This window comes from Cryobacterium sp. TMN-39-2, assembly GCF_004402745.1.
Classification (GTDB): domain Bacteria; phylum Actinomycetota; class Actinomycetes; order Actinomycetales; family Microbacteriaceae; genus Cryobacterium; species Cryobacterium zongtaii.
This window is the reverse complement of the sequence record NZ_SOFX01000011.1, coordinates 396,447-480,523: the sequence shown is the minus strand read 5'-3', so window position 1 is coordinate 480,523 and position 84,077 is coordinate 396,447. Positions and strand designations below refer to the sequence as shown.

Here is an 84,077-nt window from a genome sequence, read left to right as displayed (position 1 = left end):
GACGAGGATGCCGCGGAGAATATCGGCACGTTTCTGACCGCCGTCGCGTTCATCGAGGATCTCGCCGGGCACGAGTTCGCCGGCCTCGATGCGCTGCTGTTCGTCCGCGGACGGGAACGCGGGTGCGCTGCGCGCGGACTGGAACGTGTTGAACAGGTTTTGCATGATGCCCTTGAGCTCCGGGGGCACCCCGCCGCGCAGCGGGTGCAGGCCTTGGCTGAGTTTGCCGAACGAGAACGTGGATTTGGCCTCGAGGATCTCCGCGGTGGGCGCGGCCCCGTCCGGGTTCAACACCGCCTGCCACGTCGCCGCCATCTCCCGAATCCGGTCCGCCGGGAAGGTGAACCCCGCCGACGCACCCAGACGCCGGACCGGCCCCGTGCAGACTATTCCGGCGCCGGCGCCGGCGTCGGCGTCGGCGTCATCGGCATCGGTGGCGGTGGCGATGTCGCCGGGGCCGGGGGTGCGGCCGAATACCGACCCGGTTGCCGATTCCACCAGCTCGGCCTCACCACCGTCCACCAGCGACTGGTCCGCGTCGAAGCGGCCGTGCACTTTGTAGTCGGCCAGGCCCTTGACGATGTTCTCCGCCGCATCAAGACCGATCTCCCCGGCCGCCAAGGCTGCGGCCACGAACGGGAACTCCGGCTCGAGGACCGTGCCGCCCAGCATCCGCGGGGAGACCTTCTCGCCCAGGGCCACGCGTCGTTTCATCTCCGGCACCGACGTGCCGGTCAGCCCGATCAGCAGATCATTCTGGTGCGACGCCCCCAACCGCCAGGCCAACGACTCCGTGCCCAGCCCCGTGCGGGACCGGTAACCCACCACGGTCGCCGTGCTAACCCGGGCCGCATCCACCGGCCGACCGGTGCGCTCGACCATCTGCGTCAACGCGACCACCTCCGGGTCACTCAACGCGTTCACGTCGATGGAGTCCATCACCGCCATCACCGTCCGCGCCGCGTCATCCAACGCCTGGAGCTTCTGACCGAACGCACCGGTATGCGCGCGCTGCACCCCGGGCAGCTCGGCCGGATCCCGCCACTCGGGCCGCGGCTTAGACGGGCCCCGACCGGTCTGGCCGGGACGGGACGAGCCCGTGGCAGGCCCAGCCGCAGTGTCGGCTGCAGCGGCGGCCTTCGTGCCGGAGGTGCCGCGCAGACTGTGGGCATCTAGTGCCGTGAGGGGATCTGGACCGGACAGGCCGGTGTTCCAGTCGTGCAGGTTGGGACCGGTGGGAGTCGTTCCCGTCGGTGCGGTGGAGCCACTATCCAGCTCGTCGTCCATACCCCCATTCTCTCACGAATCGCACCTATATGCGAGGAAATGTCAGCAAATTCTCGAGCACATATCGAACACAGTTCTGAGCTGAAAGGGCGGGCAGCGAGGGTCTCGACAGGGTCGACCGATGGGTGGGGTCGGTCGCCCTCGAGGACAGGTTCCAGGGCCTGCTGCGACCGGACCCGACCGGGCGCTCGGTTAGAAGCCCAGCCGACCGAGCTGCTTCGGGTCGCGCTGCCATTCCTTGGCGACCTTGACCCGCAACGAGAGGAATACCCGCTTGCCGACGAGAGGTTCGATCTGCTTGCGGGCGCGCATGCCGACGTCTTTGAGCCGGCTGCCCGACTTGCCGATGATGATGCCCTTCTGGCTGTCCCGCTCCACGAAGAGGTTGGCGTAGATTTCGACGAGATCCTGGTCGTCACGTTCGATGATGTCGTCGATGGTCACGGCGATCGAGTGCGGCAGTTCGTCGGTGACGCCCTCGAGCGCCGCCTCGCGGATGTACTCGGAGATGCGCGATTCCAGGCTTTCGTCGGTGACGGCATCCGCCGGGTACAGCGGCGCGTCGCTGAGCGGCAGCAGGCGCAGCAGCTCGCTGCTGAGCACATCGAGCTGGATGCGGCTGGTCGCCGAGATCGGCACGATCGCCTCCCAGTCGCGCAGCTGCGAGACCGCGAGAAGCTGGTTGGCGACGCTGGTCTTGGAGGACATGTCGATCTTCGTGACGATGGCCACCTTCTTGGCGCGCGGGAAGTTGTCCAGCTGTTCGTTGATGAACTTGTCGCCGGGGCCGATCGGCTCGTTGGCCGGGATGCACAGGCCGACGACGTCGACGCCGCTGAGCGTCGACTGCACGAGACTGTTCAACCGCTCACCGAGAAGCGTGCGGGGCCGGTGGATGCCGGGGGTATCGACCAGGATCAGCTGGCCGTTCTTCTGGTGCACGATGCCCCGGATGGCGCGGCGGGTGGTCTGCGGCTTCGACGAGGTGATCGCCACCTTCTCCCCCACCAGGGCGTTCGTCAGGGTGGACTTGCCCACGTTGGGGCGCCCGACGAAGGATACAAATCCCGCCCGGAAATCAGGTTCTTGTGTCATTGCCGTGTGCTCCTTCGGTGTCCGGCATTCCCAGGAATGCGGACTGTGCGTTTCTCAACGCCTTGTCTGGTTCAACCAGCACTGTGCTGATTCGTTTGCGTCGACCCTCGGTTCGCTCCGCGGTGAGGATCAACCCGCTGGTTCTGGCTTCGGAGCCGGCGACCGGCAACCTGCCGAGCGCCTTGGCCAACAGTCCGCCGACGGAGTCGACCTCGTCGTCGTCGAGGTCGAGGTCGAAGAGTTCGCCGAGTTCGTCGACGGGCAGGCGGGCGCTGACCCGGAAACGGCCGTGGCCGAGATCCTCGATCTCGACGACGTCCCGGTCGTACTCGTCAGAGATGTCCCCGACGAGTTCCTCGATCAGGTCCTCGAGGGTGACCAGGCCGGCGATGCCGCCGTATTCGTCGACGACCATGGCCAGGTGGTTCGACTCCAGTTGCATTTGGCGCAGCAGCGCGTCGGCCTTCTTGGACTCCGGCACGAACTGGGCGGGTTTGGCGAGTTCGCCCACCCGCAACGTCTCGAGGTTGCGGGGCCGTTCGTAGACCAGCCTGGACACGTCCCGCAGATACAGGATGCCTGTCACGTCGTCGACTTCGCCGTCGACCACGGGGACCCGGGAAAAGCCCTTGCTGAGGAACAGACCCATCGCCGCACCGACGCTGGAATCGGCGTCGATGGTGACCATGTCGGTGCGCGGGATCATGAGCTCGCGCACGACGGTCTCACTGAACTCGAAAATCGAGTGGATCAGCTCGCGGTCGTCTTCCTCGATCACGTCGAGTTCGGTGGCCTCGTCGACCATGCTCAGCAGCTGGTCCTCTGAGGTGAACGTGGCAAGCCGGCTGCGGCCGGGGGTCACCCGGTTGCCGAGGGCGACGAGGGCGTTGGCGACCGGGCCGAGAAGCACCCTGAGGAAGTGCACGAGGACGGCAGTGAGCGTGAGCAGGGTCTGCGGATGCGCCCGACCGACGCTGCGGGGGCTCGCACCGACGAGGACGAAGGACACCGCCGTCATCAGCAGGGCCGACAACAGCAGGGCAAGCCAGATCGCGTCGATGGTCGTGGCGAAGACCAGGGTCACCAGCACCGCTGCGGTCGTCTCCGCGATGATGCGCACGAAGTTGATGGCGTTCAGGTGCGCGCCGGTGTCGGCGGCGATCGCGCTCAGGGACCGCTTGGATCGCGCCGTCACGGCGAGCTCGGCGATATCCGCCCTGGACTGGGACATGATCGCCGCATCGACGGCGGCCATCAGCCCGCCGAAGGCGACGAGCAGGATGGCGGCGGCCAGGAACCACCCGACGATCATCGGGGCCGGCGTCGTTCCTGCATGGCGAAGCCGATCAGGATGTCGCGCTGGATGCCGAACATTTCCTTCTCTTCGTCGGGCTCGGCGTGGTCGAAACCGAGCAGGTGCAGCACGCCGTGCGCGGTGAGCAGCAGCAGTTCGTCGAGGGTGCTGTGGCCGGCGGTTTCGGCCTGACCCTGGGCCACCTGCGGGCACAGCACGATGTCGCCGAGCAGACCCGGCGGGGTCTGGGCGTCTTCGGTGCCCGGGCGCAGCTCGTCCATCGGAAAACTCAGGACGTCGGTGGGACCCGGCTCGTCCATCCACTGCACGTGCAGCGCTTCCATAGCGCCCTCGTCCACGAGGACGATGGCCAGTTCGGCGTCGGCATGCACATGCATGGTGTCCAGCGCGAAGGCGGCGAGGCGCTGGATGGTGGCTTCGTCGACCGGGATGGCCGACTCGTTGTTGATTTCGATGCTCAACTGGATCTCCGTTTCGGGGTGCGATCGCGCGGGTTCCCCTGGTGCGGAGCGCGGGAGGCGAAGTCGCGGGCCTGTTCGCTTTCGTAGCGTTGGGCCTGCTTCTGCGAGTCGTATTCGGTGTAGGCGTCGACGATGCGGCCGACGAGGCTGTGGCGCACGACGTCGGCGCTGGTCAGGCGCACGAAGGCGATGTCGTCGATGCCGTCGAGAACCTTGGTGACCAGGCGGAGGCCGCTGGCGCCGGCGGGCAGGTCTACCTGGGTGATGTCGCCGGTGACCACCATCTGGGAGCCGAAGCCGAGGCGGGTGAGGAACATCTTCATCTGCTCCGGGGTGGTGTTCTGTGCTTCGTCGAGCACGATGAACGCCGAGTTGAGGGTGCGGCCGCGCATGTAGGCCAGCGGGGCCACCTCGATGGTGCCGGCCGCGAGGAGCTTGGGCACCAGCTCGGGGTCCATCATCTCGAACAGGGCGTCGTAGAGAGGCCGCAGGTACGGGTCGATCTTGTCGGTCAAGGTGCCGGGCAGGAAGCCGAGCCGTTCGCCGGCTTCGACGGCCGGCCGGGTGAGGATGATCCGGTCGACCTCCTTGCGCTGCAGGGCCTGCACGGCCTTGGCCATGGCGAGGTAGGTCTTGCCGGTGCCGGCAGGGCCGATGCCGAAGACGATGGCGTTCTCGTCGATCGCGTTGACGTAGTCGCTCTGCCCGAGGGTCTTAGGCCGCACGGTGAGGCCACGCGAGGTGAGGATGGCCTGCCCGAGCACCGTCGAGGGGCTGGAGGTCGCGTCGGCCCCGAGCATCCTGGCGGAGGTGCTCACCTCGGACTCGCCGAGGTCGGCGCCGGTGCGGAGCAGCAGCTGGAGCTCCTCGATCAACCGCACCACGGCCTCGACGGAGACCGCCGCGCCGGTGAGGGTGACCTCGTTGCCGCGCACGTGCACGACGACATTGGGGTATTCCTTCTCGATGGTGCTGAGGAACCGGTCCTGCGGGCCGAGCAGGCGCACCATGGCGACGCCGTCCACCAGGAGCTTGCGCACCACGTCGAGCGCACCGCCGTCAGGAGTTTCGGCGTCAGAGGGCAGCAAGCGTGCCCTCCTCAAGAGCGCCGCCGAGGACGTGCGCGTGCACGTGGAAGACGGTTTGACCGGCCGAGGCTCCGGTGTTGAAGACCAGGCGGTACTCACCGGCGCAGTGTTCGTCGGCCACCCGGCCGGCCACGGCGATCAGCTCGGCCAACAGCGCAGGGTCCCCCGCGGCGAGTTCACCGACGTTGCGGTACTGCTGCGACTTCGTGGTCACCACGACGTGCACGGGCGCCTGCGGGGCGATGTCGTTGAACGCGATGATGTCATCGGTTTCCGCGACGATGGTCGCGGGAATTTCGCGCGCGGTAATGCGGCTGAAGATCGTGGGTTCTGCACCGGAGGAAGCCATGGTTCTATCTTAAGCGCTCCTACCAGCGCCCGAGGGTTGCGTTCAGGATGGCGACCGCGGCGGGACCGGCCGTCGAGGTGCGCAGCACGGTATCGCCCAGGCGCACCCGGCTGGCACCGGCCTGCTCGAGGATGTCCAGTTCACTCGGGGCGATGCCGCCCTCCGGCCCGACGACGAGCACGATATCCCGGTCGTCGGTGGGCACGGCGATCGCGGTCAACCTGAGCTCGGCGGTCGGCTCGAGCAACAGCATCCGGCTGGTCCCAGCGAGCTGGGCAAGCTGCTTGGTACTGGTCAGCGGCAGCACGTCCGGCAGCCACGGCCGGATGGACTGCTTGCTGGCCTCCCGCACGATGGCGGACCAGCGCGCCTGCCCCTTGGCGATCTTGACACCCTCCCAGCGGGCCACCGACCGGGCAGCGGCCCAGGGGATGACCCCGTCGACGCCGAGTTCGGTGGCGGCCTGCACGGCGAGTTCGTCGCGGTCACCCTTGGCCAGGGCCTGTACCAGCAGGATGCGCGGCACGGCCGGCGGCGTCCGGGTCACGGTGTCCACCCTCGCCGTGAGCTCGGCCGGTGCGGCCGACAGGACCGTGACGCCGAGCACCAGGCCGGCGCCGTTACCGAGCAGCAGGGTCTCGCCCGGGCGCACCCGGCTGACGGTGACGGCGTGCTTGGCCTCGGCCCCGGTGATGCTCACCGTGGCCCCGACCGCGGGGTCCGCGGTGGACGAGCCGTCGGCGGAGGCGCCGAGGGTCTCTGACAGGAAGAAGTGCGCCATCGAACGTTGTCCTAGCCGAGGAACCTGTCGCGGAGCTTCGCGAACAGGCCCTGCTGGAACTGGCTGAGGGCGGGCGCCGGAACCTTGTGCCTGGCGGCGAAGGCCTCGATCAGTTCCCGCTCCTTGTGGTCGAGCTTGGTGGGGGTGAGCACCTGCACGCCGACCCGCAGGTCGCCGCGGCCGTTGCCGCGGAGCCTCGTGACGCCGCGGTCCTTGACCGTGAGGATCTCGCCGGCCTGGACGCCGGGGCGCAGTTCCACTTCGATGTCACCGTCGAGGGCCTTCACCGTGGCCGTCGCTCCGAGGATCGCGTCGGTCATCGGCACCTCGAGGGTGCAGAGCAGGTCGTCACCGTCGCGGCTGAAGACGTCGTGGTGGCGCACCTTCATCTCCAGGTACAGGTCACCGTTCGGGCCACCGGCCGGCCCGGCCTCGCCGCTGCCGGGCATCTGCAGGCGCAGGCCCGTGTCCACGCCGGCGGGGATGTCGACCGGCACGGTGCGGCGGGCACGCACGCGGCCCTGGCCCTGGCAGGTGACGCACGGGGTGGCGATGATGGTTCCGTAGCCGCGGCAGGAGCCGCAGGGGCTGGAGGTCATCACATTGCCGAGCAGCGAACGCACGGCGCGCTGGATGCTGCCGGTGCCGTGGCAGATGTCGCAGGTGACCGGGGAGGTACCCGGCTGGCAGCAGGTGCCCGAACAGGTGGCACAGACGATCGCCGTGTCCACCTCGATGTCGCGGTGGGTGCCGAAGATGACCTCGTCCAGGTCGAGTTCGACGCGGATGAGCGCATCCTGGCCGCGTTCACGCCGGGATCGGGGGCCACGGCTGCCGCCGCCGCCCCCGCCGAAGAAGGTCTCGAAGATGTCGCCGAAGTTGCCGGCGTCGAAGCCGCCGCCCTGGCCGTTGCCGGAGCCGCCGCGGTCGTAGTTCTGGCGCTGCTTGGGGTCGCTGAGCACGTCGTACGCGTGCGTGACGGTCTTGAACCGTTCGGACGCCTCGGCGCCGGGGTTCACGTCGGGGTGCAGCTGGCGGGCGAGCTTGCGGTACGCCTTCTTGATTTCGTCGGTGCTGGCGTCGCGGGCGACGCCTAGTGCTTCGTAGTGGTCAGCCAAAGCTGGCTCTCCTTGGGGTTCTGGGGTGGGGAAGGCGGTCGAGATAGGTGTGGGGCGGCTAGTTCTCGCCGAGCAGTCGGGAGAGGTACCGGGCGACGGCGCGCACGGCCGCCATGTTGTTGGAGTAGTCCATCCGGGTCGGGCCGAGCACACCCAGGCGGGCGGCGTCGCCGCGGGAGGTATAGCCGCTGGTGAGCACGGAGGTCTCGCCGAGCCCGAACGGTGCGTTCTCCCGGCCGATGCTCACCGACACGCCGTGCTGGTCTGTGGCCATTTCGCCGAACAGGCGCAACAGCACCACCTGCTCCTCGATGGCCTCGAGAACCGGATAGATGCTCCCGGTGAAGTCTTCCTCGGTGCGCACGAGGTTCGCGGCTCCGGCCATGACCAGGCGGTCCTGCCGGTTCGCTCCGACCTGATCGCGCAGGGTGCCGGTGATGAGATCGACGAGCTCGGTCTGCTCCGGCGATCCCAGACCGGTCGGGCCGCTCAGGGCCGTGGCGGCCGCCGCCATGCCGAGGCCGCCGACGACGGCGTTCAGCCTGGAGCGCAGCTCAGCCAGGGCGGCTTCCTCGATCGGGCGCGGCAGTTCAACGACCCGTTGCTCCACCCTGCCGGAGTCGGTGATCAGCACCGAGAGCACCCGGGTGTCGCTGAGCGGCACGAGCTCGATGTGGCGCACCGTGGCCCGCGACAACGAGGGGTATTGCACCAGGGCCACCTGGTGGGTGAGCTGGGAGAGCAGGCGGACACTGCGGGCGAGGACTTCGTCGAGATCGGCGGACTGGCCGAGGAAGACCTCGATGGCCTGCCGTTGGACGCCCGTGAGTGGACGCAGGTCGGCCAGGTGATCCACGAACAGTCGGTAGCCCTTGTCGGTGGGGATGCGCCCCGACGACGTGTGCGGCGCGACGATGAGTTCTTCCTCTTCGAGCAGGGCCATGTCATTGCGGATCGTGGCGGCCGAGACGCCGAAAGCGTGCCGGTCGACGATCGACTTGGACCCGACCGGTTCGCGGGAGGCCACGTAGTCCTGCACGATGACCCGAAGGACTTCGAGGCTGCGGTCTGATACCACTGGACGCTCGCCTCCCTCTCCCGTTTGTGCCGCCGACGGCTGGCACTCTCTTCGTATGACTGCCAATCATAACGCGGGCGTCTGGGATACCCGTTGCTCACGGACGAATTCGCGCAGTACCGTGGTGGCACACGTATCTCCGTGGCGGTACCACCGCTGTTTTTCATCGCTGAATCCACTTGCACGTCGAAGGGCATCGTCATGAGCTATCCCAATGGGCCTGGACAACCGACAGGGTCGGGCACCGCTGCTGCGCTGACTCCGGAGCAGGACAAGCTGTGGGCGTCCCTGGCGCACCTGGGCGGCATCCTCTCCTTCCTGCCGGCCCTGATCATCTGGCTGGTCTTCAAGGAGCGCGGGCGATTCACCGCCGGCGAGGCCAAGGAGGCGCTCAACTTCCAGATCACGCTGTTGATCGGCTATCTCGCCATCAGCGTGCTCAGCACCGTCCTGGCACTTCTCACCTTCGGCCTGCTGGCCGGGCTCGGCTCGCTCACCTGGGTGCTCTGGCTGATCGGCGCGATCCTCTCGGTACTCGGTTTTGTCAGCGCCCGCGACGGCCGCCCGTATCGCTACCCGTTCGCTCTGCGCCTGATCAACTAGCGCCCGATCAGCTAGTTTTCTCACTGCGGGCGCCCGAGACCGGCGCTATTCTGGTGACAGCTCGACCAGCACCATCCTCGCTCCCCCGAGCGCCCACGAAGGAGATTTAATGTCTGAGGCAACGCCTCCCCCCGCCAACCCGTACCAGGCACCCAGCCAGCTGAGCCCGGCCGACGAGAAGCTGTGGGCGACCCTGATCCACATCGGCGGAATCCTCTTCGGCTTCCTGCCCGCCCTGATCGGTTACATCGTGCTCAAGGACCGCGGTCCGTTCATCCGCGCACACGCCGCGACGGCCCTGAACTTCCAGATCACCCTGGCCATCGCCTACCTGGTCGGATCGATTCTCACCGTCATCCTCGTCGGCTTCCTGATCCTGGCCGCCGCCTGGATCCTCAGCATCGTCTTCAGCATCATGGCCGCGATCGCCGCGAACAAGGGCGAGTGGTACACCTACCCGCTGACGATCAAGTTCGTCAGCTGATCGTAAGAACCGGGCCTCACTAGTCGGTAAGCAGTCGGCGCACCACGGCGTCGGCGAGCAGCCGACCGGTGAGGGTCAGTTCGATGTTGCCGCCGATGGCCGCGCGAGCGTCGATGAGCTCGTCGGCGATCAGGCCGGCGACCTCTCGGCGGCCGAGCGCCGACAACGTCGCCACCGGGATTCCCTCGCGGATGCGCGTGAGCAGCAGCACCCGTTCGGTTTCGCGGGTGGCCTCGTCCAGGGTTTCCCGTCCGGCGGCCGGTGAGTGGCCGGCCAGAATGCGGTCGGCGTACGCCGCCGGATGCTTGACGTTCCACCAACGCACCCCACCCACGTGGCTGTGCGCGCCGGGGCCGATGCCCCACCAGTCGGCGCTGCGCCAGTAGGACAGGTTGTGCCGGGACCGGTGTTCGGTTCCCCGGGACCAGTTGCTGACCTCGTACCATCCGTAACCGGCCTCGGCCAGACGCGCATCCGCGAGTTCGTAGAAGTCGGCCTGCAGGTCTTCGTCGGGCTGGACGAGCTCGCCCCGGCGGATCTGCCTGGCCAGCTTGGTACCGTCCTCGACGATGAGCGAATAGGCGCTGATGTGGTCGGGCTGCTGGCCGATGGCCGCGTCCAGGCTGGCCCGCCAATCCTCGATGGTCTCCCCCGGTGTGCCGTAGATCAGGTCGAGACTCACGTCCAGGCCCTCCTCGCGCGCCCAGGCCACCACGAGCGGGACCCGTTCGGGATCATGCGTTCTCTCGAGGGTGGCCAGGACCCGCGGTACCGCGGACTGCATGCCGAAGGACACCCGGGTGAAACCGGCCTGCTTGAGCTGGCGGAGATAGGCCAGGTCGACGGAGTCAGGGTTGGCCTCGGTGGTGATCTCGGCGCCCGGCACGATACCGAAGGTGTCGCGCACGGCATGCAGCATCCGCACCAGATGGTCTGCGGGCAGCAGCGTGGGGGTGCCGCCGCCGAAGAAGACCGTCGCGGCGGGCCGGGCCGGCACACCGGATTCGGCCAGGATGCGGGCGGCGGACTCCACCTCGAGGACCGCCTGGCTGGCGTAGTCGCTCTGCTTCACCCCGCGCAGTTCCGTGGCGGTGTAGGTGTTGAAGTCGCAGTAGCCGCAGCGCACCTTGCAGAACGGTACGTGCAGGTAGACCCCGAAGTCGCGGGTCGAGGCGCCGAGCGCGGCCGAAGCCGGGATGAGGCCATCCAGTGGTGCGGGGTCGCCGACCGGGTGCGGTCCAGCCATCCGGTCAGCCTCGTCCGACGGGGTGCAGGGCGAGCAGGTACTTGCGGGTGTAGCGCTCCTGCTGGACGCGCAGGATGGGCCAGGCCAGCGTGTAGTACCAGGTGCTGGGACGCGAGAAGGAGCGGATGGTGAGCCAGACGGAGTCGTCAGCGCGACGGTCGACGATGAAGCACTCCTCGCCGGTCTGCGGGTGGCCGCGCATGGTTCCGTAGGCGAAGCCGATCTTGTCGGCCTCGTCGATGACGTAGACGACCCGCACCGGTGCGGCGACGGTGAACGGGCCGGTGGGGATGGCCAGCTTGGCGGTCATCCCGTTGCTGATGAACGCGGTGCCGTCCTCGGCGAAGGTGGCCTCGTTCACCGGGTGCTCCTGGTTGGGCGCCGGGGTGCCGTTCTCGGTGAAGACGATGCCGGTGTACTGCACGCCGGTGCCGGCGTCGAGGTCGGTGACGTCGATGCCGCTGCCGCGCTGGATGCCCCAGGTCATCAACGCCGTCGTGGCCACCCGGAACCGTTCCTCGCCGCTGCCCAGGCGCACCGTACGCTCCAGCGGGCGGTGGCCCTTGGGCGGGTAGCGCATCAGGTCGGGGGCCAGGGTGCCGCCGATGGCGGCGTAGGTCACGGCGGCGTCGGTGAAGGTCGAGCGGCGCATGATCGTTACTTCTTTTCCTTCTTGGCCGGCTCGTCGCCGGAGAGCGCGGCGATGAAAGCCTCCTGCGGAACCTCGACCCTGCCGACCATCTTCATGCGCTTCTTGCCTTCCTTCTGCTTCTCCAGCAGCTTGCGCTTGCGGGAGATGTCGCCGCCGTAACACTTGGCGAGGACGTCCTTGCGGATGGCGCTGATCGATTCGCGGGCGATGATGCGGGCTCCGATGGCGGCCTGGATGGGCACGTCGAACTGCTGGCGCGGGATGAGCTTCCGGAGCCGTCCGGTCATCAGTACGCCGTAGTCGTAGGCCTTGTCGCGGTGCACGATGGCGCTGAACGCGTCGACCTGTTCGCCCTGCAGCAGGATGTCGACCTTGACCAGGTCGGCCTCCTGCGAGCCGATGGGCTCGTAGTCGAGGGACGCGTAGCCGGCGGTCTTGCTCTTGAGTTGGTCGAAGAAGTCGAACACGATCTCGCCCAACGGCATCGTGTACCGGATCTCGACCCGGTCCTCACCGAGGTACTCCATGCCGAGCAGGGTGCCGCGGCGACCCTGGCAGAGTTCCATGATCACGCCGACGTAGTCCTTGGGCGCGAGGATCGCGGCCTTGACGATGGGTTCCTCGACGACAGCGATCTTGCCGTTGGGGAACTCGCTCGGGTTGGTGACCGTGACGGTCTTCTTGTCGTCGGTGGTGACCTCGTAGATCACGCTGGGCGCGGTGGTGATCAGGTCGAGGTTGAACTCCCGGTCGATGCGCTCGGTGATGATCTCCAGGTGCAGCAGGCCGAGGAAGCCGCACCGGAAGCCGAAGCCGAGGGCGACGGAGGTTTCGGGCTCGTAGACCAGCGACGCATCCGAGAGCTTGAGCTTGTCGAGCGCTTCGCGCAGCGCCGGGTAGTCGCTGCCGTCGATCGGGTACAGGCCGGAGAACACCATCGGCTTGGGTTCGGTGTAGCCGGGCAGCGCCTCGGTGGCGGGCTTCATCGCGGTGGTGACGGTGTCGCCGACCTTGGACTGGCGCACGTCCTTCACGCCGGTGATCAGGTAGCCGACCTCTCCGACGCCCAGGCCCTTGCTGGGGGTGGGTTCCGGGCTGGTGACGCCGATCTCGAGGATGTCGTGGGTGGCGCGGGTCGACATCATCTGGATCTTCTCGCGCGGGCTGAGGTGCCCGTCGATCATGCGCACGTAGGTGACGACGCCGCGATAGCTGTCGTAGACGGAGTCGAAGATCATGGCGCGGGCCGGCGCGTTCGCGTCGCCGACGGGGGCGGGGATCAGCGAGGTGGCCCGGTCGAGCAGTTCGGACACGCCGACGCCGGTCTTGCCGGAGACCCGAAGCACGTCGTCGGGGCTGCCGCCGATGAGGCTGGCGAGCTCCTTGGCGTACTTGTCGGGGTCGGCGGCCGGCAGGTCGATCTTGTTGAGCACCGGGATGATGGTGAGGTCGTTCTCGAGCGCCAGGTAGAGGTTGGCCAGGGTCTGGGCTTCGATGCCCTGGGCGGCGTCGACGAGCAGGATGGCGCCCTCGCAGGCCGCCAGGCTGCGGGAGACCTCGTAGGTGAAGTCGACGTGGCCGGGGGTGTCGATCATGTTCAGCGCGTAGGTCTGACCGTCCATCTCCCACGGCATCCGCACCGCCTGGCTCTTGATGGTGATGCCGCGTTCGCGTTCGATGTCCATCCGGTCCAGGTACTGGGCACGCATGGAACGGTCGTCGACGACGCCGGTGATCTGAAGCATCCGGTCGGCCAGCGTGGACTTGCCGTGGTCGATGTGCGCGATGATGCAGAAGTTACGGATGAACGCGGGGGCGGTGGCGGCCGGTTCCAGCGCCTTGAGAGCTCTCGGTGACATGATGGCCCAATTCTCCCATGCCCCGCAGCATCGGTGTGACCTGCCCGGGTGGCAGTCGGTCATCCATTCGACGGATGACGGAACCAGCGGTCCTGATTAGGCTGGGCGCACCATGTCCAGCCTCGCACTCCGCACCTCCCCGCTCCGCCGGGATCCCATGCCGCCCGCCAGCATCGGCGAGGGTCTTCCGCACTCAGCGCTCACCCCGGTGTTCTCCGGCCTGCGGATCGGCCTGCACGTTCTGATCATCGGGCTGACCGGGCTGGTCATCGTGCGGACCCTGTTGGGGGCGGTGCCGAACCCCGTCGCCGTGGTGAGCCTGTCGCTGCTCTTCCTGGCCAGCTACGTCGGCGGCAGCGAGCTGGCCCGCCGGCGGCCGTGGCGATGGGTCGTGCCGGTCTGGATGGCCGTGCTGCTGGTGGAGTGGCTCGCACTGACCCTGCTGGCGCCGGATGCCGCCTTCATCGTTTTCCCGCTGTTCTTCCTGCAGCTGCACGTGCTGCCCCTCAGGGCCGGCATCCCCCTGGTGCTGCTCAGCGTGCTGTTGACGATCTGGGCGATGAGCTTCCACGTGGGCCTGAGCCTGGGCGCCACCCTCGGCCCGCTGGTGGGCGCGGGCGTGGCGGTGGCGGTGGGCCTGGGCTACCGGGCACTGCTGCGCGAGGCCGCCGAACGGCAGAACCTGATCGAAGATCTGCTCACCACCCGCACCGAGCTGGCGGCCACCGCACGTGACGCAGGCACCCTCGCCGAGAGGGAACGCCTGGCCAGGGAGATCCACGACACCGTGGCGCAGGGGCTGTCGAGCATCCAGATGCTGTTGCACGCCGTCGAGGGCCGGGTGTCCGATCCGGCGGCCCTGGAGCACCTGCGCCTGGCCAGGGATACCGCGGCAGCCAATCTGCAGGAGACCCGCCGGTTCATCCGGGAGCTCACCCCGCCGGCCCTGGACAGCCAGACCCTGCCGGGCGCACTCGCCAGGCTCGCCTCGTCGGCAGAGCGCACCGCACCGGTCGGCGACCATGCCACCAGGGTCAGCCTGCATGTGACGGGTGACCCGATCGCGCTGCCGATGTCGCTGGAGACGACCCTGCTGCGGATCGCGCAGGGCTCGCTCGCCAACGTCGCCCAACACGCCGGCGCCAACCGCGCAGAGGTCACCCTGAGCTACATGACCGATGAGGTGGCCCTCGACGTCGTCGACGACGGGCGCGGTTTCACCCTCACGGACGCCACGGCTCAGAGTCCTGACTCGTTCGGCCTGGTCGCCATCCGGCAACGTGTCGAAGCGCTCGGCGGCTCCTTCGTCCTGGAGTCCGCACCGGGCCTGGGCACCGCGGTCGCGGTGCGATTCCCGATTCGTCAGGCGCTGGCATGATCCGGGTGCTGCTCGCGGACGACCACCCCGTGGTGCGGGCGGGACTGCGCGCCATGCTCGGCGCCGAGCCGGACCTGGAGGTCGAGCTGGAGGCCGGCACGGCGGAGGAAGCCGTGGCCCTGGCCGCCTCCGGCCGGGTCGACGTGGTGCTGATGGACCTGCAGTTCGGTGGTGCGCTGCCCAATACCGACCCACCGGGCACCCCCATGCAGGGCGCGGAGGCCACCCGGTTGGTCCGGTCCCGACCCGGCGCCCCGCACGTGCTGATCCTCACCAATTACGACACGGATGCCGACATCCTCGGTGCCATCGAGGCCGGCGCCAGCGGGTACCTGCTCAAGGACGCGCCGCCCGCCGAACTCGTCGCCGCCGTGCGGGCCGCGGCGGCGGGACAGAGCGCACTCGCTCCGGCCATCGTGACCCGGCTGGCCGACCGGTCGCTCGTTCCGGAGGGCCGGCTCTCCCCCCGCGAGGTCGAGGTGCTTGCCCTCGTTGCGGCCGGCCGCTCCAACCGGCAGATCGGCCAGGACCTGTTCCTCAGCGAGGCGACGGTGAAGTCGCACCTTGTGCACATCTTCGGCAAGCTCGGCGTCGGCTCGCGGACCTCCGCCGTCGCCAGCGCCCGCGCGTCGGGCACCCTGCGGGGCGCCTGATGCCCACCGCCGGTTACCGGGTCCCCGTCGTGCTCGTGCACGGGATCCGCACCTCGGCCAGCATGTGGCGGCACCAGCTGGAGTGGCTGGAGGCGGCGGGACATCCGGTTGTCGCCGTTGACCTGCCCGGCCACGGCTCGCGCCTGGGCGAGCCGTTCACCCTCGACGGTGCGCTCGGTGCCATCGATGGGGCGGTGGACGCCGTCGAGGGGCCGGTGCTGCTCGTCGGGCTGTCGCTCGGCGGCTACTACGCCATCGCCTACGCGGCCAGGAACCCGGACCGGGTGCTCGGCCTGGTGGCCGCCGGGTCGTCGTTCGAACCGGGCGGGCCGGGACTGGCCGCCTATCGCTGGCTCGCCCGGATCATCCACAGGTTCCCGGACCGCGGTCTCTGGCTGCACACCTTCCTGGTCCGGCGGATGCTCCCGCCGGCCGGGGTGCGGGATGTGCTCGCCGGCGGCGTAGGCCTGGACGTCATGGACGCGGGCCTCGCGGCGACGGGGCGATTGTCGCCGCTAGCCGATCTCAGGGCGTTTCCCGGACCGGTCTGGCTGGTCAACGGCGCGTACGATCACTTCCGCCTGCACCAACGACGGTTCCTCGTGGCGGCGCAGCGAGGCACCCTCGTGACGGTTCCCGGGGCCGGCCACCTGGTCAGCCTGCATCGGCCGCACCGGTTTGATACTGTGCTCAGGCGCATCATCACTGAGATCGAGGCCGATCACGATCAGAACTCGCCCGATTCGGTCAGCCAGCCGGGCAGATAACTGGTATCGTTGCCTGTTGGCTTGCGTGTTGGGTCCCACCCCACACGATTTTCGCCGCACGGTGCCCTCTATCGCCGGGCGGCCCATCCGAACAAGAACCTAACGAAAGCGTATAAAACGTGGCAAACATCAAGTCGCAGATCAAGCGGATCCTCACGAACAAGAAGTCGCAGGAGCGCAACAAGGCGGTCAAGAGCGAGTTCAAGACCGCCATCCGGGCCACGCGCCTCGCCGTCACCGCTGGTGACAAGGACAAGGCTGTCGCCAGCCTCGCCGTTGCTTCCAAGAAGCTCGACAAGGCCGTCAGCAAGGGCGTCATCCACCAGAACCAGGCAGCGAACAAGAAGTCCGCTATCGCCAAGGCTGTCAACGCGCTCTAAGCAGCACCGCTCTTCAGCAGTTCAGAAGTACAGACACACCCCCGCCCTCCTGGGCGGGGGTTTTCTGTGTTGCCGCCGGATCCGGCCGGCCCTTTCCGAGGTGCCCGGCCGACGCTATGGTGGCGTCGTGACAAGCGAGCAGACCGGCCCGGTAAAACCGTCCGCCTGGCGCCATCAGGCCCGGTTCCTCGGCGGCGCGTTCGCCGTGGCAGCCGCCGTCATCGCCGTCGGCCTCTGGTCGGCCCCCGCAGTCACCGCATACGAGGGCCTGAACCCCTGGGTGTTCGCGGGGCTGCTCGGTTTCATCCTCGTGTTGACCGGGGCCTGCGTCCTGTTCACGGCCTCGCTGCCCACCGCGCCCCCCAACACGGCACCGTCCACCGCCGCACTCTCCATCACCGCGCCCGCCGCAACGCCGCCGGCCACCGAAGCTGCCGCGCAGCCGGCAGCTCAGCCTGCAGCGCACCCGGCAGCACACACGGCAGCCCCTCGGCGGGGGCTGACCATCCTCGGGTCGGTGTTCGGCGTCGTCGGCCTCGCGCTGGCCGCTCTCGCGGTGGTGCTCACGGTACTGTTGCCGATGCCCACCCAGCGGATCATGGTGCAGTTCACCGACCTGTATGGCAGGGTCCAGCTGGAATACTGCCCGTCCCTGCCGGCGTCGTTCGCCGCGACGGCATCGCGGGCCGATCTGGCCGGCTCCTCAACCATTTTGCCGGTGAAGGTGAGCGGGGATATCTGCGGCGACCCCGAGTTCACCGACGGGGTGTGGATCTACCTGAACCGCTCGTCGGTCACGGTGTCCGGCCAGCCCTGAGTCGGCCTCGGCCGCCCGGTCCGTGACCGGCCGCCCTCATTCACCGCGTTTGGCGATGACCGTGACGAGCCGCTCGAGCGCGAAGATCGGGTCTCTGCCGGCGCCCTTCACGGCCGCGTCGGTCTCGGCGAGCATCACGATGCACCGGGCCAGACCGTCATCGCTCCAGCCGCGCAGATCGCGTTGGGCGCGCTCCACCTGCCAGGGGGCCAGGCTGTAGGTGGCCGCCAGCTGGGCGGACCCGCCGCGCACGCCGAACAGCTTCGCCATGGTGCGGATCTTGCTGGCGAACGCGGCGACGATCGGGACCGGGTCGGCTCCTGACGACAGCGCGTGCCGCAGGGTGACGAGTGCCTCGCCGAGACGCCCGGCGATGGCGGAATCGGCGACCTTGAACGCGTTGGTCTCGACTCGGCCGCCGTAATAGCGGTCCACCGTGGTCTCGGTGACCTCGGCTCCGGTGTCGGCGATGAGCTGCTGGCAGGCGGCGGAGAGCTCGGCCAGGTCGTCGGAGAACGCGGCCACCAGCGACCGCAATGCGCTCGGGGTGACTCTTTTGCCCGCCGAGCGGAATTCGGCGGTGGCGAAGTCGTGCTTGTCCGAATCCTTCTTGAGCTCGGCGCAGACCACTTCCACGGCGCCGCCCACGCCGCTGCGGATGGTGTCCAGGAGCTTCTTGCCGCGCACGCCGCCGCCGTGGCGCAGCACGACGTAGGTGTCGTCTGCGGGGTTCTGCAGGTAATCGATGGCCTCGGTGAGGAAGGTGTCGCTGCACTTCTCGACGTTGCTCACGCGGATCAGCCGCGGCTCGCCGAACAGCGAGGGGCTGGCCAGGGTGAGCAGCTCACCGGGCGCGTAGCTGTCGGCCTGAATGTCGCTGACCTCGAGGCTGGGGTCCTCCAGCTTGAGGAAGTCCCGCAGCGACCGGATGGCGCGTTCGGCGAGGAAGGTCTCGGTGCCAGAGACGAGCACGACGGGCGCCGGGCGCACCTGATGCCAGGCGAGCTGCGGGATCTTCGCCGCGCCGGCCTTGGCGGCCGGTTTGCCGGTTCGTGCCTGTGCGGTTGTTCGTGCGGCCACGCGGCTCCCTTCGCTACCAACCCAGCCTAACCGGCACCTGTGACCTTCTCCGTCCAGACCACGAGTCCCCGGCGGGCCGTCGGGGCACCGGTGCCGGGCGCGACCACCACCATCCCGTCCCGGTCGGTGCGCAGCACGGTGGTTCCCGCCGCGCCGAGGATGTCGAGCACCGACCTGGTGGGGTGTCCGTAGCCGTTGTCCGCACCGACCGATACGACTCCGATGCTCGCCTCGATCTCGGCGTAGAGGGCGGCACTCTGGTCGCGAGAACCGTGATGGGCGACCTTGACCACGTCGACGGCAGCGATCTGACCGGCGGCCATCAGCCCCTTTTGCGCCTCTTCGTCGAGGTCGCCGAGGAAAAGCGACCGGATGCCGCCGCCGTCGAACGCCATGCTGACGCTACCGGGGTTCCCGGTCTGCATGAGGGTCGAGCCGCGGATCGGCCACAGGATCTCCCAGGTCAGTGCGCCGAGGGCGCCGGTGTCGCCGCGGGCGGTTTCGCGTACGTCGGCCCCGCCGGCGGCGAGCCGGTCGAGCAGCGCCGCATCCTGGCTGGTCTCCGGCCGGCCCACCAGTGCGGTGTCCACCCGGCCGATCACCGCGGCCAGACCGCCGATGTGGTCCAGGTCGTAGTGGGTGAGGACCAGCAGATCGACCCTGTCGATGCCGAGGGTGTCCAGGCAGTCGGCCAGCAGCGCCGGGTCCGGGCCCACGTCGACGAGCGCGACCGACGCACCGTCACGCACGAGCACGGCATCGCCCTGGCCTATGTCGCAGGCGGCGATCTGCCAGGCCGGGGGAAAGACTGCGGCCCGGCCCAGCTCGTAGCCGACCGCGCCTCCGATCGCCCACCCGGCGACCACGCAGACCAAGGTCCCGCTGACGGTCCGCACCAGCACTGCCACCCGGCCGGAGCCGCCGGCGGCAAGCAGAGTCAGCACGGCGACGGTACAGGCCACGATGAGGACCACTCCGAACGGTCCACCCGGCCAGGGCAGGCTGTTGGCAGGCATACCGGCGGTCGTGGTCGCGACAGCGGCGATCCAGGTGGCCGGCAGCCAGGCCAGCCACACCAGCGGGGTCGCGAGAACGGGTGCCCAGGGCAGGAGCAGACAGGCGACCAGGCCGGCGACAGTGGCCACCGGCGCGGCGGGGGCTGCGAGCAGGTTTGCCGGCACCCCGTACATCGGGAGCGTCGGACTGAGCATGACCAGCACCGGCTGGCAGGCCAGCTGAGCGGCGATCGGGATCGAGAGTACCGCGGCGACGGGTGTGGGAAGCCAGCGTCTGAGCCGTCGGCTGAGCGGCCCTGCCAGCACCAGCAGCCCGAGGGTGGCCAGCACCGACAGCGCGAAGCCGTAATTGCGGGCCAGCCAGGGATCGAAGATCAGCAGACACAGCGAGGCCATGGCCAGGGCAGGGAGTCCCCGCCCTGGCCGACCGAGCGAACCTGACAGCAGAACGATGGTCGCCATGGTCGCGGCCCTCACCACGCTCGGTTCCGGAGTGACGAGCACCACGAAGCCGGCCAGCACGACCAGCCCGCAGACCAGCCGCCACACCCGGCCGAGGCCCAGCGCGGCTGCTGCCACCAGGACGATGGCGAGCACAATGGCGCAATTGGCTCCGGACACCGCGGTGAGGTGGCTGAGCGAGCTCGTCTTCATGTCCTGGTCGAGGCTGTCATCCACCGCCGTGGTGTCGCCGATCGCCAGCCCGGGCAGCAGGCCGGCTCCATCACCGGGCAGCTCGGCGGACGCTGTCGCGAACCCCTCGCGAACGGCGTTCGCCCAGGCCAGCCACCGCGGCGCGGGGTGAACCGGTTCCGGTGGGGCTCGCCCGAAGATCAGGACGGCGGCCGCGTCACCCGGCTCCGTTGCGCCGAGAGTACCCGTCATCCGGATCCCAGCGCCGATGGCGGGGGTCTCAGCGGATGCCGGGGCGAATACGACGGCGGGCACCGACAGGCCGGTCCCGGCTGGGGAAGCCTCCCCCGTGCTCGCCTGACCGGGTGGCTCGCCGATGGAGGTGAGCGTGGCCCGGAACCGCATCTGCACCCCACCCCCGATGGCCGACCGGCGACTCTGCGCCGGCGCCGACCAGACCGTGAGAACCACTGAGGCCTCGCCGTGTTCGGCTGCGACGGCGCGAACGGATTCGGGCAACCGCACCGGCGCCTGCACCGCGACGGACAGCCCGGCCAATGCGGCCGCAGCGCAGCACACGGCCAGGGTGGCCAGTACCGGGCGGACGCGCTCCACCAGGAAGCCCGCGCCACGTGCTCGCGACCCGGTCACGAGTGCACCAACGGTCAGCAGGATGGCGGCGGCCGCAGCCAGGCCGGCCACGAGGGCGGCATCCGTCGTCGTCGCCACCAGCAGCCCGGCCGACAACCAACATGCCATGGCCGGCAGCACCAGCCGCAGGTCCACACTGTTCCGGCTTCGGGTCATGCCGTCCTGGTTCATACGGTGATCAGGTCCGTGAGCGCGGCGAAGGTCTTCTCGCCGATCCCGGTCACATTGCGCAGGTCGTCGATGCTCGCGAATCTGCCCTCCGCCACGCGGTAGTCGAGGATGCGCTGGGCCATAACCGGTCCGATCCGAGGCAGTGTGTCGAGGTCCGCCAACGTGGCCGTGTTGAGGTTGACTTTCGCCGCTGCACCCCCGTTTCCGGTTCCCGGTGCGCCGCCGGGCGTCCCGGCGCCTCCGGCCTGCGCCCCGGCAGGCGGACCGGGCACGACCTCGCCGTGCGCCGGAACGTAGAGCTGCTCGCCGTCGGCGACGAGTCTGGCCAGATTGAGGCCGGCCTCGTCTGCGGTGGGCAGCAGACCGCCAGCGGCGGCGACCACGTCGATGACCCTGGCACCCTCGTGCACTTCGAAAAGACCGGGATGCGCGACGGCACCCAGCACGTGCACAAACACTCCGGGCGCTTCCGCTTCGCCGGTCGGCGCACCGGTGCCGCGCGGGTCGGCCTGCGCTTCCGGGGTCGCGCCGGTGGGCGGACCCGCTGTCTGGCTCGCAGTCGCGTCGTCCACCAGCGGGTCCGCGCCCGGATTCGCCGGTACCGCAACGCTGTGGCCGACCTGCCCGATGGCGGTCACGGTCACGCTGATGCCGAGCGCCGCGAGCAACAGGACGATGGCCGCGCCCACCCCGACGCGTATCCGGGTGCGGCCGGGGCCGGCCGACAGGGCCCCTGGCCTCCCAGAGCGCGGGCGGGATGACGGCGTCAAACTGGCGAACGGGTCAAAATCCATGCGGACAGGCTAAACAGCGCCGCCGCTCGCACCGGTTCCGTGAGGAATCTGTGTCGGGGCGACTACCGGCCAGCCTGTGGAGGAACCCACCGCGGGGCGCCGGGGTTTTAGAGCCGGTCCGCGTTGTGGTGGTTACAGCGCTCCGCCCCGCGCACCGGCCCTCAGGGGAACCTGTGCGCGGGGCGGAGCCGGGCCCGCCTGTGGAGGCGGGGCGTGCGGCCTAAGCGGCGGGCTTGGTGACGATGCTCACCATCCGGGGCGCCCGCACGATCACCTTGATGATCTCGCGGTCGCCGATCGAACGGATCGCGGCGGCCGATGCACGGGCGAGGGCCTCGAGATCGTCGCTGCTGATCTTCGGGGAAACCTCGAGGCGGTCGCGCACCTTGCCGTCGACCTGCACCACCGCGGTCACCGACTCGGCGACCAGGAGGCTGCGGTCGGGCTTCCGCCACAGGGCGAGCGCGACGCACGGTTCGTAGCCGAGCCGCTCCCACATGTCTTCGGCCGTGTACGGGGAGAACAGGTTCAACGCCATCGCGGTGACCTCGGCGGCTTCGCGCACGGCGGCATCGGCCGGTCCGGCACCGGTATCGATCACCTTGCGGGTCGCGTTGACGAGCTCCATCATTCGCGCCACGACGACGTTGAACTTGAACGACTCGATCAGCGAAGGGGCGTCGGCCAGGAACCGGTGGGTGACGCGGCGCAGGGCAACGTCCCCGGTCTTCCACTCCACATCCGGGGCGCTGGTGACGTCGCGCGCGACGCGCCAGGCACGGGCCAGGAACTTCGCCGAACCGACCGGGGACACGTCGGCCCAGTCGATGTCGTCTTCGGGCGGGCCGGCGAACGCCATGGTCAACCGGACGGCGTCGACGCCGTACTTGTCGACCTCCTCCGTGAAATAGACCAGGTTGCCCTTGCTCTTGGACATCTTGGCACCGTCGAGGATGACCATGCCCTGGTTCAGCAGAGCCGTGAACGGTTCGGTGAAGGTGACGTAGCCGAGGTCGAAGAGCACCTTGGTGATGAAGCGGGCGTAGAGCAGATGCAGGATGGCGTGCTCGACGCCTCCGACGTACTGGTCGACGGGGGCCCACTTGTCGGCTTCCTTCGGGTCGAACGCCTTGGTGTCGTCGGTGGGGTTGAGGAAGCGCAGGAAATACCAGGAGCTGTCCACGAAGGTGTCCATGGTGTCGGCGTCGCGCTTGGCCGGGGTACCGTCGATCGGGTTCACGACGTTCACCCAGTCCGCGGCACCACCGAGCGGGGAGGTGCCCTTGGGCTTGAGGTCGAGGCCGTCAGTGGGCGGCAGCAGCACCGGCAGCTGGTCTTCAGGCACCGGGATCTCGGTGCCGTCCTCGCCGTGAATGATCGGGATCGGGGTTCCCCAGTAGCGCTGGCGGGAGATCAGCCAGTCGCGCAGGCGGTAGTTCTTGGCCGCCCGCCCGGTGCCGTCGGCGACGAGCTTGTCGATCATCCGCTTGATGGCGTTGGCCTTGGTGAGGCCGTTGAGGGCCCCGGAGTTGACCAGGCGGCCGTCGCCGGTGAGCGCGACGCCGGTCTGGGCGGGGTCGAGGGCGTCGGAGTCGAGGGACGGCAGTTCTTCGGAGCCGTCCAGCATCCCCGGGGTGATCACCGGGATGACACCGGTGACCGGCGCCGTGGTGTCCACGACGACGCGGACCGGCAGGTCGAACCGCAGGGCGAAGTCGAGGTCGCGCTGGTCGTGGGCCGGAACCGACATCACGGCGCCGTGACCGTAGTCGGCCAGCACGTAGTCCGCGGCCCAGATCGGCAGGCGCTCACCGTTGGCGGGGTTGATCGCGTACCGTTCGAGGAAGACGCCGGTCTTCTCCCGGTCGGTGGCCTGGCGTTCGATCTCTGTGCTGTTCTGCACCTGCACCAGGTACGCCGCGAAGCGCTCGCGTACCTCGGGTGAGGCGTCGGCGACGAGGTCGGCGGCCAGGTCGGCGTCGGGGGCGACGACCATGAACGTGGCACCGAAGAGGGTGTCCGGGCGGGTCGTGAAGACGCTGACCGGCTCCGCGCGACCTTCGATGGTGAAGTCGACGTCGGCGCCGATGGAGCGGCCGATCCAGTTGCGCTGCATGTTCAGGACCTTGGCCGGCCAGGTGCCCTCGAGCTGGTTGAGGTCATCGAGCAAGCGGTCGGCGTAGTCGGTGATCTTGAAGTACCACTGGGTGAGCTTCTTCTTCACCACGACGGCGCCGCTGCGTTCGCTGGTGCCGTCGGCGAGCACCTGCTCGTTGGCGAGCACGGTCTGGTCGATCGGGTCCCAGTTGACCCAGCTGTCCTTGCGGTAGGCCAGGGCCTTCTTGTACAGCTGCAGGAACAGCCACTGGTTCCACTTGTAGTACTCGGGGTCGCTGGTGTGCAGCTCGCGGGACCAGTCGAAGGATGCCGCGTAGAGCTTCATGCTCTTCTTCTGCTGCGCGATGTTGTCGTAGGTCCAGCCGCGCGGGTCGATGCCGCGCTTGATGGCGGCGTTCTCGGCGGGCAGGCCGAAGGAGTCCCAGCCGATCGGGTGCAGCACGTTGAAGCCCTGCTGGCGCCAGTAGCGAGCGACGATGTCGCCGAGCGCGTACACCTCGGCGTGGCCCATGTGCAGGTCGCCGGACGGGTACGGGAACATGTCCAGCACGTACTTGCGCGGCCGGGTGTCGTCGGGGTCGCTGGTGCGGAACGGCTCCAGCTCGTCCCAGATCGGCGCCCACTTCGCCTGGATGGCGGCGAAGTCGTAACCGTCTTCGTCCTCGGGGCCGTTGGACATGGTGTCGTGCTCGTGTGCCACGTGACTCTCATTCATTGTGGTGAGGTGGCGTTCTGCACAGCGGGTATGTACCCCGTTGGCGACGCCCAAGCTCCTAGGTTACTAAACCCTGGCCATCCGCCGGGTCCGGCGCCGCGGCGGAGGCCAGGATCGCGCCGATCAGGGCCCCGGCTTTGATTCGGGTCTCCTCGATTTCCTCGTCGGCCACCGACAGAGCGGTGATCCCACCGCCGGTCCCGATGGAGGCGCCGGCCGGGCCGAGCACGATACTGCGGATGACCATGGCCAGATCGACGGCGCCGTCACAACCGAGGTAGCCGAACGCGCCGGCGTAGACGCCGCGCTCGCCGCCCTCGAGCCCCCGGAGGATACTCATGGCGCTGGTCTTGGGCGCCCCGGTCATCGATCCGGCTGGGAAGCAGGCCTCGATGGCGTCGACCGGCGTCAGGCCGGGCGCGAGGCGCGCCTCGACCGTGCTAACCAGCTGATGCACGTGCGGGTAGCTTTCCACCTGCAGCAGCGACGTCACGGCGACAGTGCCGAGCGCGGCGACGCGGCCCAGGTCGTTGCGCATGAGGTCGACGATCATGAGGTTCTCCGCCCGCTCCTTGTCGCTGGCGAGCAGCTCCGAGGCCAGCATCCGGTCGGTTGCCGGGTCGAGGGACCGGGGCCTGGTGCCCTTGATGGGGCGGGTGCGCACCCTCCCCCGCGGGCTCACGGAGAGGAATTCCTCCGGCGAGGCGCTCAACAGCGCATGCGCGCCGAATCTGAGCAGACCGCCGTGGTGGCTCGGGCTCCCGACGCGCAGCGCGCTGTAGACATCGAGGGGGTCGAAGCGGCCGCTGACGGTGACTTCGTTGGTGAGGCAGAGCTGGTAGGCGTCGCCCGCCGCGATGCGCTCCTGACAGGCGCCGATCAGCCGGGTGTACTGCGCCCTGTCATGCCGCCAGCGCACCTCGGGCGGCGCGGCGGGTGTCTGCGGCCGGTGGGCCGCGACGGGTGCGCCAGCCAGCCGGGCGTCGAAACGGCGGGCGGTGTCGAGCAGCCAGTCCTCGACGTCGTTCCCCGGCTCCCCCGCCGCCGCGCGGGCCAGCAGCGTGACGGTGCGCGCAGCGTGGTCGAAGGCGATGGCTCGGTCCACACAAAGCAGCGCTGCGTCAGGCGCCGCGTCGGGCGCCGGGCCGACCGCGAGGCTGTCGGACGCCTCCCCCGACCTGACCAGTCCGTAGCCGAACCAGCCCACCCAGCCGAGCCGGAAACCGACGTCGTCCCTGGCGTCGGCTGAGGCTGCCTCGGCGCCAACCGGTTCCGACCGAAGGAAGTCGAAGACGGTGCTGACCGACGTGACGGGTGCCGTAGCGGGGTCCATCGGCCGGGAGCAGGTTACGGTGCCGGCGCGCGCCGATGCAGTAACGAACCGCGAGCCGTGGTGCGCGGCGGCGAGGTAGCTCACCCCGGTGCTCGCGCCGGCCCCGGCATCCAGCCAGACGGCGTACGGCGACTCCGCGTACAGCAGGTCGAAGGCATCGGCAGGGTCAAGCCAGTGCGGCAGCGAAACCGAGCGCAACGCCTCTGAGTGCACCGGGAGGCCCCGGTCGGGGCGGCTGGAGGTGGTCGGCACCCGTCCAGCCTAGGGTGCGGCAGGCCCTGGTCCCCGGGATGCGCGGGTCAACCGAGTCGCCAGGGGAAGATGCCGTGGGTGACAACGGCCACGAGGAGTCCCCACAGGGTGCCGATGGCGAGGGCGACAACGATCCTCACGGTGCGCGGCTTGAGCCAGGCGATAAGCGCGAAGGGAACGGTCATGACCACGGCGGCGAAGATGCACGCGCGGACCGCGAGTCCGGCATCACTCGTATCGAGTCCGTAACCGCCACCGCTGCAGCCGCTGATCCCGCACCATGAAATTCCGGCCACTGCGGCTGCCGGCAGGCTGATGAGGATGACCACGGGGACGGCCCACAGCAGGTGCAGTGCCTGGCGCGATTGCAACCCGTTGGTCACATACCGGGACCGGCCGGAATTCCCGATTTTGGTCACTGTTCAGTGTCGCGCTTCGCGGCCGGTCGTCACCAGGGCCCAGAACACGGGCCAGCACCGCCGACGCGGCACACAACACGAGTTCGCAGACACGCTTTAGGCTGGCGGGGTGAACGACGTACTCAACTGGATCCTGGATGCCGTGAGCGCCGTCGACCCCGTCGTGCGCACCCTTCTCGCGGGTGTGGGGATGCTCCTGGAAACCTCCGTGCTGATCGGGTTGGTCGTTCCCGGCGACACCATCGTGATCGTGGCCAGCACCGCGGTGGAGGGCCCCGTCGAATACATCGCCCTGGTGTTGGCGGTCATCCTGGGTGCGCTGGTCGGCGAGAGCATCGGCTTTTACCTGGGACGCCGGTTCGGACCCTGGATCCGGCGCAGCTGGCTGGGCCGGCGGATCGGGGAGAAGAATTGGGCAGCCGCGGAGCGCTATCTCGCCCGGCGGGGCGGTATCGCCGTGTTCCTCTCGAGGTTCCTGCCGGTGCTGCACTCTGTCATCCCGCTCACCGTGGGCATGAGCACCATGCGGTACCGCACCTTCCTGACCTGGACCGTGCCCGCCTGTGTGCTCTGGACCGTGGCCTACGTGAGCGTCGGCGCCGCCGCGGCCGAGGGCTACCGCAGCATCTCAGACCAGTTGCACTTCGCGGGCTACCTCTTCGTCGGGGCGATCGCGGCGTTCGGTGTCGTCGTGGTCGTCATCAAACGGTGGCTGAAGCGCCGGGAAGCCCGGTTCATGGAGCGAGAGCTTCCCCCGGAGTAGCCTCCAGCTGGAGTCCGGACCCGGCCGTGAGCGTCAGAGTGCGAGTGATCAGCTCCGCGGGCACCGGCGTGTGGGAGATAAGCAGCACCGCCCGGCCGGCGCCGGCCGCCGCCGACAGGATGTCCCGCACGAGAGTGTCGCCGAGGCCGGTGTCTACGTTGGCCGTGGGCTCATCGACGATGAGGACCGGGAAGTCGGCCAGCAGCGCCCTGGCCAGGGCTATCCGCTGGGCCTGGCCGCCGGAGACGAGGGCCCCGCGCTCGCCCACCCGGGCATCCAGGCCGCCGCGCCGGCGAACCCAGTCGGCGAGCCCGACCCGGGCGAGCACGTCGAGAAGGTCATCGTCGGTGGCGGTGTCCCGCGCGAAGAGCAGGTTCTGCCGTACGGTGTCGTCGAACAGCCACGGTCGTTGCTCGCACAGTCCCACGATCCGCCGCACCTCGGCCGGAGCCAGGTCTCTGGCTTCGACGCCGTTGACCCTGTATGACCCTGTGTAGTCGAGGAAACGCACCAAGGTCTGCGCGAGGGTGGTCTTGCCCGCTCCACTGGCCCCCGCCAGGTGGACGCGGTCGCCGGCGTTCAGCCGTAGCGTCACCCCGGCCAGCGCGGGATGATCTGTTCCCGGCCAGCTGGCTCCCAGCGCCGTGAGCTCGATGAGCGGGTTGCCGGTCTGAGGCACGACGGCGGTCGGCTCTGACGCCTCTCGCAGGGCGACATCCGACGGGATTTCGGCTGGAATCGTCTCGGGCACCGCCGTCGCCACCCGCTCAGCACTGGAGCGGACCTGGCGCCAGGCACTGATGGCCGGGGGGATCATGGCGAAGACCTCGAACACTGCCATGGGAATCAGCACGACCACGGCGAGGGCGGGGCCGGACACGCCGCCGGAGCCCAGAGCCGGGATTGCCGCAATGAGTGCGAGCACGGTCGCGGCGCCGGCGCACAGTGAGATCACGGCGGCCTGCACTCCGGCTCCCGTTGAGCTGCGGAGCGACGCCGTCCGCAGCCTGTTCTCCACCGCTGCGAGTTCGGTCAGTCGGGTCTCGAGGGCGCCGAAGGCCGTGAGCACGTCGAGGTTCTCGACGACCTCGAGCACCTCGTCGGCCAGGGCACCTCGAAGCGGTGCCAGGTCGCGCTCGGAGCGGGCCGACAGCGCCGCTGTCGCGAGGGTACCGACGATGCCGGCCACGATCAGGCACACCATCAGGGTGAGCCCCGCCGACGGCAGCACCCACCAGACCCCGACGACGCTGAGAACGGCCACCAGGCCCGAGGTCGCCAGGGGCTGCACTACCCGCAGCGGCAGGTCCTGCAGGTCGTCGACATCGCGCACCAGCCGGGTCAGTAGGTCGCCCCTCCTGGTGCCGGCGAGTCCGGCGGGGGCCAGGGGCAGCAGACGGGCGAAGATGCCCAGCCGCAGTTCTCCGAGCTGGCGGAACGCCGCATCGTGGCTGAGCAGTCGCTCCAGATAGCGGAGCGCCGCGCGGGACAGGGCGAACGCGCGTACACCGACGACGGCCAGGCCGAGGAACAGGATCGGTGGCATTTCGGCGGCGCGGGTGATGAGCCACGCCGAGCAGGCCAGGAGCGCCACCGCACTGGCGGCGCTGCCCACCCCGGCCGCGAGGCCGGGCAGGCTGCGGCGTGCCGGCGGTTGGGCGAGCCTGAGCACGGACCGGGTCGCCGTGGACACACCCAGTGCGAAGGGTGAACGTCGATCAGACATGGGCGACCTCGTTCAGGTGGACGACGTGGTCGGCGGCGGACACGAAGGCCGGGCGATGACTCACGACGATGACGATGTGCCCCTGGCCGGCCAACCGGCGCAGTCCCTCGATGAGGGCCTGCTCGGCGGTCGTGTCGAGAGCCGAACTCGGCTCGTCGAGTACGAGGACCGGACAGTCCAGGGAGATGCACCGGTAGATGGCCCTCGCGGCAGCGACCCGCTGGGATTGACCGCCGGACAGTCCGGCCCCGTTGACACCCAGGCGCAGTGCGGGATCCAGATCGCCGGCGCCCGCCCACCGCAGCGCGGTGGTGACCAGGGCATCGTCGGTGACGTCTGCGCCGAGGGCGACGTTGCTCGAGATGCTGCCGGAAAATAGGCCGGCGCGTTGCCCGGACCAGGCGAGCCAATGCCGGCTGTCGTCGGGGAGCACGGCCCTGGCGCCGAGGAACAGCCTGCCGTCGTACGGAATGAAGCCCTGAAGGGCACCGATCAGGGTGGACTTGCCCACGCCGCTCGGGCCGCTGAGCACACTGAGCTGCCCGGCGGCGAATTCAGCGCGGAGACTGTCGATAATCGTGGCGTCGCCGCGGCGGATGGTCACCGCGTCGAAGCGGAGGGTGTCGACACTGTCGACGTCGTGGGGCGTTGCGGGAACAGTCGCGCCGGCCGTCCCTTCCGAACCGACCCGGGGCATACGGTCCGGGAGGTCGTCGTTTTCCAGGATGGCGAACACCTCTTCGGCCGCGGCGAGGCCGTCGGCCGCAGCGTGGAACTGTGCGCCGACCTGTCGCACCGGCAGGAAGGCTTCCGGCGCCAGCAGCAGCACGAACAGGCCCACACCCAGCAGCAACGACCCGTCGACGAGCCGCAGTCCGATGGACACGGCGATCAGGGCCACCGAGAGGCTGCCGGCGAGCTCCAGCGCGAATCCGCTGAGGAACGAGACCCGCAGCACCTTCATGGTGCGGCCCCGGTACTCGTCGGTGAGGTTGCCCAGGCGGGCGGCTTGGCGGCGGTCCCGACCGAAGATCTTCAGGGTGGCCAGACCGCCGACCACGTCGAGGAAACCCGCCGACAGCCGTTGCAGGGCATCCCATTGCTGACGTTGCACGACCTGGGTGGCCTGGCCGATCAGGATCATGAACACGGGGATGAGCGGAAGAACGATGATCACCGTGATGCCGCTGGCCGGGTCCTGCCAGAGCATCACCAGCACCAGGATCGGCGTGGCGATGGCCGTCAACAGCAGTTGGGGCAGGTACCTCGCGAAGTAGTTGTCGAGTGCGTCCAATCCGCTGGTGACCACTGTCGCAACCCGGGCGGACTGCTGGCCGGCCAGCCAGTCCGGTCCTCGCTCAGCCAGCCGGCGAAGAACCGCGGTGCGCAGCTGACTCTTCACGGCTGCGGCCCCCCGGCTGGCGGCGACCTCGAGAAGCCACACCAGTGTGGCGCGCAGGATGACCACGGCGGCCAGCGCGGCGACGGTGCTGCTGAGCGACTCCAGCGACTCGCCGCTGACCGCGAGCGTGATGCTCTGGCTCAGGAACCAGGCGAACGCGACGATGGTGAGGGTCTGGGCCAGGCCCAGAACCGCACCGACGAGGAGGAACCACCGGGCTGCGGAGGCATGGGTGAGAAGCCGAGGATCGAGGGGACGCATCCGTTTTAGTGTACGGCGGCTTCGATGTGCGACCGGCTGATCCGCTTGCGGAACACCCAGTAGGTCCACCCCTGGTAGCCCAGGATCACGGGGGCCGCGATCAGCGCGGTCCAGCTCATCACCTGAAGCGTGTACGGCGTGGACGAAGCGTTCTCGATGGTCAGGCTGTTGGCCACGTCGTTGCTGGCCGGCATCACATCAGGGAACAGCGACGCGAACAGGGTCAGCACGGCGAAACCGATGGTGACGGCCATGAGGCCGAACGCGGTGCGCTCGTTGCCGCGCAGGTTGGCCAGGTACGCGGTGATCAGGGCCACGGCCGCGACGGCGGCGAGGATGCCGGAGGCGAGGGTGCCGTAGGCGAGCGTTGTCCAGACCAGGAAGGTCGCTGCCACGACGATGGTGACCAGCCCCGACTTGATCGCCAGGGCGCGGGCCCGCACCCGGATGTCGTCCTCGGTCTTGGTGGAGACGAAGATCACGCCGTGCGTGAAGAAGAGCAGCAGCGTGGTGAGGCCCGCGAGCAACGCGTAGGGGTTCAGCAGATCGAAGAAGCTGCCGATGTAGTTGAAGTTCTCATCCAGCGGCACGCCGCGGACGACGTTGCCGAAGGCCACACCCCAGAGCAGGGCGGGCACGGCCGAACCGACCACGATCATGGTGTCGAAGGACTTCTTCCACTTCAGCTCGGGCCGCTGGTGCCGGTACTCGAACGACACGCCCCGGGCGATCAGGGCCAACAGGATGAGCAGCAACGCCAGGTAGAAGCCGCTGAACATCGTGGCGTACCACTCGGGGAACGCGGCGAACAGCGAGGCGCCGGCCACGATGACCCAGGTCTCGTTGAGGTCCCAGACCGGGCCGATGGTGTTGATCAGGACGCGGCGGTCGGTGTCGTCCTTGCCGAGGAACGGCAGGGACATGCCCACCCCGAAGTCGAACCCGTCGAGGACGAAATAGCCGATGAACATCGCGGCGATGATCCAGAACCACAGGATATTGAGTTCCATGGTGAGCTCCTAGTAGACCGTGGTCGTGTGCTTGATTTCGCCGGACACCGGGTCCGGCGCCGGAGCGTCGTCCGGCCCCTTCTGGACCGCCTTGAGGATCAGGCGGAATTCCACCACGGCGAGGGCGCCGTAGAGCAGGGTGAAGGCGATCAGAGAAATGAGGATCTCGAGCCCGCTGACGTTCGGCGAGACACCGTCTGCGGTTTTGAGGAGGCCGAAGACCAGCCACGGTTGCCGGCCCATCTCGGTGAAGACCCAGCCCACACTCATGGCCAGCAACGACATCGGGAAGGACCAGATCGCGATCTTCCACATCCAGGTCTTCGGGCTCCGTCCCTTGCGGGTGAACCAGAGGCCGGCGACGGCGACGAGGATGTGGGCGATGCCGAGTCCGATCATCCACCGGAACGACCAGTAGGTGACCCAGATGATCGGCGCGTAGTCGCCGGGACCGTAGAGCTGCACGTACTGCTCCTGGAGGTTGTTGATGCCCTCCACCGTGCCGTCGAAGGTGTGCGTGGACAGGAACGACAGCAGGTACGGGATGCGCACGGAGAAAAGTTCACTGACACCGTCGGGGGTGCCGAGGGTGAAGATCGAGAAGGAGGCCTCGGCGCCTGTGGCCGTGTTGTACATGGCCTCGGCCGCGGCCATCTTCATCGGCTGCGCCGCCACCATCGCCAGGCTCAGCTGGTCGCCCATCAGGGTGGTGAGGGCTCCGGAGATGACCATCATCCAGAGGCCGAACTTGAGCGCGGGCCGCATGGTCTCGAGGTGTTGATTGCGGGACAGGTGCCAGGCGGCGACCGAGATGATCAGGCCGGCGGAGACCATGAAGCAGGCGAAGATCGTGTGCGGGAAGGCCGCGAGGGCGATCGGGTTGGTGAGCAGCTCGCCGATGCTGGTGAGCTCGGCCCGACCCTTTTCCTCGTTGATCTGGTACGCGACAGGATTCTGCATGAAGGCGTTCGCGGCGATGATGAAGTACGCCGACGCGATGCTGCCCACCGTGGTGAGCCAGATGGTGGCCAGGTGCAGGCCCTTGGGCAGTTTGTCCCAGCCGAAGATCCACAGGCCGATGAAGGTGGCCTCGAGGAAGAAGGCGGTGATGCCCTCGAAGGCCAGGGGCGCTCCGAAGACGTCGCCGACGAACCGGGAGTAGTCCGACCAGTTCATGCCGAACTGGAACTCCTGCACGATGCCGGTCACGACGCCCATGGCGAAGTTGATCAGGAAGATCTTGCCGAAGAAGTGGGTCAGTTGGAGGTACATGGCCTTGTTGGTGCGGTACCAGGCGGTCTGGAAGATCGCCACCGTCGTGACCAGGCCGATGGTCAGTGGTACGAACAGGAAGTGGTAGATCGTCGTCAGGCCGAACTGCCAGCGCGACAGGAGTAACGGGTCAAGCCACTCGTTCATTTGCCCTCCAAGACGGTTTTTCTACGTGTCGTAGAAGACTACTATTCTACGTTCGGTAGAAAGCGCCGTTTCGCTTGGTAAAGTTTCCTCATGGGAAGTCTGGGCGTGCTCGAGCGAATGTTGATGGACCTGCTCTGGTCTGCCGACGCTCCCCTGACCGCCAACGAACTGCGTGATGCTCTGCTCGATCCCGCCGCCACCGGCGCGAAGCCCCTCGCAACGACGACGGTGCTCACCGTGCTGTCGCGCTTGGAGAGCAAGGGCTTCGTCACTCGCGACCGCGATAGCCGGCCGCACGGGTACACGGCAGTGAGCTCCCGGGCACAGCACACCGCCGAGCTCATGCACGAGGTTCTGGGCACGACGAGCGACCGCACGGCGACGCTGGCCCGGTTCATCGGCAACGTCAGCCCGCAGGAGGCGCAGACCCTGCGCGCCCTGCTCGAGAGCATCGGCCCGTCGCCGGAGTGACGATGGCCGTCATCCCCGGCACGAGCCTGTCGGCCCTGGCCGGGTAGCGCGCCGTGCTCAACACCGCACTGGCCCTGATGGCGCTGGCCGTACTCCTGGCCTGGCCCGTTCCGATTCTCCTTGCCGGGGCAGACTGGCCGCCTCGCGCGCCCGGCCTGGCCCTCGCCCTGTGGCAGGCGATCGCTCTGGCCGGTGGCATCTCGATGATCGGCTCGTTGCTGGTCTTCGGCCTGATCCCGTTCGGAGCCACCCCCGTGTCGGCCCTCGGCGCCCTCGCCGTGCACGTCGCGGCCGGCACTCTACCCGCCGGGGCCACGCTGGCGGGGGTGATGGCGCTCTGCCTGGCGTTGATCCTCGGCACCCACCTGCTGCTCAACCTCAGTGCCACGTTCATCCGCGCCGAGCGGCAGCGCCGTCGTCACCACACCCTGATCGGACTGCTCAGCGATCCGTTGCCCTTCGATACCGAGGGCACCAGGGTCATCGACCATGCCGCGCCGATCGCGTACTGCTTGCCCGGGGGCACCAGATCGGCCACGGTGTTGTCCAGAGGTCTGCTGCACCTGCTGGATGCCGACCAGCTGCGTGGCGTCGTGGCGCACGAGCGCGCCCACTTGCGTCAGCAGCACCACGTGGTATTGCTGGCGTTCAAGTCCTGGCACAGCGCCCTGCCCTGGTTCCCCATCGCCAACCGCGCCGAAAATGCGGTGGCCTTGCTGGTGGAGATGATGGCCGACGACCAGGCCAGGCAGGCTGTCGACGACCGCACCCTGGCCAGGGCGATCGCGCTCGTGGGCACCGCCCACCTGTCGGAGGTCTCCGGTACCCAGACGCCGCTCGCGGCCGCGGGCGGCCTCGATGACGTCTCCTCGGCCGACCTGGTCGGGCCGCGGGTGAGCCGTCTGCTGGGCGAGGTCCCCGGGCTGAGCACGACGGCGCGCACCCTGGTGGTCTGCACGACCGTCGCCCTGCTCCTGCTGCCCCCGGCGCTGCTGCTGACGAGCTGACGTTCGGGGGTTGCCCCCAGAACGGTCCCCGGGACGGTTCCCCGGGAACGTCTGCGCGGTTAAGCCGCAGAGGCCGGTTCGGGCCTGGCGGCGTCGAGCGGGCCCACCGCCGTGCGGGATTCGCGGAATGCCGCCCGGTACGTGAGCTGCGCGCCCACCGTCACGGCGGCGACGAGAACGGCCGTGAGAATGAGCCATCCCACCGGCGGTTGCCAACTCGGTGCCATGAACATGGCTTCGATGCCGCCATTGACCGTGACCATGTACCGCCGGAGGGTGGAGACGAAGGAGAACACCTGCCCGATCGACAAAAGAGCAAGCAGGGTGATCACGAAGCGTTTGAGGCTCGCGGAAGGCTGTGGCCGCTGATCGGAATCGTCGATCGCCAGGCCGCAGGCGACGAGCAGGCACATCATCATGGCCAGCATGTAGCGACCCTGCCAGATGCTGCCGATCGAACTGATCAGAATGGCCTGCGTGATCGCCGGCACCAGCACCATGACCAGGGCCAGGCCGAGAACGGCGAACTTTCCCCGCCGCGATCCCCAGGCCACGGCGGCGACCAGCACGGTCACGATACCGAAGCTGAACACGATGATGCTGAAGCTGGGCGACGGTGTGTCGGTCCAACCGAAGAACCCGATCAGCCCGTCGCTGAAGTCGAGCGTACGCAGCACCATCGTGAAGAACTCGATGGTCGGGCTACTCCCGGTATTGGCGGTGGGGTGCTCCGCGAAGGTGGCCAGGCCGAGGTACCACGCGACCGTCAGTCCGCTGACGAGGCCGCATGCTCCGATGGCCACCCAGGCAGCCGGTTGGCGGACCAGACCCGCCACGACACGCGGATTGGCGAACACGAGTGCCGCCCCGACGATGATCAGCACCCAGAGCAGCGAGATGCTTCGTGTGCTCAGGAGCGCCGCGGCCGTGACGACTACCAGTGCGGCGCGTTCCCACAGGAGACGTCTGGAGGCCGGTGTCTGCAGGGTGAGCACCAGGGTGGCGAACAGCGCCCCCGCTGACGCGACTTCGACGCCGTTGGGATTGATCGACCCGCCGAGATACAGCACCATCGGCGTCACCGCGACCGCGGCAGCGACGATGACCCATCGGGACCGGGGCAACTGCATCAACTGCATGAACATCACGGCCAGGGCGGCGGCGGACAGTGCCGCGCTGAGCGCTCGCATCGCATACAGCGCCGGTGTCCCGTCCATCACCAGCGTCGGCAGCCCGACGATGGCGTAGTAGGCGGGGCTGTTCAGCCCGGCGGACGTTCCGGTGACCACGATGTCGGTCGGATCGCCCTCGACAGGGCGAACGCAGCCGGCAGAGATATCCGGCCGGAATTTGTAGCAGCTGAGTTCGTGGGCGTGGGCAACGGACCGCGGGACCTCAGCGCGAGCCAGCGACCGGTCCTGGTCCCAGGGCACACTCTCGATCTGTCCGCGGGCGACGGCGGCGGCGCGGATCGCATGCGACGCCTCATCGGGTGCTGACATCATCGGCGACGCCAGGGCCCACAGCAGCATCGGGGCCAGGATGACCACAAAACTGGTGACAAAGACCCGCCATCGGCGGCCGGTGCGATCCGATGGTGCCGATGACGTATCGCTGGTTGCTGCTGTCTTCATGCCGCTGCTGTGTCCGCATCTATTGAACCGTTCGGCGGGGGCGACCGCGGACGGGAGGAAAGGAATCACGGCGGGCTGCCCACGCCGCGGAAAGTTTAGCGCTCGGGTCAGAGCTCCTGGGTATCCTGCAGCCGCTCTCCGCGGCCGGTCGCGGTACCGTGCAGATCTTCGGAATCCACGCGGCTTTCCAACTCCCGGAGGCGCAGATCCTGCAATGCGGACATCTCCACGAGAGTGCGGGTCTTGCTTTCCAGATCGGTCAATTCGGCGCTGTGCTGGATACAGACGAGGAACAACACGGCGATGCTCACGAAGAAGACCAGGTTGGTCGGCACGTCCACTCCGAAGCGCGCTGCCGCCCAGATGAGAGTGTCGGGGAACACGCTGATGACAAGCGCGAGAAGGCCGGCGATGACCCACCACAGCGCGTGGCGCTCGCGCAGGCGACGTCGGCGCAGCATCTCGATCACTACGCCCAGCGTCGCGAGAGCGGCAAGGACGCCGATGATATAGGTGGAAAAGCTCACGGACTCAGGCCTCCGGTCGAAGTGGCAGCGACGGACGGATGAGTGCGAAGCACAGGGCGACGAAGGCCCGGCCGAGGTAAGCGGCGGATCGAAGCGGGTTGTGTGACGGCTGCCCCCCTGCGCGCACCCGCATGACGACAGGCACCTGTTCGATGCGGCAGCCGGCACGAGAAGCGATGACAAGGGCCTCGATGGTATCGCCCAGGTATTCCGCCGGATAGTGCGACGCGAACAGTGCGACCGCACGAGGCCCGGAGGCCTTGAACCCGGAGGTCGTATCGGTCAGCGTGGTCCGCGCGGTCCGGCTGAGAATGACGGACAGCACACGCATAGCCCATCGACGAGGTCCGCGTGCCTCGTAGTCGCCGACTCCGGCGAAGCGGGCACCGATGACCAGGTCAGCGTCATCGAGTCGCTCGAGCAGGGCCAGCACGTTCGCCGGATCATGCTGGCCATCTGAATCGATCTGCACGACATTGTCGAAGCCGTGAGCAATGGCGTACTTGAAGCCCAGTCGCATGGCACCGCCGACCCCGAGGTTGACGGGAAGCTCAGCGACGACGGCGCCGGCGCGACGGGCAAAGGCCGTCGTCTGGTCGGCCGAACCGTCATTGACCACCAGGCAGTGCACCCCCGGCAGAGCGGAGAAGACTTCACGCACGACGTCACCGACCGACTCTGCCTCGTTGAAGGCCGGCATGACGATCAAGGTGCGCGCGAGGACCGACGACATGTCCTGGGCGAGCCTCACCGGGCTGGACCCGACCGGCGGGACCGAGACGCTCCCGAGGGAGCGGTCCCCCGGCGTGATCGCCAGGGCGTGGCCGAGAAGAGCGCGGGTGCCCCGGCGGTCCCTGGCCGTGATGGACGCGGGGATGCGGGTCACGGCGTTGAGCCGGGAAGAGTAGTGGCGCGAGGCGACCCGCGCCGCACGTTTCCACCCCAAGGCGGTCATCCGCTCCGCACACTCCGCGAAGTAGCGCTGCTCTTCGACGAAGCGGGACCCGTCGTCGGCCTTCCACGAGGAGACGCTGCCGGAGTGCCGGCGATACCGGAAACTCGGCTGGTCGTCGAGCACGAGCGTGCCACCGGCTACGACGATGTCGATGAGCAGGGCGAGGTCGAGGGCGACATCGAGGTCGTCCCGGAAGCCGTGTCTGTGCAGACGTGACGTGCGCCACGCGATGGACGGGAAGTAGGTCCAGGCGCCCGCGAGGAGACTCGATGCCAGCCGTTCTCCCGAGATCTGCGTCGCCCCGGCCACGCGCGGCCGATACCAGCCCTTGACCCGATCAGCCAGGGGCAGGACATCCTGGCCGGTGGCGTCCATGACCTGGACCCCCGGCTGAACGAAGTCCGCTTCGGGGAATTCCTCGACAAGCTGACGAATCCGGGCCACGTAGTTGGGCAGGAGGAGGTCGTCGCATCCGACGATGGTCGTGAAATCCGCAGTGGCCAGTTCGGCGCACTTCTTGAAGTTGCCGCTCACGCCCAGATTGATCTCGTTGCGGAGGTAGACGATGCGGGGATCGTCCAGACCGGCCACCCAGGCTCCCGGGGCGGCATCCGGGTACTGATCATCGATCACAACGAGACGCCAGTTCGGATCCGTCTGCGCCAGAACACTCTCCACGGCAAGCCGGAACAGAGCCGGATCGCCGTAGAACGGCATCATCAGGTCGACGGAAAGGGCCTGGATCGGGCGAGCGCTCGACGACGTCATGAGCGACCGACGTCTGCGCTAGGTGCGGACGCGGAACAAGCGACGTCAGCGTCGCTGCAAACCGTGTGTTCCAGCGAAGATGTGCTTAACATTCTGATTAGGACTCTCTGGTGACTATCGATCGGATCTCCTGCGGCCCAGGGCCATGTTGCCGCGACGTTCACCCACCATTCTAACGACGGGAATTCCAAAGAGCCGCGCTGACCCGCGAGATGGGGTGCTATCGCCAGAGTGTCGTCGAGGGGGTGTAGCCGACGCGGTGTAATAGAGTACCTAAAAGTACTGAATGGCAACACGCGTTCAGCTGCTGGGGGGAGCGCGCGATTGCCTGTGGGCGGCCACCCGAATCTGACCTCTGAACGCGCTGGCCAACGTAGGGAAACGCTCATGATCCGTCTGCCGAATGTCTTACGGATGAGCGCTCGGCGCTGGACGGGATTCCTCGCGGCGATCATCGCCGTCGTGCTCATTGCCCCGCTTCTGGTGGTCGGCCAGGCGCCGTCCCGCGCGGAAGCCGCCTCGGCCGCCGACTTCAACCCCGGCAACATCATCTCTGACGCTCAGTTCTACAACTCGAAAACGATGAGCGTCGCGCAGGTGCAGGCGTTCCTCAATGCCAAGGTGCCCTCCTGCCGCTCCGGCTACACCTGCCTCAAGGACTACCGCGCAGACTCGTCCTATCAGCCGCAACGGGCCGCCGGCTGCGCCGCTTACCCCGGCCCGGCCAATCAGAGCGCTGCGGAGATCATCTGGCAGGTGTCCTCCCTCTGCGGCATCAACCCGCAGGTGATGCTGGTCCTGCTGGAAAAAGAACAGGGACTGGTGAGTGCAACCGCACCCACGTCCGGCATCTACCGCAAGGCGACGGGGTTCGGCTGCCCGGATACCGCCGACTGCGACGCCGTGTACTACGGCTTCTTCAATCAGGTTTACAACGCCGCATACCAGTACAAGAAGTACCAGGCCACACCGAGCGGACGTAACTTCCAGGCCGGCCGGACGAACACCATCCAGTGGCACCCCAACGCCGGATGCGGATCGTCACAGGTGTACATCGAGAACCAGGCCACGGCAGGCCTCTACAACTACACCCCGTATCGACCCAACAGTGCCTCGTTGGCCAACATGTACGGCACCGGCGACGGCTGTTCCACCTACGGCAACCGCAACTTCTTCCGTATCTTCACGGACTGGTTCGGCAACACCCAGGGCGGGGGCGACTTCGCTCGCACCGAATCGAACGGCACGATCTACCTGCTCTCCGGAACGACGAAGTACGCCGTTCCGTCGATGGACGTCCTGAACGGCCTTGGCGCGCTCGGCCCGTTCCGGATCGTTTCGCAGAGCTACCTCGACAGCTTCTCGACCTCGCCCCTCCTGGCGAGCACCCTGGTGCGTGACGCGGGCAGCGGCGATATCTCCCTCGTCCAAGCCGGTGTGCGGCATCGCTTCACCTCGTGTGAGCTCGTGAGCTCGTACGGATTCGCCTGTGCCGCGGCCGTCAACCTCTCCCCTGCCCAGCTGGCCAAGCTGCCGGTGGGTGGCGAGATGAGCAAGTTCTTCGTGGTCAACGATGGAACCGTCTACATGCTGTCACCGGGCGGCCGCACCGCGATCACCGCGTGGGAGACCGTCATCAGCCTCAACGGAGGCACGGTCCCCTACATCGCCACCATGAGCGCCCAGGCGGCCGCAGCGCTTCCCATCGTCCAGGCGGTGCTGGCACCGATGAGCCTGGCCAAGTCGTCCAGTTCGGCAACCGTCTACTTCATCGACGGGCTCAAGCGCAAGCTCCCGATCGCCTCGTTCGGTCTGGCGAGCGAGTTCGGTGCGAACGGCTTCAAGACCGTGCCGCAGTCCCAACTCGATACCTACTCCACGGGTGCGGCACTGACGCAGACCGTTCGGTGCGACGGCAAGGCTTACTTCGCGGCCGCCGGCACCTTGCGCGAGTTGGCGCAGGGCGCGGAAGCGGCAGGCCTGCCGGTCACCGATCTGTCGGCCGACTCGTGCGCCCGGCTGCCCCGGGGCGAAACCATTGCCGGCGCGTTGTTCGTGATCTCGCCGGAAAGCCCGACCGTCTACGGGGTCAAGGCCGGCACGGCTCGCGCCGTACCGACCTGGACCACGTTGCTCGCCTTGAACAACGGTTCCGCTCCTCAGATCGTGTGGATTTCGCAGGGCGCACGATCCGTGATCCCGCTCGCGTCCCCGTACCTGCCGGGCGCCTCGCTCGTTCGCAGCCCGGGTGACACCACGATCTACTTCGTTGACGGTGCCACCCGCAAGATCCCGGTGGCCTCGTTCACGACGACGTCGGCGTTCGGAATCAACTCGTGGTCGTACGCCACCGATGCGTCACTGGCCACCTATACCGCGGCCCCCGGGAGCCTCACGCGCGTCGTGCGGTGCAATTCCACCGAGTATTTCGCCGCGGGCGATCGAATCTACCCGCTGGCCGGTGGAGTCACTCATGGAATGCCCGTGACCGACCTGACCGGAGGAACCTGCGCTGTGCTTGCCCAGGGCGGCGGCGCACCCATCGAGCACGTCTTCGTGAAGACCTCCGACAACGGCACGGTGTACGTGGTCGAGGCCGGGACACGACGTCCGCTCGGTTCGTGGAACCAGATCGTAGCGATCAACGGCGGCAAGCAGCCGGTCATCCTGGTGGACGGCCCGGGAACGCTCAACGACATCCCGGTCGGTCCCGCCGTCTAGGGCACTGAGCACACACCCGAACACACAAGAAACGGCCCCGTGAAGATCACGGGGCCGTTTCTTGTATACGAAGGCGGCTAGATCAGGCCTTCCTGGGTCAGCCACTCCGTCGCGATGGTGTCGGCGGCTGCCTGGTCGTTCACGCTCTGGGCGTTCAGGGCCATCAGGGTGTCGGTGTCCAGGGCAGCGCTGACGGCGTTCAGGATGTCGGCGGCCGAGTCGTCGACCTTGTCGGAGACGACGGGCACGACGTTGTCCGGCAGGAACAGGTTGTCGGGGTCGTCAAGCGCGATGAGGTTGTTCGACGTGATGTTGGGATCCGCCGTGTAGATGTTCGCGAGCTGGATCTTGTTGTCGACAAGAGCCTTGACGGTCAGAGGTCCGCCGCTGTCCTCAACCGGGGTGAAGCCGGCGATCTCGATGCCGTACTCCTCCTTGAGGGCGGTCGGTCCATACGGGCGGGTCTCAAGCTCGGAGTTGCCGCCGACGGTGATCGGTTCGGTGACCTGGGACAGCGAGGCGATGTCGGTGAGGCCGTAGGTGTCCGCGAACGCCTGGGTGACGGTCCAGGAGTTCTGGTCGCTGGCCTCGGCCCGGTCGAGCACGGTCAAGCCCTCCGGCAGGGCCGCTTCCAGGGCCGTGTAGACCTCGTCGGCGGTGCCGGTCGGTGCCTCGGCATCCAGGGCCTGCAGCAGGCTGCCGCTGTATTCGGGGAATACGTCGATCGAGCCTGCCTCGATCTCGGGGAGGTAGGCCTCACGCTGGCCGATGCGGAACTGGCGGTCGACAGTGAAACCGCCGTTCTCCAGCGCCTGCGCGTAGATCTCCGCGATGATCTCGTTGGAGTAGTAGTCCTGCGATCCGACGACCAGAGTGTCGGATCCGGCCGAACTCTCTCCCTCGTCCAGGGGATCCCCGGACGCGCACCCTGCAAGGGCTACGACAGCCCCAACCGCGACCGCGCTGACAAGCGCGAGCCGGCCTCGTGTGTTTGTGAACATGCTGTTGTCCTTCCTCAGGTACCGAAGATTCGGTAGATGTATCACCGTGCGGCTGCGGGGCCGCCGGTGCGAAGCTTGGGGGCTGTGCCGAGGTGCCCGGAGACACCCCGCGGTACAACAAACCGTTGGATCAGCGCAAAGATTCCCTCCAGCGCCAGGGCCAGCAGGATTACGAGGATCGACCCGCCCAGCATCTCGGCATAATCCCTGGTTTTCAACCCCGAGAACAGATACCGACCCAGACCGAGATCGGCCACATAAGCGGCCAGGGTCGCTGTCGCGATCACCTGCAGGGTGGCCGAGCGCAGCCCGCCGATCAACAGGGGCAGGCCCAGGGGCAGTTCGACCTTCCTCACGATCTGCAGTTCGCTCATTCCCACGGCGCGCGCTGCGTCGATGGTGCGCCGGTCGATCGCCTCGAACCCTGTGTACGCGCCGGCCAGGATGGGCGGGATCGCGAGCACCGTGAGGGCCACGTACGGGGCCACGACGCCGATGCCGACCCAGAGCGCGACCAGGGTCAGCAGGCCCAGGGTGGGAATGGCCCGCAGCCCTCCCGACGTCGTCACCGCGAGGCCGCGGCCTCGGCCGGTGTGACCGATGAGGTAGCCCAGCGGGATCGCGATAGCCGACGCGAATACCAGGGTGACGAGGGAGAAGACGAGGTGCTGTCCGATGCGCAGCGGAATCGCGTTGAGCCCGACGTAGTTGGCCGGGTCGAGGATCCAGTCGATGGCGCTGGCGAAGAGGTTCATGCTGCGCTCACCTCGAGAGGAACACTCGGCTTGGGCGGGGCGACCCGTCGGGTCCAGGGCATCAGCAGCCGACCGGCGAGCACCAGCGCACCGTCGAAGACGAGCGCAAGGGCCACCGTGGCGACGAGGCCGGCGACGATCTCGGCCTGGATTCCGCGCTGGAAACCGTCGGTGAAGAGGCTGCCCAGGCTCTGCACCCCGATCACCGCGCCGACGGTGACCAGGCTGACGGTGCTGACCGCCACGACCCGCATGCCCGCGAGCAGGACCGGGCCGGACAGCGGGAGCTCCACCTGCCAGAACCGCGACCAGGTGGAATAGCCCATCGCGGAGGCGGACTGGCGGACGTCGGCATCCACCGAATCGAGACCGTCGGTGACGACCCGCACCATGAGGGCGATGCCGTACAGGGTCAGGGCGATGATCACGTTCACCGGGGACAGCAGGCTGGTGCCGATCACGGCGGGCAGCACGAAGATCAGCGGCAGCGAGGGCACCGCGTAGAGCAGGCCGGCGCCGGTGAGGATGATCCCGCGGCTCACCCGGTAGCGCCGGGCGAACCAGCCCAACGGAACGGCGATCACGAAGCAGATCACGATCGGCGGCAGGCTCAGCACCACGTGGTCGAGGGTGCGCGCCCAGATCAGGCCGAGGTTGGCCAGGACCCAGGTCATCGGGCGCTTTCTGGCTTCAGCACACCGGCTAGGCGCCCGTCGCTGTCGACCACGACGTCCTCGTTCCCGTGCCGCTCCACGTGCAGCGCCCGCCGGCCCCGATCGGCGCCCACGAAACTGGCGACGAAGTCGTCGGCGGGGTTGGCGAGCAGTTCGGCGGGCGAGCCCACTTGGGCGATGCGGCCGCCGTCCCGCAGGATCACGATCTGGTCTCCCAGCAGGAACGCTTCCTCGATGTCGTGGGTGACGAAGACGACGGTCTTGTCCAGCTCCTTCTGCAGCCGAACCAACTCCTGCTGGAGCTCGGCGCGCACGATGGGGTCAACGGCACCGAACGGTTCGTCCATCAGCAGGATGTTCGGGTTGACCGCCAACCCCCTGGCCACGCCGACGCGTTGCTGCTGACCGCCGGAGAGCTGGCTCGGGTATCGGTCGGCCAGCGCGCGGTCCAGCCCGACGGTGTCCAGCATCGCCAGGGCATCCGCTCTGGCTTGACGCTTCGGCGTGCCGCGCAGCAGCGGCACCGTGGCGACGTTGTCGAGGACCGTGCGGTGCGGCAGGAGTCCGGAGTTCTGCATGACGTAGCCGATTCCGCGGCGCAGCTTCACGGGGGGCAGAGTGGCGATGTCCTCGCCGTCGATTTCGACCGAGCCGCTGGTGGGGTCGACCATGCGGTTGATCATCCGCAGCAGGGTGGTCTTGCCCGATCCGGAGGACCCGACGAGCACTGTCGTCTTGTGGGAGGGCAGGACCAGGCTGAAATCCTCGACTGCGAGGGTGCCGTCGGGGAAGCGCTTGCTGACGGAACGGAACTCGATCATGGCTGGGCTCAATCCTCGGTGCGGGCTTGACGTCCGTCACCCCCTTCGAATGCGGGGCGACGGAAGCAGGCAAGTGCGGATGACCAGCCAACCATTCTTCGGAGCCGAATCCAAAGCGGATTGCCGTTGTTCGTCTTCAGCGCCACAGGCGACGAGTCGGGCTAGGCGTCCGTACCGTAGTAGCCGACGAGGTAATCGTGCATGATGCGTCGGCACTCTGCGATGAAGCGCTCATCACCCTGGGTGTTCCAGGTGAAGGCGCGAGACAGCAGGGAGTCGGCCATTTCGACGGCGACTTCGAGTCTGAAGATGAGGTCGGGGCCACCGGACAGGCCGAATTCCTCCGACAGGACTCCGGCGATCTGGTTGGCGAAGAATCCCGAATCCAGCTGGTCCGGCCCGGTGGACTGGGCGCGTTCACGATCGGCGAAGTGCAGGATGCGGAATCCTGGCTCGGCGCGATACAGCTCCACGAAGGCCGAGATCCCGCAGTCGACGGCTTCCCACCAGGTTCCCGGCTGGGTCTCCTTGAGGGTGTCGGCGACACGCTGGCGGAAGCGCTGGACCGCACGCTCGCGAAGTCCCTCGAGGACCGCGACCCGGTCGGGGTAGTAACGGTACACAGTGCCGATCGAGGCTCCCGCACGTTCGGCGACCATGGCCGTCGTGATGCGGTCGAAACCGACCTCGTCGACGACCTCGGCCGCAGCGTCCAGAAGTGCGGTCAACCTGGCGGCACTGCGCTGCTGGATGGGCTCGGTGCGGATCTGCCGTCCCTGTGCGACAGAGTCTCCCCCGAATGTGTCGATCAGCGCCACGTGTCCTCCTTGAATATACGTCACAATCTTAGGGCCCCCGACTGACACCCAGACACAGAACACACCCCCCAAATGGAGTGGGGAGTCTGCCCCGGGCGGGTCGCCGTGGTGGTTCTCCAGCCCGGGACCGTGCCAAGCAGTCCCGCGGCGCATGAGAGACTGAACTGTGTCAAAGTCCCCCGCCACACCTTCCACTCCCCTCAACCCCGTGCGCCTCATGCACCGAGCCGCGCGGATCGAGGATTGGCTTCACGACAAGCGGGAAAAGTTCGCCCGTCGGCGCGGACACCTGCCGGTCGTCATCCCCTATACCGGCTATGGCACCACGGAACGCGTGCGGATTCTCTGCCGCGTCCTGTTGGCAAAACCCGTGAAGTCCACCGGCACCACCCCCAAGCGACGTCGCACCGACAGGCGTGACGCAAGCATCCGGGGCTGGCGGAGCTTCACCAGCGTGCCGGTCAACGACGTCACCGTCACCATCGACATCGGCGGCAAGGCACACCGGGTGCAGGCCGACCGCGGCGGAGTCGTCGACACCGTGATGCAGGTCAACCTCGAGCCGGGCTGGCATACCGCTTCGCTGCACACCCACGCCTCCGGCAGCGTCGACGCTCCGGTCTTCGTGGTCGCCCCCGATGTGCGCACCGGCGTGATCTCCGACGTCGACGACACCGTCATGGTCACCACCTTGCCCCGTCCGCTCCTGGCCGCGTGGAACACCTTCGTCCTCGACGAGCACGCTCGCGTTCCGACGCCGGGCATGGCGGTGCTGCTGGACCGCCTCGCCGATGCGACACCGGGGGCTCCGGTGATCTACCTGTCCACAGGTGCCTGGAATGTTGCGCCGACGCTCAGCCGGTTCCTCTCCCGTAACCTCTACCCGGCCGGGGCGCTGCTGCTCACCGACTGGGGACCCACCCACGACAGGCTGTTCCGCAGTGGCAAGGAGCACAAGCGCGACAACCTGCGCAGGCTGGCGCACGAGTTCCCCGACATGAAGTGGGTCCTCATCGGCGACGACGGTCAGCACGACGAGGCGATTTACAGCGAGTTCCAACAGGATTTCCCGCAGTGCGTCGCCGCGGTGGCCATCCGTCGGCTGTCGCCGAGCGAGGCCGTGCTGGCCGGCCGTAGGGCCAAGGACGCCGTGGAGGCTAAGCCGGATCCGCTCTGGGTCTACGGACCCGACGGCGCGAGCCTCGCGGCCCAGCTGGCCGGCCTCGGACTCATCACTGATCCCGGAGCGCCCGGACCCACCGATTGACCCGTGGCCGGGCGCCGGCGGGTGCCGGCCTGCCGGTCAGGAGAGGATCGGGGCGGTGGAACGACCCGCGAGGAGCCTGTCGAGTCCGCGGTTGATCTGGCGTGCCCAGAGCGGTCCGCGGTAGAGAAAGCCGGTGTAGCCCTGCACGAGGGTGGCGCCGGCGTCGAGACGCTCGACGACCTGATGCGCAGTCTCGACGCCGCCGACCGAGATGACGCACAGTTCGGCCGGCACGGAGGCCCGGATGAGGCGCAGGACGGCCAGCGACCGGTCGTTCAGGGGCGCTCCGGAGAGCCCGCCGGCGCCGGCCGCGGCCACGACGGCCGGGTCGGTCAACAGATTGTCCCGGCTGATGGTGGTGTTGGTGGCGATGATGCCGGCCAGGCCGAGTTCCACGGTGAGGCCGGCGATGCGGGAAACCTCGTCATCGGTGAGGTCGGGTGCGATCTTGACCAGCAGCGGGGTATCGCCGGCGTGTTCCTGCACCGCCCGCAACAGTGGGGCGAGCTGATCGAGTTCTTGCAGGCCACGCAGGCCCGGGGTGTTGGGGGAGCTCACGTTGACCACCAGGTAGTCCGCGAGAGGGGCCAGTGCAACGGTGCTGACCAGGTAGTCGGCCGTGGCGTCTTCGACCGCGGTGACTCGGCTCTTGCCGATGTTGATGCCCAGGACCGGACGGTTGGGGGTACGGCGAACCTGGCCCAGGCGCGCGACGGCCGCCTCGGCACCGCCGTTATTGAAGCCCATCCGGTTGATGACAGCGCGGTCGGATACGAGACGGAACAGGCGCGGTGTGGGGTTGCCGGGCTGGGCGACCGCGGTGAGCGTGCCGACCTCGACGTGCCCGAAGCCGAGCCGGCCGAGCCCGATGACGGCGTGGCCGTCTTTGTCGAACCCGGCCGCAACACCGAACGGCGAGTCGAAATGCAAGCCGAGGGTGTCCACCCCGATGTCGGTGCGCGGGCGGGTGAACCTGTGCACAAGCGGGCCGAGGCCGAGGCGCGGCATCCACCGGATGACCTCGAAGGCCAAGTGGTGAGCCCGCTCGGGGTCGATCCGGGTGAGCACCAGCTTGAAAAGGGTGGGGTACACGTCTACCGTTCGGGTTCGGGATCGGATTCCGACGCGGCGGTGTGCTCGGTGCGCAGCTGGCCGATCGCACTCTCGAAGTCTTCCAACGAATCGAAGGCCTGGTAGACGCTGGCGAAGCGCAAGTAGGCCACTTCGTCGAGGTCACGCAGCGGGGCGAGGATGGCCAGGCCGATGTCGTTGGCCTCGATCTGGGACGCACCGGTCTGACGGATGGTCTCCTCGACCTTCTGCGCGAGCATGGCCAGGTCAGAGTCGGTGACCGGGCGGCCCTGGCAGGCCTTGCGCACGCCGGAGACGATCTTCTCCCGGCTGAACGGTTCGACCACGCCGCTGCGCTTGATGATGTTCAGGCTGGCGGTTTCGGTGGTGCTGAACCGGCGACCGCACTCCGGGCACTGCCGGCGGCGACGGATCGAGAGCCCGTCGTCGCTGGTGCGGGAGTCGATGACACGGGAATCTGGGTGGCGACAGAACGGGCAATACATTGTGCCTACGAGCCTACCGTTCCGCGGCCGTGCTGAATCGGACGCTGACGGCGTCACCGTGGGCGGGCAGCGCCTCTGCAGCGGACAGGGCGAGGATGTGGTCGGCCACGCCGGCGAGGCCGTCTCTGGTGTAGCGCACGACCTGCTGCGGGCGCAGGAAGGTGTACGCGCCGAGGGCCGCCGAGAACCGCGCCTGTCCCCCGGTGGGCAGCACGTGGTTGGAGCCGGCGGCATAGTCGCCGAGGCTGACCGGCGCGTACGGGCCCAGGAAGATGGCGCCGGCGTTGTCGATCTGGCCGAGGACGGCGTCGGGGTCTTCGGTCTGGATCTCGAGGTGCTCCGGACCGAACGCGTTGCTGAACGCGGCGGCTTGCTCGAGGTCGTCCACCAGCACGATGGCCGATTGGCTGCCACCCAGCGATGCGGTGACCCGTTCGGCGTGCGTGGTGGTGGTGGCCAGGTCGTTCAGGAGCGCTTCGACGGCTTCGGCGAGCTCGGCGGAGTCCGTGACGAGCACGGCGGCGGCGAGTTCGTCGTGCTCGGCCTGGCTGACCAGGTCTGCGGCGACGAAGGCCGGGTCGGCCGCGGCATCGGCGATCACGAGGATGTCGGTCGGTCCGGCTTCGGAGTCGATCCCGGTGACGCCGCGCACGAGCCGCTTGGCGGCGGCGACGTAGACGTTGCCGGGGCCGGTGACGAGCTGCACGGGGTCGAGGCCGAGGCCGGGCACGCCGTAGGCGAAGGCGCCCACGGCGCCGGCGCCGCCCATGGCGTAGATCTCGTCGACGCCGAGAAGACCGGCGACGGCGAGGATGGTGGGGTGCACTCGTCCATCGAAGTGACTCTGCGGCGGGGATGCGAGGGCGATGGAGGTGACCCCGGCCACCTGCGCGGGCACCACGTTCATCACGACGCTGGACGGGTAGACGGCCTTGCCGCCGGGAACGTAGAGGCCGACCCGCTGCACGGGGCGCCAGCGCTGCACGATCTCGGCGCCGTCGGCGATCGTGGTGGTCACCAGAGGCGGCACCTGTGCGGCACTGGCCAGGCGCACCCGGCGGATGGTCTCCTCGATCGCGACGCGGACATCCGGGTCGAGGGCCTCAAGGGCCTCGGCGACGTGGGAAGCCGGAACGCGAACGTGCTCGGGGCGTACCCTGTCGAGGCGCTCGGCCTGGTCGAGCAGGGCCTGTTCGCCGCGTGCGCGCACATCATCGATCAGTTCGGCGGCAACGTCGCTGGCGACCGTGACGCTGGTGAGCGCCCGGGGCACCGAGGCCAAAAGTTCGGCCGGAGCAGGCCGCGTTCCTCGAAGGTCAATCGTCTGGATCATGTCACTCCAGCTTATCCAAGAACGGTGCTCGCACGGGAATAGGCTGATCGGTGAAACGATTGGCACCACTATGAACGAACGCATCACCGCACCGGCGGGTCTCCCCTCCGCAGGTCTCCCCCACGCCCCGGCCCTCGACACCGACCCGAACGCGCCTGGCGACCTGGCCGCGTTCAAGAACGCGTTTCGCCGTCATGCGGCCGGCGTCGCGGTCGTGACCGCGCTGGACGCTCAGGGCAAGCCCGTCGGATTCACCGCGACATCCCTGGCGTCCATGTCGGCGGTGCCGCCCCTGGCTACCTTCAACATGGCGAAGTCGGCCAGCTCGTGGCCGGCCATCAACGAGACCGAGCGCGTCGTCATCCACCTGCTCGGACTGCGCAACCGCACCCTGGCCGAGCGGCTGGCCGGACCCAACGCCGAGCGCTTCGTCGGCGATCACTGGCGGGTGGGACCGTACGGCCTGCCCGTTCTCAACAACGTGACGTCGTGGATGGTGGGACGGATCGTGGAGCGCGTGACCGTGCACAACTCTGCTGTGGTCGTAGTGCAGATCGAGGGCGGCGGCCTCGGCGATGACGACGAGGCGCTGATCTATCACGAACGCCAGTACCGGGCGTTGGGCGAAACGCTCTAGCTCATCCGGTTCGGGCCGGTGGGTGCCGACCCCGCGGTGGCCAACCTGCGGACGGCGCGGTTCACCCGGCCGGGGTTTGGGCCGCTCTGGCGGCCGCCTTGCGTCGCTGTCGTTCCGCTTCGGTCGCGGCAGCCTCCGCCGGGGTGGGCGCGGTTCCGCCCAGGTGGGCGGGCTGCCACCAGCGGCCGGCACCAGGCTCCGGGTAACGCGCCTGCAGGCCGTCCACGAGCTCCTGCAGCACGCCGTGCAGTCGCTGGGTCACCTGCTGCGGATCGTCCTCGGCGTCTACACGTACCGGCGTGCCGACCGCGAAGGAGACCGGGGTGCGATAGGCCTCCCGCACGGATGGCTTGTGGTTTTTCGTGAGCAGCCGGTGGCCACCCCAGACAGCGATGGGCACGATGGGCACCCCGGCCTCCATCGCCATCCGCGCCGCACCGGTCTTCAGGTCCCGCACGGTGAACGACGCGTTCACTCCCCCTTCGGGAAACACCCCGACGAGTTCGCCGGCGTTGAGCGCCCGCACCGCGTCGGCGTAGGCCTGGGCCCCGGCCGTCATGTCGACGTTGATGTGCCGCATCCCACGCAACAGCCAGCCGACGACGGGCTTGTCGAACGCACCCTTCTTGGCCATGAAGCGGATGTGCCGGCGGTTCTTTCGCCAGGTCATCCACTCCACGAGGGCGAAGTCCGCGTAGCCGAAGTGGGTGATGGCGAGGACCGCCCCTCCGGCGTCCGGAAGGTTGGTGAGGCCCGACGCCGACGGCCTGAGCCTGAAGGCTCCGAAAATTGTGCGACCCGCTGCAATCGCCGTGCTGTAGATCGGTTCCCCGCTGCGCCTTCTCATGCCCCCAGCGTAGAACAAACGGCTGTCAAACTGCTGGTCACACGGGGGTCATTGGTCCCGCGCCGTGGCCGGTGTCAGGCACCGATGGGTTCATGACGATCGGAGCGGTCGCGCTATCGTGTCGGCATCCGAGCGAAGGCAACCATGGACGAGACAGTGACGACAGGCTGGGGTGACTTCGCCGTGGCCATGGTGGGCGCCGCCGCGGCGCTGGCGGGCCTCGTCATGGTGGCGATCTCGGTGAACATCCGGGAGATCCTCGCGCTGCCCGGGCTGACGGCACGGGCCGCGGCCGCCGTCGGCTCCCTCGTGCTGGTGGTGGTGACCGGCGGCCTCCTTCTGGTGCCCGGCCAGCCCGGGGCGGTCCTGGGCGTCGAGGTTCTCGTCGCCGTCGCCCCGGCGGTCGTCCTGCATACGATCTCACTCCGCCACCGGGCACGGAACAGCGCGAGTGGGCGGTTCTCCCTTGCCCTCTATCTACCGCTCGCGGCCCTTCAACTGCTTCCCTTCGCGCTGGGCGCGGTGCTCCTCATCGTCACGAGCACCTCCACCGGCATCTACCTGGTCGCGGCCGGGGTGATCCTCACCGTCATCGGCTCCATGATCGACGCCTGGGTCCTGATGGTGGAAATCCTCCGTTGATACCCTCGCGAACTGTGACTTAAGCACATAAGAGTCGCGCGTTTTGGGGCTTTTCTCACAGCTCGCGGATGCTGTGGCCGTGGGGCGGGGTGAGTGTCGGGGGTAGGTGAGACGATCTCAGTATGAGTATCGCTGACGAGGGACTACCGCCCACTCCGGACGGTGACGACTATTCTCCGGAGCCCACCCTGGACGACCGTGTCCAGGCCGATCTGGTCCGGCACACCGAACGGATCGCGGCCGATGACCGCGTCATCGCCCGGGCCCAGGCCCGCCGGATCGAGCACCTGCTGGACCTGCAGGACTGGAGCGAACAACCCCGGGTCGCCTCCCGGTTGCACGGCAACCCGGCGAACATCCGCCTCGCCGACGACAATGCGACCCGCCTGACCGAGGACCAGGCCCGCGCCGCCGCGTACAACCGGTGGGACGACCGGGAGGTCGCCCGGCGCACGATCGTGAGTGAGACGGCGTGTCTGACCCGGGTGGCCGAGCGCACCATCGACCGGCAACTGGACGAGGCCCGGTTCCTCAGCTCCTACGCACCGGCGACGTTCGCGGCGTTCTCGAGAGGGGAGATCAGCTACCGACACGCCACCACCCTGCTCGGCCAGCTGCTCACCCTGCCCGACGGGGGCCAGGCGGCGTTTGAGGAACGGGTGTTACCGGAGGCGAAACGGCTACCGGTGTCCGGGTCATCGACAAGGCCCGCCGGTTGCGGGAGAAGCTGCACCCGGAATCGATCGTGACCCGGCACAAGAACGCCCTCGCCGACCGGCGTGCGTACTGGGAGGCCGCCTCGGACGGGATGGCGTGGTTGCACTGGTACGGCACCGCGCACGGCACCAAGGCCGCCTTCGACCGGATCAACGGCATGGCCGTGCAACTCACGCATCTCGGCGACCCGACCCCGGCCGACCAGACGGATGGCGCCAGCAGCGGCGGCACGGTCATGGTCACGGTGCCCGTGCTGACCCTGCTGGGCTTGGACGAGGAACCCGGCACCCTCGAAGGGTACGGGCCGATCTCGCCGGAGGTCGCGCGACTCAAACACCGCAGCCAGTGGCGAGTCACGCAGGAACCCGACGGGATCCTGCACTGGACCTCACCCGGCACACGCAGCTACCGCGCCGATCCGGCCAACCCGATGGGACCACCCCGACCCCGGCCACCGGTCGCCGGGCCCAAGACCCGGAAGCGGCCCGGCGACGAGAGTTACCTGATGCCCCGGCCGAGGCCGACCCGGCAGCCGACACCGCCGGCACCCGGGAACCCACCGTTCTGACCGGGGCCTCCGCCCGAATTCATCTGGAGCGGGCAGAGGGTCAAGTCAGGCAGTACGGGCCCAGGAGGCTCTTGAGTTCGCCGAAGAGGTCGGCGGTCACGGTGACCCGGCTCGGCAGCTCGAAGACGCGGGCGGTGTCACCCTTGATCAACTTCAGGCGCACCTCTGAGGTACCGCCGTGTCTCTTGAGCACCTCGCCGAGCTGGGTGACGGTATCGGTGGTGGCTCGCGCCTCGAACAGAGTGATCGACAGGGTGCCGTGATCGGACGCCTGACCGAGCTCGGGCGCAAAGATGCTGTACGCGTGCAGGTTCATTCCGTCATCGCGCATGCTCACCCGGCCGCGCACCACCACGACGGAGTCGCTGACGAGGTCAAGGGAGAACTCTTGGTACGCCTTGCCCATGAACATGACGTCGATCTCGCCGCCGAAGTCCTCGACCGAGATGATGCCGTACTGGTTGCCCGACTTCTTGGCGATGCGATGCTGCACATTGGTGATGAGGCCGGCCACGGTGACGGTATCGGCATCCTGGGTGTGCTCGGAACTGATCAGATCGGTGATCGTGGTGCTGGCGTGCTTGGCCAGCGGAATCTCGAGGCCGGCCAGAGGGTGGTCGGAGACGTAGAGGCCGAGCATGTCGCGCTCCAGTGCGAGCTTCTCCTTCTTGCTCCACTCCGGCCGGTCCGGCACCTGGTCGGTCTCCTGAGGGTCGTCGAAGAGGCTGTCGAAGTCGAAGCCGACCATGCCGTGCGACTCGTCACGTTTGATCTTGACGGCGGAGTCGACGGCGCCCTCGTGAATCTCGAACATGGCGCGGCGGGTGGCGCCGAGGGAGTCGAAGGCGCCGGACTTGATCAGGGACTCGACGGTGCGCTTGTTGGTGACCTGCAGCGGGACCTTGCGGAGGAAATCGTGGAACGACTCGAAGTCGCCCTTCTCAGTGCGGGCGGCCCGGATGGCTTCCACCACGTTGAAACCGACGTTACGCACGGCGCCCAGGCCGAAGCGGATGTCGGTGCCGACGGCGGCGAAGAAGCCGATCGACTCGTTGACATCCGGCGGCAGCACCTGGATGCCCATCCGGCGGCACTCGTTGAGGTACAGCGCGAGCTTGTCGCGGGCATCGCCGACGCTGGTCAGCAGGGCGGCCATGTACTCGGCCGGATAGTGCGCCTTAAGGTATGCGGTCCAGTAGGACAGCACTCCGTAGGCCGCGGAGTGGGCTTTGTTGAAGGCGTAGTCAGAGAACGGTAGAAGGATGTTCCATACGGTGGTAATGGCTTCCATTGAGTAGCCGTTGGCTATCATTCCGCCGGAGAAACCCTCGAACTGCTTGTCCAGCTCGGACTTCTTCTTCTTGCCCATCGCGCGTCGCAGCAGGTCGGCCTGACCCAGGGTGAAGCCGGCCAGCTTCTGCGCGATCGACATCACCTGCTCCTGATAGACGATGAGGCCGTAGGTGCCGCCGATGATGTCTTTGAGGGGCTCCTCGAGCTCTTTGTGGATCGGGATGATCTCCTGCTGACCGGTCTTCCGCAGCGCGTAGTTGGTGTGCGAGTTCGCGCCCATGGGGCCGGGCCGGTAGAGCGCGATGACGGCGGAGATGTCTTCGAAGTTGTCGGGCTTCATGCTGCGCAGGAGCGCGCGCATCGGGCCGCCGTCCAGCTGGAACACCCCGAGGGTGTCGCCGCGGGCGAGCAGTTCGTAGGCGAGCACGTCGTCGAGGTCGAGGTCTTCGAGCACCGGGCGGTGGCCACGGTTCGCTTCGATGTTGTCGAGGGTGTCGTCGATGATGGTGAGGTTGCGGAGCCCCAGGAAGTCCATCTTGATCAGGCCCAGGCTCTCGCAGGCCGGGTAGTCGAACTGCGTGACGATCTGGCCGTCGGCCTCGCGGCGCATGATCGGGATGATGTCGATGAGCGGGTCGGACGACATGATCACGCCGGCGGCGTGCACACCCCACTGGCGCTTGAGGTTCTCGATACCGAGCGCGGTGTCGAAGACCGTGCGCGCTTCAGCATCTGTCTCGATGACGGCGCGGAAGTCGCCGGCCTCGCGGTAGCGGGGGTGGTCCTTGTCGAACATGCCGGTGAGCGGCATGTCCTTGCCCATGATGGGCTGCGGCATGGCCTTGGTGAGCTTGTCGCCCATGCCGAACGGGAAGCCCAAAACCCGGCTGGAGTCCTTCAGCGCCTGCTTGGCCTTGATGGTGCCGTAGGTGACGATCTGCGCGACGCGCTCGGAGCCGTACTTCTCGGTGACGTAGTGGATGACCTCGCCGCGGCGACGGTCGTCGAAGTCGACGTCGAAGTCGGGCATGGAGACGCGGTCGGGGTTGAGGAAGCGCTCGAAGATCAGGCCGTGCACCAGCGGGTCGAGGTCGGTGATGCCCATGGCGTACGCGACCATCGAGCCGGCGCCGGAGCCACGACCTGGACCGACTCTGATGCCGTTCTCCTTGGACCAGTTGATGAAGTCGGCGACGACCAGGAAGTAGCCGGGGAAGCCCATCTGGGTGATGACGCCGACCTCGTAGTCGGCCTGCTTGCGCACCGCTGCCGTGATGCCGTTCGGATAGCGACGCAGGAGGCCGAGTTCGGTCTCCTTGATGAACCAGCTTTCCTCGTTCTCGCCCTCAGGGGTGGGGAACCGGGGCATGTAGTTGGCCGAGGTGTTGAACTTGACCTCGCACCGCTCGGCGATGAGCAGAGTGTTGTCGCACGCCTCCGGGTTGTCCCGGAACAGGTGCCGCATCTCGGCGGCGGTCTTGAGGTAGAACTCGTTGGAGTCGAACTTGAACCGGTTGGGGTCGTCCAGGGTGGATGCCGACTGCACGCAGAGCAGCGCCGCGTGCGCTGTCGCGTCGTGCGCGTGGGTGTAGTGCAGGTCGTTGGTGGCCACCAGCGGCAGATCGAGTTCCTTGGCCAACTTGAGCAGGTCCGTCATGGTGCGGCGCTCGATGTCGATGCCGTGGTCCATGATCTCGCAGAAGAAGTTGTCCTTCCCGAAGATGTCCCGCAGCTCCCCCGCGGCCTGCCTGGCCTCGTCGTACTGGCCGAGCCGGAGGCGGGTCTGCACCTCGCCACCCACGCATCCGGTCGTACCGATCAGACCCTTGGAATAGGTGCTGAGCAGTTCGCGGTCCATTCGCGGCTTGAAGTAGTAGCCCTCCAGCGACGCGAGGGACGAGAGCCTGAACAGGTTGTGCATTCCCTCGGTGTTCTCCGAGAGCAGGGTCATGTGGGTGTACGCACCGCTACCGCCGACGTCGTCGCGGTTTTGGGCGTTGGTGCCCCAGCGCACCCGGGTCTTGTCGCGACGGTCGGTGCCCGGCGTGATGTAAGCCTCGGTGCCGATGATCGGCTTGATCCCGGCATCCGTGGCGGTCTTCCAGAAATCGAACGCGCCGAACACGTTGCCGTGGTCGGTGACGGCGATGGCCGGCATCTTCTGTTCAGCGGCCGCCGCGATCAACGGCTTGACCCGCGCGGCGCCGTCGAGCATGGAGTACTCGCTGTGCACGTGAAGGTGGACGAACGAATCATTCTGCGGCGACACGACTGCTCCAGCTGCTCTGGGGTTTATCTGATGACGAAGTGGGGGGTGCTGGTCTTCCAGCCTAAGCGCCGGAGGACGCCCCTGCCCTGATCAACGCAGCCTAATCGCCGCGCAGTAAGCGCAGAGCGTTGGCCAGGTCGTCCGGGTACTCGGCGTTGAAGGTGACCCATTCGCCGCTGGTCGGGTGATCGAAGGAGAGCTGCTTGGCGACCAGCCACTGCCGGGTGAGGCCGAGCCTGGCCGAGATCTTCGCGTCGGCCCCGTACATGGCGTCGCCGACACACGGATGCCGCTGGGCGGCCATGTGCACCCGGATCTGGTGGGTTCGACCGGTCTCCAGATGTACCTCGAGCAGGGACGCGGAGGGGAAGGCTTCCAGGGTCTCGTAGTGAGTGACGGAGTCCTTGCCTCCGGCGATCACAGCGAACTTCCAGTCGGAGCGCGGGTGGCGCCCGATCGGCGCGTCGATGGTGCCGCTGGACGGGTCTGGGTGGCCCTGCACGACGGCGTGGTAGATCTTGTCGACCTCCCGGTCGTGGAAGGCCCGTTTGAGGTGCGTGTACGCGTGCTCGGACTTCGCGACGACCATGAGGCCGCTGGTCCCGACGTCGAGACGGTGCACGATGCCGGCCCGTTCGGACGCACCGGAGGTGGCGATGCGGTAGCCGGCGGCGGCGAGGGCGCCGAGCACCGTCGGGCCGGTCCAGCCCACGCTGGGGTGGGCCGCGACGCCGGATGGCTTGTTGACGACGACGATGTCGTCGTCGTCGTGCACGATCGTGAGATCGGGTACCGCGATGGGCACGATGACGAGGTCCTGCTTGGGCGCCCAGCTCACGTCGAGCCAGGCCCCGGCACGCAGCTTGTCCGACTTGCCGACCACGACGCCGTCCTGGGTGACCCCGTCGGACTCGGCGATTTCGGCCGCGAAGCTGCGGGAGAAGCCGAACAGCTTGGCGATGCCCGCGTCAACGCGTACACCGTCCAAACCATCGGGCAGGGGAAGGGCTCGGTTTTCCATGATGCCGTTCAGTTGGAGGGAGTGAGGGGCGCGGCGCTGCCGGCGGGCACGGTGCTGGCGGCCGGTTGGGCGGCATCCGGGTCGGATGTCGGTGTGCGACGGCCGTCGAGGCCGATGCCACGCAGGGTGAGCAGCATGAAGAGCGCCATGCTCACCACGATGCAGCAGTCCGCGATGTTGTAGATGGCCGGCATCATCCACGGGGTGTAAAGGAAATCTACGACGTGCCCGAGGCCGAAAGACGGCTCCCGGAACAGTCGGTCGGTCAGGTTGCCGAGCACACCGCCGAGCAGGAGACCGAAAACGATCGCCCACAGGCTCGAGCGGATGCGTGGGGCGAACCACACGACAAACACGACGACACCGGCCGCAATGAGTGAGAACACCCAGGTGAGGCCGGTGGCGAAGGAGAAGGCCGCGCCGGGGTTCCGGATGAAGTGCAGTTGAAGCACATCACCCAGAACCCGGGCGGTCTGACCCTCGGTCATCAAGCTGACGACGAGGGCCTTGCTGATCTGATCGAACGCGTACCCACCCACGGCCACGAGGGCCAGGACGATAAGTGCGCGGTAACTGATCTTCGACGGGTTGTTACGCGCCAAAGCCCTGGAAGCTCGCCTTCGGCGAGTTGCCCGAGTCCTTGCCCGCACCCGCGCCGACGGGCGACGTGGAGTCGAGGTCGCGCAGCTGACCCTCGATGTAGCTCTTCAGCTTCTGGCGGTACTCGCGCTCGAAGGTGCGCAGTTCCTCGATCTTGTTCTCGAGGACGGCACGCTCCTTGTCGAGGACGTTGATCTGGGCGCGCTGCTTGGCTTCGGACTCCGCGATCACGCGGGCAGCCGTGGCGTGGCCCTCAGCGATCAGGGCGTCACGCTTCTCGGCGCCTTCCTTGACGTGCTCCTCGTGCAGGCGGCGGGCCAGCTGCAACAGGTTCGTCGTGCCGGCGGTCTCGTCGATCGGCTCGGCAACCGGCGCCGGGGCGACGGGTGCTGCAGCGACGGGCTCGGGCACGACGGCAGCGACGGGCTCTGCGACGGGCTCAGGGGTGTTGACGGGCTCAGCGGTCTTGGCCGCAGCGGCACTGACCGGAGCAGCAGGTGCGACCTCGCCGCCGGAGAGACGGGCCTTGAGGTCCTCGTTCTCCTGGGTCAGGCGTCGCAGCTCGACAACGACCTCGTCGAGGAAGTCGTCAACCTCGTCCTGGTCATATCCCTCGCGGAACTTGGTCGACTGAAACCTCTTGTTGACTACATCTTCCGGAGTTAGCGCCATGGCTTTCCACCTCAAAACTTAATTGCGAACAGTTGTGCGAACACGTGCTTACGACCAACTGGCACTCGGTGTTGTACCGGGCCGGTTGGCCGTCATCGATCAAGAATACATGCCGAGGCCCTGGTGAGGCTGCGTGTCAGAACCGAATCGCCGTAATCCACATGCCGATGATGCAGCACAGCATGGTCAGGCTCCAGCCAAAGTCGAACGCGATCGGGCCGACGCGGAGCGGCGGGAAGATCCGACGGAAGAAATTGATCGGCGGGTCGGTGAGTGTGTAGACCAGCTCAATGAGAACCAGGACGAACCCGTGCGGCCGCCACGACCTGTTGATTCCCCGGACGAGGTCGACGATGAATCGGCCCCACATGACGAAGAAGTACAGCAGCAGGAAGTAGTAGGCGATCCCCAGGATCAGGTTGACTACGGACACGTCGGGTTATGACTGGGCGAAGAAGGAGGAATCGGCGTCCCCCTCCTCGACGGCGTTGTCGCCGGAGATGACGACGTGCGACGGCGACAGCAGGAAGACCTTGGCCGTTACGCGCTCGATCTTGCCGTAGAGACCCTGAGACAGGCCGCTGGCGAAGTCGATGAGACGGCGCGCATCGGCATCGCTCATCTGGGAGAGGTTGATGATGACCGGGATTCCATCACGGAAGGACTCGGCGATCACCTGCGCGTCGCGGTACTGGCGCGGGTGGACGGTAAGGATCTCGTTCATTTCGGACACGACAACATTCTTGGGGGTGGAGGTCTTGTGCAACGGCGTGACCGGTGCGCGGCCGGCGTTCGCCGGAGCAGCGTGGGACGACGCGACATGGGCTGACTGGGTGGGGAGAGTGGAGACGGGAGCCGCTGCCGGCGCCTCATATTCCAGCTCTTCGTCTGCCAGACCCAGGTAGACCATGGTTTTCTTGAGCGGGTTGGACATCTCGACCTCCGTGTTGGTATTACGACGTTTTCAGATTAACCGCTGCCGGGCGATTCCCGGTGATTGCGGTGCCAATTCGCAGGTGTGTCGCGCCTTCGGCGATGGCGGCCGCGTAGTCCTGGGACATTCCCATCGACAGGTACCTGGCGTCGGGAGCGATGCCGCGCATCTGGGCGCCCAGCTCGCTGACCAGGGCGAAGGAGCGCTTCGGTTCCGCGCCGAGCGGCGCGACGGCCATGAGCCCTAGCAGCCTGAGGCCCGGGGCCGACAGAACCCGCTCCACCAACGGTGCGAGGTCCGGAATCGACACCCCGCCCCTGGCCGGGTCCTCGGTGAGGTTGACCTGCACGAAGCAGTCCACCTCGGCACCGGCCTCGACGGCGCCGGTGTGCTCCGCCACCGGGGTGGCAAGGCCGGTCACGAGCGACTCCCGGTCCACCGAGTGGATCACCGACGAGTAGGCCCGCACCTGGCGGGCCTTCTTGCCCTGCACCTGACCGACAAAGTGCCAGCGGATGCCGGCTCCGGCCAGTTCGGCCGCCTTGGCCTGGGCCTCCTGGTGCCTGCTCTCGCCGAGGTCCCGCACCCCGAGCTCGAGGAGCTCACGGATCAGGGACACCGGTTGGAACTTGGTCACCACGACCGTGGTGATGTCGTCCACCGAGCGACCGGCGAGCCGTGCGGCGTCGGCTATGCCGCCGCGCACGTTCGCCAGCCTTTGGGCGAGGTCCGGTTCGCTCATTACTTCAGGAAATCGGGGATGTCCAGGTCGTCTGAATCGTCCTCGAAGGCCGGGTCGGCGACCGGAGTGCTCGCAGCGGGGTCGCTGGACCAGACCGAGCCGCTGGGCTCGGCGACCGGGGCGTTGTCTGCTGCGGCAGAGGCACCGGCGATGGCACCGGCGGCGCCACCGGAGACTCCCGCTGCCACACCGGCGGCGACCAGGTCGGAACGACGGACCTCGGCAACCTTGGCACCGGGCTCACCGCCGTCGAAACCCGCGGCGATGACGGTGACGCGCACCTCGTCACCGAGGGTGTCGTCAATGACGGCACCGAAGATGATGTTGGCTTCGGGGTGCACGGCCTCCTGCACCAGGCGGGCGGCGTCGTTGATCTCGAAGATGCCGAGGTTCGAGCCACCCTGGATGGAGAGCAGCACGCCGTGGGCGCCATCGATCGACGCCTCGAGCAGAGGAGAGGCAACGGCGAGTTCCGCCGCCTTGATGGCCCGGTCCGCTCCGCGCGAGGAACCGATGCCCATGAGGGCGGAGCCGGCTCCCTGCATGACCGACTTGACGTCGGCGAAGTCGAGGTTGATCAGGCCGGGTGTGGTGATCAGGTCGGTGATTCCCTGCACACCGGCGAGGAGCACCTGGTCAGCGGTGGCGAAGGCCTCGAGCATGCTGATGCCGCGGTCGCTGATTTCCAGCAGGCGGTCGTTCGGCACGACGATGAGGGTGTCGACCTCGTTCTTGAGCGAGGCGACACCGGTCTCGGCCTGAGCCTGACGACGCTTGCCCTCGAAGCCGAACGGCTTGGTGACGACACCGATGGTCAGAGCGCCGATGGACTTGGCGATCCGGGCGACGACGGGGGCGCCACCGGTACCGGTACCGCCGCCTTCGCCGGCGGTGACGAACACCATGTCGGCTCCGGCCAGCGCTTCTTCGATTTCCTCGGCGTGGTCCTCGGCGGCGCGACGGCCGACCTCGGGGTCCGCTCCGGCGCCGAGACCCCTGGTGAGGTCGCGGCCGACGTCGAGCTTGACGTCTGCATCGCTCATCAGGAGTGCCTGGGCATCCGTATTGATGGCGATGAATTCGACCCCTCGGAGGCCGAGCTCGATCATGCGGTTGACGGCGTTCACGCCGCCGCCGCCAATTCCAACAACCTTGATGACTGCTAGGTAGTTCTGATTAGTTGACACGTCCGGCCTCCGGTGGAACCCTAAACCTCTACTCGAGGCTTAAAGTTATTCTGAGTATGCAATTCTAAATTCGAAGTTAGGTGCCACCGCTGATGGCTTGGGGAGGCGCGCCCGCGTGTCGCGAATACCCGGTCGGTTTCAGCGAACGACGGCGCTGTCCGGCGATGACACGTCGTATTCGGTCACGCTGCCGACGGGGTGGCTCACAAGTAGGGCCGCCAGAACGAGCGCCTTGTACTCGCTGCGCTCAGCGTTGCCCCAAAGGACCCGCGCTCCCCCACCCAGGGTGAGCGTCACGTCGTCCTTGGTGGCGGCTGTCACGCTGTCCAACTGGCCGCGGATGCCCTCCGGCAGTGCTCCGACCACGGCGACCGCGGCCTGGAAACCGGCACCGCTGGCACCGCCAGCGGCGTCGATGAGGGGGTAGCCCTGCGGCCGGTCCGGTCCACTCTGGATGACCACACCGGCCGCGTCGACGAGGTCGAAGCCGGCGGCGGACGTGATCGCGCCGACGGGCTCCCGTTCGACGATGCGCACCACGAGGGTATCCGGCGGCCGGCTCTCCGTGACGTAGCTGCGGATGAGGCTGAATTCGCTCAGTTGCCCCTTCACCTCGGCGAGGTCGAGGAGCGGCAGCGGGGTACCCAGCTGCCCCTCGAGCGCCTGCGCCACGTCGGCGGCCGGGATGCGGTTGGTTCCGGTGATCTCGATGGTGCGCAACGCCATCAGCGGGGAGAACACGCCGACCAGGACGAAGGCCACCAGGGCGACCACGGTGCCGCCGGCGGCGAGCCAGAGATTGCGGCGGTGGCGGGAGCGGGAGGTGAAGCGACGCACCTCGTTGCGCTCGTACTGCTTCCGGGCTCGCCGCGCCGCTCGCAGCCGGGCCCGGGCCGCTCGCGCGGTCAGCGGGGGCTCCTGTCCCAACGATTGTGGAGTCGACGTCTCCGGAGCGTCCCGTGCGGCGGCGGCCTTAACGCCTCGTTTAGGCAGACTGAAGCCGCCGGGGCGCCGCCGTGTCGGTGGGGTATCCGTCGCTGGGGTGTCGGACGCAGCGCTGGCCGGCAGGACGATGGGCTCGGTCAGCGCCTCAGGCTCGGCACGGGTGGGCGCGGCGCCGGGGCCGGCGGCAGGCCGTTTAGGCCCGCGGGCAGGCTGCTGTCGCGGCTCAGGGGCACGCGGCGGTGTCGCCGCAGCTGGTTTCGCTGCAGCGGGCTTAGGTGCCGCTGGTCGCGCCGCAGGGCCTGCGGGACGCTTCATGCGCGAGCGCCTGGACGATGACTCATCCGCGCGTACCCGCCGCCGACTCATCGGCGAGAGATTCGAGCAGCTGCGGAACGATGCGGTACACGTCACCACAGCCGAGTGTCACGACGAAGTCGCCGTCTCTGGCGATGGTGCCGAGGTAGTCGGCGGCATCCTGCCATTCGGGGATATAGGCGACGTGAGCCGGGTCCTGGAAGCGTTCGGAGACCAGCGCACCGGTCACGCCGGGTTCGGGGTCTTCCCGGGCGCCGTAGACCGCCAGCACGATGGTCTCGTCGGCGTATTTCTCCAGTGTGTCGGCGAATTCCTGGGCGAACAGCCGGGTGCGGCTGTACAGGTGCGGCTGGTGCACGGCGATGATCCGGCCGGCGCCGACCACCGTGCGTGCGGCGGACAGCGCCGCGGCGACCTCGGTGGGGTGGTGGGCATAGTCGTCGTAGACGCTCACACCGCGCACGGTGCCGTGCAGCTCGAACCGGCGCTCGGTGCCGCCGAACGCCGAGATCGCCGCCAGGGAAGCGGCCGGCTCGAAGCCGAGCCCCACGAGTACGGCGAAGGCGCCCGCCGCGTTGATGGCGTTGTGCCGGCCGGGGATGCGCAGGGTGGCGGAGTAGTCGACGCCGTCCCAGGTCACGGTGAAACTCACCGGTCCGCTGGTGCCGATGGAGTGCACCCGCGCCGTGGCGCCCTCGGCCTCGCCGAAGGTGATGATGCGCTTGTCGGTGAGCCGGGCGGTGACGTGCACGGCGCCGGGGTCGTCCGAGGAGACCACGACGAATTCGTCGGCGTTCTGGGCGAATTCGACGAAGGCCGCTTCGAAGGCCTCGAGCGAGCCGTAGTGGTCGAGGTGGTCGGGGTCGACGTTGGTGATCAGCGCGACGCCGGTGTTGTAGAGCAGGAACGAGCCGTCGGACTCGTCGGCCTCCACGACGAAGAGGTCGTCGGCGCCGCTGCCGGCGCTGACGCCGAGGGATTCGATCACCCCGCCGTTGACGAAACTGGGGTCCTGGCCGAGGCCGAGCAGGCCGGTGACGATCATGCCCGTCGAGGTGGTCTTGCCGTGCGCGCCGGCGACCGAGACAAGCCGGTGCGAGCGGATCAGCCAGGCCAGCGCCTGGGACCTGTGCAGCACCGGGAGACCGCGTTCGGTGGCGAGGACGTACTCGGGGTTGTCCTGCCAGAGTGCGCCGGTGACGACGAGGCTGTCCGCGTCGCCGACGTTGGCGGCGTCGTGACCGATGGTGATGGTCGCGCCCAGCTCGCGGAGCGCGTGCACATTGTCGGAGTCGCGTGAGTCTGAGCCGGTCACGGTGTGGCCCGCGGCCAGGAACAGTCTGGCGATGCCGCTCATTCCCGAGCCGCCGATGCCCACGAAGTGCACAATGCCGAGGTCTTCGGGAACTATCAGGGTCAGGTCAGGCTTGATCACGTGAAGGTCTTTCTGGCTGGCGGTGCGCGGGGTGGTGCAGGTTCTGCGGGTTCAACGTTACGCGGAGTGCGGTGCGGTCGCACCCGCCGCCTCGTCGATGAGGTCGATCGTGCGCGCGGTGCCGTCGAGCACGCCCGCGGAGTGGGCGGCGACGCTCATGCCGTGGATGCGCTCGGGCTCGGCGAGGACCGGCAGCAATTCAGACTGGACCCAGCCCGGCAGGAAGGCGGCGTCATCGACGAGGATTCCGCCGCCAGCGGCCACGACGTCGGCGGCGTTGAACCGCTGTTCGCCGTTGCCGACCGGGTACGGCACGAACACGGCGGGGATCCCGAGGGCGCTCAATTCGCAGACCGTGGCAGCTCCGGCACGGGAGACGGCGAAGTCGGCGACGGAGAGCGCCAGATCCATCCGGTCGCAGTACGCGATCATCCGGTAACCGGGCAGGTTCGGATCGTCGACCTCGGCGGAGGTACCGGTGATGTGGAGTACCTGCCAGCCGGCGTCGGTGAGGACAGCCGCGGAATCCACGACGGTGCGGTTGATGCGGCGGGCGCCGAGCGAGCCGCCGGTGACCAGCAGGATCGGCCGGTCGGCGTCGAGGCCGAAGAAGGCCAACCCGGCCGCGCGGGAGCCGGCCCGATCGAGAGTCTCGATTTCCCGGCGCAGCGGCATCCCGACGACCCTGGCGTGGCGCAGCCGGGTACCGGCGAAGGCGACCCCGACCGAACGGGTCAGTAGGGCGCCGACCCGGTTGGCCAGCCCGGGCTTGGCGTTGGCTTCGTGGATGGCGATCGGTACGCCGGCCCGGCGCGCGGCCAGGTAGGCCGGCGTGGCGACATAACCGCCGAAGCCGACGACGACATCGACGCGGCGGTCGCGCAGGACGGTGACCACGTCGTTGATGGCGCGATTGAATCTCGGCGGGAAGCCGAGCGCCGCGCGGTTGGGCCGCCGGGGGAAGGGCAGCCGCGGGACTATCAGCAGTTCGTAGCCGCGTTCGGGTACCAACCGGGCCTCGAGGCCCTCGGCCGTGCCGAGGACGAGGACCGTCGCGTCGGGCTCGCGCAGGCGGAGCGCGTCGGCGACCGCGAGCAGCGGGTTGACGTGGCCGGCGGTACCGCCCCCGGCCAGCAGGTATGTGGTCATCGGGTGGTTCCTCGTTTCGGTGCGGCACCGACGGGCGCCGGGCGTGCGGGCGCGGCCGCAGGGTCGCGGGTCTTGGCGTCCTCGCTCAGGTTGTGGTCGCTTCTGGCGAAGGACAGCACCACCCCGATCGCCGCGAGGGTGGTCAGCAGCGCCGTGCCACCGGCGGAGATCAGCGGCAGGGGCACACCGAGGACCGGGAGGACTCCCAGCACGACACCGATGTTCACGAGGGCCTGGCCGATGATCCAGACCATGACGGCCGCGGTGGTGACCTTGATCTGCATGTTGGCCGTACCACGCATGATGCGGATGAATGCGAACGCCAGCAGGACGAACATCAGCAGGACGACGATGCAACCGATCAAGCCGAGTTCTTCGCCGATGATGGCGAAGATGTAGTCGTTGTCGGCGGCAGGCAGCCAAGACCACTTGGCCTTGGAGTTGCCCAACCCCACGCCGAACACTCCCCCGTTGGCCAGGGCCCAGGTGCCGTGCAGGGGCTGCCAGCACGCGGCGGAGATGGTGCCCTTCAGCTCGTCGCAGCCCTCCGCGGCGAAGCTGAGGATGCGGGTCATCCGGTTCTCGCTGCTGATAGCGAGCAGGATGCCGGCGACAGCACCGACGATCAGGGGCAGGGCGAGCATCCGCAGTCGCAGCCCGGCGAAGAACAGCGCGCCGAACAGGATGCCGGCCATGATGATCACGGTACCGAGGTCACCGCCGATCATCACGAGCATGACCGCGCCGCCGCCGACGCCGAACACGGGGATGTACACGTGTCGCCAGTCGTCGAGCTTGTCTTTCTTCTGCGCGAGGATCACGCCGAGCCAGATCACCAGGGCCACCTTGATGGCTTCGGAGGGCTGGAACTGCACACCCGCGATGGATAGCCAGTTGGTGTTTCCCGCCACGGTGACGCCGAGCGGGGTGAAGATCACCAGGCACTGGAAGAAACAGGAGATACCGAGGGCCGGCCAGGCGACGCGTTTCCAGAACGTCACGGGCAGCCGGCTGATCACGAGCATCAGCGGGATTCCGAGCACCGCGAAGATTCCCTGCCGAAACAGCCCACCGAAGAATCCGGCGTCTTCCAGGTAGGAGTCCACCGACGAGGAGGACAGCACCATGACCAGGCCGAAGACGACCAGGAAGAGCGTGGTGCCCAGCAGGAGCAGGTAGTTGGTGGATTCGGCCCGGAACACCCGGCCGAGGTTGATCCGCGTCAGGCTACTGCCGCGGTCCTGGGAACTGTGGTTCTCGGCGGCCTCAGGCACCCGGGTACGAGGACGAGTCTTCATGCGACCCACCTCCCAAATAATCGTGTACGGCCTGGGCGAACTTCGACCCGCGTTCCGCGTAGCTGGCGAATTGGTCCATGGATGCGGCCGCCGGGGCCAGCAGGACCACGTCCCCGGCCGTGGCGAGGGATGCGGCCAGAACGACCGCGGACGGCATGACCTCCCCAGTGTCATCCGAGTCGATCTCGAAGACGCGCAGGGCGGGGGCGTGTCGTCTAAATGCCGCCAGGACTTCCTCGCGCTCGACGCCGATCACGACGGCGCCGCGCAGCCGGCCGGCGTGCTTGGCCACCAGGTCACCGATGTCGACGCCCTTCAGCAGGCCGCCGACCAGCCAGACGACGGAGTCGAACGCCGCCAGCGAGGCATCCGCCGCGTGGGGATTGGTCGCCTTGGAGTCGTCGACCCAGCTGATGCCGTCGCGGATCGCCACGACCTCGATGCGGTGCGCGTCGAGACTGAAGGTGGCCAGGGCCGCCCGGATGGCCTCCGGCGACACGTCGAAGGACCTGGCGAGGGCGGCGGCGGCCAGGATGTTGGCCACCACGTGCGGCGCGGCCAGCCCGGCGGCGGCGAGGTCGGTGATGGTGGTGAGCTCGATGGCGCTGTCGAAGCGGTCCTCGAGGAACGCCCGGTCGCAGAGGATCCCGTCGACGATTCCCAGGTCGCTGGGTCCCGGCACGCCCAGGCCGAAGCCGATGGCTCTGGCGCCGTCGTTGACGTCGGCGTCTTCGACCATCCGCATCGTGGCGAGGTCGGCCTTGTTGTACACGCAGGCGACGGTGGTGTTCGAGTAGACCTTGGCCTTCGCATCGCGGTACGCGCTCGCGGAGCCGTGCCAATCGATGTGGTCGTCGGCGATGTTGAGGCAGACGCTGGAGACCGGGACCAGGGCGCCGGGGCCGGTCAACGGCAGGTGGTGCAGCTGGTAGCTGGACAGCTCGACGACGAGCACGTCCCAGCCCTGGGGGTCGCGGATGGCGTCGAGCACGGGCACGCCGATGTTGCCGCAGGGGGCGACCCTGTGGCCGCCGGCAGCGAGCATCGTCGCGGTCATCTGCACCGTCGTGGTTTTGCCGTTGGTACCGGTGACGAGGATCCAGGGCGCGGCGGGACCGACCTTGTCGCGCAGCCGCCAGGCCAGTTCAATGTCGCCCCAGACCGGGATGGCCTGTGCCGCGGCCCACTGGAGCAGGGCGTGGTCCGGGTGGAATCCCGGCGACACGATGATCAGCTCTGCGTTGTGAGCCACCAGTGCCGGGGGCGCGGCGTCGAGGTCGGCCGTGACCAGCGGCACGCCGAGGACCTCGAGCAGCCGGGCTCGCTCGTCGGGGGCGCGGCCGGCAACGACGAGGACCTCGGCGCCGAGCTCGGCGAGGGTGTCCGCCGCGGCGAATCCGGTCATCCCGAGGCCGAGGACGGCTACCCGCAGACCGGACCAGTCGGAGTGCCAGCTGGTCAGGGCGTCCAGACGGTCGGGTGCGGGGGTGGAGTGCGGCGCGTCGTAGGAGTGGGCGCCCATCAACGGGCCAGCCACTCGAGGTAGAACGTTCCGACGCCGGCGGCCACGAGCAGCCCGCCGATGATCCAGAAACGCACCACGACGGTGACCTCTGCCCAGCCCTTGAGTTCGAAGTGGTGATGGATCGGGCTCATCAGGAAGATCCGTTTGCCGCGGGTGACCTTGAAGTACGCGCGCTGCACGATGACCGAGCCGGCCTCGATCACGAAGAGGCCGCCGATGAGAACCAGCAGCAGTTCGGTGCGGCTGAGGATCGCCAGCGCGGCCAGCGCACCGCCCAGGCCGAGCGAACCGGTGTCACCGAGGAAGATCTTCGCCGGCGAGGTGTTCCACCAGAGGAAGCCGATGAGCCCTCCGACGATGGCGGCGGCCACGATGGCCAGGTCGAAGGAGTCCGGGCCGGCGTAACACTTGTACATGTCGGCGATGTCGGATCCGCCGGTGTTGCAGGACTGGTTGGACTGCCAGAAGCCGATGATGATGTACGAACCGATCGCGAAGACCAGGGAGCCGGTCGCGAGGCCGTCGAGACCGTCCGTGACGTTGACACCGTTGGAGGTGGCGGCGACGATCAGGCAGATCCAGATGATGAACGCGGCGATGCCGATGAAGGTGCCCAGCTTCATGAAGTCCAGCGGCAGGTCCCGGATGAACGAGATGTGCGTGGAGGCCGGGGTCTGACCGTATTTGTCGGGGAACTGCAACGCCATCCAGCCGAACGCGCCGGCGACGACGACCTGGCCGGCGATCTTCTGCCAGCCGCCCAGGCCCAGGCTGCGTTGGTTGCGGGTTTTGAGGTAGTCGTCGAGGAAACCGACCAGGCCCAGGCCCACCATCATGAACAGCACGAGCAGGGGTGACGCCGTCAGCGGCCGCTGTTGCAACCACATCGCGAGAAAGTAGCTGACCAGGACGCCGACGATGATGATGATGCCGCCCATGGTGGCCGTGCCGCGCTTGGCGTGGTGGCTCTTGGGTCCGTCATCGCGGATGAACTGGCCCCAGCCGAGTTTGTGGAACAGCCTGATGAACAGCGGGGTGAGCAGCAGGGTGAAGACGAGGGACATCGCTCCGGCCAGGAGAAGGGCTATCACGAGTACAACTTTCCCAGTCGGTCTCCGAGGAAGCGGAGTCCGGCTGAATTTGATGATTTGACGAGCACGGTGTCGCCAGGTTTCACGGTGTCGCGCAGCAGGTCGAAGGCCTCTTCGGCGGTCTCGACGTAGGCCGATTCCCCGTCCCAGGAACCCTCGTTGATGGTGCTGATGTGCATGCGGCGGGCGGCACGGCCGACCACGATCAGTTGGGAGATGTTGAGGCGTACCGCCAGGAGTCCGATCCTGTCGTGTTCCTCGCCGGAGAGCTCCCCCAGCTCGCTCATCTCGCCGAGCACCGCGATGCTGCGGCCGTCGGATTTCCGGATCTGGGCGAGGGTCTTGAGGGCCGCGGTCATCGAGTCGGGGCTGGCGTTGTAGGCGTCGTTGATGACGGTGATGTCGTCCCGTCCACCCATGACCTCCATGCGCCAGCGTTCGGCGACGGTGACGGATTCGAGCGCGGTCACGATGTCATCGATGGGAACCCCGAGGGCGTCGGCGGCCGCGGCGGCGGCCAGGGCGTTCATCACGTGGTGTTCGCCGAGGACCCTGAAGGACACCGGTCGGCTCTCGCCGCCGGGCAGGTGCAGGGTGAAGCTCGTTCCGGTTCGGCTGCCGTGGACGGCGGAGGCACGTACGGTGGCACCGTCGCTCTCGCCGAACCACACCACGCGGGCGGCGGTGACGGCGGCCATGCCGGCCACCCTGTCGTCGTCCCTGTTCAGGATGGCGATGTCGTCGGGGCCGAGGTCGGTGACCATCTCGGATTTGGTGCGCACCGTGGCTTCGATGCCGCCGAAACCCCCGGCGTGGGCCAGGCCGACCTTGAGCACGATGCCGATGTCCGGCCGGGCCATCCGGACCAGACGCCGGATTTCACCCTCGGCACTGGCACCCATCTCTGCGACGAGGAACTGGGTGTCGCCGGTGACTTCGAGCATGGTCAGCGGGGCGCCGACCTCGTTGTTGAAGGAGGCGCGCGCGGCGACGGTGGGGCCGACGCGCTCCAGGACGGCGCGCAGGAGGTTCTTGGTGGTGGTCTTGCCGTTGGATCCGGTGATGCCGATGATCTTCAGTCGGCCGGCGGCGCGGACCCTGGCGATCACCGTGGTGGCGAGGTCACCCAGGGCGACGACGGCGTCGGGAACCAGCACCTGGGCGACGGGCAGGTCGAGCACCCGCTCGACGATGATCACGGCGGCGCCGCTTGCGACGGCGGCCGGCGCGAAGAGATGGCCGTCGGTCTCCTCCCCCGGCTTGGCGACGAAGATGTCGCCGGCGGAGACCTCGCGGGAGTCGGTGTGCACGGCCCCATTGACGACTGATTCGCTGGTCAGGGCGTCAGCGGCAGACGGGTCGACGAGGTGCCCGGGGTAAAGGTGCAGAGTGCCGTTCATGGCTGCGGCAATTTCCGCCAGGGTCAGGGCGATCATCACAGCCACCCGGCTTCCTGCAGTGCGAGTCGGGCGTCATCCCTGGCTGAATACGGGAGCTTCACTCCGGCTACCTCCTGGTAGTTCTCGTGGCCGGGCCCTGCGTAGAGCACGACATCGCCCTCCGCGGCCAACGATAGCGCGCGGCGGAACGCTGTGGCGGGGTCGGGGACCTCGTAGAGTTCCCCCTCTGGCACGGCTTCCCGTGCCGCGGCGAGCAGGGTCGCCCTGATGGTGGCCGGATCTTCGAATCGCGGATGGAAGTCGGTGATGACGACGGCATCCGCGCCGCGGGCGGCAATGGCGCCCATAGCGGCGCGCTTGGTCTTGTCCCGGTCGCCGTCGGCGCCGAAGACCATGATGATTCGCCCGGCGGTGGAGTCGCGGATCGCCCCGAGGGTGTTGAGGAAGGCATCCGGGCTGTGGCCGTAGTCGATGTAGACCAGCGGGCCCCGGTCGCCGGAGATCAGTTCGGCACGTCCCGGGATGTAGGCGTTGATGCCGCCGTCGCGGGTGAGGGCATGCTCGATGGCGGCAAGGTCGAAGCCGCTCTCCACCAGCATCACGATGGCCAGGGCTGCGTTGGCGGCCATGTACCAGCCGAGCAGGGGCACTCGGGTCTGCAGCCGACGGCCATCGGGGCCGTCGAGGGTGAATTCGGTGAAGCGGGCACCGGTCCGCACGACGTTCATGCGCCAGTCAGCATCGGCCGGGCTGCGGTCGGCGTCGGCCGACCCGACCACGGGGTTGTTGCCGAGGGTAGTGACCGGGATCCGGCTCTCCGACGCAATGCGGCGGCCCCACTCGGAGTCAACCGTGACCACTCCGCGGCGGGAGCGGTCGGGCTGGAAGAGCTCCAACTTCGACTCGAAGTACTCCTCCATCGACGCGTAGTCGTCGAGGTGATCGTGGGAGAGGTTTGTGAACCCGGCGACATCGAAGACCAGTCCGTCGACCCGGTGGCGGCTGATCGCCTGGGCAGAGACCTCGATGCCGACGGCCCGGACCTCGGCTTCGCGCATCCGGGCCAGCAGGGCGTGCAGTTCGCTGGCCTCCGGAGTGGTCAGGGAACTGGTCACGGCGATGTCGCCGATCCGGCGTTCCGCTGTGGAGGTGAGCCCGGCGACGACACCGAGCTGACTGAGGATGGCGAACAGCAGATAGACGACGCTGGTCTTGCCGTTGGTGCCGGTGACGGCGAACAGGTCCGCAGGGTTATCGACTGTGCGGTGGATCCAGGCCGCCACGGTGCCCAGCGCGGCGCGGACATCCGCCGTGACGAGGATCGGGAGGCCGCAATCGGCGGCCAGCAGTGCACCGGCCTCGTCGGTCAGTACGGCAACGGCCCCGGCTTCGCGGGCCGCCCTGATGTGGGATGCCCCGTGGATCATCCGTCCGGGCACGCCGACGAACAGGTCGCCGGGCTGCACCGTGCGCGAGCTGAGGCTCACGCCGGTCAGTTCTACGCCCGCGGTGTCGCCGCGGACGTCAAGCTCAAATTCATCGACCAGTCCGGACAACGATCGCGGGACCGGATGCTGAGGACGGAGAGCCGAGGGTGCCAAATCGGTCACGAGGCTCACTTTCTTACCAGGTACCGGGGAGATCAGGCGCGGCGGCGCCCGAGGGAACTGCCCGGTACTTTTTCAGCACCTGACTCATGACCTCTTGAAAGACCGGAGCGGGGGCTGCTGACGAATTCATGTTAACAGGGTCGGCCAGACTCACCGAAACGACGTACTGCGGATCGTCCGCCGGAGCGAAGCCTGAGACCGATACCAGGTAGCCCTTGGAGTACCCGCCGTTGCCGTCTGGCATCTGTGCGGTACCGGTCTTGGCGGCGGCCCGGTAGCCCGGGATTTCCCAGGTGTCGGCCAGCCAGGCCTTCTGGTACACCATCTCGAGGATGTCCGCAGTGTCGCGTGCCGCCTCGGCTGACACGACCTGGGTGCCCTCCGCCGCGGGAACGTCGGTGAGGGTGCCGTCTGCGGCGCGGCAGCCGGAGACCAGCTGCACGGGCATCCGGACGCCGCCGTTGGCGATGGTCTGGTAGATGCTCGACACTTGCAGGGCCGTCGTGGTCAGGCCCTGGCCGAACATTGTGGCGTACTGGGTCTGGTTGTCCCACTCGTCGGCCGGGTGCAGAATGCCGGGGTCTTCGCCGGGGAAGCCGGTCTCGGTTTCGGTGCCGACCCCGAACTTGGTCATGTAGTCGTAGCGCTGCTGATTGGTCAGACGCTCGCCGAACTGCGACGTGCCGGTGTTGGACGACTCGATCAGTACCCCGGTGAGGGTGAGGTTGAGGTCGGGGTGTGATGAGCTGTCATTGATGTTGGCGCCGTTTTCCGGCAGGTAACGGTAGGGGGCGACGACCTGGGATTCGGGGGTCGCCACGCCGGCGTCGATCACGGATGCCGCGGTGAGGGCTTTGAAGGTGGAGCCGGGCTCGTAAGAGGCCGTGAAGGCGCGGGAGCCGCGATCCTCTGGGTTGGTCGTGGCGCTGACATCGTTGGGGTCGACACTCGGGTAGTCGGCCACGGCGACGAGCTTGCCGGTCTTGACCTCCTGCACGATGACGTTGCCCCACGCTGCTCCGGTCTTCTGGGCCTGCTCGGCGAGCACCTTCTGCACAAAAAATTGCAGGTCGGAGTCGATGGTGGTGATGACGTCGCTGCCGTCGGAGGCGGGCTCTGTGGTCACGGTGCTTTCCGGCAGCCGCACGCCGTCGGCGCCGCGCTCGTAGGTCTCCGAGCCGTTGTTGCTGGCGAGGCAGGAATCCTGGCCCACTTCCAGTCCTGCCTGAGCCTCGCCCGCCGACGAGACGAAGCCGACGAGGTTGCCGGCGACGGCGCCGTTGGGGTAGACCCGGCCCGGGTTCTGCTGGAAGGTGAGCCACGGGATATCGAGGGCGGACAGAGCCCGGAACGCATCGACGCCGACCTGCCTGGCGACGAGCGCGTAGTCCGATTTAGGGTTGTCGGCGAGGGCCTCGGTGATGAGGGCCTGGACCTGCTCGGTGGGCAGACCCACGATGGCGCCGATGTCCGCCACGGACTGGGCCAGTGGCACCGTGGTTTCGACCCCGTCGACGGTGCGGGTGAACGGCGAGGCGTTCTTGGGCGACAGTGCCACGTCGTACCGCATCACGGTCCCGGCCAGCACCACGCCATTGGCGTCGAGGATCTCGCCGCGCGAGCCGTAAACGGTTCTCTCGACCGACCGGTTGCCGAGGGAGTCGGCGCTGAGGGTGTCAGCGCGCACCACCTGGATATCGACGAGGCGAACGACGAACACGCCGATGATGGCGACGAGTACAACGATGGTCGCCGCGATCCTGCGCTTGCTGGACATGTGTGTTCTCGCCACGTGGTGGTCCTCCCGTATCGGACTGCCGTGTCTATCGAGTGGTCGGCGACGGCAGGCCGTCGGCTACCGTAACCGCCGCAGGGGCGGTTCCGGCGGCAGGCGCGCCGGAGGCGACGCTGGTTCCCTGGCCGCCGGCGGGCAGCTGGGTGACGAGGGGAACCCCGGTGAGCAGGGAGTTGGGAACGAGGCTGGCGGCGCCGGCCGCTCCGCCGCTGGCGGAGGTCGGCGCCCCGAGAACGGCGCCGTCGGACAGCCGCAGGTAGGCCGGGGTGGAGTTGCTGACCATGCCGAGTGCTTCGGCGTTGGCGGCGAGGCTCTGCGGCGAGGACACGCGGATGAGGTCTTCACTCACGCTGTCGGCGGTGCGGCCGAGTTCGACCTGGCTGGCTCGCAAGGCCGAGATCTCATAGGCACCCTGAGAGATCCCCACGCTCAGCAACAGCTGAGCCACGATGACGGCACCCACACAGGCCACCGCCGACAGCGCGTAGACGACGCGGGGACGCGTGTGAGTGCTGGGGCTCACGATCTCGATGTGGCGGCGTTCGTCGGCGCCGCTGCGTTCGGTGAAGTCGGGGCGCAGCGGTTCTGTTGTCAGCACCCGGGCCAGGTTGTCGCTCATTCGGCTCTCCTCAGTCGTTCGGCGGCACGCAGGCGAACCGATGTTGCACGGGGGTTGATGGCTTTTTCTTCTTCGGAGGCCAGTTCGGCGCCCCGGATCAGTAGGGTGAACAGCGGTTTGTGCTCCGGGAGCTCCACGGGGAGGCCGGCAGGGGCGCTCGACTGCGATGCGGCAGCGAACATCCTCTTGACGATGCGGTCTTCGAGCGACTGGTAGGCCATCGAGACGATGCGGCCGCCGACGGCCACCGCCTCCATCGCGGCGGGGATGGCGCGTTCGAGGACGGCCAGTTCCTGGTTGACCTCGATGCGGAGCGCCTGGAAGACCCGCTTGGCGGGGTGCCCCATGCGCTGCACGGCAACCGGAGTGACCTTGGTGATCACCTCGACAAGCTGGGCGGAGCGCACGAACGGGGTCGTCGCCCTGGCCTCCACGATCGCCTTGGCGTATCGGCCGGCAAGTTTCTCTTCGCCGTACTCCTGGAAGATGCGGCGGAGGTCCCCCTCGCTGTAGTCGGCCAGGATCCGCTCGGCGGTGAGCGGCGACGTGCTGTCCATTCGCATGTCCAGCGGAGCATCCTTGGAGTAGGAGAAGCCGCGTTCGACCTGGTCGAGCTGCATGCTGGAGACGCCGAGGTCGAAGAGGATGCCCTGCACCTCGCTGATACCGAGGCCGGCCAGCGCGTCGAGGATTCCGTCGTAGACGGTGTGCACGAGGTGGATGCGGTCTCGGAACGGCTTGAGGCGTTCCTCGGCGATGGCCAGGGCGTCGAGGTCGCGGTCCAGGCCCACCAGGGTGAGACCGGGGAACCGGGTCAGCATGGCCTCGGCGTGACCGCCCATGCCGAGGGTGGCGTCGACGAGGATCGCGCCCGGCGCGGCCAGGACCGGGCCGAGCAACTCGATGCTGCGCTCGAGCAGCACCGGAGTGTGGATCTCGTTGAGCTGCGGCCGTTCGGCCGAGGCATCGGGGGTCTTGTCGCTGTTCATCTCGTTGTTCATGTCGTTGTTGTCGTTGTTGTTGTTCATAGCTACCGGGGCGGATCCTGGAGCCTGATCCCCATCCGTTCCGCCTGGCACCGGGGAAGTGTGTCAGGAGGGCAACGGCTGGGAGTCAGGAACCAGGAGCTAGAAGAGTCCCGGAATCACCTCCTCCGTGATGTTGGCGAACGAGGCTTCCTGCTCGATGAGGTAGAGGTCCCAGACCTCGGTGTCCCAGATCTCCACGCGGTTGCCCACGCCGATCACCGTGAGGTCGCGACCCAGGCCCGCGTAGGCCCTGAGGTTGGCGGGGATGGTCACCCGGTTCTGCTTGTCGGGTGTTTCGGCGCTGGCTCCGGACAGGAAGACACGAAAGAAGTCGCGCCCTTCCTTGCTCGTGATGGGCGCCTGGCGGATCTTTTCGTGCACCTCATCAAAATCACGCGAGGTGAAGACGTACAGGCACCGTTCCTGGCCGCGCGTCATGACGATGCCGGTCGAGAGTTCCTCGCGGAACTTGGCCGGCAGGATGACGCGTCCTTTTTCGTCGAGCTTGGGGGCATAGGTCCCGAGGAACATTCATCACCCCTCTCTTCCGGCCAAGGTCAGGTGTTGCTCCACTTTACTCCACTATCAACCACCGCGTCTGGAAAACGCGCGATATTGCTGCGAACTTGCTTGATTATTCCCTGAAAACACTGTGAATCACTGGGTGGAGGAAAATCCCACACTTTGGGGCCGTTTAGGGACATTTTGGGCGCAAAAAAGGACCGACCTGGTGGCCGGTCCTGTTTGGTGAGACGAAGTGGGTGAAAAGGGAGCGTTCGGGGTGGCGGGCGGCGGGAGCCGGGGAATGCAGAACGCCCGCCGTCTGGGTGAGGGCGGGCGTTGCTGGTTATCGCTGAGTGGTTACTGCTGAGTGATTACTGCTGGCCGTCCTGTCGACGGTCCCAGCGGTCATTGAGCTTGTCCATGAAGCCCTGCTGGTTGCGAGCTTGAGCCGGACGGCGGGGCTGGCTGGACGACGGCCTCGTCGCCCGAGCTGTGCGGCCAGGCGTGATGGCCAGGAGCACACCCCCGAACATGATGATGAATCCGACGATACCCAGCCACAGCTGTTGCACCGCGACACCGGCGACAAGAGTCGCTATCCCGACGACGCCGGCGAGTACTCCGAGCACAATAGAACGGTAGTTGGGGCGGAGGCGGGTGCCTCCAACGCTCGCCACGAATTCGGCATCGTTGTGATAGAGACTGCGCTCCATCTCTTCGAGGAGTCGCTGCTCTTGTTCTGAAAGCGGCATCTCATTCCTCCAATTGGGGATCGAGCGGATTAGACCCTAATTCTAGTCCCGCCGAGATGGCTAGGCTAGGCAGGTGACCGAAAGCACTCGACTGGTCGATCTGGTTCATTCTCGTATCGACGAATTCATCAATACGCGTGAGTCAATTGTGACGACCATCAGCGGCGACCTGGCTGTGCTGGTCGACTTCTCACGGCAGTTTCTCAGCGGCGGAAAGCGCTTCCGGGCCCAGTTCGCCTACCTCGGCTGGCAGAGCGTTACGGCCTCCCCCGGGCCCCCCGCGGCGGGCGCTCCCGCCGGCGTGCAGGGCGAGACCGCAGGCATCGTGTCGGTCGCCTCGGCGTTGGAGGTTTTCCACGCCGCGGCGCTCGTGCACGATGACATCATCGACAATTCCGACACCCGCCGCGGTGCGCCATCCGCTCACCGCCGCTTCGAGAGCCTCCACGGCGCCGAAGCGTGGGCGGGCAGCCCCGGTGACTTCGGCCGGGCCTCGGCGATCCTGCTCGGCGACCTCCTGCTGGGCTGGAGCGACGAGCTACTCGACGAGGGCCTCGACGACGCCCCCGACCGGGTCAGCGCCCGTCGCGCGCGGCGGGAGTTCAACCTGATGCGCACCGAGGTCACGGCCGGCCAGTATCTGGACATCCTCGAGGAACGCGCCTGGCTCACCCAGCCGGAGGCGGAGCTCCTCGACCGCGCCGTGCGGGTGATCATCTTCAAGTCGGCCAAGTACAGCGTTCAGGCTCCCCTCGTGATCGGCGCCGCCCTCGCTGGAGCCACCGACGACCAGCTGGACACCCTGCGTGCTTTCGGCCTGCCGCTCGGCATCGCCTATCAGCTGAGGGACGACCTGCTCGGAGTTTTCGGGGACGCAGCAGTGACCGGCAAGCCCAGCGGGGACGACCTGCGCGAGGGCAAGCGCACAGTCCTGATCGCTCTGGCGAGGGAGCGCCTGGACACGTCCTCGCTGCACACCGTCGACCGGCTGCTCGGCCGGCCCGACCTGACGCCGGATCAGATCTTGTCGTTGCAACAGATCATCGTGGACAGCGGAGCCGTCGACAGGGTGGAGACCCTCATCCAGCAGAACGTCGGCCAGGCGCTGGAGGCGTTGACCGGATCGGACGTGGCGGCCGGGGTCGCGGCAGAGCTGACCGACTTCGCTGGAACGGTAACGCGGCGCGTCTTCTAGTAGCGCGGCGCGTGTCTCAGCACCGCGCCACGTCGTCTAACGACGGGGCGCGGGGGCGTGGATCGAAAGTGCGATCAGGCCAGGGCTTGAGCGACGCGACGGACCTCGGCCTTGCGGCCGGCCAGAAGTGCGTCGATCGGGGGAACTCCGAGGCTGTCGTCCACCTCGAGCAGCCACTCCATGGCCTGGTCGTCGGTGAAACCGTCGTCGGCGAGCACGATCAGGGTGCCGCGAAGCTCACCTACCGGCGCGCCATCACGGATGAAGGAGGCGGGCACGCTGACCTTGCCGTCGCGGCGGACGGCGAGCAGGTGCTTGTCCTCGATGAGCTGCCGAACCCGGCTGTGGCTGATGCCGAGGACCTCTACGAGGTCGGGAATGCCGAGCCAGTCTGGGCCGGAGGCGGATGTTTGAACAGAAGACGATTCGGTCACCCCTCAAGCTTCCCATGATTCGTCATCGCCGACAAACCCCTGCTTCGTCGCCAATTCCAGACACTTCCTGGGGCGTACCCGCGTGGTTAATTGACTCGGCATTCCATCTGTGTCAGCGTTGAGAACACGTCAGCTCTCACGGAGACAGCTGTCGACGAGTAGTCAACGAGCGGAGCCTCATGTCGGTTAGAGCCAGCAAGATCGAAACGGGGACGGTCCGACCGGACTCCCCCGTCGAGACCAGCTCAGCACGGCACCGCCCGGCTCCGACCGGAATGCGGCGGTCCATCGGCGCCTTCGCCAGCATTCCCCTTGTTGTGGTGAGCACCCTCGCGATCGTGCTCAACCTGGCATCACCGGCCCAGGCCGCCACCGCCCTCAAGAAGCCGTTGAAGAGCCGCACCACGGTGCCGCAGGTTGCCGTGAAGCCGGCGCAGGCCGTTCAGCCGGCCACGGCGACGCCCGCGCCCAGCCAGTACACCGTCGTCGACGGGGACACCATCAGCGCCATCGCCGGCAAGTTCGGCCTGTCGACGGCTTCGGTTCTGGCCCTGAACGGGCTGGGATGGTCCGCCGTGATCTTCCCCGGCCAGGTTCTCACCCTGTCCACGGCGCCGATCGCCGTCGCCGCCACCCCTGCCCCTGTCGCGACCGAACTCACCAGGTACACCATCAAGTCCGGCGACACACTCAGCGGCGTCGCGGCCGCCCACGGGGTGCCCACCGACGCCCTGTTCAGCGTGAACGGTCTCGGCCGCAACAGCATCATCTTCCCCGGCCAGGTCATCGTGCTGCCCGCCTCCGGTTCGGCCGCTGCCGCCGTCACGACGGTCGCCTCGACAACTGTCACGGCCTCGACGCCCGGCAGCCACACTGTGGTGGCCGGCGACACCGTGGACAAGGTCGCCACCGGCGCCGGAGTTTCGGTGCAGGCGATCCTCGAAGCCAACGGCCTGGGCTACTCGAGCATCATCTACCCCGGCCAGGTGCTGACCCTCCCCGGCGCCGCATCCGCGAGCCCCGCTCCGACAAGCACCGCACCGGTCCTCAACGCTGTCCCCGCCGTGGTCATCACACCCGCTCCGGCCCGCGGTACCGTGACGCCCCTCACAGCGGACATGGCCGCGAACGCCCGTCTGATCATCTCCGTCGGACGGGACGCCGGCGCGAGCGATGCCGCCCTCGTCGTGGCTCTGGCCGCCGCCGCGCAGGAATCCGGCATGCGCAACATCGACTACGGCGACCGCGATTCGCTCGGTCTCTTCCAGCAGCGCCCCAGTTCCGGTTGGGGCACCGAGGAGCAGGTCATGGACGCGGAGCGGGCCACCCGGGCCTTCTTCGGCGGATCGGTGAACCCGAACCCCGGCATCACCCGTGGGCTCCTGGACATCCCGGGCTGGGAGGCCATGACGGTCACCCAGGCGGCACAGGCCGTTCAGCTGTCCGGACACCCCGACCTCTACGCCAACTGGGAAGCATCCGCCCGCAGTTGGCTTGCCGACCTCGGCTGAAACCGGCGATCCGAAGGATCAGTGACCGAATCGTGTCACGCCGCGCTGCGGGCCGTCCAGAGGAACGCCCGACTTTTCCGTAGACTCATCGGGTGACCGAAAGCCCCACAGACCCCATGATCGGCCGTCTCATCGACGGCCGCTATCAGGTGCGCTCCCGGATCGCCCGCGGCGGTATGGCCACCGTGTACCTCGCCACAGACCTGCGCCTCGAGCGCCGGGTGGCCATCAAGATCATGCACGGCCACCTGGCCGACGACAACGCGTTCCGCAGTCGCTTCATCCAGGAGGCCCGCTCCGCGGCCCGACTCGCCCACCCCAACGTGGTGAACGTGTTCGACCAGGGCCAGGATGCCGACATCGCCTACCTGGTGATGGAGCACCTGCCCGGCATCACGCTGCGTGACCTGCTCAAGGACTACGGCAAGCTCACGCCCGAGCAGACCATGGACATCCTCGAGGCGGTGCTCTCGGGTCTCGCAGCCGCACACAAGGCCGGCATCGTGCACAGGGACGTCAAGCCTGAGAACGTGTTGCTCGCTGACGACGGTCGCATCAAGATCGGTGACTTCGGGCTCGCCCGCGCCGTGAACAACAACACCGCCACCGGTCAGGCCCTGCTCGGCACCGTGGCCTACCTCTCCCCCGAACTCGTCACCCGCGGCATCGCCGACGCCCGCAGCGACATCTACGCCCTGGGCATCATGACCTACGAGATGCTCACGGGCGAGCAGCCGTATGTCGGTGAGGCTCCCATGCAGGTGGCGTACCAGCACGCCAACGACACCGTGCCGATGCCCAGCCTGGTCGCGCCCGGCACTCCCACCGAGCTCGACGAACTCGTGCTCTGGGCGACGGCACGCGACCCCGAAGAGCGTCCCCGTGATGCCAGAGTGATGCTCGACCAGCTGCTCGACGTGGAAAAGCTCGTGAGGCCCCAAGGCGACACAGCCATGCAGGCCACCATGGTGCTCCCCCGGGGCATCGCGGCCGCATCGGCCGACGCCGAAACCCAAATCCTCGGCCGCAGCCCTCTGGCCGTCGCGCCCGCCGCCGCAGTCGCGCCAGCAGACGACGACGAACCCGACAACACCGCCCAGCTCGCGGGCAGTGCCACGAAGCGCCGCCGCCGGGGTTACTGGTTGTTCGCCCTGATCGTGTTCCTGGCCGCCCTGGCCGGCGGTGTCGGCTGGTACTTCGGTGCCGGTCCCGGTTCGGAGGTCCAGGTTCCTTCCCTGGTTTCGGTGAGCCCGGAGGAGGCTACGGCGACACTCGAAGAGCTCGGCCTCGTCGCCGAGCAGGGCACCGAATACAGCACCGAGATCCCGGCCGGGCTGATCGTCAGCACCGACCCCGGCGACGGGGCCCGAGTTGCCCAGGGCAGCACGGTGACCCTCAACGTCTCGCAGGGACCCGCGCCGATCACGCTGCCGCCGCTGGCCGGTCTCAGCGCGGATGCCGCCGCCTCGGCCATCGCCGAAGCGAAGGCCGTTCCCGGTCAGGTCGACGAGGTGTTCAACGGCGACGTGGAGGAGGGCCTGGTGCTCTCGGCCAGCAGGGAGAGCGACGGCAGCGACATCTCGGCGGGCGGTGACTACTTCGAGGGGCTCAACGTCAATCTCGTGGTGTCGCTCGGACCCATCCCCGACGTCGGTGGGGAGTCGCTCGATGACGCCGTCAGCATCCTCGAAGACAAGGGCCTCGTCGCCACAGCAGGCGAGGAAACCTACAGTGACACCATCGCAGAGGGCGACGTCATCTCGGTCGCCGCTGCCGAGGAGGGTCCGATTCGGGCAGGCTCGACTCTCATCCTCACGGTGTCCCGCGGCCCAGAGCCGGTGGAGATCCCTGATGTGGTGGGGATGGCCTGGAGCGAGGGCAAGCAGGTGCTCACCGACCTCGGCTTCAAGCTGAACTACAACCTGGCCGCGGATGCCATTGCGGCGATCATCAGCATCAAGTCGACGGATCCGGCGGCTGGTACCCTCGCGGCCAAGGGCAGCTCCATCACCCTGACCCCCACCAACCCCTTCGGCTAGACCTACCGTCTCCTGCTCGAGGCACGAGCGCAAGCGCGACCGACGGACGGGGCGCGACCCTCTCCGCTGGTTGACCCTGTCGCAACCACGCGGGACGACCCCGCCAGGCCGCCGACGGGCGGGGCGCGACACACGGGCACGTCACCCGGTGTCAGATGCGAGATGCCCCGCTACGGACGAGTTGCCCCGGGATACGGGAGCAGCTCGTCCGGAACGGGGCAACTCGGTGGTGCTGGTCGTGCGGGTTAGCGGGCCGCGAGCTCCTCGGCGACCAGGAACGCCAGTTCGAGCGACTGCATGTGGTTGAGCCGCGGGTCGCAGAGCGACTCGTAGCGGGTTGCCAGGGCGGCCTCGTCGATGTGCTCCGAGCCACCGAGGCACTCGGTGACGTCGTCGCCGGTGAGCTCCACGTGGATGCCGCCGGGGTGCGTCCCCACGGCGCGGTGCGCCTCGAAGAAGCCCTTGACCTCGTCGACGACGTCGTCGAAACGACGGGTCTTGTAGCCGGTGGGCGTGGTGACGCCGTTGCCGTGCATCGGGTCGGTGACCCAGAGCGGCATGGCGTCGCTGGCCTTGATCGCCTCGAGCAGCGGGGGCAGGGCGTCGCGGATCTTGCCGGCGCCCATCCGGGTGATGAAGGTCAACCGGCCGGGCTCGCGGTTCGGGTCGAGCTTGTCGATCAGGCGCAGCATGTCGTCGATCGAGGTGCTCGGGCCGAGCTTGACGCCGATCGGATTGCGCACGCGGGACAGGAAGTCCACGTGGGCGCCGTCGATCTCCCGGGTGCGTTCGCCGATCCAGACGAAGTGCGCCGAGGTGTTGTACGGCGTTCCGGTGCGGGAGTCGATGCGCGTCATGGGGCGCTCGTAGTCCATCAGCAGGCCCTCGTGGCTGGTGTAGAACTCGGTGCGACGCATGGCCTCGAAATCGGCCCCGCAAGCGATCATGAACTTGATGGCGCGGTCGATGTCCTTGGCCAGGCCCTCGTAACGCTGGTTGGCCGGGTTCTTGGCGAAGCCCTGGTTCCAGCTGTGCACCTGGCGGAGGTCCGCGAAGCCGCCCTGGGTGAAGGCGCGAATGAGATTGAGGGTGGACGCCGACGTGTGGTACGCCTTCACCAGCCGGTCGGGGTCGGCCTCGCGGGACTCCGGGGTGAAGTCGTAGCCGTTCACGATGTCGCCACGGTAGGCCGGCAGGGTGACGCCGCCGCGGGTTTCGAAGTCGCTGGAGCGGGGCTTGGCGAACTGACCGGCCATGCGGCCCATCTTCACCACGGGCATCGACGCACCGTAGGTGAGCACGACGGCCATCTGCAGCACTGTCTTCACCCGGTTGCGGATCTGCTCCGCGGTGGCGCCGCCGAAGGTCTCGGCGCAGTCGCCGCCCTGCAACAGGAAGGCCTCGCCGCGGGCGGCCTCGGCCAGGCGGTCGCGCAGGATGTCCACCTCGCCGGCGAAGACCAACGGCGGCTGGGTGGCCAGCTCGGCGGAGGCGGCCGCGACGGCATCGGCATCCGGCCAGGCCGGCTGCTGCTTGATGGGAAGGGTGCGCCAATAGTCCAGTCCGGCGATCACAGATTTGTCTGCCATTACAACCGGTTCGGTGGGGTCTACCACGGGACTGAGCCTGTTTTCTCTAATGCGGCCCGCACGAGCGCGGGTCTGGGATGAACGATATTCGAGCCTAGCGTGAAAGGCTGGCGCGCTTCTCTTTGACACTGGTGGCGTACACGTCGACGTACTCCTGGGTACTGAGGCGGCGCAGTTCGTACATCAGCTCGTCCGTCACGGAGCGCAACAC

The 84,077-nt window shown here is 67.9% G+C and carries 76 protein-coding genes and 2 pseudogenes (1 of these 78 only partly in view); 19 read left to right on the top strand and 59 right to left on the bottom strand.

Going from position 1 to position 84,077, the window contains the following annotated elements:
* The 9 genes and pseudogenes from E3O57_RS04360 to hrcA form a co-directional block, all read right to left on the bottom strand.
* A pseudogene (locus E3O57_RS04360) lies at positions 1-1,287 on the bottom strand (DUF222 domain-containing protein); the annotation flags it as partial.
* Between the two features lie 192 nt (positions 1,288-1,479).
* On the bottom strand, positions 1,480-2,382 hold the full coding sequence (gene era / locus E3O57_RS04355; protein ID WP_103479172.1) for a GTPase Era: 903 nt from the start codon (positions 2,380-2,382) through the stop codon (positions 1,480-1,482).
* The gene (locus E3O57_RS04350; RefSeq protein ID WP_103460587.1) at positions 2,366-3,694 is read right to left on the bottom strand and encodes a hemolysin family protein; all 1,329 of its coding nucleotides are present in this window, start codon (positions 3,692-3,694) and stop codon (positions 2,366-2,368) included. Before E3O57_RS04350 ends, era begins: the two co-directional genes overlap by 17 nt.
* Entirely contained in the window at positions 3,691-4,158 is a 468-nt protein-coding gene (gene ybeY, locus E3O57_RS04345) for an rRNA maturation RNase YbeY (RefSeq protein WP_088456108.1), read from the bottom strand. The genes E3O57_RS04350 and ybeY overlap by 4 nt, the downstream gene beginning before the upstream one ends.
* Positions 4,155-5,168 (bottom strand): PhoH family protein, encoded by a 1,014-nt coding sequence (locus tag E3O57_RS04340; protein ID WP_103479204.1) that lies wholly within the window; start codon positions 5,166-5,168, stop codon positions 4,155-4,157. The genes ybeY and E3O57_RS04340 overlap by 4 nt, the downstream gene beginning before the upstream one ends.
* 64 nt (positions 5,169-5,232) lie before the next feature.
* The gene (locus E3O57_RS04335) at positions 5,233-5,595 is read right to left on the bottom strand and encodes an HIT domain-containing protein (protein ID WP_088456107.1); all 363 of its coding nucleotides are present in this window, start codon (positions 5,593-5,595) and stop codon (positions 5,233-5,235) included.
* Between the two features lie 19 nt (positions 5,596-5,614).
* Positions 5,615-6,376: a 16S rRNA (uracil(1498)-N(3))-methyltransferase gene (locus tag E3O57_RS04330; protein ID WP_103479171.1), complete on the bottom strand. Its 762-nt coding sequence runs from the start codon at positions 6,374-6,376 to the stop codon at positions 5,615-5,617.
* Positions 6,377-6,387: 11 nt separating this feature from the next.
* Positions 6,388-7,494 carry a molecular chaperone DnaJ gene (gene dnaJ, locus E3O57_RS04325; RefSeq protein WP_088456105.1) on the bottom strand — a complete coding sequence of 369 codons (1,107 nt, stop codon included), beginning with the start codon at positions 7,492-7,494 and terminating at the stop codon, positions 6,388-6,390.
* Positions 7,495-7,552: 58 nt separating this feature from the next.
* A complete protein-coding gene (gene hrcA / locus E3O57_RS04320) occupies positions 7,553-8,572 on the bottom strand; it encodes a heat-inducible transcriptional repressor HrcA (protein ID WP_088456104.1) in 1,020 nt (339 codons plus the stop codon).
* 201 nt (positions 8,573-8,773) lie between these two features.
* Between hrcA and E3O57_RS04315 the strand changes: the two genes are divergently transcribed.
* Together E3O57_RS04315 and E3O57_RS04310 are read left to right on the top strand one after the other, a co-directional pair.
* Positions 8,774-9,175 carry a DUF4870 domain-containing protein gene (locus E3O57_RS04315; RefSeq protein ID WP_103479203.1) on the top strand — a complete coding sequence of 134 codons (402 nt, stop codon included), beginning with the start codon at positions 8,774-8,776 and terminating at the stop codon, positions 9,173-9,175.
* Between the two features lie 109 nt (positions 9,176-9,284).
* Entirely contained in the window at positions 9,285-9,659 is a 375-nt protein-coding gene (locus E3O57_RS04310; RefSeq protein ID WP_088456102.1) for a DUF4870 domain-containing protein, read from the top strand.
* Between the two features lie 19 nt (positions 9,660-9,678).
* Here the strand turns inward: E3O57_RS04310 and hemW are convergent, their stop codons facing one another.
* The 3 genes from hemW to lepA are packed head-to-tail and all read right to left on the bottom strand — an operon-like array spanning position 9,679 to position 13,416.
* The gene (gene hemW / locus E3O57_RS04305; RefSeq protein ID WP_103479170.1) at positions 9,679-10,905 is read right to left on the bottom strand and encodes a radical SAM family heme chaperone HemW; all 1,227 of its coding nucleotides are present in this window, start codon (positions 10,903-10,905) and stop codon (positions 9,679-9,681) included.
* Positions 10,906-10,909: 4 nt separating this feature from the next.
* Positions 10,910-11,557 (bottom strand): DUF1990 family protein, encoded by a 648-nt coding sequence (locus tag E3O57_RS04300; protein WP_088456100.1) that lies wholly within the window; start codon positions 11,555-11,557, stop codon positions 10,910-10,912.
* Between the two features lie 5 nt (positions 11,558-11,562).
* Positions 11,563-13,416, bottom strand: a complete 1,854-nt coding sequence (gene lepA, locus E3O57_RS04295; RefSeq protein WP_088456099.1) for a translation elongation factor 4 — start codon at positions 13,414-13,416, stop codon at positions 11,563-11,565.
* 112 nt (positions 13,417-13,528) lie between these two features.
* On the opposite strand from lepA, the gene E3O57_RS04290 reads away from it, so the two are divergent.
* The 5 genes from E3O57_RS04290 to E3O57_RS04270 all read left to right on the top strand — a co-directional run bounded on the left by E3O57_RS04290 (position 13,529) and on the right by E3O57_RS04270 (position 17,411).
* Positions 13,529-14,794, top strand: a complete 1,266-nt coding sequence (locus E3O57_RS04290) for a sensor histidine kinase (RefSeq protein WP_240632449.1) — start codon at positions 13,529-13,531, stop codon at positions 14,792-14,794.
* Entirely contained in the window at positions 14,791-15,447 is a 657-nt protein-coding gene (locus E3O57_RS04285; RefSeq protein WP_088456098.1) for a response regulator transcription factor, read from the top strand. Before E3O57_RS04290 ends, E3O57_RS04285 begins: the two co-directional genes overlap by 4 nt.
* Positions 15,447-16,214, top strand: coding sequence for an alpha/beta fold hydrolase (locus tag E3O57_RS04280; protein ID WP_103479169.1), 768 nt, complete (start codon positions 15,447-15,449; stop codon positions 16,212-16,214). Before E3O57_RS04285 ends, E3O57_RS04280 begins: the two co-directional genes overlap by 1 nt.
* Positions 16,215-16,333: 119 nt before the next feature.
* On the top strand, positions 16,334-16,594 hold the full coding sequence (gene rpsT, locus E3O57_RS04275) for a 30S ribosomal protein S20 (protein ID WP_088456096.1): 261 nt from the start codon (positions 16,334-16,336) through the stop codon (positions 16,592-16,594).
* Positions 16,595-16,721: 127 nt separating this feature from the next.
* Complete coding sequence (locus E3O57_RS04270; protein WP_103479168.1) at positions 16,722-17,411, top strand: hypothetical protein; 690 nt, start codon at positions 16,722-16,724, stop codon at positions 17,409-17,411.
* Positions 17,412-17,447: 36 nt separating this feature from the next.
* Here E3O57_RS04270 and holA read toward each other — a convergent pair whose 3' ends face one another.
* The 6 genes from holA to E3O57_RS04240 all read right to left on the bottom strand — a co-directional run bounded on the left by holA (position 17,448) and on the right by E3O57_RS04240 (position 26,593).
* Positions 17,448-18,491: a DNA polymerase III subunit delta gene (holA, locus tag E3O57_RS04265; protein WP_088456094.1), complete on the bottom strand. Its 1,044-nt coding sequence runs from the start codon at positions 18,489-18,491 to the stop codon at positions 17,448-17,450.
* A gap of 26 nt (positions 18,492-18,517) precedes the next feature.
* Positions 18,518-20,947 (bottom strand): ComEC/Rec2 family competence protein, encoded by a 2,430-nt coding sequence (locus E3O57_RS04260; protein ID WP_165787920.1) that lies wholly within the window; start codon positions 20,945-20,947, stop codon positions 18,518-18,520.
* Between the two features lie 11 nt (positions 20,948-20,958).
* Positions 20,959-21,756 (bottom strand): helix-hairpin-helix domain-containing protein, encoded by a 798-nt coding sequence (locus E3O57_RS04255; RefSeq protein ID WP_103479166.1) that lies wholly within the window; start codon positions 21,754-21,756, stop codon positions 20,959-20,961.
* 220 nt (positions 21,757-21,976) lie between these two features.
* Entirely contained in the window at positions 21,977-24,553 is a 2,577-nt protein-coding gene (gene leuS / locus E3O57_RS04250) for a leucine--tRNA ligase (protein WP_103479202.1), read from the bottom strand.
* A 94-nt stretch (positions 24,554-24,647) separates the two neighbouring features.
* Positions 24,648-26,174 (bottom strand): anthranilate synthase component I family protein, encoded by a 1,527-nt coding sequence (locus E3O57_RS04245; RefSeq protein WP_241990300.1) that lies wholly within the window; start codon positions 26,172-26,174, stop codon positions 24,648-24,650.
* A gap of 47 nt (positions 26,175-26,221) precedes the next feature.
* Entirely contained in the window at positions 26,222-26,593 is a 372-nt protein-coding gene (locus E3O57_RS04240) for a hypothetical protein (RefSeq protein ID WP_103460595.1), read from the bottom strand.
* 109 nt (positions 26,594-26,702) lie between these two features.
* On the opposite strand from E3O57_RS04240, the gene E3O57_RS04235 reads away from it, so the two are divergent.
* Complete coding sequence (locus tag E3O57_RS04235; protein ID WP_103460596.1) at positions 26,703-27,356, top strand: DedA family protein; 654 nt, start codon at positions 26,703-26,705, stop codon at positions 27,354-27,356.
* Here the strand turns inward: E3O57_RS04235 and cydC are convergent.
* From cydC to E3O57_RS04215, 4 genes are read right to left on the bottom strand one after another with little or no spacing between them, the layout of a single operon-like run.
* Positions 27,328-29,082: a thiol reductant ABC exporter subunit CydC gene (gene cydC / locus E3O57_RS04230; RefSeq protein WP_103479165.1), complete on the bottom strand. Its 1,755-nt coding sequence runs from the start codon at positions 29,080-29,082 to the stop codon at positions 27,328-27,330. The two genes, E3O57_RS04235 and cydC, sit on opposite strands and share 29 nt — an antisense overlap.
* Positions 29,075-30,745 (bottom strand): thiol reductant ABC exporter subunit CydD, encoded by a 1,671-nt coding sequence (cydD, locus tag E3O57_RS04225; RefSeq protein ID WP_103479164.1) that lies wholly within the window; start codon positions 30,743-30,745, stop codon positions 29,075-29,077. Before cydD ends, cydC begins: the two co-directional genes overlap by 8 nt.
* A gap of 5 nt (positions 30,746-30,750) precedes the next feature.
* Entirely contained in the window at positions 30,751-31,755 is a 1,005-nt protein-coding gene (gene cydB, locus E3O57_RS04220) for a cytochrome d ubiquinol oxidase subunit II (protein WP_103479163.1), read from the bottom strand.
* A 9-nt stretch (positions 31,756-31,764) separates the two neighbouring features.
* Positions 31,765-33,174, bottom strand: a complete 1,410-nt coding sequence (locus E3O57_RS04215) for a cytochrome ubiquinol oxidase subunit I (RefSeq protein ID WP_088456086.1) — start codon at positions 33,172-33,174, stop codon at positions 31,765-31,767.
* Between the two features lie 90 nt (positions 33,175-33,264).
* Between E3O57_RS04215 and E3O57_RS04210 the strand changes: the two genes are divergently transcribed.
* Together E3O57_RS04210 and E3O57_RS04205 are read left to right on the top strand one after the other, a co-directional pair.
* On the top strand, positions 33,265-33,645 hold the full coding sequence (locus E3O57_RS04210) for a BlaI/MecI/CopY family transcriptional regulator (protein WP_088456085.1): 381 nt from the start codon (positions 33,265-33,267) through the stop codon (positions 33,643-33,645).
* Between the two features lie 53 nt (positions 33,646-33,698).
* Positions 33,699-34,652, top strand: a complete 954-nt coding sequence (locus tag E3O57_RS04205) for a M56 family metallopeptidase (protein WP_241990299.1) — start codon at positions 33,699-33,701, stop codon at positions 34,650-34,652.
* A gap of 59 nt (positions 34,653-34,711) precedes the next feature.
* Here E3O57_RS04205 and E3O57_RS04200 read toward each other — a convergent pair whose 3' ends face one another.
* From E3O57_RS04200 to E3O57_RS19075, 4 genes and pseudogenes are all read right to left on the bottom strand, one after another.
* A complete protein-coding gene (locus E3O57_RS04200) occupies positions 34,712-36,286 on the bottom strand; it encodes a DUF2142 domain-containing protein (protein WP_103479162.1) in 1,575 nt (524 codons plus the stop codon).
* Between the two features lie 107 nt (positions 36,287-36,393).
* Positions 36,394-36,813 (bottom strand): DUF2304 domain-containing protein, encoded by a 420-nt coding sequence (locus tag E3O57_RS04195; protein WP_088456083.1) that lies wholly within the window; start codon positions 36,811-36,813, stop codon positions 36,394-36,396.
* A 4-nt stretch (positions 36,814-36,817) separates the two neighbouring features.
* Positions 36,818-37,546 carry a glycosyltransferase family 2 protein gene (locus E3O57_RS04190; protein ID WP_103479200.1) on the bottom strand — a complete coding sequence of 243 codons (729 nt, stop codon included), beginning with the start codon at positions 37,544-37,546 and terminating at the stop codon, positions 36,818-36,820.
* Between the two features lie 447 nt (positions 37,547-37,993).
* Positions 37,994-38,485 (bottom strand): annotated as a pseudogene (locus E3O57_RS19075) (glycosyltransferase family 2 protein); the annotation flags it as partial.
* A 465-nt stretch (positions 38,486-38,950) separates the two neighbouring features.
* On the opposite strand from E3O57_RS19075, the gene E3O57_RS04180 reads away from it, so the two are divergent.
* On the top strand, positions 38,951-41,257 hold the full coding sequence (locus E3O57_RS04180) for a hypothetical protein (RefSeq protein ID WP_103460600.1): 2,307 nt from the start codon (positions 38,951-38,953) through the stop codon (positions 41,255-41,257).
* Between the two features lie 77 nt (positions 41,258-41,334).
* Here the strand turns inward: E3O57_RS04180 and E3O57_RS04175 are convergent, their stop codons facing one another.
* The 5 genes from E3O57_RS04175 to E3O57_RS04155 all read right to left on the bottom strand — a co-directional run bounded on the left by E3O57_RS04175 (position 41,335) and on the right by E3O57_RS04155 (position 45,326).
* A complete protein-coding gene (locus tag E3O57_RS04175; RefSeq protein WP_103479161.1) occupies positions 41,335-42,258 on the bottom strand; it encodes an ABC transporter substrate-binding protein in 924 nt (307 codons plus the stop codon).
* Between the two features lie 41 nt (positions 42,259-42,299).
* Positions 42,300-43,013: an ABC transporter permease gene (locus E3O57_RS04170; protein WP_103479160.1), complete on the bottom strand. Its 714-nt coding sequence runs from the start codon at positions 43,011-43,013 to the stop codon at positions 42,300-42,302.
* Positions 43,010-43,687 (bottom strand): ABC transporter permease, encoded by a 678-nt coding sequence (locus E3O57_RS04165; RefSeq protein ID WP_103460603.1) that lies wholly within the window; start codon positions 43,685-43,687, stop codon positions 43,010-43,012. The genes E3O57_RS04170 and E3O57_RS04165 overlap by 4 nt, the downstream gene beginning before the upstream one ends.
* The gene (locus tag E3O57_RS04160; RefSeq protein WP_088456078.1) at positions 43,684-44,508 is read right to left on the bottom strand and encodes an ABC transporter ATP-binding protein; all 825 of its coding nucleotides are present in this window, start codon (positions 44,506-44,508) and stop codon (positions 43,684-43,686) included. The genes E3O57_RS04165 and E3O57_RS04160 overlap by 4 nt, the downstream gene beginning before the upstream one ends.
* Positions 44,509-44,669: 161 nt before the next feature.
* Positions 44,670-45,326, bottom strand: a complete 657-nt coding sequence (locus tag E3O57_RS04155) for a TetR/AcrR family transcriptional regulator (protein WP_103460604.1) — start codon at positions 45,324-45,326, stop codon at positions 44,670-44,672.
* Positions 45,327-45,543: 217 nt separating this feature from the next.
* Here E3O57_RS04155 and E3O57_RS04150 point away from each other — a divergent pair, with 217 nt between their 5' ends.
* Entirely contained in the window at positions 45,544-46,593 is a 1,050-nt protein-coding gene (locus tag E3O57_RS04150; protein WP_103460664.1) for an App1 family protein, read from the top strand.
* 36 nt (positions 46,594-46,629) lie between these two features.
* Here the strand turns inward: E3O57_RS04150 and E3O57_RS04145 are convergent, their stop codons facing one another.
* Genes E3O57_RS04145 through hisD form a run of 3 tightly spaced genes read right to left on the bottom strand, consistent with a single transcriptional unit; the run spans position 46,630 to position 49,503 of the window.
* Positions 46,630-47,685 carry a quinone-dependent dihydroorotate dehydrogenase gene (locus E3O57_RS04145; RefSeq protein ID WP_103479158.1) on the bottom strand — a complete coding sequence of 352 codons (1,056 nt, stop codon included), beginning with the start codon at positions 47,683-47,685 and terminating at the stop codon, positions 46,630-46,632.
* A 2-nt stretch (positions 47,686-47,687) separates the two neighbouring features.
* Complete coding sequence (gene nrdR / locus E3O57_RS04140) at positions 47,688-48,170, bottom strand: transcriptional regulator NrdR (protein ID WP_088456075.1); 483 nt, start codon at positions 48,168-48,170, stop codon at positions 47,688-47,690.
* Between the two features lie 13 nt (positions 48,171-48,183).
* Positions 48,184-49,503: a histidinol dehydrogenase gene (gene hisD / locus E3O57_RS04135; protein ID WP_088456074.1), complete on the bottom strand. Its 1,320-nt coding sequence runs from the start codon at positions 49,501-49,503 to the stop codon at positions 48,184-48,186.
* A 70-nt stretch (positions 49,504-49,573) separates the two neighbouring features.
* Here hisD and E3O57_RS04130 point away from each other — a divergent pair, with 70 nt between their 5' ends.
* Positions 49,574-50,140: a flavin reductase family protein gene (locus E3O57_RS04130; protein WP_103460607.1), complete on the top strand. Its 567-nt coding sequence runs from the start codon at positions 49,574-49,576 to the stop codon at positions 50,138-50,140.
* A 61-nt stretch (positions 50,141-50,201) separates the two neighbouring features.
* On the opposite strand, the gene E3O57_RS04125 is transcribed toward E3O57_RS04130, so the two are convergent.
* Entirely contained in the window at positions 50,202-50,987 is a 786-nt protein-coding gene (locus tag E3O57_RS04125) for a 1-acyl-sn-glycerol-3-phosphate acyltransferase (RefSeq protein ID WP_088456072.1), read from the bottom strand.
* 144 nt (positions 50,988-51,131) lie between these two features.
* On the opposite strand from E3O57_RS04125, the gene E3O57_RS04120 reads away from it, so the two are divergent.
* The 3 genes from E3O57_RS04120 to E3O57_RS04110 all read left to right on the top strand — a co-directional run bounded on the left by E3O57_RS04120 (position 51,132) and on the right by E3O57_RS04110 (position 52,914).
* Complete coding sequence (locus E3O57_RS04120; RefSeq protein WP_103479157.1) at positions 51,132-51,629, top strand: hypothetical protein; 498 nt, start codon at positions 51,132-51,134, stop codon at positions 51,627-51,629.
* Positions 51,630-51,751: 122 nt separating this feature from the next.
* The gene (locus E3O57_RS04115; protein ID WP_103479156.1) at positions 51,752-52,378 is read left to right on the top strand and encodes a hypothetical protein; all 627 of its coding nucleotides are present in this window, start codon (positions 51,752-51,754) and stop codon (positions 52,376-52,378) included.
* The gene (locus E3O57_RS04110; protein WP_103479155.1) at positions 52,375-52,914 is read left to right on the top strand and encodes a hypothetical protein; all 540 of its coding nucleotides are present in this window, start codon (positions 52,375-52,377) and stop codon (positions 52,912-52,914) included. The genes E3O57_RS04115 and E3O57_RS04110 overlap by 4 nt, the downstream gene beginning before the upstream one ends.
* A gap of 40 nt (positions 52,915-52,954) precedes the next feature.
* Here the strand turns inward: E3O57_RS04110 and dnaE are convergent, their stop codons facing one another.
* The 21 genes from dnaE to E3O57_RS04005 form a co-directional block, all read right to left on the bottom strand.
* On the bottom strand, positions 52,955-56,422 hold the full coding sequence (gene dnaE / locus E3O57_RS04105; RefSeq protein ID WP_103460666.1) for a DNA polymerase III subunit alpha: 3,468 nt from the start codon (positions 56,420-56,422) through the stop codon (positions 52,955-52,957).
* A 154-nt stretch (positions 56,423-56,576) separates the two neighbouring features.
* Complete coding sequence (locus E3O57_RS04100) at positions 56,577-57,497, bottom strand: RluA family pseudouridine synthase (RefSeq protein ID WP_088456069.1); 921 nt, start codon at positions 57,495-57,497, stop codon at positions 56,577-56,579.
* 8 nt (positions 57,498-57,505) lie between these two features.
* Positions 57,506-58,099, bottom strand: coding sequence for a signal peptidase II (gene lspA, locus E3O57_RS04095; protein WP_241990298.1), 594 nt, complete (start codon positions 58,097-58,099; stop codon positions 57,506-57,508).
* Positions 58,089-58,769, bottom strand: a complete 681-nt coding sequence (locus E3O57_RS04090) for a DivIVA domain-containing protein (RefSeq protein ID WP_088456067.1) — start codon at positions 58,767-58,769, stop codon at positions 58,089-58,091. Before E3O57_RS04090 ends, lspA begins: the two co-directional genes overlap by 11 nt.
* Before the next feature lie 136 nt (positions 58,770-58,905).
* Positions 58,906-59,202, bottom strand: a complete 297-nt coding sequence (locus tag E3O57_RS04085) for a YggT family protein (RefSeq protein WP_103460613.1) — start codon at positions 59,200-59,202, stop codon at positions 58,906-58,908.
* Positions 59,203-59,208: 6 nt separating this feature from the next.
* Positions 59,209-59,703 (bottom strand): cell division protein SepF, encoded by a 495-nt coding sequence (locus tag E3O57_RS04080; protein WP_088456065.1) that lies wholly within the window; start codon positions 59,701-59,703, stop codon positions 59,209-59,211.
* A 19-nt stretch (positions 59,704-59,722) separates the two neighbouring features.
* Positions 59,723-60,445: a YggS family pyridoxal phosphate-dependent enzyme gene (locus E3O57_RS04075; protein ID WP_103460614.1), complete on the bottom strand. Its 723-nt coding sequence runs from the start codon at positions 60,443-60,445 to the stop codon at positions 59,723-59,725.
* Entirely contained in the window at positions 60,445-61,632 is a 1,188-nt protein-coding gene (ftsZ, locus tag E3O57_RS04070) for a cell division protein FtsZ (protein WP_103460615.1), read from the bottom strand. The genes E3O57_RS04075 and ftsZ overlap by 1 nt, the downstream gene beginning before the upstream one ends.
* A gap of 138 nt (positions 61,633-61,770) precedes the next feature.
* Entirely contained in the window at positions 61,771-62,559 is a 789-nt protein-coding gene (locus tag E3O57_RS04065; RefSeq protein WP_241990297.1) for an FtsQ-type POTRA domain-containing protein, read from the bottom strand.
* A 355-nt stretch (positions 62,560-62,914) separates the two neighbouring features.
* The gene (murC, locus tag E3O57_RS04060) at positions 62,915-64,327 is read right to left on the bottom strand and encodes a UDP-N-acetylmuramate--L-alanine ligase (protein ID WP_103479154.1); all 1,413 of its coding nucleotides are present in this window, start codon (positions 64,325-64,327) and stop codon (positions 62,915-62,917) included.
* Between the two features lie 57 nt (positions 64,328-64,384).
* Positions 64,385-65,476: a glycosyltransferase gene (locus tag E3O57_RS04055; RefSeq protein WP_103479153.1), complete on the bottom strand. Its 1,092-nt coding sequence runs from the start codon at positions 65,474-65,476 to the stop codon at positions 64,385-64,387.
* Positions 65,473-66,774 (bottom strand): putative lipid II flippase FtsW, encoded by a 1,302-nt coding sequence (ftsW, locus tag E3O57_RS04050; RefSeq protein ID WP_103460619.1) that lies wholly within the window; start codon positions 66,772-66,774, stop codon positions 65,473-65,475. Before ftsW ends, E3O57_RS04055 begins: the two co-directional genes overlap by 4 nt.
* On the bottom strand, positions 66,743-68,296 hold the full coding sequence (gene murD, locus E3O57_RS04045; RefSeq protein WP_103460620.1) for a UDP-N-acetylmuramoyl-L-alanine--D-glutamate ligase: 1,554 nt from the start codon (positions 68,294-68,296) through the stop codon (positions 66,743-66,745). Before murD ends, ftsW begins: the two co-directional genes overlap by 32 nt.
* The gene (gene mraY / locus E3O57_RS04040) at positions 68,296-69,390 is read right to left on the bottom strand and encodes a phospho-N-acetylmuramoyl-pentapeptide-transferase (RefSeq protein ID WP_103460621.1); all 1,095 of its coding nucleotides are present in this window, start codon (positions 69,388-69,390) and stop codon (positions 68,296-68,298) included. The genes murD and mraY overlap by 1 nt, the downstream gene beginning before the upstream one ends.
* Positions 69,387-70,826: a UDP-N-acetylmuramoyl-tripeptide--D-alanyl-D-alanine ligase gene (murF, locus tag E3O57_RS04035; RefSeq protein WP_103460622.1), complete on the bottom strand. Its 1,440-nt coding sequence runs from the start codon at positions 70,824-70,826 to the stop codon at positions 69,387-69,389. The genes mraY and murF overlap by 4 nt, the downstream gene beginning before the upstream one ends.
* Positions 70,826-72,400, bottom strand: a complete 1,575-nt coding sequence (locus E3O57_RS04030) for a Mur ligase family protein (RefSeq protein WP_103460623.1) — start codon at positions 72,398-72,400, stop codon at positions 70,826-70,828. Before E3O57_RS04030 ends, murF begins: the two co-directional genes overlap by 1 nt.
* 13 nt (positions 72,401-72,413) lie before the next feature.
* Positions 72,414-74,192, bottom strand: coding sequence for a penicillin-binding protein 2 (locus tag E3O57_RS04025; RefSeq protein WP_241990296.1), 1,779 nt, complete (start codon positions 74,190-74,192; stop codon positions 72,414-72,416).
* Between the two features lie 31 nt (positions 74,193-74,223).
* Positions 74,224-74,814: a hypothetical protein gene (locus tag E3O57_RS04020; RefSeq protein ID WP_103431711.1), complete on the bottom strand. Its 591-nt coding sequence runs from the start codon at positions 74,812-74,814 to the stop codon at positions 74,224-74,226.
* On the bottom strand, positions 74,811-75,803 hold the full coding sequence (gene rsmH, locus E3O57_RS04015; RefSeq protein WP_088457976.1) for a 16S rRNA (cytosine(1402)-N(4))-methyltransferase RsmH: 993 nt from the start codon (positions 75,801-75,803) through the stop codon (positions 74,811-74,813). The genes E3O57_RS04020 and rsmH overlap by 4 nt, the downstream gene beginning before the upstream one ends.
* A gap of 138 nt (positions 75,804-75,941) precedes the next feature.
* Complete coding sequence (gene mraZ / locus E3O57_RS04010; protein ID WP_088456053.1) at positions 75,942-76,373, bottom strand: division/cell wall cluster transcriptional repressor MraZ; 432 nt, start codon at positions 76,371-76,373, stop codon at positions 75,942-75,944.
* Positions 76,374-76,717: 344 nt separating this feature from the next.
* Complete coding sequence (locus E3O57_RS04005; RefSeq protein ID WP_103460625.1) at positions 76,718-77,098, bottom strand: DUF3040 domain-containing protein; 381 nt, start codon at positions 77,096-77,098, stop codon at positions 76,718-76,720.
* 73 nt (positions 77,099-77,171) lie between these two features.
* Between E3O57_RS04005 and E3O57_RS04000 the strand changes: the two genes are divergently transcribed.
* The gene (locus tag E3O57_RS04000) at positions 77,172-78,293 is read left to right on the top strand and encodes a polyprenyl synthetase family protein (protein WP_103479152.1); all 1,122 of its coding nucleotides are present in this window, start codon (positions 77,172-77,174) and stop codon (positions 78,291-78,293) included.
* 74 nt (positions 78,294-78,367) lie between these two features.
* Here E3O57_RS04000 and E3O57_RS03995 read toward each other — a convergent pair whose 3' ends face one another.
* Positions 78,368-78,727 carry an Rv2175c family DNA-binding protein gene (locus E3O57_RS03995; protein ID WP_103460627.1) on the bottom strand — a complete coding sequence of 120 codons (360 nt, stop codon included), beginning with the start codon at positions 78,725-78,727 and terminating at the stop codon, positions 78,368-78,370.
* 179 nt (positions 78,728-78,906) lie between these two features.
* Here E3O57_RS03995 and E3O57_RS03990 point away from each other — a divergent pair, with 179 nt between their 5' ends.
* Positions 78,907-80,238 carry a LysM peptidoglycan-binding domain-containing protein gene (locus E3O57_RS03990; RefSeq protein WP_241990295.1) on the top strand — a complete coding sequence of 444 codons (1,332 nt, stop codon included), beginning with the start codon at positions 78,907-78,909 and terminating at the stop codon, positions 80,236-80,238.
* Between the two features lie 92 nt (positions 80,239-80,330).
* Positions 80,331-82,277: a Stk1 family PASTA domain-containing Ser/Thr kinase gene (pknB, locus tag E3O57_RS03985; protein WP_103460629.1), complete on the top strand. Its 1,947-nt coding sequence runs from the start codon at positions 80,331-80,333 to the stop codon at positions 82,275-82,277.
* Between the two features lie 245 nt (positions 82,278-82,522).
* Here the strand turns inward: pknB and E3O57_RS03980 are convergent, their stop codons facing one another.
* A complete protein-coding gene (locus tag E3O57_RS03980) occupies positions 82,523-83,866 on the bottom strand; it encodes a class II 3-deoxy-7-phosphoheptulonate synthase (RefSeq protein ID WP_088456047.1) in 1,344 nt (447 codons plus the stop codon).
* A gap of 94 nt (positions 83,867-83,960) precedes the next feature.
* Positions 83,961-84,077, bottom strand: the final stretch of a protein-coding gene (locus tag E3O57_RS03975) for a 1-acyl-sn-glycerol-3-phosphate acyltransferase (RefSeq protein ID WP_103431705.1). Its footprint extends 573 nt past the window's final position; 117 of the gene's 690 nt are visible here — the last part of the coding sequence; its start codon lies off the right edge, out of view; it ends in the stop codon at positions 83,961-83,963.

Coding starts and splice junctions, on each gene's coding strand:
- era (WP_103479172.1), bottom strand. CDS start 2,382: ATGACACAAGAACCTGATTTCCGGGCGGGATTTGTATCCTTCGTCGGG.
- E3O57_RS04350 (WP_103460587.1), bottom strand. CDS start 3,694: ATGATCGTCGGGTGGTTCCTGGCCGCCGCCATCCTGCTCGTCGCCTTC.
- E3O57_RS04340 (WP_103479204.1), bottom strand. CDS start 5,168: ATGGTGCGCCTGCTCGGCCCGCAGGACCGGTTCCTCAGCACCATCGAG.
- E3O57_RS04335 (WP_088456107.1), bottom strand. CDS start 5,595: ATGGCTTCCTCCGGTGCAGAACCCACGATCTTCAGCCGCATTACCGCG.
- E3O57_RS04330 (WP_103479171.1), bottom strand. CDS start 6,376: ATGGCGCACTTCTTCCTGTCAGAGACCCTCGGCGCCTCCGCCGACGGC.
- E3O57_RS04315 (WP_103479203.1), top strand. CDS start 8,774: ATGAGCTATCCCAATGGGCCTGGACAACCGACAGGGTCGGGCACCGCT.
- E3O57_RS04310 (WP_088456102.1), top strand. CDS start 9,285: ATGTCTGAGGCAACGCCTCCCCCCGCCAACCCGTACCAGGCACCCAGC.
- hemW (WP_103479170.1), bottom strand. CDS start 10,905: ATGGCTGGACCGCACCCGGTCGGCGACCCCGCACCACTGGATGGCCTC.
- E3O57_RS04300 (WP_088456100.1), bottom strand. CDS start 11,557: ATGCGCCGCTCGACCTTCACCGACGCCGCCGTGACCTACGCCGCCATC.
- lepA (WP_088456099.1), bottom strand. CDS start 13,416: ATGTCACCGAGAGCTCTCAAGGCGCTGGAACCGGCCGCCACCGCCCCC.
- E3O57_RS04290 (WP_240632449.1), top strand. CDS start 13,529: ATGTCCAGCCTCGCACTCCGCACCTCCCCGCTCCGCCGGGATCCCATG.
- E3O57_RS04285 (WP_088456098.1), top strand. CDS start 14,791: ATGATCCGGGTGCTGCTCGCGGACGACCACCCCGTGGTGCGGGCGGGA.
- E3O57_RS04280 (WP_103479169.1), top strand. CDS start 15,447: ATGCCCACCGCCGGTTACCGGGTCCCCGTCGTGCTCGTGCACGGGATC.
- E3O57_RS04260 (WP_165787920.1), bottom strand. CDS start 20,947: ATGACCCGAAGCCGGAACAGTGTGGACCTGCGGCTGGTGCTGCCGGCC.
- E3O57_RS04255 (WP_103479166.1), bottom strand. CDS start 21,756: ATGGATTTTGACCCGTTCGCCAGTTTGACGCCGTCATCCCGCCCGCGC.
- leuS (WP_103479202.1), bottom strand. CDS start 24,553: ATGTCCAACGGCCCCGAGGACGAAGACGGTTACGACTTCGCCGCCATC.
- cydC (WP_103479165.1), bottom strand. CDS start 29,082: ATGTCTGATCGACGTTCACCCTTCGCACTGGGTGTGTCCACGGCGACC.
- cydD (WP_103479164.1), bottom strand. CDS start 30,745: ATGCGTCCCCTCGATCCTCGGCTTCTCACCCATGCCTCCGCAGCCCGG.
- cydB (WP_103479163.1), bottom strand. CDS start 31,755: ATGGAACTCAATATCCTGTGGTTCTGGATCATCGCCGCGATGTTCATC.
- E3O57_RS04215 (WP_088456086.1), bottom strand. CDS start 33,174: ATGAACGAGTGGCTTGACCCGTTACTCCTGTCGCGCTGGCAGTTCGGC.
- E3O57_RS04210 (WP_088456085.1), top strand. CDS start 33,265: ATGGGAAGTCTGGGCGTGCTCGAGCGAATGTTGATGGACCTGCTCTGG.
- E3O57_RS04200 (WP_103479162.1), bottom strand. CDS start 36,286: ATGAAGACAGCAGCAACCAGCGATACGTCATCGGCACCATCGGATCGC.
- E3O57_RS04190 (WP_103479200.1), bottom strand. CDS start 37,546: ATGTCGTCGGTCCTCGCGCGCACCTTGATCGTCATGCCGGCCTTCAAC.
- E3O57_RS04180 (WP_103460600.1), top strand. CDS start 38,951: ATGAGCGCTCGGCGCTGGACGGGATTCCTCGCGGCGATCATCGCCGTC.
- E3O57_RS04175 (WP_103479161.1), bottom strand. CDS start 42,258: ATGTTCACAAACACACGAGGCCGGCTCGCGCTTGTCAGCGCGGTCGCG.
- E3O57_RS04170 (WP_103479160.1), bottom strand. CDS start 43,013: ATGAACCTCTTCGCCAGCGCCATCGACTGGATCCTCGACCCGGCCAAC.
- E3O57_RS04165 (WP_103460603.1), bottom strand. CDS start 43,687: ATGACCTGGGTCCTGGCCAACCTCGGCCTGATCTGGGCGCGCACCCTC.
- E3O57_RS04160 (WP_088456078.1), bottom strand. CDS start 44,508: ATGATCGAGTTCCGTTCCGTCAGCAAGCGCTTCCCCGACGGCACCCTC.
- E3O57_RS04150 (WP_103460664.1), top strand. CDS start 45,544: ATGCACCGAGCCGCGCGGATCGAGGATTGGCTTCACGACAAGCGGGAA.
- nrdR (WP_088456075.1), bottom strand. CDS start 48,170: ATGTATTGCCCGTTCTGTCGCCACCCAGATTCCCGTGTCATCGACTCC.
- hisD (WP_088456074.1), bottom strand. CDS start 49,503: ATGATCCAGACGATTGACCTTCGAGGAACGCGGCCTGCTCCGGCCGAA.
- E3O57_RS04130 (WP_103460607.1), top strand. CDS start 49,574: ATGAACGAACGCATCACCGCACCGGCGGGTCTCCCCTCCGCAGGTCTC.
- E3O57_RS04125 (WP_088456072.1), bottom strand. CDS start 50,987: ATGAGAAGGCGCAGCGGGGAACCGATCTACAGCACGGCGATTGCAGCG.
- E3O57_RS04120 (WP_103479157.1), top strand. CDS start 51,132: ATGGACGAGACAGTGACGACAGGCTGGGGTGACTTCGCCGTGGCCATG.
- E3O57_RS04115 (WP_103479156.1), top strand. CDS start 51,752: ATGAGTATCGCTGACGAGGGACTACCGCCCACTCCGGACGGTGACGAC.
- dnaE (WP_103460666.1), bottom strand. CDS start 56,422: ATGCTCGACGGCGCCGCGCGGGTCAAGCCGTTGATCGCGGCGGCCGCT.
- E3O57_RS04100 (WP_088456069.1), bottom strand. CDS start 57,497: ATGGAAAACCGAGCCCTTCCCCTGCCCGATGGTTTGGACGGTGTACGC.
- E3O57_RS04090 (WP_088456067.1), bottom strand. CDS start 58,769: ATGGCGCTAACTCCGGAAGATGTAGTCAACAAGAGGTTTCAGTCGACC.
- E3O57_RS04080 (WP_088456065.1), bottom strand. CDS start 59,703: ATGTCCAACCCGCTCAAGAAAACCATGGTCTACCTGGGTCTGGCAGAC.
- E3O57_RS04075 (WP_103460614.1), bottom strand. CDS start 60,445: ATGAGCGAACCGGACCTCGCCCAAAGGCTGGCGAACGTGCGCGGCGGC.
- E3O57_RS04055 (WP_103479153.1), bottom strand. CDS start 65,476: ATGACCACATACCTGCTGGCCGGGGGCGGTACCGCCGGCCACGTCAAC.
- ftsW (WP_103460619.1), bottom strand. CDS start 66,774: ATGAAGACTCGTCCTCGTACCCGGGTGCCTGAGGCCGCCGAGAACCAC.
- murD (WP_103460620.1), bottom strand. CDS start 68,296: ATGGGCGCCCACTCCTACGACGCGCCGCACTCCACCCCCGCACCCGAC.
- murF (WP_103460622.1), bottom strand. CDS start 70,826: ATGATCGCCCTGACCCTGGCGGAAATTGCCGCAGCCATGAACGGCACT.
- E3O57_RS04020 (WP_103431711.1), bottom strand. CDS start 74,814: ATGAGCGACAACCTGGCCCGGGTGCTGACAACAGAACCGCTGCGCCCC.
- rsmH (WP_088457976.1), bottom strand. CDS start 75,803: ATGAACAGCGACAAGACCCCCGATGCCTCGGCCGAACGGCCGCAGCTC.
- mraZ (WP_088456053.1), bottom strand. CDS start 76,373: ATGTTCCTCGGGACCTATGCCCCCAAGCTCGACGAAAAAGGACGCGTC.
- E3O57_RS04005 (WP_103460625.1), bottom strand. CDS start 77,098: ATGCCGCTTTCAGAACAAGAGCAGCGACTCCTCGAAGAGATGGAGCGC.
- E3O57_RS03990 (WP_241990295.1), top strand. CDS start 78,907: ATGTCGGTTAGAGCCAGCAAGATCGAAACGGGGACGGTCCGACCGGAC.
- E3O57_RS03980 (WP_088456047.1), bottom strand. CDS start 83,866: ATGGCAGACAAATCTGTGATCGCCGGACTGGACTATTGGCGCACCCTT.